Source organism: Rahnella sp. BCC 1045 (assembly GCF_019049615.1).
Lineage (GTDB): Bacteria > Pseudomonadota > Gammaproteobacteria > Enterobacterales > Enterobacteriaceae > Rahnella > Rahnella contaminans.
In genome coordinates this window covers 1-103,674 of the sequence record NZ_JAFMOZ010000122.1, presented here as the reverse complement: position 1 = coordinate 103,674, position 103,674 = coordinate 1, and the positions used below count along the sequence as shown (strand labels likewise).

The 103,674-nt window shown below is 54.8% G+C and carries 95 protein-coding genes and 1 pseudogene; 45 read left to right on the top strand and 51 right to left on the bottom strand.

Going from position 1 to position 103,674, the window contains the following annotated elements; genetic code table 11:
• Together J1782_RS10850 and J1782_RS10845 are read left to right on the top strand one after the other, a co-directional pair.
• Positions 1 to 736: MipA/OmpV family protein (locus J1782_RS10850; RefSeq protein WP_254303043.1), on the top strand; the 736-nt coding region annotated here is incomplete at its 5' end.
• A gap of 121 nt (positions 737 to 857) precedes the next feature.
• Complete coding sequence (locus J1782_RS10845) at positions 858 to 1,712, top strand: aldo/keto reductase (RefSeq protein ID WP_165057769.1); 855 nt, start codon at positions 858 to 860, stop codon at positions 1,710 to 1,712.
• Between the two features lie 73 nt (positions 1,713 to 1,785).
• On the opposite strand, the gene J1782_RS10840 is transcribed toward J1782_RS10845, so the two are convergent.
• Both J1782_RS10840 and gapA read right to left on the bottom strand, forming a co-directional pair.
• A complete protein-coding gene (locus J1782_RS10840) occupies positions 1,786 to 2,655 on the bottom strand; it encodes a D-hexose-6-phosphate mutarotase (RefSeq protein ID WP_217153140.1) in 870 nt (289 codons plus the stop codon).
• 170 nt (positions 2,656 to 2,825) lie between these two features.
• The gene (gapA, locus tag J1782_RS10835) at positions 2,826 to 3,824 is read right to left on the bottom strand and encodes a glyceraldehyde-3-phosphate dehydrogenase (protein ID WP_193333173.1); all 999 of its coding nucleotides are present in this window, start codon (positions 3,822 to 3,824) and stop codon (positions 2,826 to 2,828) included.
• A 349-nt stretch (positions 3,825 to 4,173) separates the two neighbouring features.
• Here gapA and msrB point away from each other — a divergent pair, with 349 nt between their 5' ends.
• Together msrB and J1782_RS10825 are read left to right on the top strand one after the other, a co-directional pair.
• The gene (gene msrB / locus J1782_RS10830) at positions 4,174 to 4,587 is read left to right on the top strand and encodes a peptide-methionine (R)-S-oxide reductase MsrB (RefSeq protein ID WP_217153139.1); all 414 of its coding nucleotides are present in this window, start codon (positions 4,174 to 4,176) and stop codon (positions 4,585 to 4,587) included.
• A gap of 83 nt (positions 4,588 to 4,670) precedes the next feature.
• Entirely contained in the window at positions 4,671 to 4,943 is a 273-nt protein-coding gene (locus J1782_RS10825; protein WP_195823172.1) for a YeaC family protein, read from the top strand.
• 68 nt (positions 4,944 to 5,011) lie between these two features.
• On the opposite strand, the gene J1782_RS10820 is transcribed toward J1782_RS10825, so the two are convergent.
• The 4 genes from J1782_RS10820 to sppA all read right to left on the bottom strand — a co-directional run bounded on the left by J1782_RS10820 (position 5,012) and on the right by sppA (position 9,629).
• Positions 5,012 to 5,566 carry a serine acetyltransferase gene (locus J1782_RS10820; protein WP_152327095.1) on the bottom strand — a complete coding sequence of 185 codons (555 nt, stop codon included), beginning with the start codon at positions 5,564 to 5,566 and terminating at the stop codon, positions 5,012 to 5,014.
• 389 nt (positions 5,567 to 5,955) lie between these two features.
• Positions 5,956 to 6,585: a bifunctional nicotinamidase/pyrazinamidase gene (gene pncA, locus J1782_RS10815; protein ID WP_165057763.1), complete on the bottom strand. Its 630-nt coding sequence runs from the start codon at positions 6,583 to 6,585 to the stop codon at positions 5,956 to 5,958.
• 20 nt (positions 6,586 to 6,605) lie between these two features.
• A complete protein-coding gene (ansA, locus tag J1782_RS10810) occupies positions 6,606 to 7,619 on the bottom strand; it encodes an asparaginase (protein ID WP_152327097.1) in 1,014 nt (337 codons plus the stop codon).
• A gap of 156 nt (positions 7,620 to 7,775) precedes the next feature.
• Positions 7,776 to 9,629: a signal peptide peptidase SppA gene (gene sppA / locus J1782_RS10805; RefSeq protein WP_152327098.1), complete on the bottom strand. Its 1,854-nt coding sequence runs from the start codon at positions 9,627 to 9,629 to the stop codon at positions 7,776 to 7,778.
• Between the two features lie 179 nt (positions 9,630 to 9,808).
• Here sppA and J1782_RS10800 point away from each other — a divergent pair, with 179 nt between their 5' ends.
• The 3 genes from J1782_RS10800 (at position 9,809) to J1782_RS10790 (ending at position 12,872) form a co-directional block, all read left to right on the top strand.
• Positions 9,809 to 10,360 (top strand): NAD(P)H nitroreductase, encoded by a 552-nt coding sequence (locus tag J1782_RS10800; protein ID WP_152327099.1) that lies wholly within the window; start codon positions 9,809 to 9,811, stop codon positions 10,358 to 10,360.
• 246 nt (positions 10,361 to 10,606) lie between these two features.
• Entirely contained in the window at positions 10,607 to 12,553 is a 1,947-nt protein-coding gene (locus J1782_RS10795; protein ID WP_217153138.1) for a DNA topoisomerase III, read from the top strand.
• A 22-nt stretch (positions 12,554 to 12,575) separates the two neighbouring features.
• Positions 12,576 to 12,872 (top strand): DUF1496 domain-containing protein, encoded by a 297-nt coding sequence (locus tag J1782_RS10790; protein WP_193333189.1) that lies wholly within the window; start codon positions 12,576 to 12,578, stop codon positions 12,870 to 12,872.
• A gap of 82 nt (positions 12,873 to 12,954) precedes the next feature.
• Here J1782_RS10790 and J1782_RS10785 read toward each other — a convergent pair whose 3' ends face one another.
• Positions 12,955 to 13,344, bottom strand: a complete 390-nt coding sequence (locus tag J1782_RS10785) for a pyrimidine (deoxy)nucleoside triphosphate diphosphatase (protein WP_217153137.1) — start codon at positions 13,342 to 13,344, stop codon at positions 12,955 to 12,957.
• A gap of 5 nt (positions 13,345 to 13,349) precedes the next feature.
• Complete coding sequence (gene xthA, locus J1782_RS10780; RefSeq protein ID WP_195823178.1) at positions 13,350 to 14,159, bottom strand: exodeoxyribonuclease III; 810 nt, start codon at positions 14,157 to 14,159, stop codon at positions 13,350 to 13,352.
• A 254-nt stretch (positions 14,160 to 14,413) separates the two neighbouring features.
• Between xthA and tyrR the strand changes: the two genes are divergently transcribed.
• A complete protein-coding gene (gene tyrR, locus J1782_RS10775) occupies positions 14,414 to 15,988 on the top strand; it encodes a transcriptional regulator TyrR (RefSeq protein WP_165057758.1) in 1,575 nt (524 codons plus the stop codon).
• A gap of 108 nt (positions 15,989 to 16,096) precedes the next feature.
• Here tyrR and tpx read toward each other — a convergent pair whose 3' ends face one another.
• Positions 16,097 to 16,600: a thiol peroxidase gene (tpx, locus tag J1782_RS10770; RefSeq protein WP_152327103.1), complete on the bottom strand. Its 504-nt coding sequence runs from the start codon at positions 16,598 to 16,600 to the stop codon at positions 16,097 to 16,099.
• Between the two features lie 132 nt (positions 16,601 to 16,732).
• On the opposite strand from tpx, the gene ycjG reads away from it, so the two are divergent.
• On the top strand, positions 16,733 to 17,710 hold the full coding sequence (gene ycjG, locus J1782_RS10765; RefSeq protein ID WP_217153136.1) for an L-Ala-D/L-Glu epimerase: 978 nt from the start codon (positions 16,733 to 16,735) through the stop codon (positions 17,708 to 17,710).
• A gap of 208 nt (positions 17,711 to 17,918) precedes the next feature.
• Positions 17,919 to 19,475, top strand: coding sequence for an ABC transporter substrate-binding protein (locus J1782_RS10760; protein ID WP_235937345.1), 1,557 nt, complete (start codon positions 17,919 to 17,921; stop codon positions 19,473 to 19,475).
• 64 nt (positions 19,476 to 19,539) lie between these two features.
• On the opposite strand, the gene J1782_RS10755 is transcribed toward J1782_RS10760, so the two are convergent.
• The gene (locus tag J1782_RS10755; RefSeq protein WP_152327106.1) at positions 19,540 to 20,745 is read right to left on the bottom strand and encodes an MFS transporter; all 1,206 of its coding nucleotides are present in this window, start codon (positions 20,743 to 20,745) and stop codon (positions 19,540 to 19,542) included.
• 112 nt (positions 20,746 to 20,857) lie between these two features.
• Between J1782_RS10755 and J1782_RS10750 the strand changes: the two genes are divergently transcribed.
• The 3 genes from J1782_RS10750 to J1782_RS10740 all read left to right on the top strand — a co-directional run bounded on the left by J1782_RS10750 (position 20,858) and on the right by J1782_RS10740 (position 23,916).
• Entirely contained in the window at positions 20,858 to 21,814 is a 957-nt protein-coding gene (locus tag J1782_RS10750; RefSeq protein ID WP_165057752.1) for a LysR family transcriptional regulator, read from the top strand.
• A gap of 158 nt (positions 21,815 to 21,972) precedes the next feature.
• Entirely contained in the window at positions 21,973 to 22,956 is a 984-nt protein-coding gene (gene zntB / locus J1782_RS10745) for a zinc transporter ZntB (RefSeq protein ID WP_208952256.1), read from the top strand.
• A 282-nt stretch (positions 22,957 to 23,238) separates the two neighbouring features.
• Positions 23,239 to 23,916: a hypothetical protein gene (locus J1782_RS10740; protein ID WP_217153135.1), complete on the top strand. Its 678-nt coding sequence runs from the start codon at positions 23,239 to 23,241 to the stop codon at positions 23,914 to 23,916.
• A gap of 57 nt (positions 23,917 to 23,973) precedes the next feature.
• On the opposite strand, the gene ttcA is transcribed toward J1782_RS10740, so the two are convergent.
• Positions 23,974 to 24,909: a tRNA 2-thiocytidine(32) synthetase TtcA gene (gene ttcA, locus J1782_RS10735; protein WP_152327110.1), complete on the bottom strand. Its 936-nt coding sequence runs from the start codon at positions 24,907 to 24,909 to the stop codon at positions 23,974 to 23,976.
• A gap of 159 nt (positions 24,910 to 25,068) precedes the next feature.
• Complete coding sequence (locus tag J1782_RS10730; protein WP_193333174.1) at positions 25,069 to 25,227, bottom strand: hypothetical protein; 159 nt, start codon at positions 25,225 to 25,227, stop codon at positions 25,069 to 25,071.
• Positions 25,228 to 25,340: 113 nt separating this feature from the next.
• On the opposite strand from J1782_RS10730, the gene J1782_RS10725 reads away from it, so the two are divergent.
• The gene (locus J1782_RS10725) at positions 25,341 to 26,582 is read left to right on the top strand and encodes a diguanylate phosphodiesterase (protein WP_217153134.1); all 1,242 of its coding nucleotides are present in this window, start codon (positions 25,341 to 25,343) and stop codon (positions 26,580 to 26,582) included.
• A gap of 86 nt (positions 26,583 to 26,668) precedes the next feature.
• On the opposite strand, the gene J1782_RS10720 is transcribed toward J1782_RS10725, so the two are convergent.
• The 4 genes from J1782_RS10720 to ycgZ form a co-directional block, all read right to left on the bottom strand.
• On the bottom strand, positions 26,669 to 26,926 hold the full coding sequence (locus tag J1782_RS10720) for a biofilm development regulator YmgB/AriR family protein (protein WP_152327113.1): 258 nt from the start codon (positions 26,924 to 26,926) through the stop codon (positions 26,669 to 26,671).
• A gap of 109 nt (positions 26,927 to 27,035) precedes the next feature.
• Entirely contained in the window at positions 27,036 to 27,371 is a 336-nt protein-coding gene (locus J1782_RS10715; protein WP_371819767.1) for a biofilm/acid-resistance regulator YmgB/AriR, read from the bottom strand.
• On the bottom strand, positions 27,352 to 27,645 hold the full coding sequence (locus J1782_RS10710; protein WP_217153133.1) for a hypothetical protein: 294 nt from the start codon (positions 27,643 to 27,645) through the stop codon (positions 27,352 to 27,354). The genes J1782_RS10715 and J1782_RS10710 overlap by 20 nt, the downstream gene beginning before the upstream one ends.
• A 192-nt stretch (positions 27,646 to 27,837) precedes the next feature.
• Complete coding sequence (ycgZ, locus tag J1782_RS10705; RefSeq protein ID WP_152327116.1) at positions 27,838 to 28,077, bottom strand: regulatory protein YcgZ; 240 nt, start codon at positions 28,075 to 28,077, stop codon at positions 27,838 to 27,840.
• A 278-nt stretch (positions 28,078 to 28,355) separates the two neighbouring features.
• Here ycgZ and J1782_RS10700 point away from each other — a divergent pair, with 278 nt between their 5' ends.
• The 3 genes from J1782_RS10700 (at position 28,356) to nudI (ending at position 29,455) form a co-directional block, all read left to right on the top strand.
• A complete protein-coding gene (locus J1782_RS10700) occupies positions 28,356 to 28,589 on the top strand; it encodes a YgdI/YgdR family lipoprotein (protein ID WP_152327117.1) in 234 nt (77 codons plus the stop codon).
• Between the two features lie 32 nt (positions 28,590 to 28,621).
• Positions 28,622 to 28,849, top strand: a complete 228-nt coding sequence (locus J1782_RS10695) for a YgdI/YgdR family lipoprotein (protein ID WP_152327118.1) — start codon at positions 28,622 to 28,624, stop codon at positions 28,847 to 28,849.
• 180 nt (positions 28,850 to 29,029) lie between these two features.
• Entirely contained in the window at positions 29,030 to 29,455 is a 426-nt protein-coding gene (gene nudI / locus J1782_RS10690; RefSeq protein WP_152327119.1) for a nucleoside triphosphatase NudI, read from the top strand.
• A 56-nt stretch (positions 29,456 to 29,511) separates the two neighbouring features.
• Here the strand turns inward: nudI and J1782_RS10685 are convergent, their stop codons facing one another.
• Positions 29,512 to 31,311, bottom strand: a complete 1,800-nt coding sequence (locus J1782_RS10685; RefSeq protein ID WP_217153132.1) for a transporter — start codon at positions 31,309 to 31,311, stop codon at positions 29,512 to 29,514.
• A gap of 295 nt (positions 31,312 to 31,606) precedes the next feature.
• Between J1782_RS10685 and J1782_RS10680 the strand changes: the two genes are divergently transcribed.
• The 4 genes from J1782_RS10680 (at position 31,607) to J1782_RS10665 (ending at position 36,615) form a co-directional block, all read left to right on the top strand.
• The gene (locus J1782_RS10680; RefSeq protein WP_254303046.1) at positions 31,607 to 32,890 is read left to right on the top strand and encodes an alginate lyase family protein; all 1,284 of its coding nucleotides are present in this window, start codon (positions 31,607 to 31,609) and stop codon (positions 32,888 to 32,890) included.
• Positions 32,887 to 35,025, top strand: a complete 2,139-nt coding sequence (locus J1782_RS10675; protein WP_217153130.1) for a heparinase II/III family protein — start codon at positions 32,887 to 32,889, stop codon at positions 35,023 to 35,025. The genes J1782_RS10680 and J1782_RS10675 overlap by 4 nt, the downstream gene beginning before the upstream one ends.
• A 10-nt stretch (positions 35,026 to 35,035) precedes the next feature.
• Positions 35,036 to 35,812, top strand: a complete 777-nt coding sequence (locus J1782_RS10670) for an SDR family NAD(P)-dependent oxidoreductase (RefSeq protein ID WP_152327123.1) — start codon at positions 35,036 to 35,038, stop codon at positions 35,810 to 35,812.
• Between the two features lie 92 nt (positions 35,813 to 35,904).
• Complete coding sequence (locus J1782_RS10665) at positions 35,905 to 36,615, top strand: FadR/GntR family transcriptional regulator (protein ID WP_217153129.1); 711 nt, start codon at positions 35,905 to 35,907, stop codon at positions 36,613 to 36,615.
• 73 nt (positions 36,616 to 36,688) lie between these two features.
• Here J1782_RS10665 and fhuB read toward each other — a convergent pair whose 3' ends face one another.
• The 7 genes from fhuB to J1782_RS10630 form a co-directional block, all read right to left on the bottom strand.
• A complete protein-coding gene (fhuB, locus tag J1782_RS10660; protein ID WP_217153128.1) occupies positions 36,689 to 38,611 on the bottom strand; it encodes a Fe(3+)-hydroxamate ABC transporter permease FhuB in 1,923 nt (640 codons plus the stop codon).
• Positions 38,604 to 39,524, bottom strand: a complete 921-nt coding sequence (locus tag J1782_RS10655; protein ID WP_217153127.1) for an ABC transporter substrate-binding protein — start codon at positions 39,522 to 39,524, stop codon at positions 38,604 to 38,606. The genes fhuB and J1782_RS10655 overlap by 8 nt, the downstream gene beginning before the upstream one ends.
• Positions 39,524 to 41,875, bottom strand: coding sequence for a TonB-dependent siderophore receptor (locus J1782_RS10650; RefSeq protein ID WP_217153126.1), 2,352 nt, complete (start codon positions 41,873 to 41,875; stop codon positions 39,524 to 39,526). Before J1782_RS10650 ends, J1782_RS10655 begins: the two co-directional genes overlap by 1 nt.
• Positions 41,876 to 42,003: 128 nt before the next feature.
• Positions 42,004 to 43,035: a FecR domain-containing protein gene (locus J1782_RS10645; protein WP_217153125.1), complete on the bottom strand. Its 1,032-nt coding sequence runs from the start codon at positions 43,033 to 43,035 to the stop codon at positions 42,004 to 42,006.
• The gene (locus J1782_RS10640; protein WP_254303042.1) at positions 43,028 to 43,621 is read right to left on the bottom strand and encodes an RNA polymerase sigma factor; all 594 of its coding nucleotides are present in this window, start codon (positions 43,619 to 43,621) and stop codon (positions 43,028 to 43,030) included. Before J1782_RS10640 ends, J1782_RS10645 begins: the two co-directional genes overlap by 8 nt.
• Positions 43,622 to 43,991: 370 nt before the next feature.
• Positions 43,992 to 47,522: a pyruvate:ferredoxin (flavodoxin) oxidoreductase gene (nifJ, locus tag J1782_RS10635; protein WP_217153124.1), complete on the bottom strand. Its 3,531-nt coding sequence runs from the start codon at positions 47,520 to 47,522 to the stop codon at positions 43,992 to 43,994.
• A 239-nt stretch (positions 47,523 to 47,761) separates the two neighbouring features.
• A complete protein-coding gene (locus J1782_RS10630) occupies positions 47,762 to 48,418 on the bottom strand; it encodes an MgtC/SapB family protein (protein WP_152327126.1) in 657 nt (218 codons plus the stop codon).
• A gap of 249 nt (positions 48,419 to 48,667) precedes the next feature.
• Between J1782_RS10630 and J1782_RS10625 the strand changes: the two genes are divergently transcribed.
• On the top strand, positions 48,668 to 48,952 hold the full coding sequence (locus J1782_RS10625; protein ID WP_217153123.1) for a DUF333 domain-containing protein: 285 nt from the start codon (positions 48,668 to 48,670) through the stop codon (positions 48,950 to 48,952).
• A 32-nt stretch (positions 48,953 to 48,984) separates the two neighbouring features.
• On the opposite strand, the gene J1782_RS10620 is transcribed toward J1782_RS10625, so the two are convergent.
• Positions 48,985 to 49,401 (bottom strand): META domain-containing protein, encoded by a 417-nt coding sequence (locus tag J1782_RS10620; protein ID WP_152327128.1) that lies wholly within the window; start codon positions 49,399 to 49,401, stop codon positions 48,985 to 48,987.
• A 202-nt stretch (positions 49,402 to 49,603) separates the two neighbouring features.
• A complete protein-coding gene (locus tag J1782_RS10615; protein WP_152327129.1) occupies positions 49,604 to 50,329 on the bottom strand; it encodes a pirin family protein in 726 nt (241 codons plus the stop codon).
• 157 nt (positions 50,330 to 50,486) lie between these two features.
• On the opposite strand from J1782_RS10615, the gene J1782_RS10610 reads away from it, so the two are divergent.
• From J1782_RS10610 to J1782_RS10600, 3 genes are all read left to right on the top strand, one after another.
• Positions 50,487 to 51,377: a LysR family transcriptional regulator gene (locus tag J1782_RS10610; RefSeq protein WP_217153143.1), complete on the top strand. Its 891-nt coding sequence runs from the start codon at positions 50,487 to 50,489 to the stop codon at positions 51,375 to 51,377.
• A 131-nt stretch (positions 51,378 to 51,508) separates the two neighbouring features.
• Positions 51,509 to 52,276 carry a phytanoyl-CoA dioxygenase family protein gene (locus J1782_RS10605; protein ID WP_165057732.1) on the top strand — a complete coding sequence of 256 codons (768 nt, stop codon included), beginning with the start codon at positions 51,509 to 51,511 and terminating at the stop codon, positions 52,274 to 52,276.
• 128 nt (positions 52,277 to 52,404) lie between these two features.
• Complete coding sequence (locus tag J1782_RS10600; protein WP_217153122.1) at positions 52,405 to 53,256, top strand: AraC family transcriptional regulator; 852 nt, start codon at positions 52,405 to 52,407, stop codon at positions 53,254 to 53,256.
• Positions 53,257 to 53,318: 62 nt separating this feature from the next.
• On the opposite strand, the gene otnK is transcribed toward J1782_RS10600, so the two are convergent.
• The 6 genes from otnK to J1782_RS10570 all read right to left on the bottom strand — a co-directional run bounded on the left by otnK (position 53,319) and on the right by J1782_RS10570 (position 58,444).
• Positions 53,319 to 54,590 carry a 3-oxo-tetronate kinase gene (otnK, locus tag J1782_RS10595; protein ID WP_208952484.1) on the bottom strand — a complete coding sequence of 424 codons (1,272 nt, stop codon included), beginning with the start codon at positions 54,588 to 54,590 and terminating at the stop codon, positions 53,319 to 53,321.
• Entirely contained in the window at positions 54,584 to 55,261 is a 678-nt protein-coding gene (locus J1782_RS10590) for an aspartate/glutamate racemase family protein (RefSeq protein WP_217153121.1), read from the bottom strand. Before J1782_RS10590 ends, otnK begins: the two co-directional genes overlap by 7 nt.
• Positions 55,262 to 55,284: 23 nt before the next feature.
• A complete protein-coding gene (locus tag J1782_RS10585) occupies positions 55,285 to 55,983 on the bottom strand; it encodes a substrate-binding domain-containing protein (RefSeq protein ID WP_217153120.1) in 699 nt (232 codons plus the stop codon).
• Between the two features lie 75 nt (positions 55,984 to 56,058).
• Positions 56,059 to 56,973, bottom strand: coding sequence for an AEC family transporter (locus tag J1782_RS10580; protein ID WP_165057725.1), 915 nt, complete (start codon positions 56,971 to 56,973; stop codon positions 56,059 to 56,061).
• 46 nt (positions 56,974 to 57,019) lie between these two features.
• Positions 57,020 to 57,658 (bottom strand): aldolase, encoded by a 639-nt coding sequence (locus J1782_RS10575; protein ID WP_165057723.1) that lies wholly within the window; start codon positions 57,656 to 57,658, stop codon positions 57,020 to 57,022.
• 12 nt (positions 57,659 to 57,670) lie between these two features.
• The gene (locus J1782_RS10570; RefSeq protein WP_235937313.1) at positions 57,671 to 58,444 is read right to left on the bottom strand and encodes a DeoR/GlpR family DNA-binding transcription regulator; all 774 of its coding nucleotides are present in this window, start codon (positions 58,442 to 58,444) and stop codon (positions 57,671 to 57,673) included.
• Between the two features lie 332 nt (positions 58,445 to 58,776).
• Here J1782_RS10570 and J1782_RS10565 point away from each other — a divergent pair, with 332 nt between their 5' ends.
• A complete protein-coding gene (locus J1782_RS10565) occupies positions 58,777 to 59,835 on the top strand; it encodes an NAD(P)-dependent alcohol dehydrogenase (protein WP_217153119.1) in 1,059 nt (352 codons plus the stop codon).
• Between the two features lie 59 nt (positions 59,836 to 59,894).
• Here the strand turns inward: J1782_RS10565 and J1782_RS10560 are convergent, their stop codons facing one another.
• Positions 59,895 to 60,812 carry a DMT family transporter gene (locus tag J1782_RS10560; RefSeq protein WP_217153118.1) on the bottom strand — a complete coding sequence of 306 codons (918 nt, stop codon included), beginning with the start codon at positions 60,810 to 60,812 and terminating at the stop codon, positions 59,895 to 59,897.
• Positions 60,809 to 61,396, bottom strand: coding sequence for a TetR/AcrR family transcriptional regulator (locus tag J1782_RS10555; RefSeq protein WP_152327139.1), 588 nt, complete (start codon positions 61,394 to 61,396; stop codon positions 60,809 to 60,811). Before J1782_RS10555 ends, J1782_RS10560 begins: the two co-directional genes overlap by 4 nt.
• Before the next feature lie 220 nt (positions 61,397 to 61,616).
• Here J1782_RS10555 and J1782_RS10550 point away from each other — a divergent pair, with 220 nt between their 5' ends.
• Positions 61,617 to 62,048, top strand: a complete 432-nt coding sequence (locus tag J1782_RS10550; RefSeq protein ID WP_165057715.1) for a CopD family protein — start codon at positions 61,617 to 61,619, stop codon at positions 62,046 to 62,048.
• Between the two features lie 195 nt (positions 62,049 to 62,243).
• The gene (locus J1782_RS10545; protein ID WP_217153117.1) at positions 62,244 to 64,298 is read left to right on the top strand and encodes an FUSC family protein; all 2,055 of its coding nucleotides are present in this window, start codon (positions 62,244 to 62,246) and stop codon (positions 64,296 to 64,298) included.
• 64 nt (positions 64,299 to 64,362) lie between these two features.
• Here the strand turns inward: J1782_RS10545 and yahO are convergent, their stop codons facing one another.
• Positions 64,363 to 64,641 (bottom strand): DUF1471 family periplasmic protein YahO, encoded by a 279-nt coding sequence (gene yahO, locus J1782_RS10540; protein WP_101076551.1) that lies wholly within the window; start codon positions 64,639 to 64,641, stop codon positions 64,363 to 64,365.
• Between the two features lie 372 nt (positions 64,642 to 65,013).
• Here yahO and gntK point away from each other — a divergent pair, with 372 nt between their 5' ends.
• The 5 genes from gntK to J1782_RS10515 all read left to right on the top strand — a co-directional run bounded on the left by gntK (position 65,014) and on the right by J1782_RS10515 (position 71,417).
• Entirely contained in the window at positions 65,014 to 65,571 is a 558-nt protein-coding gene (gntK, locus tag J1782_RS10535; RefSeq protein ID WP_371819764.1) for a gluconokinase, read from the top strand.
• Entirely contained in the window at positions 65,568 to 66,905 is a 1,338-nt protein-coding gene (gene gntU, locus J1782_RS10530; protein WP_152327143.1) for a gluconate transporter, read from the top strand. The genes gntK and gntU overlap by 4 nt, the downstream gene beginning before the upstream one ends.
• 15 nt (positions 66,906 to 66,920) lie before the next feature.
• Positions 66,921 to 68,735, top strand: a complete 1,815-nt coding sequence (gene edd, locus J1782_RS10525) for a phosphogluconate dehydratase (protein WP_217153116.1) — start codon at positions 66,921 to 66,923, stop codon at positions 68,733 to 68,735.
• Between the two features lie 31 nt (positions 68,736 to 68,766).
• On the top strand, positions 68,767 to 69,408 hold the full coding sequence (locus tag J1782_RS10520; RefSeq protein WP_152327145.1) for a bifunctional 4-hydroxy-2-oxoglutarate aldolase/2-dehydro-3-deoxy-phosphogluconate aldolase: 642 nt from the start codon (positions 68,767 to 68,769) through the stop codon (positions 69,406 to 69,408).
• Between the two features lie 674 nt (positions 69,409 to 70,082).
• Positions 70,083 to 71,417, top strand: a complete 1,335-nt coding sequence (locus J1782_RS10515; protein WP_152327146.1) for an MFS transporter — start codon at positions 70,083 to 70,085, stop codon at positions 71,415 to 71,417.
• 64 nt (positions 71,418 to 71,481) lie between these two features.
• Here the strand turns inward: J1782_RS10515 and J1782_RS10510 are convergent, their stop codons facing one another.
• From J1782_RS10510 to J1782_RS10495, 4 genes are read right to left on the bottom strand one after another with little or no spacing between them, the layout of a single operon-like run.
• Positions 71,482 to 72,171 carry a GGDEF domain-containing protein gene (locus J1782_RS10510; RefSeq protein WP_152327147.1) on the bottom strand — a complete coding sequence of 230 codons (690 nt, stop codon included), beginning with the start codon at positions 72,169 to 72,171 and terminating at the stop codon, positions 71,482 to 71,484.
• The gene (locus tag J1782_RS10505; protein WP_152327148.1) at positions 72,155 to 72,565 is read right to left on the bottom strand and encodes a DUF1987 domain-containing protein; all 411 of its coding nucleotides are present in this window, start codon (positions 72,563 to 72,565) and stop codon (positions 72,155 to 72,157) included. The genes J1782_RS10510 and J1782_RS10505 overlap by 17 nt, the downstream gene beginning before the upstream one ends.
• Positions 72,566 to 72,580: 15 nt before the next feature.
• On the bottom strand, positions 72,581 to 73,135 hold the full coding sequence (locus J1782_RS10500; protein WP_217153115.1) for a SiaB family protein kinase: 555 nt from the start codon (positions 73,133 to 73,135) through the stop codon (positions 72,581 to 72,583).
• Positions 73,136 to 73,144: 9 nt separating this feature from the next.
• The gene (locus tag J1782_RS10495; protein ID WP_217153114.1) at positions 73,145 to 74,401 is read right to left on the bottom strand and encodes a SpoIIE family protein phosphatase; all 1,257 of its coding nucleotides are present in this window, start codon (positions 74,399 to 74,401) and stop codon (positions 73,145 to 73,147) included.
• A 281-nt stretch (positions 74,402 to 74,682) separates the two neighbouring features.
• On the opposite strand from J1782_RS10495, the gene J1782_RS10490 reads away from it, so the two are divergent.
• The 6 genes from J1782_RS10490 to efeB all read left to right on the top strand — a co-directional run bounded on the left by J1782_RS10490 (position 74,683) and on the right by efeB (position 81,507).
• Positions 74,683 to 75,882 carry a ceramide glucosyltransferase gene (locus J1782_RS10490; RefSeq protein ID WP_217153113.1) on the top strand — a complete coding sequence of 400 codons (1,200 nt, stop codon included), beginning with the start codon at positions 74,683 to 74,685 and terminating at the stop codon, positions 75,880 to 75,882.
• 7 nt (positions 75,883 to 75,889) lie between these two features.
• A complete protein-coding gene (locus J1782_RS10485) occupies positions 75,890 to 76,459 on the top strand; it encodes a DedA family protein (protein ID WP_152327152.1) in 570 nt (189 codons plus the stop codon).
• Positions 76,456 to 77,133: a glycosyltransferase family 2 protein gene (locus J1782_RS10480; RefSeq protein ID WP_217153112.1), complete on the top strand. Its 678-nt coding sequence runs from the start codon at positions 76,456 to 76,458 to the stop codon at positions 77,131 to 77,133. The genes J1782_RS10485 and J1782_RS10480 overlap by 4 nt, the downstream gene beginning before the upstream one ends.
• 229 nt (positions 77,134 to 77,362) lie before the next feature.
• Complete coding sequence (efeU, locus tag J1782_RS10475) at positions 77,363 to 78,988, top strand: iron uptake transporter permease EfeU (RefSeq protein ID WP_217153111.1); 1,626 nt, start codon at positions 77,363 to 77,365, stop codon at positions 78,986 to 78,988.
• A gap of 14 nt (positions 78,989 to 79,002) precedes the next feature.
• A complete protein-coding gene (gene efeO, locus J1782_RS10470; protein WP_217153110.1) occupies positions 79,003 to 80,229 on the top strand; it encodes an iron uptake system protein EfeO in 1,227 nt (408 codons plus the stop codon).
• Between the two features lie 3 nt (positions 80,230 to 80,232).
• Positions 80,233 to 81,507, top strand: a complete 1,275-nt coding sequence (efeB, locus tag J1782_RS10465; RefSeq protein WP_208951658.1) for an iron uptake transporter deferrochelatase/peroxidase subunit — start codon at positions 80,233 to 80,235, stop codon at positions 81,505 to 81,507.
• 18 nt (positions 81,508 to 81,525) lie between these two features.
• Here the strand turns inward: efeB and J1782_RS26370 are convergent.
• Positions 81,526 to 81,633 (bottom strand): annotated as a pseudogene (locus J1782_RS26370) (GntR family transcriptional regulator); the annotation flags it as partial.
• A gap of 2 nt (positions 81,634 to 81,635) precedes the next feature.
• A complete protein-coding gene (locus tag J1782_RS10460) occupies positions 81,636 to 82,562 on the bottom strand; it encodes a LysR family transcriptional regulator (protein WP_152327157.1) in 927 nt (308 codons plus the stop codon).
• 182 nt (positions 82,563 to 82,744) lie between these two features.
• On the opposite strand from J1782_RS10460, the gene J1782_RS10455 reads away from it, so the two are divergent.
• Positions 82,745 to 83,494 (top strand): glucose 1-dehydrogenase, encoded by a 750-nt coding sequence (locus J1782_RS10455; protein ID WP_152327158.1) that lies wholly within the window; start codon positions 82,745 to 82,747, stop codon positions 83,492 to 83,494.
• A gap of 171 nt (positions 83,495 to 83,665) precedes the next feature.
• Positions 83,666 to 85,294, top strand: a complete 1,629-nt coding sequence (locus tag J1782_RS10450; RefSeq protein ID WP_217153109.1) for an ABC transporter ATP-binding protein — start codon at positions 83,666 to 83,668, stop codon at positions 85,292 to 85,294.
• On the opposite strand, the gene J1782_RS10445 is transcribed toward J1782_RS10450, so the two are convergent.
• From J1782_RS10445 to J1782_RS10415, 7 genes are all read right to left on the bottom strand, one after another.
• Positions 85,291 to 86,157, bottom strand: a complete 867-nt coding sequence (locus J1782_RS10445; protein ID WP_254303041.1) for a sulfurtransferase — start codon at positions 86,155 to 86,157, stop codon at positions 85,291 to 85,293. The two genes, J1782_RS10450 and J1782_RS10445, sit on opposite strands and share 4 nt — an antisense overlap.
• Positions 86,158 to 86,161: 4 nt before the next feature.
• On the bottom strand, positions 86,162 to 87,145 hold the full coding sequence (locus tag J1782_RS10440; RefSeq protein WP_217153108.1) for an ornithine cyclodeaminase: 984 nt from the start codon (positions 87,143 to 87,145) through the stop codon (positions 86,162 to 86,164).
• A gap of 2 nt (positions 87,146 to 87,147) precedes the next feature.
• The gene (locus tag J1782_RS10435) at positions 87,148 to 88,146 is read right to left on the bottom strand and encodes a 1-aminocyclopropane-1-carboxylate deaminase/D-cysteine desulfhydrase (protein ID WP_217153107.1); all 999 of its coding nucleotides are present in this window, start codon (positions 88,144 to 88,146) and stop codon (positions 87,148 to 87,150) included.
• Positions 88,147 to 88,208: 62 nt separating this feature from the next.
• Positions 88,209 to 89,591, bottom strand: a complete 1,383-nt coding sequence (locus J1782_RS10430) for a M20/M25/M40 family metallo-hydrolase (RefSeq protein WP_217153106.1) — start codon at positions 89,589 to 89,591, stop codon at positions 88,209 to 88,211.
• Positions 89,588 to 90,502: an ABC transporter permease gene (locus J1782_RS10425; RefSeq protein ID WP_101076528.1), complete on the bottom strand. Its 915-nt coding sequence runs from the start codon at positions 90,500 to 90,502 to the stop codon at positions 89,588 to 89,590. The genes J1782_RS10430 and J1782_RS10425 overlap by 4 nt, the downstream gene beginning before the upstream one ends.
• A 1-nt stretch (position 90,503) precedes the next feature.
• A complete protein-coding gene (locus J1782_RS10420) occupies positions 90,504 to 91,349 on the bottom strand; it encodes an ABC transporter permease (RefSeq protein ID WP_152327164.1) in 846 nt (281 codons plus the stop codon).
• Entirely contained in the window at positions 91,346 to 92,839 is a 1,494-nt protein-coding gene (locus tag J1782_RS10415; RefSeq protein ID WP_217153105.1) for an ABC transporter substrate-binding protein, read from the bottom strand. Before J1782_RS10415 ends, J1782_RS10420 begins: the two co-directional genes overlap by 4 nt.
• Before the next feature lie 184 nt (positions 92,840 to 93,023).
• Between J1782_RS10415 and J1782_RS10410 the strand changes: the two genes are divergently transcribed.
• Complete coding sequence (locus tag J1782_RS10410) at positions 93,024 to 93,722, top strand: GntR family transcriptional regulator (protein ID WP_208952202.1); 699 nt, start codon at positions 93,024 to 93,026, stop codon at positions 93,720 to 93,722.
• A gap of 51 nt (positions 93,723 to 93,773) precedes the next feature.
• Here the strand turns inward: J1782_RS10410 and J1782_RS10405 are convergent, their stop codons facing one another.
• A complete protein-coding gene (locus tag J1782_RS10405) occupies positions 93,774 to 95,285 on the bottom strand; it encodes an anion permease (protein WP_217153104.1) in 1,512 nt (503 codons plus the stop codon).
• 622 nt (positions 95,286 to 95,907) lie between these two features.
• On the opposite strand from J1782_RS10405, the gene J1782_RS10400 reads away from it, so the two are divergent.
• Both J1782_RS10400 and J1782_RS10395 read left to right on the top strand, forming a co-directional pair.
• Positions 95,908 to 98,685 carry a flavocytochrome c gene (locus J1782_RS10400; protein WP_152327168.1) on the top strand — a complete coding sequence of 926 codons (2,778 nt, stop codon included), beginning with the start codon at positions 95,908 to 95,910 and terminating at the stop codon, positions 98,683 to 98,685.
• A gap of 370 nt (positions 98,686 to 99,055) precedes the next feature.
• Complete coding sequence (locus J1782_RS10395; RefSeq protein WP_217153103.1) at positions 99,056 to 101,371, top strand: molybdopterin-dependent oxidoreductase; 2,316 nt, start codon at positions 99,056 to 99,058, stop codon at positions 101,369 to 101,371.
• Positions 101,372 to 101,388: 17 nt separating this feature from the next.
• Here the strand turns inward: J1782_RS10395 and J1782_RS10390 are convergent, their stop codons facing one another.
• Positions 101,389 to 102,276: a LysR family transcriptional regulator gene (locus J1782_RS10390; RefSeq protein WP_217153102.1), complete on the bottom strand. Its 888-nt coding sequence runs from the start codon at positions 102,274 to 102,276 to the stop codon at positions 101,389 to 101,391.
• Between the two features lie 104 nt (positions 102,277 to 102,380).
• Between J1782_RS10390 and J1782_RS10385 the strand changes: the two genes are divergently transcribed.
• Positions 102,381 to 103,016: an NADPH-dependent F420 reductase gene (locus J1782_RS10385; RefSeq protein ID WP_217153101.1), complete on the top strand. Its 636-nt coding sequence runs from the start codon at positions 102,381 to 102,383 to the stop codon at positions 103,014 to 103,016.
• A gap of 88 nt (positions 103,017 to 103,104) precedes the next feature.
• On the opposite strand, the gene J1782_RS10380 is transcribed toward J1782_RS10385, so the two are convergent.
• The gene (locus tag J1782_RS10380; protein WP_217153100.1) at positions 103,105 to 103,596 is read right to left on the bottom strand and encodes a type VI secretion system tube protein TssD; all 492 of its coding nucleotides are present in this window, start codon (positions 103,594 to 103,596) and stop codon (positions 103,105 to 103,107) included.
• Between the last annotated feature and the right edge of the window lie 78 nt (positions 103,597 to 103,674).

Below are 103,674 nucleotides of genomic sequence, written 5' to 3'. Positions count from 1 at the left end.
CCTCAAAACACTGTCCATCGTGGGCTCGGCAGTGCTTTTCAGTCATGCAGCTGTCGCAGGAACCTGGTCACTCGGCGCTTCGGCTCTGGCGGATGTCAACGCATACCGTGGTTATGACAATAAAATTTTACCCGTGCCGATCGTGTCTTACGACAGTGACGATTTCTATTTCAAATCACTGACTGCAGGCTACTATCTTTGGAAGGACAGCAGCAATAAATTCAGCGTCACTGCAACGTATATTCCATTCGGTTTTGACCCCGATGACTCTGACGATCACCAGATGAAACGTCTCAACAAACGCCGCGGTACGCTGATGGGCGGTCTGGCGTATTCACATGTTGAAGACTGGGGCACGCTGCGTGCAACGTTTAACGGTGATGTGCTCAATAACAGTAATGGCCTGGTCGCCGATGCGGCTTATCTGTATCCGATTCATCAGGACAACTGGGCACTGGTTCCTGGTTTTGGTGTTATGTGGAACAGCAGCAACCAGAACGATTACTACTATGGCGTCACCAAAGGAGAATCGCGTCGCAGTGGCCTGAACAGCTATTCTGCCGATGACAGCTTTAGTCCTTACGCCGAGATTTCCGCTCGTTATAACTTTACCCGCGACTGGCAGGGCTTCTTCACCGGCCGTTACATCCGTTTAGCGGACGAAGTGAAAGACAGTCCGATGGTGGATAAATCTTATAGCGCGATTGTCTGGACCGGTGTGACCTACAGCTTTTAATTAAGCGGGCACTTTTCCGGTGCATACTCTGCACATTCATGGGGCGTTTCACCCCATTTGCACATTTATAGTTCACCACGAGTTCATCACTCATTTTTGCAGACCCGACAGGAGGAAACAGATGAAAGCGAAAACCGTGCAATTTCCTGATGGCACAAGCGTTCCCGCAATCGGACAAGGCACCTGGTTTATGGGAGAACAACGCAGTGAGCGGCGCGCCGAAGTGGATGCGCTGAAACAAGGGCTGGATGCCGGTATGACCCTGATCGACACCGCAGAAATGTACGCGGACGGCGAGGCGGAAAGGGTGGTCGGCGAGGCAATAGCCGGACGGCGTGATGAAGTGTATCTGGTCTCAAAAGTCTATCCACATCATGCCGGAGGGGAGAAGGCGATAACCGCCTGCGAACAAAGTCTCAAAAGATTGCAAACAGATTGTATAGACCTGTATCTGTTGCACTGGCGTGGTTCGATTCCGTTACATGACACCGTTGCGGCGATGGAAAAGTTGCAGCAGTCAGGCAAAATCCGGCGCTGGGGCGTATCCAATCTTGATACCGATGATATGCAGGAATTGTGGAAGATTCCCGGCGGCCAGGAATGTATGACCGATCAGGTTTTATATCACGCCGCTTCACGGGGCATCGAATTTGACCTTTTGCCGTGGTGCGAAGAACACGCTGTCCCGGTAATGGCGTATTGCCCGCTGGCACAGGCCGGAAAATTACGTCATGACGTGCTGGACAATCCGGTGATGCAGAAAATTGCCGCCGTGCGCGGCGTGAGCAGTTCGCAAATCGCGCTGGCTTGGGTAACGCGCACCCGCAACGTGATTGCGATTCCTAAAGCCGTTCAGCCGCAGCATGTCAAAGAGAATGCGGCAGCGTTGGCGCTGTTTCTGACGGATGAAGAAATTGCGATGATCAATGCTGCCTTTCCGGCACCACGCGGGAAAACCTCGCTGGATATGGTCTGAATTCGCTAAATCTGACGCAGACAAAAGGGGCCGGATGGCCCCTTAGTTTTTACGACGTGAAAACTCTGTCCGGTTATTTGCGGATTGAGAATGTCACCGCAAGACGTGCCGGTGCAGCGGCGGTCGAAACATGCTTGTCTGACACCTGCGCCGTTTCAACACAAACCATGGTTTTGTAACCGTCGTCTGGCATATCGACCATGCTTACGGACAGCGCAGAACCCGGGTTCCACGCCACAACGTCTGCGTTGTTTTCATGCGCAACAACCAGCGTGCGTTTCAGCACCGGATCCACGATTTCACTGGTCGCCTGAGGCTGGGTGTAGATGCGGTCAGTCTGTCCGGTAAAGGTCAGGTCACCAGCTTCTTCTTTAAGTTTCGCGCCATCGACTTTATCAATGAAGCTGGCACCGAGCCCTTTAACGGTGACATCCGCGATATTGCCGATGTTGAAATAGGTGTGCAGGGCGCTGTTGGCTTCGAAGTCACCGGCAGATTCCAGCTCAATGTGGCAGATTTCACCGAGTGTGAAGCGCGCGGTCAGCACAAATTCGTGTGGCCACAATTCCAGACTTTCAGGTGTGCTTTTCAGCGTCAGCGTCAGAACAACGCCTTCAGCGCTTTCTTTGTGATCGGTCAGTGTCCAGGTGAAGTTACGCGCAAAACCGTGAGACGGTTTACCCGCCGGGCCAAACCACGGCCAGCAAATTGGAATACCGCCACGAATTGCGACGCCTTCTTTGAAAGCGCTTGCGCTGCTCATCCACAGCACAGGCGCTTCGCCTTCAGGCTGCCAGGACAATAAATGTGCGCCTTGTAAGGCTACAGCCGCTTTTACTTTGGGATGAGAAACAACGATCACCGGCAGTTCGTCGATCTGACGCTGGCTGATGGTGGTTGAAATTTGGTTTACGACCGGAAGAGAAAAGAGTTGTTCTGTCATTATCTAAAGTCCTGTCAGGGTTTTAACAATTACGAAGATAAGAACCAAGACTACAGATGAACGTGATCATTCTGTTTGATCGCACTCATATGCCTGATAAAAATGTGCGACTGACAGAAAGCAAAAGGGCGACTTGCGTCGCCCTTCAATCAGTTCATCAACATTGCCAATTATTTGGAAACGTGAGAAATCAGATCCAGTACTTTGTTTGAGTAGCCAGTTTCGTTGTCGTACCAGGAAACCAGTTTCACAAAGTTGTCATTCAGCGCGATACCTGCTTTAGCATCGAATACTGAAGTCAGTTTTTCGCCGTTGAAATCGGTAGAAACAACGTCGTCTTCGGTGTAACCCAGAACGCCTTTCAGGTCGCCTGCTTCAGAAGCTGCTTTGATTACTGCGCAGATTTCTTTGTAGGTTGCTGGTTTTTCCAGACGTGCAGTCAGGTCAACAACAGAAACGTTAGGAGTAGGAACGCGGAACGCCATACCGGTCAGTTTACCGTTCAGAGCAGGGATAACTTTACCTACTGCTTTAGCTGCACCGGTAGAAGAAGGGATGATGTTTTGAGATGCGCCGCGGCCGCCGCGCCAGTCTTTGTGAGACGGGCCATCAACGGTTTTCTGAGTTGCGGTAGTTGCATGAACAGTGGTCATCAGCGCTTCAACGATACCGAAGTTGTCGTTGATAACTTTAGCCAGTGGTGCCAGGCAGTTAGTGGTGCAAGATGCGTTAGAAACGATTTCCTGACCTTTGTATTCTTTATGGTTAACGCCCATAACGAACATAGGGGTGTCATCTTTAGATGGACCAGTCAGAACAACTTTCTTAGCGCCTGCAGTGATGTGTTTACGTGCAGTTGCGTCGTCCAGGAACAGACCAGTCGCTTCAGCAACAACATCAACGTTAACTTCATTCCATTTCAGGTTAGCTGGGTCACGCTCAGCGGTAACACGGATGGTTTTGCCGTTAACAACCAGGTGACCGTCTTTAACTTCAACAGTACCGTTGAAACGACCATGAGTTGAGTCGTACTTCAGCATGTATGCCATGTATTCTGCGTCTAACAGATCGTTGATTGCTACGATCTCGATGTCAGAACGTTCCTGAGCAGCACGGAAAACAATGCGACCGATACGGCCAAAACCGTTGATACCTACTTTGATAGTCATATATTCCACCAGCTATTTTTTTAGTGAATAAAAGGTTGGTTGTAAAATTACAAAAACCTTGCTGAGCGTCAAGCGGAATCGTGTCAATTATTGCTGTAAGTCAAAGCGACGACCTACTGTTGCTCGCTTATTGCACGTTCCGTTTTTTTAATCGGCTCACAACCAGATGGGGGCGAAAAACAGAATATAAAGGGCAAGAAGATCAGGAGTGTGATCGCCATCACAAGTTGGAGCTGGCTAACGCTGATGCCATACAGTTTAGGACAAAACAGGCTGAATTGTTGTTAATTTTTTGTTATTATAAACTGTTAATTTAGTTGTAATTTAAATTCGTCAGAGAACGATAATCATGAGCAATTCATCCAAATCTGCTTCTGCACCCGAACAACTCACTGAAATTCAACGTTATGTCACCCAGGAACACGGAACCGAGCGCCCTTATACAGGAAAACTGCTGCACAACATTCGCCAGGGCATTTATCATTGCGTAGTGTGTAACGCGCCTCTGTTTTACTCAGAGACTAAGTATGAATCCGGCTGCGGATGGCCAAGTTTTTATCAACCTGTTGACCACGATGCGATAAAATATCTCACTGATAATACGCATAATATGGACCGCATTGAGATCCGCTGTTCCAGCTGCGGGGCACATTTAGGGCATGTTTTCCCGGATGGCCCGCAACCAACAGGTGAACGTTACTGCGTAAATTCTGCTGCGATGAGTTTTACCGACAGCAAAAATGGCGAAAAAACGGCCGGTTAGGCTGCGCTGTAATCTTACCGACAAAATCGATTCAGCTATTATTCAAAACCTTTTGAATAATCCTGTTGAACAGAGGTGCTCAGATGGAAATTAATCAACTCATTGATGTAATGACGCCGGAAATCTACGCACGTCTGGCGCTGGCCGTAGAGCTGGGGAAATGGCCCGACGGTGTGGCGCTGACGCCAGAACAAAAAGAGCACAGCCTGCAAGCGGTGATGCTGTATCAGTCACGTCACAACGTGGATGCCCAGCATATGAGCATCGGCACTGACGGGCAGATCGTTACCAAAAGCAAGCAAGAGCTGAAACAACAGTTCGCTCAGGATGCGCTGATTAGACTCAAACCGGAGTAATGGGAGGGGGTTTGTCTGAGGCATAAAAAAGGCGCATAACGCGCCTTTAAAAAATAATCGTCAGTGGGTTACGCAATCTGCTTGTAGATCAGGTTATCTGTGCGCTGGTTATAGACAACGCAATCATTAGGAACATTTTTATCTACGAAACTCATCGCACCGATGGTGACATTATTCCCGATGCTTATATCGCAACCGATAATGCAACTGTTCGCACCAATGATGACATTGTCCCCTATATAGATCTTGCCGCTCTGATTGTCATATTTGATACCAATTGTCACATTTTGCTTAATGTTCAGGTTCGAGCCTATTTCGCAACAATCGGCAACCACAATACCAACGAAATGAGAAATCTTCATTCCGGGGCCAATATCAGCGCCCAGATTGATATCGGTACCATATTTATTTCTTAATCTTCTGTTTACCGAAATTGCATATTTTCTGGAAGCCTTGCCGCCGGTTTTATAAAGATAATTAGCGATTCGCCACCAGAAGTAGAATCGCCTGCCCGGGCATTTAATGGCGCGATGCAGCGTGCGGAACCAGGAAAAGTCTTTCTCTGAATCCATCACTTCACGCTGAAGACAGCTTTTTAAAATTTGATATTGGTATTCTTTCAATCTGATAATCCTTAAGGGTTAGCCTGCTCATCCTAAGCTTGAGTTATTCATTTAATAAAAAGCGGCGCCATCTTATTGGTACGGCCACGCATAGTCCATTCATTATTTATCGATAAAAAATAACGGACACATTGCAGAGTCATTAGCGTGGCATGCCAGTCGTAAAATTATCATGGAATACAGCCAGGTGATTAATGATAGTGTGCTATTTATAACGTATTACGCATACCCAAAACGAGATCTATTACGTGAAGTTTTGTAAAAAATGAATTTGTCCGGAATTGAACATCTTACGGCGGGGACATTGAGATAAGCAGTTTTTTACGCGAAATGTCAGGGAATAAAAAAGGCGCATAACGCGCCTTTTTTGCCTCTGAAGAGCAGAGTAATCAGCCGTTCAGTGCGTCTGCCGTCCCGATTTGTGCGCCAGCCTCACGCATTGCTTCAACAGCTTCAGCACTGTCGTGAGGTTCGATGTTCACACCACGGCAGCCATCGGTCAGCAGCGTAACCTGATATCCCTGCGACAGCGCGTCCAGGACCGTGAACTTCACACAATAATCCGTCGCCAGACCCATGACATAAAGATGCGAAATCTTTGCGGCTTTCAGCCAGTCGTTCAGCACGGTAGCGGCGCGGTGGCCGTTATCGAAGAATGCACTGTAACTGTCGATTTCAGCGTCCGTGCCTTTTTGGACGACAAAATCTAAAAGACGCGTATTCAGTGACGGATGGAATTCCGCGCCGGGTTCGTGCTGAACGCAGTGAACCGGCCACCAGACCTGCGGCAGCCCGTTCAGTTCGCCCGATGTCCAGGCATCCTGATGCGAATTTGCGGCAAAACTTTTGTGTCCGGCAGGGTGCCAGTCTTGCGACGCCACCACGGGGATATCGCGGCTTTTACACCACAACATCATCTGATTGGCGACGGCAACGGTCGCATCCCCGTCATTAACGGCCAGCGCGCCACCGCGGCAAAAATCGTTTTGCAAATCGACCAGTAACAACGCAGATTTCATATCGCCTCTTATACGGTCAACTATTCCGTCAGTTCGCCACGCAGATTCTGCTGCATCAGTTCGCGGATTTCTTCCGGCGTATGTGACTGGCTGAGCAGGTAATGCAGCTTGGTCAGCGCGGCTTCCACCGTCATATCAAATCCGCTGATCACGCCGGAATGCGCAAGCGCATTGCCCGTTGCATAACCCCCCATATTGACGCGTCCGGAGATACATTGCGTCAGATTCACGACCACAATGCCGCGCTCAGAGGCGTCCTTCAGCACTTTCAGCAAATCACCTTTTTGCGGGGCATTGCCGACTCCGTAAGAGCGCAGGATCAGCGCTTTCACGGGCTGCATCAGAAAGTTTTGCACAACTTCTGCGGAAATGCCGGGGTAAATAGTCACCACGCCGATAGGCTGCGGGGTGATGTGATGCACTTTCAGCGTCGAAGCAGGAATGACCGGCAGCGAAGGGGTGGACAGACGGCGGATGTGAATGCCCGCTTCCAGCAACGGAGAAAGGTTGGGTGACGCGAATGCATCAAAACCGTCGGCGTGGGCTTTAGTGCTGCGGTTACCGCGATAAAGACGGTTATTGAAAAACAGGGTGACTTCGTTAACCGGATGATTTGCCGCAATATACAGCGAGTTCAGCAGGTTAATCTGCCCGTCAGAGCGCAGGGCTTCCAGCGGGATTTGCGAACCCGTAACGATCACCGGCTTGCTCAGATTTTCCAGCATGAAAGACAGCGCAGAAGCCGTGAAGGCCATGGTGTCCGTGCCATGCAAAATCACAAAACCGTCGTAATCGTCGTAATGCGCCTGAATGTCGTCCGCGATGTGCTGCCAGTCTTCCGGCGTCATGTCGGAAGAATCCATCAGTGGCGCGTATTCCTGAATCGTAAACTCAGGCATTTCAGGGCGGTGGAATTCTGGCATCAGCGCCAGCTGGCGTTGTAAATGGCCGGATACAGGAATGTAACCCTGCTCAGAACGCTGCATACCGATGGTGCCGCCGGTGTAGGCAACGTAAATAGATTTTTTAGTCATCAAAGATGTTCTTTTTTTAGAAAGGTGAAAGCAACTGCGCTAAGTATAAAGGCTTCGCCGCCGCTGTCCCACCAGAAAAGGGCGGTGCTACAAAAAAGCCCGGCGTTCTCTGGGAGAAGCGCCGGGCAGATTTTCATGCCGCAGGGGTTAACGCAATTACTTCACGTCACCACACGTCAGGCAAAGTGCGTAACGGTTTTGCGGATCGTTCATGTTGCTGAACAGGTCAGCTTGTGATTTCAGCTCCATCGCCATTTTGCTCACCGGCGCAGGCAGATAGGCCTGAATAGCCGCAGGCAGCATGGCGTGAACGGACACGCTGACCTGGGAGAACAACATATCGCTCAGACTTGGCTCGCTGACATACCAGTTCAACTGCCATTTCGGCAGTTTGGCCAGATCCGCAGCTTTCTTCACGGCGTCATCGAAATCACCCAGTTCATCCACCAGACCGTTGGCCTTGGCGTCAGAACCAATCCAGACGTGACCCTGTGCAATCTGATCAATCTGCTCCGGCGTTTTATGACGGGAATCCGCCACCAGGCCGAGGAAGGTTTTATACCCATTCTCGATGTTCAGCTGCATCATTTGCGAGAATTCCGGCGGCAACGCTTTGGTCGATGCGATATCGGCCAGCGGGGAAGTCGCCACGCCATCAGTATGCACACCGGCGTAATCAAGTGTGTTCTGATACGTATTGATCACACCAAAGATACCGATGGAGCCGGTCAGCGTGCTTGGGCTGGCAATGATGTAGTTCGCTGGCGTTGAAATCCAGTAACCCCCGGAAGCCGCCATACCACCCATTGAAACTACCACCGGTTTACCCGCAGCTTTCGCGGCGGCCAGTTCAGAGCGGATCACTTCAGACGCGCTGACGCTGCCGCCAGGACTGTTGACGCGGAATACAATCGCTTTCACTTTCGGATCCAGACGGGCATCGCGAATTTGCTGTGCGGTGGTATCGCCGCCCACCGCACCCGGTTGCTCTTCACCGTCGTTGATGGCACCGGTCGCGAAGATCACCGCGATTTGCGGATCATTGTTATCCGGTTTTGGCTTCGGTGAATAATCGTAAATGCTGGTGTAGTTAAAGTCTTTGGTGGTTTTATTCCAGCCAAATGCTTTCACCATGTCATTGTCTGCGTCGGTCCGTGATGCCAGAGAATCCACCAGTTTGGCTTTCAGCGCGTACTGAGCCATGTCGCCGCCGGTGGCCTGCATGCCCGCAAGAATGCCCGCTGCACCCGGGAACAATTGCTCAGGCGTAATCTGACGGTTAGCCGAAACGGTATTCAGATAGTTACTCCACAAGCCACCAATCCAGCGGCTATCCGCCTCGCGGGCCGCAGGCGACATATCATCACGGATCAGCGGTTCAACGGCAGATTTATACGTCCCGACGCGGAAGATGTTGGTGGTGACCTTCAGCTTATCCAGCAGAGATTTGTAGTACAGATTATTGGTCGCAAAACCGTGCAAATCGACCGCGCCCTGCGGCGACAGATAGATTTTATTGGCGTAGCTCGCCAGATAATATTGCGACTGATTGTAGCTGTCACCGATGGCGTAAATCGGTTTACCGGCATCACGGAATTCACGCAATGCTTTACCGATATATTGCATGGATGACTGATCGGTACCGGTGAAATCGGTCAGTTGCAACACGATACCGGTGACGTTTTTGTCATCTTTTGCTGAACGAAGGGTATCGACCAGATCAAACAGGGAGTTTTCCTGTAACCGGCTGCTGGATGTCCCCAGAAGCTCGCGGCCCCACTGGCGGACTTTATTGTTGACGGAAGGTTTGTCCACCACCGAGCCGCTGAGATCAACCAGCAGCGCGCCTTTGGTGGTTTCAACCGGCTTATCCTGCACGGCATACCAGATGCCGACGCCGGCCAGAATGATCAGAATAAGAAATACGTTGAGAATGAATTCTCTGACGAAATTAAGAAGACGCCAGGTCCACTTAAAAAAACCGGCGATAATTCGCCACAATGTGCGCATGGTCTCTCCAATAAGACGGTTAAGTCCCGCTATCCTAATGACCTGCCGGAGAAATGTCAGCTTTAAATCATTTCAGAATTTGGCGGTGACGCATTATCCGAAAGCCTGCCGGAGGTTGGAAAAATGCGTTGTGCCTATGTTAACGTAAGGTAAATAGCAATTATTCTCAGGAGAATAAAATGGACGCACTGGATTTGTTACTTAACCGCCGTTCTGCATCCCGTCTGGCGGCTCCCGCACCGGCAGGGCAAGCACTGCAAAATATCATCAACGCAGGGCTGCGTGCGCCAGACCACGGTGCGCTCCAGCCGTGGCGCTTCGTGATTGCAGAAAATGATGGTCTGACGCGTTTCAGCGAGCTGCTGCGCGCGGCGGCGATCAAAGACGGCGCGGACGAAAAAGCCATTGAGAAAGCCACGCAGGCTCCGCTTCGCGCGCCGCAAATCATCACCGTGATTGCGGCCTGCAAGGAAAGCCCGAAAGTGCCACAGTGGGAACAATTGTTGTCCGCCGGTTGTGCCGTGCAGGCGATGCAGATGGCAGCGCTGGCTCAGGGGTTCAACGGCATCTGGCGCACCGGCGCGTGGACCGATCATCCTGATGTCCGCAAAGCCTTCCATTGCGGCGAGAACGATAAAATCGTCGGTTTCCTGTATCTCGGCACGCCGCAGCTTAAAGCAAGTTTGCAGGTCATTCCGGTGGACAGCACACCTTTCGTGACGCATTTCTAAGCCATTTCCTCACGACGGACAGACCGGTTTTTCAGCAGAATATGTTCGGTTGATTCTGATAAACCGGTTTTTCGCTGCCTTTGTGAGCGACCGCCATCCCGGATGTCTCTATCCATCTTACTAATTGCGTCGCCAGCGGCTAACATAGCCACCCTGGATGATGAGGACGTTGTGAATGAAGGATGGGATGATGGAAATTCTTGTAGCGATCACACTCGCGGTCACACTTCAGGACGGTGCGATCTGATGCGTCTGTTTATTGCCGAAAAACCCAGCCTTGCCCGCGCTATTGCCGATGTCCTGCCAAAGCCTCATCGCCGCGGCGACGGATACATTGCCTGCGGTAACGACCAGGTGGTGACCTGGTGTGTCGGTCACTTACTGGAACAGGCCCAGCCGGATGCCTATGACAGCCGCTTCGCCCGCTGGGCACTGGCTGACTTACCGATCATTCCTAATAAATGGCAGCTTCAGCCGCGTCCTTCCGTCGCTAAACAGCTTAATGTCATCAAACGTCTGCTGCTTGAAGCCTCTCAGGTTGTCCACGCGGGTGACCCGGATCGCGAAGGGCAACTGCTGGTGGATGAAGTGCTGGATTATCTCGAACTGACGCCGGAAAAACGCCAGGCGACCCAGCGCTGTCTGATTAACGATCTCAATCCGCAGGCCGTCGAACGTGCCATTGAACGCCTGCGCGACAACCGTGATTTTATTCCGCTGTGCGTTTCTGCGCTGGCCCGCGCCCGCGCTGACTGGCTTTACGGCATCAACATGACCCGCGCCTATACTATTTTAGGGCGCAATGCAGGATACAACGGCGTGCTTTCCGTGGGCCGCGTGCAAACGCCAGTGCTCGGTCTGGTGGTGCGCCGTGATGAAGAAATCGAAAACTTCGTACCGAAAGATTTTTTTGAAGTGAAAGCGCATATCGTCACGCCTGCCGAAGAACGCTTCATCGCGCTCTGGCAACCGAGCGACTCCTGCGAGCCGTATCAGGATGAAGAAGGGCGTTTGCTGCACCGCCCGCTGGCCGATCACGTGGTGGCGCGCATTGCCGGGCAACCGGCGATGGTCACCGGGTATAACGACAAACGTGAAAATGACATCGCGCCGTTGCCGTTCTCGTTATCCACCTTGCAGATTGAAGGGTCAAAAGCTTTTGGCCTGAGCGCGCAGCAGATTCTGGATATCTGTCAGAAACTCTATGAAACGCACAAACTGATTACGTATCCGCGTTCGGATTGCCGATATCTGCCAGAAGAACATTTTGCCGGACGTCACGCCGTACTGAATGCCATCGGCGTTCACCGCCCGGATTTAATGCCGCAGCCGGTGGTTGATACCGATTTGCGTAACCGTTGCTGGGACGACAAAAAGGTCGATGCGCACCACGCGATTATCCCGACGGCGCGCAGCAGTAACGTCAACCTGAGCGATGACGAGCGCAAAATTTATGGTCTGGTAGCACGTCAGTATCTGATGCAATTCTGCCCCGACGCGGTATACCGCAAATGCGTTATCGATCTGGATATTGCAGGTGGCAAGTTTATCGCCAAAGCGCGTTTCCTGGCTGAGGCAGGCTGGCGAACCCTGCTTGGCAGCAAAGAGCGTGACGAAGAAAACGAAGGTACGCCGTTGCCGGTCGTGGCGAAGGGCGATGAATTACTGTGCGAACGCGGAGAAGTGGTGGAGCGCCAGACGCAGCCGCCGCGCCCGTTCACCGATGCGACATTGCTTTCCGCGATGACCGGTATTGCGCGTTTTGTTCAGGATAAAGAACTGAAGAAAATTCTGCGCGCCACGGACGGATTGGGCACAGAAGCGACACGCGCCGGGATTATCGAACTCCTGTTCCGCCGCGAGTTTTTATACAAAAAAGGGCGTTATATTCATTCCAGCGACACTGGCCGCGCACTGATTCATTCACTGCCGGACATTGCCGCAAGGCCAGATATGACGGCTGACTGGGAATCCACGCTGACGCGTATCAGTGAAAAAAGCTGCCGCTACCAGGATTTCATGGAACCGCTGGTCGCCACGTTGCAGAACCTCATCATTCAGGCCAAAACGAACCGGGTGTCTTCGGCATTCCGCAGCCTGCCTTCAAAGCCCGCTGCGGCGGCGAAAGGCAAAAGCGCACCTAAACGGCGTAAAGCCAGTCCCAAAGGGAAGGAAGCAAACAGTGATGAATAACGTACTGATGAATAAGAAGCTGATGCATAAAGCGCTGATGGCGTTACTGGTCAGTTCGTCATTGCTGTCGGCTCCGGCTATGGCGGAGCGTTACGGCAACGGCGCGGACGTCGTGGTACCGCTGCCGCCGCAAATCTGGGAAAACAGCGGCAACGGCAATAATAACAGTGCGCCGACCTGCCATAACTGCTGCATCTACAACAACCAGAGCTACAGTGAGGGCGCGGTGGTCACGGCAGACAGCGTGGTGCTGCAATGCTCGCGCGACCCGAACGTGGTCGGCACCAATGAACTGAAATGGGAAGTTCTGAAAAAATAACCCGGCTCTGAACAGCAAAAAGGCGCGGAAACAGTCACCTGTCCGCGCCTTTTTTATGGAGAAGCGTTAAGCGGCGCCGTGGCTACAAGGCCCGCAGATAGGCCTCAATCAGCGGAATATCCGCCGGTGCCAGTTCAAAGGAACGAACCTCCTGCGGCGCAACCCAGCAAACTTCCGAGTGACACTGTAACGAAATCGTTCCTGTAAAACTGCTGACGCGCCAGCCGTGCAGCCGGATCAGGCGTCCCGGCTGGTGCAGTTCGCTGGTCGCGACAAAACCGGCAACCTGCGCGGTGATGTTCATCTCTTCGCGTAACTCACGTATCAGCGCGGCGGGCTGACTTTCCCCGGCTTCGACCTTTCCGCCGGGGAATTCCCATAAACCGGCCTGATCGCTGCTGGCATCGCGCCGGGCGAGGAGTAATTTTCCCTCACATTCAATCAGCGCGGCAACCACATCAATCGTTTTCATCTGTATTACTTCAGGTCGAACGTTGCCCAGATTGGCGCATGGTCAGACGGTTTTTCCATTCCGCGAATATCGTAATCGATACCGGTCGCTAAACAGCGTTCAGCCAGCGGATTGCTCGCCAGGATCAGATCGATGCGCAGGCCGCGGTTTTCGTCAAAGCCGCGTGAACGGTAGTCAAACCACGAGAATTTATCGGTCGCTTCCGGGTTAGCGGCGCGGAACGTATCAACGAGTCCCCAGCCTTTAAGGCGATCCATCCATTCGCGCTCTTCCGGCAGGAAAGAACATTTACCGGTGCGCAGCCAGCGTTTACGGCTGTCTTCGCCGATACCGATATCCAGATCGGTCGGGCTGATATTCACGTCGCCCATCACAACCACCGGATTATTCACTGACAAACTGGTGTTCAGGTAATCCTGCAAATCGCGGTAGAACTTCTCTTTGGCCGGGAATTTGGTCGGATGGTCGCGGCTTTCACCCTGCGGGAAATACCCGTTGATGACCGTCAGAATGCCCTGGGGCGTTTCAATGTCGGCCATAATGATACGGCGCTGGGAGTCTTCATCGTCTCCCGGGAAACCACGACGTACAGCCACCGGTTCCTGCTTAGTCAGCATAGCCACGCCATAATGGCCTTTCTGACCATGATAGAACACGTGATAGCCGTACTGACTGACATCTTCCAGCGGAAACATGTCGTCATGAACCTTAGTTTCCTGCAGACCGATCACGTCAGGCTGATGCTGTTCAATAATGGCGGCAAGCTGGTGCGGGCGTGCGCGCAATCCGTTGATATTAAAGGAGACGAACTTCATAGTCGGGAACCATTTGGCGATGAAATCAGAAGGGCGATAGTAGCAGAAAAAGGGGGCGATGGCGAAGTCCGCGCACCCGAAAATAACAGCAAAAATCACTGCAAAAGCAAAACGCTTAGCCGATCATTGTGGCAAGCGGATTTCCATCCGGGAATTATTTTGTCAACTTTTCGTGACAGTCTCTTCTTCCCGTGTACATGAAAGAGTATTATCCCTCCAGCGATTTCCGCACCGGCAGAAAAAGGTCAACACTGATGCGTCTGGAAGTTTTTTGCGAAGACCGCCTGGGGCTCACCCGGGAACTACTCGATCTACTGGTTTTACGCAGTATTGATTTACGCGGTATCGAGATTGCCTCGATTGGCCGCATTTACCTTAATTTTTCCCAACTGGATTTTGATACTTTTCGCGCCCTGATGGCAGAAATCCGCCGTATCGACGGCGTGACGGATGTCCGTACTGTCACGTTCATGCCTTCTGAGCGTGAACACCGCGCCCTGCGTGCGCTGCTGGTTTCCATGCCGGAGCCGGTATTCTCCATTGATATGAAAGGTAAAATCGAGCAGGCCAACCCGGCAGCGATGGCATTGTTTGAACTCGATGAAGATAAAATCCGCAACGTCACGGCGGCGAATCTGATCACCGGTTACAACGTCACGCGCTGGTTAGAAAGCGATAATGCTCAGCCGCATTCCGAGCGAATTGTCATCCGCAGTCAGGATTTCCTGATGGATCTCACCCCGATCCACATTGAGGATGAAAACGAAAAAGGCGGGATCGCCGGTGCCGTGGTCATGCTCAAATCAGCCGCCCGTATGGGTCGGCAGTTGCAGGATCTGACGGTCAACGACGACAGCGAGTTCGACCATATTGTCGCGGTCAGCAGCAAAATGCGCCACGTGCTGGATCAGGCCCGCAAACTGGCGATGCTGGATGCCCCGTTGCTGATCGTCGGTGATACCGGCACCGGCAAAGATTTGCTGGCGCACGCCTGCCACCTGCGCAGCGCGCGCGGTAAAAAGCCGTTCCTTGGCCTCAACTGTGCTTCGCTGCCGGATGATGTCGTTGAAAGTGAACTGTTCGGTTATGCCGCTGGCGCCTATCCGAATGCCCTGGAAGGAAAAAAAGGCTTCTTCGAACAGGCCAACGGCGGTTCGGTATTGCTCGATGAAATCGGTGAAATGTCGCCGAGAATGCAGATCAAGTTGCTGCGTTTTCTCAATGACGGCACGTTCCGGCGCGTCGGCGAAGAGCATGAAGTGAAGGTGGATGTACGCGTGATGTGCGCCACGCAGAAGAATCTTGTGGAACTGGTTCAGCGTGGAGAATTCCGTGAAGACCTGTATTACCGTCTGAACGTGCTGAGCCTGACGCTGCCGCCGCTGCGCGATCGTCCGGCGGATGTCATGCCGCTGACCGAACTGTTTGTGGCGCGTTTCTCTGATGAACAGGGGATGCCGCGACCAAAACTGTCCTCGCAGCTGGCAAATTATCTGACGCATTACGGCTGGCCGGGCAATGTCCGTCAGCTCAAAAACGCCATTTATCGTGCGCTCACCCAGCTCGAAGGCGGCGAACTGCGCCCGCAGGACATCGTTCTGCCAGACTTTGATGCCGAAGTGACGATTGGCGAAGAAGCGCTAAACGGTTCGCTCGACGACATCAGCAAGCGTTTCGAACGCTCGGTGCTGACCCGTCTTTATCGCACTTATCCAAGCACGCGAAAACTGGCGAAACGTCTGGGCGTTTCACACACGGCGATTGCCAATAAACTGCGCGAATACGGCCTCAGCGCCCGTCGCGGTGAAACCGGCGAAAGCGAAGAGTAATGCCTGCTGGTCAGTAAATTTTTCATTAAATAAGAAGCAATAAAAAGCAACGGACTGAGCCGTTGCTTTTTTTTCGCCTGTCATCCGAAGATGACAAAACTCAGATCCTTATTTCAGGACAGCCAGCGCAGACTCATAGTCCGGTTCGGTGGTAATTTCGTTCACCAGCTCGCTGTACAGCACGTTGTCCTGACCATCCAGAACGATAACGGCACGCGCAGTCAGGCCAGCCAGTGCGCTGTCGGTGATCGCGACGCCGTATTCAGATTTGAAATCACCGCCACGCAGGGTGGACAGCGTGGTGACGTGGCTCAGGCCTTCCGCACCGCAGAAACGGGACTGTGCGAATGGCAGGTCAGCGGAGATACACAGAACCACAGTGTTCTCAATTTCGCCCGCCAGCTGGTTGAATTTACGCACTGACGTCGCACAAACACCGGTATCAATGCTTGGGAAAATGTTCAGGACTTTGCGTTTGCCCGCGAAGCTGCTCAGGCTGACATCAGAGAGATCTTTAGCGACCAGGCTGAACGGCTTGGCGACGTCGCCTTTTTGTGGGATTTTGCCGGCAACGGTGACCGGATTGCTCTGAAAGTGTACTGTCTGGGTCATGATTATTTCCTATGGACATTGGAGTCAAACGGCTTTCAGTTTAGGGGAACAATTGTAGGTTGGATATAGATTAAATGCTAAATACTTGTATATCTTATATATACCCGTTTGAGTATATACCGAGGAGCCGCTATGAGAAGTGTCCGCTTTTATCCGGAAGCCTGGCCGTTGCATACGACATTTGTGATCTCCCGCGGCAGCCGCACTGAAGCGCGCGTAGTCACAGTCGAAATCGAAGAAAAGGGCATTCGCGGCGTGGGAGAATGCACGCCGTATCCCCGCTATGACGAAAGCGAAACCTCGGTGATGGCGCAAATTGCCAGCGCCGTCACGGCGATTGAACAGGGCGCAACGCGCGAACAGTTGCAACATTTGCTTCCTGCCGGTGCCGCACGAAATGCGCTCGATTGCGCGTTGTGGAATCTTGAAACGCAACTCACCGGCCAGACTCTCTGGCAACTCACCGGCACTGAACCGCTGGCGTCAATCAGCATGGCGCAGACCGTCAGTATCGGCACGCCGGAAGAGATGGCGGAAGCCGCGCTCGCGCTGCAACAAAAGGGTGCAACGCTGCTGAAAATTAAACTCGATGACCGGCTGATAGCCGAACGTCTGGTGGCTATCCGCGCCGCCGTGCCCAAGGCGTCCCTGGTTGTGGATGCCAATGAAGCGTGGCAAAGCGACGGACTGGCGGCACGCTGCCAGTTGCTGGCCGATCTCGGGATTTTGATGCTCGAACAACCGTTACCTGCGGGTGAAGATTCTGCGCTGGAGAATTTCATCCATCCCCTGCCAATTTGCGCCGACGAAAGTTGCCATACGATTGAAGGGCTTCCGGCGCTGAAAGGGCGTTATGAGATGGTGAATATCAAACTCGATAAAACCGGCGGCCTGACGGGCGCACTGCGGCTGGCAAAGGCGGCGCGTGAGCAGGGGTTTGAAATCATGCTGGGCTGCATGTTATGCACCTCGCGCGCGGTGCGGGCGGCACTTCCGCTGGCGGCGGGCGCGAAGTTCATCGATCTCGATGGCCCGACCTGGCTGGCGCAGGACGTTGAACCCGCGATGAAGTTTCACTGCGGCGGAATTGACATCGCCGGTTCCGAATAATTTCTCGCCTGGGGCCGTTGTTTTGTGCGCGAAGGCAAATCTGTAACGATTTCCTGTAGGGGATTGCGGTAACAAATGATAAAACTCCTGAATATTTCAGGGCTCGCCCCTTATGTGTTCAGGAGAATTTATGCCGCAGGGAAAATCGTTTCCTCTCTTACCGTATTCCGCCTGTGCCGCGCTGGTGGCACTCATTTCCAGTCAGGCCATGGCCGCTCAGGTTCCCGCCGGTACGCAACTTGCCGCCAGACAGGAAATCGTCCGTCATATCAAAGATGAACCCGCTTCGCTCGACCCGGCGAAAGTCGTCGGCTTGCCTGAAGCGCAGGTGGCGCGTGATCTGTTCGAAGGTCTGGTGAATCAGGACGCTAACGGGAAAAATATTCCGGGCGTCGCCGAAAGCTGGCAGAACCAGAACAATCAGATTTTCCTGTTCACATTGCGTAAAGACGCCAAATGGTCGAACGGCGATCCGGTGACGGCGCAGGATTTCGTATACAGCTGGCAGCGTCTGGTTGATCCGAAAAGCTTATCAACCGGTTCATGGTTTGCGGCGCTGGCCGGTATTGCTAACGCTGATGCGATCATTGCCGGGAAAATGCCGGTTGATAAGCTCGGTGTTACCGCCATCAGCCCGACGCAACTGCGCGTCACGCTCGACCGTCCGGTGCCGTTTTTTGTCAGCCTGCTGGCGAATTTCAGCCTGTTCCCCGTGCATAAAGCCACGGTGGAAAAATTTGGCGATGACTGGACCAAGCCTGGCAATCTGGTGGGCAACGGTGCGTATGTGCTGAAAGAGCGCGTCGTGAACGAAAAACTGATGCTGGAGCCGAATCCGAATTACTGGGATCACGCGCATACCGTGCTGACGAAAGTCACTTTCGTGCCAATCAATAAAGAATCCAACGCCACAAAACGTTATCTGGCCAATGATATCGATATCACCGAATCCTTCCCGAAAGATCAGTACAAAAAACTGATGCACGATATTCCGGGACAGGTCTACACGCCGTATCAGCTCGGCACCTATTATTACGCGTTTAACACCCGTCGTGCGCCGACCGACGATTCGCGTGTGCGTCTGGCGCTGTCGCTGAGTATCGACCGCACCGTGATTGCCGAGAAAGTGCTGGGCACAGGCGAAAAACCGGCGTGGCGCTTCACGCCTGACGTTACCAACGGTTTCAAAGCAACGAAAAGTGAAATGCAGGATTACTCGCAGGAAGAACTGAATGCGCAGGCGAAAGGGCTGCTGGCGGCGGCGGGTTATGGTCCGAACAAACCGCTGCATCTGACCTTGCTGTACAACACCTCCGAAAGCCATCAGAAGATTGCGATCGCGGTGGCCTCGATGTGGAAAAAGAATCTGGGTGCTGATGTAAAACTGGTTAATCAGGAATGGAAAACCTATATCGACAGCCGCAACACCGGCAATTTCGATGTGATCCGCGCGTCATGGGTCGGCGATTATAATGAAGCGTCAACCTTCCTGTCCCTGCTGACGTCCACGCACTCCGGCAATATCAGCAAATTCAGCAGCGCCGATTACGACAAAGTCATCGCTGAAGCCAGCCGTGAAACCAGCGACGCGCGCCGTAACGACGATTACAACAAAGCCGAGCAAATTATCGCCAGCGAGGCACCGATTGCGCCGATCTACCAGTATACCAATGGCCGCCTGATCAAACCGTGGGTGAAAGGATATCCGATCACCAACCCGGAAGACGTCGCTTACAGCCAGGAAATGTACATCATCAAACACTGATATCCGGTGCCCTCCCAAAATGCAAAAAGCGCCAGTCACGGCGCTTTTTGTTTTTATCTGACGGTCAGCTTTTACGGCTGAACAAACGGACCAGCAGGGCGGCGGCCGCAGCAACGGTGGCCAGCAGAACCACACCCGTCCAGCCACCGGCTTCCAGTGCTTTACTGCCCAGCGCGGCACCGGCGGACATCCCGATAAACACCACGGTAAACAGCAGGGCGTTCAGCCTGCCGCGAGCCGCAGGTTCGAGGCCATAAACCAGTGTCTGATGGGCAACCAGCGTGGCCTGAATACCTAAGTCAAAACCGATGGCACTCGCCACAATCAGCGCAAGTTGCGCATGCGGCGACAACAGCGGCAGCAGGAACATCGCGGCGAAAGACACCATCACCAGCGCAGAACCCATTTGTGTGACCCGCGCCGGGCCTTTTTTATCGGCTAATGCGCCTGCCAGCGGAGCCGCCAGCGCACCGGCTGCACCGGCCAGCCCGAAAGCACCGGCCACCGCGCTGCCCAGATGAAACGTATCATTGAGCATAATCGCCAGGGTTGACCAGAAGGCGCTGAATGCGACAGACAGCAAACCCTGAGCCAGCGCCGCGTGGCGCAGCGTTTTATAGTGCTTCCACAATCCGAACATGGAATGCAGCAGTCGGGCATAGCTGATACGCGTGTCCGGTGCGAACCGTGGCAGCACCCGCCACAGCGCAAAACCAATCAGCGCGACGCTGACCGCTGCCAGCTGATACATCACCCGCCAGCCAAAATATTCCGCAACAAAGCCGCTGACCACGCGGGAAAGCAGGATCCCGACAAGCAAACCGGTCATCACCGTCCCGACCGTTTTACCACGCTGCGCCGCCGGAGCCAGATGCGCGGATGCGGGCACGATATCCTGCGCCATAGTGGCGCCGATACCGGTGATCAGGCTGGCGGCCAGTAAGCCGTGAATGCCCGGCACAAAACCGCACAGCAGTAACGCAGCGGCCAGCAAAATACTCTTGAGCAGGATAATGGTCCGGCGGTCGTGACGGTCACCAAGGGGGATCAAAAACAGAATGCCCAGCGCGTAGCCGGCCTGCGTCAGCGTCGGGATAAGCCCGACCGACGTGGTGCTGGCCTGCAAGTTTCCGCCCATAATACCGAGCATTGGCTGGCTGTAGTAAATCGATGCCACGCTCAGCCCGGCACCGGCGGCCAGCGTAAAAATGATTTTGCCGGAAAGCGCTGGTTCAGCGGCGGTTGCAGAGGTTTGGGTGATGTCTGACATGATGTTTTCCTGATGAATACGTGTGTTGTGTGGAGGTCATGGCACGCATTCTTCACCCGAACGGTTATAAGTGGTAGCCTGTACAAAGGTAAAACTGTTATACGTGAGGCGTATGAATACACCACTCACCAGCGGTATTGACCGCATCGACTTAATGCAGACGTTCATTCGTATTGTCGAAAGCGGCAGTTTATCCGCCGCCGCCGCCCAGCTGGGCACCAGCCAGCCAACGGTCAGCCGCCGTTTGCAGTCGCTGGAAAAAATGCTCGGCGCCCGGCTGATTCTTCGCACCACGCACGCCATGAAACTGACCGACGACGGCGAACGGTGTTACGCGCAGGCCAAATTATTGCTCGAACGCTGGGCGTCGCTGGAAGATCAGTTACACGGCGCGGGAGATGAACCGGTGGGCACTCTGCGCGTGCGTGCGCCGCATGCGTTCGGACAGGATCAGCTGATCGGGCCGCTGACCCGCTATTTACAGCGGTATCCGAACCTTACGGTGGACTGGATGCTCAACGACCGCACGCCGGATTTCCTCTCTGAAGATATCGACTGTGCAATTCAGGTCGGGAACGTTGCGGATCCGTCGATGGTGGCGGTTTTGCTGGCCGAAGTGCCGCGTATCGTTATCGCCACGCCCGAATTGCTGCAACAACATCCGGTGACGCAGGTCTGCGAACTGCCGAATTTACCCTGGGTTGCCCTCAGCACCTTTTACCGTAATGAAGTCATGCTGCGCCACGATACCGACGGCAGAATGGAAAGCTGCATGATTGCGCCGCGCATGGCGACTGACAGCTTATACGCCGTGCGCAAGGCCGTGCTTTCCGGTCTGGGCGCGGGCATTGTGTCAGCGTGGGTGGTGCAGGACGATCTTGCGCAAGGGCATTTACAGCGTGTCTTGCCCGGCTGGAACGCACTGCCGTTGCCTGTCTATCTGGTGTATCCGTATTCCAGCTATTATCCGGCGCGGCTGCGTAAATTCCTGGAAGTGATGCGCGGCGTTATGCCGGATCTGGCCGAAATGCAGGCACCGGGCAGTCTGAAATACTCTGGAAAATTGTGAAACAGTAAAGCGGGCGCTGTTTACATTTTTCACGCCCACTCATGGCATGATCGCTTCGGGATATTGAGGTGAAGGGTTTTCAACTGAGTTGTGTTTTGGAACTTCAAGCACTTAACGCTAAACTTAAAACAGATAACGCAGAAAAAGCGGGGAGTATCGTGGAAGTGATAAAGGGAAATGAACTACAGGTTGCCGACGCCGTTTATTCATTCCAGATGAACGGCGAGGGCGGTGTGAACGAAATCAGCCCGCAGTGCGTGGCGAGCGATGAAAAGCCGTGCTGGCTGCATCTGGATTACACGCGGCCTGAAAGCGAACGGTGGATCAGCAATACACCGGTGCTGCCCGATACCGTGCGTGAAGCGCTGGCCGGTGACAGCGTGCGGCCAAAAGTGGTGCGCGTCGGCGAAGGGACCTTAATCACCTTGCGCAGCATCAATCTGAATGCGGATGCACGACCGGACCAGCTGGTCACGATCCGCGTTTATCTGACCGATAAAATCATCGTCTCGACCCGTCATCGCAAGGTGTTCTCGATGGAAGAGATGATCAGCGATATGCAAGCCGGCAGCGGCCCGAAAAATACCGGCAGATGGCTGGTGGAAACCTGCGATGCGCTGACCGATCACACCAGCGATTTCATCGAAGACCTGCACGACAAAATCATTGATATCGAAGACGACCTGATGGAACAACAGGTGCCGGAGCGCGGTCAGATGGCGTTGCTGCGCAAACAACTGATTGTCCTGCGCCGTTATATGGCACCGCAGCGTGACGTCTTCTCGCGTCTGGCGAGCGAACGTTTGCCGTGGATGAACGACGACGACCGCCGCCTGATGCAGGAAATCTCCGATCGTCTCGGGCGAGGGCTCGACGATCTGGATGGCAGCATCGCGCGTACCGCGGTGCTCTCCGATGAAATCAGTTCACTGATGGCCGATTCCCTCAACCGCCGCACGTACACCATGTCGATGCTGGCGATGATCTTCCTGCCAACCACCTTCCTCACGGGGCTGTTCGGTGTGAACCTCGGCGGGATCCCCGGCAATACGTCGCCCTTAGGTTTCGGGGTTTTCTGCGGATTTCTGATGCTGTTGGGGGTTGTTGTGGCGTGGTGGCTGAAGAAAAGTCGCTGGCTGTAATGTACTAATTGCCTGAAAAAAGGCAAAAAAAAGCCGGTCATAAGACCGGCGTCGTTCGAATTAAATTGTGCTATGCATTAATTCTAAAAATTTGGAAATAAGACAATATGGAGCACAACGCCCATCGCTTGACGTTGCATTCACCTGCGAAATAGATACTGCACCCAATCAACAGTTCTAATGTTGATTTCGCTCAATCTTTTTGAGGTTTATGCCCCGCAAGGTGCATTCACAGGCACTTTTGCCGGAACGATCTCATTTTTGCTTACCCAGGAGTTTGTCTTGCATACCGCCGAAATGATTCAAAAAGCGTATGACGACGCGACCCGCAGAACGCTGGAAATCTGGAGTTCTCACCCGGAATCCGGCGTTGTCCGCTCTGAACCTTTCTACCATCCCACCCGTCTGGCGATCACCAGCGGTAACCGCGCCGGACCGGCTATGGCAGGGCTGTTATCAGAACTGAAAGCGGTGACGCAGGGCGACCCGCTGGCCGACGTCGCGCCGCCTGACGGCATGCATTTTACTTTTTTTCCCGTCACGCAGGCGCTGTATGACAAACCCGAAGACGCGCCGGGAACCGGTGAATTAATCGCTATTTTCAGAAAGCATTGCGGCGGCCTTATCATGCACATCCGCGATTTGCGGCTGATTGCGTTACCGGATCAGCTGCTGCTTGCAGGATTTCCTGATGAAGAGAGCCAGCGTGTCAGACAATCGCTGGTGGATGATTTGATGAAAACGCCGTGGGCGGAAAAAATCCGCGAGCGGTTTCCTCATACAGAGATCCCGCCGATTTTCTGGCACAGCACGCTGCTGCGTTACAGCGCACAATACCTGCCGGAACCGCTGCGCATCTGGTTTCATGAAAATCAGCATCGAAACTTCGGAGCACTCAGCCTCCCGGTCAGGCTGGTGATGACCAACTACAACTGGACCGAAACGTTCACGCTGGTCTGAAAAGCAAAAAGCCCGCATCAGCGCGGGCTTTTCAAACGGTGACTTCCGGACGAAATCTTACTTAATTTCCAGCACGTTCAGACGTTCAACCGGCACAGCCGTTTCGTCGTCTTCAGGCTGCCAGCCCGCAGGCTGCATCGGGATCTCTTCACGGTCAAACGCCAGATCGCCGCCATCAACCACTTCACCGCCATGTTTGATCCCTTTGAAATCAAAAAGATTCATGTCGTTCAGATGTGAAGGCACCACGTTTTGCATCGCGCTGAACATGGTTTCGATACGGCCAGGGTATTTTTTATCCCAGTCATTCAGCATATCGCCGATGACCTGACGTTGCAGGTTTGGCTGCGAACCGCACAGGTTGCAAGGGATGATCGGGTATTCGCGCGCAACGGCAAAACGCTCAATATCTTTCTCACGGCAATACGCCAGGGGGCGGATCACGATGTGTTTACCGTCGTCGCTCATCAGTTTTGGTGGCATGCCTTTCAGCTTGCCGCCGTAAAACATGTTGAGGAACAGCGTTTGCAGCATGTCGTCGCGATGATGGCCGAGGGCGATTTTGGTACAACCCAGTTCAGTCGCGGTACGGTACAAAATCCCGCGACGCAGACGCGAACACAGGGAGCAGGTGGTTTTGCCTTCCGGGATTTTGTCTTTCACGATGGCATAGGTGTCTTCGGTGACAATCTTGTATTCCACGCCCAGCTTTTCCAGATATTCCGGCAGGATATGCGCCGGGAAGCCCGGTTGTTTCTGGTCAAGATTCACCGCCACCAGGGAAAAATTCACCGGTGCGCTTTTTTGCAGATTGCCCAGAATTTCCAGCATGGTGTAGCTGTCTTTACCACCGGACAGGCAAACCATAATACGGTCGCCTTCTTCGATCATACCGAAGTCACCGATCGCTTTACCGACTTCACGGCGCAGGCGCTTTTGTAATTTATTCAGGTTGTACTGAGCTTTTTTATCAACTGATTGAATTTCTGACATTAATAGTAACTCTGACTCAAAAAGGGGCACCAGAAGGGCGTGGTCGTCATAGCGCGAGTTTAGCATTGTGCGTTTCTGTCTGCGCGCAGCTCTTGTCTTCCGGCCGGACGGCGTTGTGGCGCGTATGATACGGATTACGCCGCCGAATGTCAGCGCGTTTTATAGCAGATTAAGAAAGGGAAGGTTTGGCGCTACCGGTGACAGCAAGTTAAAAGCCTGCTGGCTGACCCGTTTAATTGCTCCCCCACAGATTTGTGCTGCATGAATGGTTTTTTCTTGCCCAATCCCTTCATCTAAATTGCCGGCACGGTAGGACATTGTCGCCGTTTCTTGGTCTGATTGCATAAGGGAAAATGATAGATTGGGATGTTTCTATAACCGAAATTTCTGCTACCCTGAGAGTCTAAACAAGCTCCTTTTGGAAACACCCGATGCTTTTAACTCTCGTTTATCGCAGCCATATCAGTGAACATGTTCACTCTGCATCACTGATCGACATGGTGTCACAAGCCAATGTTAACAACGAACTTTTGAGCATTACAGGCATTCTGCTTTTCGACGGGATGCACTTCTTTCAGTTGCTGGAAGGGCCGGAAGAGGCAGTGGACGCACTCTACAGTATGATTTGCCAGGATCAGCGTCACCATAACGTGGTGGTTCTCATGCGCGACTATGCACAGTCACGTCGCTTCGGCAATGTAGGGATGGAGCTTTTTGACCTCAGGCATCATCACGAAGATGAGGTGCTTCAGGCGGTGCTCGATAAAGGAACATCGAAATATCGTCTCACTTATGAAGACCGGGCTCTTCAATTTCTGTGCACCTTTGTGCAGGCCCGGGAGAAGGAAAATTATCTCGAAATTCTCCCGGCTGACTCCTGGTCTTTCATCGCCGATGAACCTCTGAAAGCAGAAGTAGAATTTATCTTTCCCGAGATGCAGGACTACTGTTTTGCATTCCAGCCGATTGTTGACCCGCTGAGCCGCGAGATTATTTCTTATGAAGCGACAATCCGCGGGCCGGAAGGTGGCTCAGCGATGGAGTATTACTCCCGGCTGTCCGGAACAACGATCTATGAGGCGGATCTCAAATCCAAAAAGCTGGCTTTTGCCATGGCGCAAAAAATGGGGATCGGCGACAAAACGATTTCAATTAAGCTTTTGCCTATGACACTTGTCATGGTGCCGGATGCTGTGGAATCTCTGGTTAATGACATCATCGCCGGCGGCCTGGTTCCTGAACAAATTGTGGTGGCAATCACAGAAAACGGCGTCATAACCCGTGAGGACAAGTTTTCAACCGCGATGAAACAACTTAAAGCCTCGGGAATGCGTCTGGCGATCGATGATTTTGGTGCGGGTTCTGCGGGATTATTGCTGCTGACGCAATGCCAGCCGGACAAAATTATGATTGATCGCAATATGATTTGTGACATCCATACCAGCGGACCGAAACAGGCCGTCGTGCAGGCCATCATCAGGTTCTGCTCAGCGTTAGAAATCTCTGTTATCGCGACAGGCGTTGAAAAACCCGAAGAGTGGATGTGGCTGGATGCGGCAGGGGTGTGTAATTTCCAGGGCGAGTTATTTGCTGAGCCAAGACTGAAGGGCACGCCGGTAGTGACCTGGCCGGAAGTCAGCTACGAATATCAGTCTGGTAATCAGGCTCTCTGAGAACTTGCAGGCGGTATGTAAGCTTTAGACGCATGAGCCCGGCAGATAATATTAGCCGGGCTCATTTAAAATGATTTGCTGTGGATTTATACAATATCATCATCAGGTGTGCGGTAAACGACGTATTCAAGCGCTTCCAGATAAATATCCTGCTTGTCGGTATCACTTTCCTGCTCAATCTTCTGAATCAGACAAAGAATAATATCTTTGTGAGTAACCACTTCTTTTTGTTTCTTTAAGTTTTTATAAATACGGGTGACCGTTTCGTTTTCAACAAGAAGTTCAGGATCTTCTGTCAGAATATAATCAGCTAATGTCACATGAGTATAAGACACGTCATGCATTTTAATACCCTCCGCGTTTGTATTAAGAATAGATAATTTAAGATCCCGCACCCGGCTGTAATGACCGGGCGGGAGGAAAATAATAAAAAAGTGGATCTTTCTTCAAAGATCAGAATACGGAATCATCGGGCGTCATGCCCACCACCATTTCAAGTGCGCCGCGCAAAATATCCAGCTGCACAACGTCTGACGTGGTTTCAAGCTGATTAATCAGGTGGAGCATGATGGCCTTATTGGTCACCGTACCTTTATTCGCAAGAATAAGACGAATTGCGGCACCCAGAACTTCAGCTTCACTGGAGTAAAGTTCACCAGCTTTAGCGAAATGTTTATAAATGCCAGAGCTATTGACAGTGTCTGACATCGGCTGAGATGGATTTGATACAACCGAGTCGTTGTGACTTAGTACACATTGGTTTGATGCATCAATGTTTTTTCTGGTCATTGGACGGCCCTTCAGCATTGAAAAAGTGTCGTACATTGTCGACGTCCCGGACCTCATAACTGACACGCGCACGCTTATCAGCCTGATCGTGGCGCATCTCATTGATGATCTGCTCCAGGGCACTTTTTCGATTTGAGTTTTCAGCACTCGCAGCCATAAACTGTAACTGCTTAATGAGTCTGTCGATTGATAGTAGACTTTTCGATTTAAGTAAGGAGATTACAGCCTCACCAATGAGTTTGTCCGTTAATTTTTCTTCATTACTTCTATACATATTATCAGCCTCTGAATATATGCTGGCCAAAGGTCTGGGCAGAGTAGCTTCAGGTTCAGAGTTATGACTTCATACCGCAGGGTATTACGCTAACGGAAATAAAGCATTGGTTGGCTATGAATTAATCAAGCCCGCATAATATGTCAAACCGAATTTATATGAAGCCCATTTTTACTCTGTGAATTTAATAGATCATGAATCACGTTCAAGAACCAGACGGATAAGCTTCATATAATGCTTTTCCTCTTCTTCGCTGCCAGCGGATTCTACACGATTCAAAAGTTTCGAACACAACGCTTTGCGATTTAGGTTCCTGCCTGCTTCCAGAATTTCAACCACAACGCGCCCCATTGTTTCCTCTTTAGAAAAACCCTGTGTGTAGAGCGAAGGGGAGGTTTCTGGTGACAATCCATCGTGCTTATTCTGACGCATGACATATCCTCTTGTTAATGTGTGCGTAGTTAATGATTACTTGTGTGACTATAAAGTTATACAAGATGTAGAAAGTTGTACAGGTATTTTTAGAAATAAATGAAAGGAATACAGAATATTCCTAAACGCTTAACGGCTGAATCGGGACAGTTTGCCACCGGCAGAGGTCCACCAGGCTGAGAAAATTTCCGTTTGTCCTATTTTTCAATGCCTCCGGCAAAAGTGCCTATACTTAACTGACTAATTGTTAAGACAGAACCCCTTTAAGGAGGAAGTGTATGAAGAGGAAAAACCTTATTGCTGCGTCGCTGGCTGCTGTTTCCATTTTATTCGTAGCCGGGTGTGCGTCGAATCAGGCGATTAAAACCACGGACGGAAAAACCATCGTCACGGACGGTAAACCTCAGGTTGACAGCGATACCGGCCTGGTATCGTACAAAAATGCTGAGACAGGAAAGACTGAGCAGATCAACCGCGATCAGGTTAAAAACATGAGCGAACTGGATAACTGAGTTGCTCAATAATCGGTAGACAGGAGAGAAATATGAACAGGACTTTGCTTTTGCCATTAGCCGCATTAATCAGTGTCGCAGCCTTATCGGGCTGTACCCGGACGAGTTATGCTATTCAGACCAATGACGCGAGAACCATCGTCAGCGACGGTAAGCCAAAAGAAGCGCCTACCGGATTGCTTGAGTATACTGATGCCAATGGTGTGAAACAGCAAATCAACAAATCCGAAGTGAAACAGGTAACGGAGTTGCCTAAATAAGCACCGTGTTTCTGATTCAGTTTCCTGATTATTTCTTAAAAACCCGCTGATGAAGGCGGGTTTTTATTTTTGCGCAGCACTTCTCAACTCTTCCCGACTCCCGCCACAGCGACGCCAGATTATGGTATTTTTTAGCGCGCACATTAGTCTCAAACAAAGTCTAAAACAAGGAAAGTCATCATGCGTCAAAGAACCATCGTTTGTCCGTTAATTGAACATGAGGGAACGTATCTGCTGTGTAAAATGGCCTCCGGGCGCGGCGTTTTCCCCGGCCAGTGGGCGCTTTCCGGCGGCGGAATGGAAGCGGGCGAAACCGTTGAGCAGGCGTTATTACGCGAAGTGCGGGAAGAGTTGGGCGAAGCGCTGGAACTGACGCATATCACGCCGTGGACGTTCCGCGATGATATCCGCCTGAAGACGTATCCCGATGGAACTCAGGAAGAAATCTACATGATTTACCTGATTTTCACCTGTCAGGCGAAGAACACTGTGATCACGCTGAACGACGAATTTGAAAGTTACGCCTGGGTACGTAAAGAAGATCTGCTGAAGTTCGATCTCAACGAAGCCACACGCATCACGTTAAAACAGCGCGGGCTGATTTAAACGAGAAACAGGACATTCCATCCAGAATGTCCTGCATTCGATTTCTATCCGCACGATTACCGCTGTGAAGTCGCGATGTTGCGTTTCGCGGCCTTGCCTTCTTTTGCGGCTTTCATGCCTTTCTCCGCACTGCGATGTAAAACCCAGCCGAAGACAAGTATCGACAGCGCGCAAATCAGGAACAGAACACGGCCCCATAACGGGTTAGGTACCAGCACCATCAGCAGCAAACCGGCCCCCATATACAGGGATATCCGGCCAATTTTATCGCGTTGCAGCCGGTCGAATTCATCCTGTTCGTTATCGGCATACACCGGCGTTTCCATATCGGTGAAAAACTGCTGACGCTGAGTTTCACGGGCTGTCGCATTCTCGCGGTAGAACAGGGTGGTCAGGCAGAAAAACCCGCCGGTGAAGACCAGATGCGAGAAGATATTCCACATAATCGCCACATCCAGCATCTCGCGCGTGGTCAACGTAATGCCCAGTAAACGGGCGACATCTGGCGCGGTAAACACGTTAGCGACGATGTAAGACACACATAATCCGAACAACACCGTGGCCCACGCCGCCCAGTCCGGCGTTTTGCGGATGAACACGCCAAGAAACAGTGGCACGATAATCGGTGCCTGCATCAGCGTGCCGACTTTCATCATCAGGTCGAACAGGCTGACGGTCTGCATAGTGTGCATATACTGCGCCACCAGGATCACGAGTACGCCGTTGACCACGCACGTGGCCTGACCGACGCGCAGCTGATACTTGTCGTTGCGTTGTGTGTTGCGGTTAACAATGGGCGTCCAGAAACTGCGTACAAAAATCCCTGAATTACGGTTCAGCGCGCAGTCCATCGACGACATCGTCGCGGCAAATAATCCCGCCATCAGCAGGCCAACGGTGCCCACCGGCATCGCGCGTTCGGCAAAAATCAGATACACCGCATCGGTAGCATTTTTCCCCAGCTCCGGGTGTGCGGTTGCGGCGTCAGGATAAAGAATGGCCACCGCCCACGGCGGGATAAACCAGATCACCGTGCCAGTCAGCATCAGAATCAGCGCAAACAGCGCCGCTTTTTTGGCGTTAAAACTGTCTTTGGCATTCAGAAAACGGTAAGAATCTTGCAGGTTATTAATGCTCTGCACGTTCTTGATAAAGAAAAACAGGAAACAGGCGACCAGCAGGGAAATGTAATGCGGGCCGACGTCCGGGCCGGTGAAAAAGCCGGACGGGAATTCTGTCACCAGTTTGACCGGGCCACCGACCTTGAACAGCGCGACCACCGCACAGGCAATCGAAATAATCGCCACCACCAGCGTCTGCACAAAATCACTCGCCACCACCCCCCATGCGCCGCTCAGTAACGAAATCACCAGTACCACCAGACCGGTGACCCACAGCGTCAGCGTAATGTCGTGCCGGAACACCGCGCTGGCAAACACCGCCAGACTGTTCAGCCATACGCCCGCGCTGAGAATGCTCAGCGGAATAATCATCCAGGTGAAAAACTGTTCGTTACCTTTGCCGAATCGATGGTTGATGGCCTCTGTGGCAGTATCGACCCGAAGCTGGCGGAAACGGGCGGCGAACCACCACCACGCCACCAGATAGCCGAACACGTTACCGGCGAACACGCTCACCACGTTGAAACCGTAGCGGTAAGCCTGTCCGGCGGCACCGGTGAAGGTCCAGGCGCTGAACTGAATCATGAACGCGGTGGCGCCCACCATCCACCAGAGCATGCGCCCGCCGCCGCGGAAATAGTGGCTCGACGAGCCGGAAGCCATCTTTTTGAACGCATAACTGATGGCAATCATTAAAACGAAGTAACCGATCATGACCAGAACATTGATATCCATTGTCGTTACTCTCTCGTTTACAGGGGAGGTTTTTGGTTATGTATTGAGCAAGCGTAGAAGAGGAGATTTAAATTAAAAGTCCGACAAATAAGAAATGCTTAGTTTGTTATCGATTTGTGAGGCTGGTCACTTGTTGGGCTATTTGTGTGCTTTTAAGCCCATTCTGACTGGCGCTTCGAATCATTCATTGCTTTATTTGTATTACTAAAGCGCGCTAACCCTTTTTAATTCCGGAGAAAGCATGACGTTTATTCAGTGCCGTACCGCTGATGTTAAACAGCTCGCCGTCGTGGCGATGATGGCGTTTTGCAGCGCAGGTGCGCTGGCGGCAGAACCGGCATTTCTGAACACGGCGCAGCTGAACGTGGTTCGCCAGCAACTGCATGAAAATACCGCTGCACCGCAAACGCAGGATGCTTACCGGCACCTGCTGGCGGCGGCGGATTCCGCGCTGAAAAAGCCCGACCTGAGCGTGACAGACAAAGGCATGACGCCGCCCTCCGGCTCGATGCACGATTACCTCAGCCTGAGCGCTTACTGGTGGCCGGACAGCAGCAAAGCGGACGGTTTGCCGTGGATCCGTAAAGACGGGCGCGTCAATCCGGCGAGTAAAAACGAGCAGAGTGACGGCGTGCGGCTGGCGGATTTCACCGCGCGGGTGCAGAACCTGACGCTGGCCTGGTATTTCTCCGGCGAACAGAAGTATGCCGATAAAGCTGCCAGCCTGCTGCGGGCGTGGTTTATTACGCCGGAAAAGCGCATGAATCCGAACCTGAATTATGCGCAGGGCGTGCCGGGTATTTCAGCCGGACGAAACGCCGGTGTGCTGGACGGACGTTACTTCTCCACGCGCATTGTGGATTCGCTGGTTTTGCTGCACGGGAATCGGGCGTGGACGGACAGTGACGATCAGCAAATCCGCGTCTGGATGCAGGATTATCTGACCTGGCTTCAGGGCAGCAAAATCGCTAAAAAAGAGGGCCTCACGCAGAACAATCACGGTAACTGGTATGTCACTCAGGTGTCCGGCATTGCGTGGTATCTCGGCGATAAAGCGGTGATCCGCGATATGGCAAAACTGATGGAAAGTAAGCTGGATATTCAGCTCAAGCCCGACGGCACGCAGCCCGCTGAACTGGCGCGCACCCGTTCGTTCCATTACAGCTATTTCAATTTGCAGGCGATCAGCATGATGGCGGTGCTGGCGCAGAAAAACGGCATCGACCTCTGGCACTACAAAACGCCACAAGGCGGCGGGCTGCTGACCTCGCTGGATTTTATGGCGCGTTACACGGACGCGTCCGTGCCGTGGCCGTATAAAACCATCGACCAGATCCGCGTGCGGCCTGTGCCATTACTATCGTGGGCGGATAACGGCACTGGCGGGCAACGTTACGAACAGCAAATCCGCCGCGCCAGGTTTGAACTGCCGTCTGCCGGTAAACCCGCCGCGGGCGGGTATCATGAAGACGTCACGCGCGGCGCGGTGATGGAGGCGGAACGCGAAACCTGGCTGTTATCGCTGCCGGCGTTTGCGGCCGGTTATGTCGCGCCGCAGGCCGCCGGAGGCAAAAAATGAGCCTCTGGAAACCGCTGCTGATAAGCCCCGACGATGCCCAACAATTACGGGCGCAGAGAGATGCCGAAACGCTGACGGGCGCGGTGCTTCGCGAAAACATCGCCGCACTGGAAACGTTCATGGCGCAACCGGCGCCGGTACCCGGTCACGGCGAAGCGGGCGGCGCGGAACATCATCAGCACAAACAAAATTACGTCTACATCAATCTGGCCGGACGACTTTTTTTGATCACCGGCGAGCGGCGTTACCGGGATTTCGCGCTTTCACTGCTGAACGGTTACGCCGATATTTACCCGACCCTGGGCAGCGCGACCAGTAAAGACAGCAACGCGCCGGGCCGGATTTTCCATCAGACGCTCAATGAAAATATGTTCTGGCTCTACGCCGTCGAAGGCTATCACTGCCTGATACCGTCGCTCAGCCAGCCTGAGCGTTCGCACATCGAAGACCACCTGTTTCGCGTGATGGCGGATGACGCACTCAGCCGCCATGCGAAAGATTTCGATATTGTGCATAACCACGGGATCTGGTCGGTCGCGGCGGCCGCCATCAGCGGGTACGCGCTGCAAGATGATTCGCTGGTTGAAAAGGCGCTGTACGGGCTGAAAGGCGACAGCGAAAGTGGCGGTTTTTTTGCGCAGCTCAGCCAGCTGTTTTCGCCGGACGGTTACTATATTGAAGGGCCGTATTACCATCGTTTTGCACTGCGTCCGTTGTTACTGCTGGCGGAAGTGATTGATCGCCGGCAGCCGGAATTGCAGATCTTTCAGTTCCGCGACGAGATTATCCGCAAAACCTGCGAAGCATTAATCCTCACCGCGTTCCCCGACGGCACCTGGCCTGCGCTCAATGATTCATCGAAAACGATCAACATCAGCGACGACGGCGCGGTGATTGCTGCCAGCGTCTGTTATCACCGTTATCATCAGGATCCGCGCTGGCTCGCCGTCGCACAAAAACAGCAAACCGTCTGGCTGAATGCCGCCGCGCTGGCGCTTTCCGCTGCGTTATCTGATTCACCTCCGCTGCCCCTAAACCGTGAAAGCGTTGAACTTCGCGACGGGCCGGAAGGGCAACACGGGGGGATCGGGATTTTGCGCAGTGGTGAAGAAAACCAGACCATGGCGCTGATGTGGTACGGACAGCATGGCAGCATTCCGCGCCTGCATTCGGCGCTGAACCACGGGCATTTCGACGGGTTGCATCTGAGCCTGTTTAATCACGGGCGCGAGTTCTTGCGCGACTACGGATTTGGCCGCTGGGTTAACGTCGAGCCGAAATTCGGCGGGCGCTATATTCCCGAGAACAACACTTACTGCAAGCAAACTGTCGCGCACAATACGGTCGTCGTCGACGGTCAGAGCCAGAACGGCGGGCAAAGTCTGCAAGCTGAAAAGCGTTCCGGCCAGCGGCATTTCTTTGTCACGCAGGCTCAGGCCGGGCAGGGCATGAGTGCACGTTTGCACGATTACACCCCTGGTGTTGAACAGCAACGCACCGTTCTGCTGCTTGATTTACCGGAGTTTTCTTCTCCGCTGATCGTCGATGTTTTCCGTCTTACCAGCGACCAGCCGCATCGTTACGATTATTGCCTGCATCATCTCGGCCAGTTTGTGCGCAGCGATACAACGCTGAAAGCCGCCGGTGAAATGAAACCGCTGGGCGAAAACCACGGCTATCAGCATCTCTGGGATTGCGCACGCGGCGCAGTGCCCGCCGGTGATTCTGCGCTGTTCAGCTGGCTGGACGGCGGAACTTACCGGACGCTCATCAGCGCCTTCCCCGACGGCGGCGAACTGATCGTCGCCCGCACCGGCGCAAACGATCCGCATTTCAACCTGCGCAGCGAACCGGCGTTGCTGCTGCGCACGCACGGTTCTGATGCCATTTTTGCCAGCGTATTTGAAACCCACGGTTATTTTGACGAAGCGACTGAAACCTCGCTCGACGCAAGAGGGAAAGTCTTACAGGTCCGCGTGGTCAGCCACGACGACCGTCAAACCGAACTGAATATTCTCTGCACCGGCAACCGGACATTAAATGTCCTCATCAGTAACGGTCCGACACCGGATGCGGAAAACGCCTTCAGCACGGCGTGGCGAGCCGTCTCATCTCTGAACATTCCCGAGTCATAAAGGAGTCATCATGTTTAACGATCTGAAAGACAAGCGAGTTCTGATTACCGGTTCAACGAAAGGCATCGGTCTGGCAGCGGCGCAGGCCTTTGCGGCGGCAGGGGCGAAAGTCGGAATCAACGGTCATCGCCACGATGAGAGCCTCGGTAAACTGGCTGCCGCTATTGCCAAAAATGGCGGCGAAGTGGCGTACTTTGGTGCCGACGTGACGAAGTCTGCGGAATGCGAAGCGCTGGTCGCCAATTTTGTCGAACGTTTTGGCGGCATCGACGTGCTGATCAATAACGCAGGCGGGCTGGGCGGTCGTCAGGGGTTAGAAAATATCGACGACGAATTTTATGACCACGTTATGGATCTTAACGCCCGCTCGGCGCTGATGGTGACGAAATTCGCCATTCCGCATTTGCGCCACGCGGCAAAACAAAGCGGTAAAACCACGTCAGTGATCAGTACCGGTTCGATTGCCGGACGCGAAGGCGGCGGGCCCGGCGCGAGTTTGTACGCGGCGTCCAAAGCCTGGCTCCACAACGTCCACCGCAACTGGGTGAAGGAATTCACCAAAGACAATATCCGCTTCAACGTCATTGCACCGGGCACTATCGACACGGTTTTCCACGCAGATAAAAGTGCGGAAGTGCGTGAGAAAATCGCCGGTTCTATTGCCATGGGGCGCTTTGGCACCAGCGAAGAACTGGCACCCAGCTTTCTGTTTTTTGCTTCCCATGCGTGCAGCGGTTACATCACCGGCCAGATATTAGACGTCAACGGCGGGCAGATGGCGCCATAGCGCACAGTTTGTGAGTTTAGCGCGACGCCCGCATGCAGCGCGGCGTCGCCTGAACTATGATGTCGGCAATCTGCACAGAAAAAGGGAAGCGAATGACGATGCAGTTTGAAACCGCCGCAGGCATGACCCGTGGCCTCAACACCCACATTGCCCGCGATATTGCCCGCAAAATCCTCTCCGGCGAACTGGCACCCGGCGCCATTTTGCCCAGCGAAATCGACCTCGGCGAACAGTTTGGGGTCAGCCGCACCGCGCTGCGTGAAGCCCTGAAACTGCTGACGTCAAAAGGTTTGCTGGAATCTCGCCCGAAAATCGGCACCCGCGTTAAAGAGCGTCCGCAGTGGAACATGCTCGATCCGCAACTGCTGGAATGGATGCAGGGCATGGAAGCCACGGAAGAGATTTATCATCAGTTTCTTGAATTCCGCAAAGCGATCGAACCACATGCCACGGCGCTGGCAGCGGTGAACGCCAGCAAAGAGCAACGCATTGAGCTGTCACGGATTTACCGCCAGATGTGCCACGTTTCGGAGAATTTCAATGCGCAGGCGTGGGTAAATATCGATACCCAGTTTCACCGGATGATTTTCATCTCCTCCGGCAACTGTTTTTATGTCCCGTTCGGTAATGTGCTGACGACGATTTTTAAGTGGTTTTTCGAATACTCGTCGAAGGAAGGCGGCATGTGTCTGAACGATCATAAAAAGATTTACGAAGCGATTATGGCAGGGGATGAGGGAGCCGCGTATTCGGCTTCGCTGGGGTTAATGAAGGGGCATAAGCATCGGCTTCAGCGGGAGTAATTTGGGTTTTCAATTGCAGTGATCGCATCTCATAAATCAAGACCTTGGGTGGTAAGCCCCGCCCGCCGCGATCCTACCGCCTCACCAGACCCCACAAAAACCACGGTCCCCCGAGCAATGCGCAGAGCATTCCGGCTGATACCGGCCACGGCCAGGCAATATTGCGGCCCAGCCAGTCGGCGATCACCATCAGCAATCCGCCATACAGTGCGGCGAGCAGGCATTGCGCACGAAAACGATTCGCGCCGCTGTAGCGGGCAAGCTGCGGCGCAATCAGGCCGACAAAACTCAGCGGGCCAATCAGCAGCGTGCCGCCTGCGGTCAGCGCGGCGGCGAGCAGTAAAATCAGCATATTGCTGCGGCGCACTCCGGCACCGAGCGCCCGTGTCGTCTGCTGCCCGAGGCTCAGCAACGTAATCCGGCGCTGCAATAACAACGTCAGCGGGATCAGCATCAGCGCCTGTCCCGCGCCCCACATCGCGCGTTCAGGCGTGATCCCGGCGGTCGAACCGGTGCTCCAGTTGAGCAGCATCATCGCGCGCGGGTCGCCGCTCATCAGCAACAACATGCTCAGCGCCATACTCAGGTTGGTCAGACACAGCCCGACCATCACCATCGATTGTGGCTGGAAACGCGAGCGCATGCCGAACATAAACAGTGTGAAGATTGCCAGCAAACTGCCCGCCAGTGCGGCAGGGAAAAGCTGTGACAGCGGCTGATTAAACAGGATCACCAGCAAAACCACCATCAGCGATGCGCCGCTGCTGATACCGAGCAGTTCCGGGCTCGCCAGCGGATTGCCGCTCTGGCGCTGGATCAGCACACCGGCCACCGCCAGCATCGCGCCCGCGCTGAGCGCACCGAGCATCCGCGGCCAGCGCCATAGCAGAAGTGAACCGGCTGCGGCTGCGGTATCGGGCGTACGGTTGACGAACAGCGAAAGCGCGATGCCGCAGGCTAACATCAGCAACAGAACCGCAACCCGGCGGCGCGTCAGCGTGCGTAACACCGGCATGTTTAACGTTTGCGGGGCGATATACGGATTGCGCTGGCGGAACAGCAACATCAGCATCAGCGGCGCGCTGAGTAATCCGGCGAGCGCACCGGTCGGCAAATCCCCGCCGGCGGGTGAGAGAAATTGCGCCAGCTGATCGACGGCGGTCAGCAGCCCGGCACCGGCCAGCGGCACGCAGATCAGCTGATGCGTGAAGCGCCGGACGCCCGCCAGACGCACCAGCGCCGGAGCGGCCAGCCCGATAAAACTGATGATGCCGACCTGACTGGTGATGAGCGCGCTGAGCGCCACGGCAACGGCGAGCGTGGCAATGCGGATTTTTACCACCGAAACGCCCAGCGCACCGGCGCTCTGATCAGACAGGCCGATCAGCATCAGCGGCCTTGCCAGCAGCCCGCTTCCCGCCATCAGACACAGCACCGGCAACAGTAAAAACTGCGCGACCGGCCAGCCGTTCTGGTTCAGCGAACCGGCCTGCCAGCTGAATAAATCACTCAGATAATCATGATTGAACAACACCATCAGCGTATTCACGGAATTGCCATACAGGCTGATGACCATGCCGGTCAGAATAATTTTCAGCGGATCCAGCCCCTGACGGGCGATCAGCAGATAAAGCACCAGCGCGGTCAGCGCCGCACCGGCCAGCGCCAAATTCGTCAGGCCGAAAACCAGTAAACCGGGAAAAACGATAATGCCCGCCGACATCGCCAGATTGGCACCGGCGGCAATCCCCAAAGTGGCCGGTTCCGCCAGCGGATTGCGCAAAACCTGCTGGAAAAGCAAACCGGCGGTCGCCAGTGCCATGCCCGCCAGCGCGCCGGTCGCCAGCCGTGGCAGAAAACTGTAATGCAGCAACAGGCTTGCCGTGGAAGGCAGATTGCCGGCATGAAGGCGCCCGAGATTGCTGATTAACAGCAGGACATACAGCAGCGCCAGCGGCAGGATAATCAGCCAGGGCAACGGAGATAATTTACGCATGAGAGTCAGGATCCGTGAGCGCTGTCGTGATGTGCTGTGCCAGACCAGTGGCTGTCGTCAGGCCGCCAAACGGAAAGAAATGTGTCAGTTCCCGTGCGCGTCCGCCCGCGACCAGCGGCAGCTGTTGCCATAATCCGTCCGGCTGACGCAGGCGGGAAACCTGCGTCAGCGTCGTCGGTAATTCGGTGTAAAACAGCCAGTCAGCCGGCAATGACGCCAGTTTTTCAACGCTGACGTTTGCCGTGCCCATCGCGCCAACCGGCTGCGTCCAGGCGTTGCGCAGGCCGAGGCGGGTGAGTATGACGTCCGGCAGGCTGTTCCGGCCATACACCGTGGCGTATTTGCCGTCCTGACTGCGCACCGCCACCAGGATCCGCTGACCGGCCACGCGGCTGAGCCGTTGCTGGCCGTCACTGAGGGTACGGGTGGCGCGGTTTATCAGCTGCGCCGCCTGCGCGGATGCGGAGAATTTTTTGCCCAGACCGGCAGTAAAACTGACTAATGTCAGCCAGAGATCGCCCGCGGCGGGATAGACCGAAACCACCTGCACCGGCGCGATGCGTTGCAGGCTGTCGAGAAGGGCGGGCGCGATCATATCGCTGAGGATCAGCGTGGGTTTCAGGGCGGCGATAAGCTCGATATTCGGTTCCCAGAACGGGCCGATATCCTGCACCTTTTCCGGTAAAACGGGTTCTGCGATCCGGCGGTGGAAATAGCCCACATCGGAAACGGCCAGCGGCGTAATGCCCAGTGACAGCAGGGTTTCCGCCGCCAGCCAGTTAATCGCGATAATACGATCTGCGTTTGTCGTTAAGGACGGCGATGAAGCGGCCAGCGCCGCCGGGGCATTCGCCCACGGCAGCGCCAGCAACGCTTTCAGACAGTCACGACGACTGAGTAAAAAAGCGGACATCAGAAGCTGTATTTCAGCGAGCCGATAAACGTTCGTTCCTGCCCCGGATAGCAGCTGGTGTCGTCGTCACAGGTGCCGACATAGTGGTGATCAAACAGGTTCTGAATGTTGAATCCGACCGTCACATGCTGGTTCACCTGATATTTCGCACCTGCATCCACCAGCGCGAAGTTCTTCACCGGAATGGTGTTGGCGTTATCGCCATACATGCTGCCGACATAGCGCACGCCGGTGCTGAGCAGCAGGCCGTCGAGCACACCCTGATGGAAACCGTAGTTCAGCCAGGTCGAGGCCATATGTTTCGGTACGTTAGCCTGTTGTTTGCCGCGATCTCCGTTGTTGCTCTTGGTGATTTCCGTTTCGGTGTAGGTGTACGACGCCAAGGCATCCAGATTTTCCGTCAGCTTCACCGTGGTTTCGGCTTCGATACCGCGCGAACGTACTTCGCCGGACGCCACCTGATAACCGGTGATGACGTTATTCACGATCTCATTGGTGAGCACGTTGCTTTTGGTAATATCGAACGCCGCCAGCGTCATCAGCAGCGTTGGATCCGGCTGATATTTCACGCCGACTTCATACTGGTGCGCCTGGCTCGGATCAAACGTACGGTTCTTGCTGTCGGTGCCGCTGTTTGGCACAAAAGATTCGGCGTAGCTGATGTACGGCGCAAGTCCGTTTTCGGCCAGATAGGTCAGACCGGCGCGACCGGTCCATGCGCCTTTGTCCACCCAGCTGGTGGTGTCAGTCAGGTTATTTTCGGTACGCATACTCACGTCATCATGACGGCCGCCCAACGTCAGCAGCCATTTTGGTGTCAGGGAAATCTGATCCTGCATGTAAACGCCGAGCTGTGCGGTGGTCTGATCGTTGTCATTTAGCGCGTAAGTCGGATCCGCGATATCCAGCCCGTACACCGGATTGTAGATATCCAGCGCCGGAGCGGCTGCACCAAAACGTTTGGCGTTGCCGTCGAGGCGGCTGTAATCCAGCCCGGTCAGCAGGCGGTGCGTCACCGGCCCGGTGGCGAAATCGGCCTGCAACTGGTTATCCATATTGAACGCGCGCATGTGTTCATCAAAACGGATGGCGTTACGCGACACGGTGCCGGTGGTGAAATTGACGTTGCCCGGCAGCAGGTTGTTGAGAATGGTGTCGGTCTGGCCGTAACGCACGTTCTGGCGCACCTGGAAAATGTCGTTGAACTGATGGCTCAGCTCATAACCCACGGTGAACTGTTCCTGACGAAAATGATTGTAGTTGTAATCACCAAGCAGAGTGTCGGTGACGTTGCCGCCCGGTTTAGTGAGCACGGAAACGGTGCCACCGGACGTATCACGCAGGTAATCCGCACGCAGGGTCAGGCTGGTCTGATCGTCTGGCAGCCAGGTAAACGACGGCGCGAGATACAGGCGGTTGTCTTCCACGTCCGGCCCGTTTTTGTACTGAAATTGCGTGTCGCTGTCGCGGGCGAGGCCAATGACGCGGTACAGATAGTGGCTGTCATCGTCAATTTTGTCGCTCATATCAAACTGCGCCTGACGGCGGTTGAAATTGCCCAGTTCAACCTGAACGTCATGCACGCCCTGTGCGGACGGCAGTTTGCTGACGCGGTTCACAATCCCGCCCGCATCGCCCAGCCCGAAAAGGGTGGATGACGGTCCGCGCACGATATCAATGCGTTCCAGCGCGTACGGTTCGGTGCGGAAATAGCTGTAGCTGTTGTTGAGCTGACGCAGGCCATCGCGGTAATCGTTGGTGGTCAGGGCATTGAAGCCGCGGATATAAATCCAGTCATAACCTTTCGGATCGACACCGTAGGTTTCAGTTTTCACGCCCGGCACATAACGCAGCGCTTCCGTCACGCTTTGCACGTTCTGGCGATCCATACGCTCGCGCGTCACCACGGAAACTGACTGCGGCACTTCAAGCAGCGGCGTGTCGGTTTTGGTGGCGGAATTGCTTTCCTGAGGGACGGTGGTCCACGCGCCGTATTGCCCGTTCACCGTCATGGTATCGGAACCGGCAGCAGGCTGCGGGGCGACGACAACCGTGTCATTTTCAATGCTGAAACTCAGGCCGGAGCCTTGCAGCACGCGGCCAAGCGCGGCTTCCAGCGTCATCGTTCCCTTCACGGACGGTGCCGTTTTTTGCGCCACAGATTCGGGCGCGGCAATCAGCTGCACGCCAGCCTGCTGTGCCAGCGAATTAAGCGAGGCGATCAGCGGCTGAGCCGGAAGTGAAACGGTGAGCGTGGCCGCCGCAACGGCGAGCGGAGAGCAAACCGCCAGCGCGATGGCGGTCAGGCCGGTGTTGAAACGGGCACCCTGGTAAATCGTCGAAATGGTCATGCAGTTATCCCCAGAAAAAACCAAATAAGAATCATTATCCTTTCTGAAGACGAGACCGACGCCAAAACCCTGACGTCGTCTGCTGAAATTTTTTAAACTTTTTTAGCGGGTGGAGATTTTTGTGACGATCAGCGCCGCGATATCTGCGTTTCGCCGGTCTGCGTGCTGATTTTTACCGGCAACACTTTAGGCAATGCGCGGACGAAGCTGTCCGGGCGGTGAACGTTAAAACTGCCGCTGATGCGCAGCGCGGCGACGTCCGGCGAGGCTGCGTGGTAAGGCATTTCGCCGTAACGCGAGAATTCGGCCAGCGCCAGACTGAGCGGGGTGTTATTAAAATTAATCCGCGACTGCCGCCAGTCGGCAATGGTGTCCGGCGCGACAGACGCCTGACGCGTCAGTGCGCCGCTGGCATCGCTGGTCGCCCGCTGCGTGGCGCGAAGCACCATCAGATGACGGTTTTGCGGATCCTGCCGCAGCGTAGCCATCACGCGCCAGTGCATATTTTGCAGCCACGACCGCGGCCCGACACGCACCGCGCCGCTGCTTACGGCAACGTCCGTACCGTCGCCGCTCATCGATTTCGGAATGTACCGTACGCTGAAATGAGTCCCCAAAACCGTCACGCGGGAAGGACCGCTGAAAACGATAAACGGCTTATCTTCCAGATGCTGTACCTGAAAATACGCCTGACCTTTGATCAGCGTGACTTCGCGGCGTTGCTCAAAATACGCGACCTGCAACTGCGTTTCGGCATCAAGGCTGACTAGCGTGCCATCGGGCAACGTGAGTTGTTCTAATTCTCCGCGACCGGTATGAAACGCGGTGGTCATGACCGGCGGTGCAAACCCCTGCCACGCGGGCCACATCAGTATCACGCAAAGCAGCGCGGCAACCGGGGCGGCAAACCAGAAAGCACGACGCGCCTGGGGCTTTTTCACCGGCAGCGAAGCCCGCAACCGGGCAATATTTTTCTGCGGCAAATCGCCGACGCGCTGCCATACGGCCTGCATCGCCTGGAATTCCCCGGCATTTTCGCCCTGCGAGAGCCACTCATCAAACTCGCGCTGTTCGCGTACCGACAAACCGGCCTGTTGCCGGCTCAGCCACCGCGCGGCCTGTTCGCTGGCGGACATCTGCGCATCGGAGATGTTATTCATCGCGGGCATCCTTTTCTGCGTGACCGGCGGCGTTCGGGGTGTGATGTTCCTGCTGCCAGGCGTCATTGCTGTTCCGGCAGGCGATCATGGCGCGGATAATATGCTTCTCGACCATATTGATGGATATTCCCATGTGGCTCGCGACATCCTTTTGCGACAAACCGTCAAAACGATGCAGGATAAAAGCTTCCCGGCATCGTGGCGGCAGGGCTTCGATGGTGCGGGTCATCAGCGCATTATACTGATTTTCTTCAATGAGTTCGTAAGGTTGCAGATAAGACGGTGCGGCAAAATGCGCGCCATCGGTTTCTTCAGACGCCTCATCCAGCGGAAGTTCGGGGCGGCGATAATGATCGACCAGCAGATTTCGCGCGATGCGATACAGCAAACTCCGGTGCGACCGGACCGGCTGCGTGACAGACAAAGCCCGGATAAACGTCTCCTGCGCCATGTCTTCTGCATGCTCGCGGTCACGAAGCTTACGGTTAATAAACCGATATAATTCAGTGTAATATTTCTCGAAAGCCGGCACTGGATTCTCAGATAATGAAAGACAGGGAACTTCTGCGATGCCTATTTTAGACATAAATCCCATAATCATTCATTCACAAATGATAATCATTCTCGAAATAAATTAAGCTCATCCTCCCATTTGCCTTAAGTAAAAAATGAGGCGTTCTGTTAAAGATCCTCTTTTGACGTTTATTTTTTTGAAATATTACCCTGGCGCGCTCAGAAATTTTGCTGACCGGAAGTTCGGGACCTGGGGCTCGAATCTTTGAGGAAGGAACCGCGCAGCGGCAAGATTTCGCGCCACACGCCGGAGCGGCAGAACATGTCCGTCGTTCCGGCAACAGCGCGCAGTGAGAAAAATGCAGGATTGTTAAGGAGCGCGTTTACGCTCCTTAACCCGGTGTGGGCTGGCGCCCACGACCTTAATTTTAAAGACCCAAAACTTACGACTCAGACTCGCTCTTCTTCCCTGCGAGCATCGCCAAAAAGTCATATTTCTGCTGCAATTCCTTCTCCGCCGCGGCATACAACTGCGCCGCCACTTCCGGTTGTTGCGCATTCAGCCTTCTGAACCGCTGCTCATTGTTGAGTGTATCGGTCAGCCCGCTGGAAGGCGGCCTTGAATCGAGTGCCAGCGCCGGTTTGCCTTCTTCCACGCGGCGCGGATCAAACCGGTACAGCGGCCAGAAACCGGTGGTGGTCAGCTGTTTCATCTGATCATGGCTGAGCGCCAGATCGTAGCCGTGCTCTTCGCACGGGCTGTACGCGATGACAAGCGACGGCCCCGGATAAGCTTCGGCTTCCTGAATCGCCTTCACCGTCTGGTTGAGCTGCGCGCCGAGGGAGATTTGCGCCACATACACATGACCATACATCATCATGCTCACACCCAGATCTTTACGGGATTTGCGCTTGCCCTGTTCGGCGAATTTCGTGACCGCACCCAGCGGCGTGGCTTTCGACTGCTGTCCGCCGGTGTTGGAATAACACTGGGTATCGAGTACCAGCACGTTGACGTTTTCCGTCAGGCTCAGGACATGATCCAGCCCGCCGAAACCGATGTCATACGCCCAGCCGTCGCCGCCGATCAGCCAGATGGATTTATCCACCAGATAATCCGCGTCGGTCGCCAGCTGACGCGCGTCTGGTGTATCAATGTCGGCCAGAATTTTACGCAGCGCGGTGACGTGGCCGCGTTTAACTTCCGGCGTGGACGTTTCATCGCGAAGGCCGCCCAGCACATCGGCCGGAATATGCGGTTCCAGCGATTCCACCAGACGCAGCACGCGGCGGCGATGCTGATCGACCGTCAGACGGAAGCCCAGCCCGAACTCGGCGTTGTCTTCAAACAGTGAGTTCGCCCACGCCGGACCGCGGCCATCGGCGTTGGTGGTGTAAGGTGTTGACGGTAAATTACCGCCGTAAATGGACGAACAGCCGGTGGCGTTGGCAATCAGCAAACGGTCGCCGTACAGCTGCGTCAGCAGTTTGATGTAAGGCGTTTCGCCACAACCGGAACAGGCACCGGAATACTCAAACAGCGGCGTAATCAGCTGCGAGGTGCGGATATCAATGCGTTCCAGCGTGGTTTTATCGATTTCCGGCAGCCTGAGGAAGAAGTCATAGTTGGCGCGTTCTTCTTCCAGGTGCTCAATGCGGTCAGCCATGTTAATGGCTTTAATGGACGGATCCTGACGGTCTTTCGCCGGGCAGACTTCCACGCACAAATTACACCCGGTGCAGTCTTCGGGCGCGACCTGCAATACGTATTTCTGGCCGCGCATGTCACGGGATTTAACGTCCAGCGATTGCAGCGCGGCAGGGGCGTTTTCCATGGCGTCCGGCTGAACCACTTTGGCGCGAATGGCCGAGTGCGGGCAGGCGGCGACGCAGTGGTTACACTGCGTACACAGATCCGGCTTCCAGATCGGCACTTCTTCAGCAATGTTACGTTTTTCCCACTGCGTGGTACCGGTCGGCCAGGTGCCATCCGGCGGGAAGGCAGAAACCGGCAGGGCGTCGCCAAGCCCGGCCAGCATGGTGGCGGTGACGGTTTTGACGAAATCCGGTGCAGCGTCGGAAACAATGGGCGGACGTTTGCGCGGATTTTCCGGAATGGCCTGCAACGGCACGGCAACCAGTTCTTCCAGCGTGGCGGCCAGCGCCATCCAGTTGCGCGTGACCACGTCTTCGCCTTTGCTGCTGTAACTGCGGGCAATCGCGCCCTGCAATTCTTTCAGCGCTTCGTCACCCGGCAGGATTTGCGTCAGGTGGAAGAACGCCATCTGCATGACGGTGTTAATGCGCGCGCCGAGTTTGCACTCGCGGGCAATTTTCGCCGCGTTAATTACGTAGAAACGGGCTTCGCGCTGAATCAGCGTCGCCTGCACTTCCAGCGGTAACCGCGCCCAGACTTCATCGGCGCTGAACGGTGTGTTAAGCAGGAAAATCCCGCCATGACGCAGACGTTCTGCCATCTGATACAGGTCGATAAACTGCCACTGGTGGCAGGCAACGAAATGCGCCTGACTGACCAGATACGCGGATTTGATCGGCTTTTCACTGACGCGCAGATGTGAAACCGTCAGGCCACCGGCCTTTTTGGAGTCATAGACGAAATAACCCTGCGCATACATCGGCGTGCTGTTACCGATGATCTTGATGTTGTTTTTGGTCGCCGATACAGAACCGTCGCTGCCCAGCCCGTAGAACAGGGCTTCGAGTGAGGCGCGCTCAGGCAACTCTTCTTCAACCACCGGCAGGGAAAGCCCGGTGACGTCGTCATAAATGCCGACGGTGAAGCGCGGACGCGGTTTGCTGAGCGCCAGCTCGCGGAACACTGACAGTACGCAGTCCGGCCCGAATTCTTTTGACGATAATCCGTAACGGCCGCCGATCACTTTCGGCAGCGAATCGCGCTCGCCGCTGTTATAGGCCTCAGCCAGCGCGGTCATGATATCGAGATACAGCGGTTCGGCCAGCGCGCCCGGCTCTTTGGTGCGGTCCAGCACGGCAATGCTTTTCACGGATTGCGGCAGCACGGCCAGCAAATGTTCAGCGCTGAACGGACGGTATAAACGCACTTTCAGCACGCCAACCTTCTCACCGCGCGCATTCAGGGTTTCGATGACTTCTTCGGCGGTGCCGATCCCGGAACCCATCAGCACGATCACGCGTTCTGCCTGCGGATCGCCGACGTATTCGAACGGCTTATATTCGCGGCCGGTGAGGGCGGCGAACGCATTCATGGCGTCGACCACGTGCTGGCAGGTGGCGTTGTAATACGGATTGGTGGCTTCGCGTGACTGGAAATAAGTGTCAGGGTTGGCTGACGTGCCGCGGATCACCGGATGATCCGGTGACAAGGCGCGGGCGCGGTGTGCGTCAATCTGCGCCTGCGGCAGCATCTGCTGGAGCGTGTCGTCGCTCAGCGGCGCGATTTTATTGATTTCATGTGAGGTCCGGAAACCGTCGAAGAAATGGATAAATGGCACGCGGCTGTTCAGGCTGGCGACCTGGGCAATCAGCGCGAAATCCTGCGCTTCCTGTACGCTGGCGGCAGAGAGCAGGGCGCAACCGGTCTGGCGCACGGCCATAACGTCGGAATGATCGCCGAAAATAGACAACGCGTGCGTCGCAACGGTACGCGCCGCAACGTGCAGGACAAACGGCGTCAGCTGACCGGCCAGTTTGTACAACACCGGGATCATCAGCAACAGACCCTGCGACGAGGTGAAAGAGGTCGACAGCGCGCCGGTTTGTAATGCGCCGTGGACAGTGGAAATCGCACCGGCCTCAGACTGCATTTCCATTACCGTCGGGACATCGCCCCACAAATTTTTCTTCCCTTCGCCAGACCAGGCACCGGCAATTTCGGCCATGGTAGAACTGGGAGTGATCGGGTAGATGGCAATGACTTCGTTGGTGCGATAAGCCACGGAAGCGACTGCGTTATTACCGTCAGTGGTGATCATGGAATACCCTTTGCTTTGCTCACAAAAAGGCCGGAAAACAGTAATTTTCACCGGCAATAATTATAAAAGCTTAGCAGAGGGGGGATTAATCAATTTATCCTGATTGTGTGCAGGGGTTTTTAGCCTTGCTTTTTAGAGGGTTATGAGCAACGGGGCGGTTTCAGGAATAGTCGTAGCCGCTGAAAGGAATAACCGGAGAGTCAGCGGCGAAATAGGGAAATTCGCGCGGTGAACGGCGATTAATTAATATCGATGCGTTTTATTCCTTTCACCGACATCAGTGCTTCATAAAGTTTGTCGACACTTTGTTTAGGCCGCAGGATAACGTCCAGAATCAGTTCACATTTGCTTTCATCTTCATCGCGCTGATTGATTTTGATATGGCCGGGGCGAATACGCATCTTCTGTAATGCGACTAAAACCGCAGGCACACTTTCCGGCAATAAACGTATTTCAATTAAATGGTGATGACCGACCCAGTGATTGCTGATCTGGCGAAAAACTTCCAGCACAATTAAGGTCATAAAAGCGCCATATATCCCGATCTCATACAGACCGCTACCAATCACCAGACCGATGGCGGCAGTGACCCATAATCCGGCGGCGGTGGTTAATCCCTTAACAATTTGCTTCTGGATAATGATGGTCCCGGCCCCGAGAAAGCCCATCCCGCTGACCACCTGCGCTGCCACGCGGCTGGGGTCAAAACTAACGTGCGTTTGCATCAGAATATCGGCGAAGCCGTATTTCGACACAATCATAAACATGGCGCTGCCAATCCCCACCAGAATATGAGTACGTAATCCGGCTTCTTTGGCGCGTAATTGACGTTCGATGCCGATCAATCCGCCCAAAGCACCGGCCAGGGCGATCCGCAGTAAGAAATCTGTCAGCATGTATTGCTCCTTTATCGTTATATTTCCCGTTCTAATTCAGGAGGAAAAGCGGTTAATCACTCTCTATTTTATGAGTCAAAGAAATAACCAGACGAAATAAAATGTGTCGGAGTGTTTAATTTTGGAATTATTTTAGGAAAAAGTTGATGTTATTTCGCCAACAGGCTCGACGCAGGCGAAAAACCTCGGATATGATGGCGATTCGAAAAAATTCCCCGCATTACCCAAAATCATTCAGGAGCAGGACAGATGATCACTGCGTTTCGCGTGTTACTGGCCGCCGGTGTGCTGGTGTTAGCCGCATGCAGCAGCCACGACGATTCGGCTGACGTTCCCCAAAAAGGCAACAGCGTGAATGTCGGTCAGCGTACCGTCAATATGGACAGCCCGGCCTTTGCAGCCTGTTCAATGGCGGGCGGGCAACTCAGATTAGCGCCACAGCTCGATGGCAGCCGCGTCGGCATGTGCTCAATGGCGAATGGTCGTCAGTGCTCTGAAGCCGCGTTGATGCAAGGGCGTTGTACTGCGGGTTAAAATAGCCAGACGTGTGTCTGGCTTTTTCATGATTACATCCGGTCTTTCAGGCGGTAAACCAGCGTATGTTTACCCTGTTTCAGGACCATCTTGTTCTCATTCAGGGAAACGGCCGCGCCGTTGTTCAGCACGTCGCTGATCACGTGATCCCATTTGTTCAGGTTCTCGTCCGGACACAGCATCATGGTTGAGGCCAGACCTTTCACCGTCAGCACGTTATTTTCCAGATTGCCCTGACCCATAAAGCGGTTACACATCTGGCCGGAAACATGCAGGTTTGAGCCGAACTCAATTTCCGGAATACGGCCCTGTGCGGCCGGAACCGTCTGACCATCCACACTCAGCAACTCAAAACGATGATGCTGCAAATCAGTTTGCTTCACGCCGGTCTGGCTGCTACATGCGCTGATAGTGATGGCGGCTGCCAGAACAAACAGTGACTTCTTCATGTTCTCTCCTGAGAAATATTCCATATGTGTCATACATATCGTTATATTCATCTTAATATATTACGTATTGCATCGCAATTATAGCGCAGGTGAATATATCGTCAGAACACTGCACGATGCCCAAAAAAAAGCCTGCGACCTTCCTTTTCAGGATGATCACAGGCTTGGGCTTTTGCGTACTTTACTCAGGCATTACGCCGTATCAGCGTGACGGATGATTCACTTCAACCGGACGCAAATCAAACAGCAACACTTCCGCCTGGTCGCCGTCGGTAAAGGTGACGCTATCTTCATTGCGGATACGCGCGCCATCGCCGGTTCTGAATTCGACACCGTTCACCTTGATGCTGCCGCGGGCAACGTGGATGTAAGCATAGCGATCCGCATCGAGGGCAAACGTCGCCTGTTCTGCACCGTCGAAGAAACCGGCGTAGATTTTCATGTCCTGACGCACGGTCAGCGAACCGCCGGTACCCGATGGTGAAACAATCAGGCGGAATTTCCCGCGTTTTTCCGCTTCCGCGACGGACACCTGCTGGTATCCCGGTTGGGTGCCATTTTCTGACGGCACAATCCAGATTTGCAGGAAATGCACGTTTTCTTCACCGGAGTGGTTGAACTCACTGTGCGTCACGCCACTGCCTGCGCTCATCAGCTGAACATCGCCGGGGACAATCACGGAACCGGTGCCCATTGAATCTTTATGTTCCAGCGCGCCTTCGAGCACATAGGAGATGATTTCCATGTTGCTGTGCGGGTGCGCCCCGAAGCCGCGACCCGGTGCGACCTGGTCATCGTTAATCACCAGCAGGTCTGAGAAACCGACCTGTTTTGGATCCCAGTAATTGGCGAAAGAAAATGTGTGACGGGAATGCAACCAGCCGTGGTCACCTAAGCCGCGTTGTTCAGAGAGACGTTGTTCGATCATGGTGTACTCCTCAGTGTTGTCAGGGGGAAAGTGCGTTTGCGCTTCCGATGAACAGAGAATACACGTAAACCAATTTGCTCAACAATGAGGTAGAATGACTATCACTGTCGCATTTTGGTTGACAATAACAGGTTGTATTCCTCAGGGCGAAACTGACATGCAGATTGAAGATCTCCGTATTTTTGTGGCGGTAGTGAAAGCCGGGAATTTCACCGCAGCGGCCGAACAACTGCTGCTTTCTAAACAATACGTCAGCCGCCGGATGGCCGCGCTGGAAGCTTCGCTGAGCGTCAGGTTGCTCAACCGCAATACGCGCAAACTGTCGGTGACCGAATCCGGCCAGCTTTTTGCACAACATGCGCAGCGTATTCTCGATGATATCGAAGAAGCCGAAAGGGCGGTTTCACCTAAACGCCAGGCGTTGCAGGGCTCATACCGCATCAGTATTCCGATGTCATTTGGCATCAGCCATCTCTCACCGCTGATTGCGGAGTTTTTGCAGCAAAATCCGGAGATTCAGTTTCAGGTGGAACTGGTGGACAGGTATGTCGATCTGGTGGGCGAAGGCTTTGATATTGCCATCCGTATTGGCAATCTGGCGGATTCTTCGCTGGTGGCGCGCCGTCTGGGGCAGCTTAAACGCGTTATCTGTTGCAGCCCCGGTTATCTTGAGCGGCGCGGCACGCCGGAAACGCCGGACGATTTACTCCGGCACGATTGCCTGCGTTATGGCCGCGAAGGGCAAAACGGCTGGGAGCTGGAGCGCCACGGCAAACTGCGGATTTTCGACGTGCGCGGGCCGGTGCTGAGCAACAACGGCGAAGTGCTGCGCGACGCCGCCATTTCCGGGCTGGGCATTGTATTGCTGCCTGAATTTATCGTCGGTCCGGCGCTCGAAAACGGCTCGCTGGTAACCATCCTTGATGCCTTCCAGCCCGGCTCGCTCAGCCTGCATGCGCTCTATCCGCAGCATCGCCAGCGCAGCGAAGTCACCCGCGTGTTTCTCGATTTCTTACAGGAAAGGCTGAAAGCGCAGCGGGTGTCGTAAGCTTTGCCACCCGCATCACATTCCTCTTTGAATCACACAAATATCCAGCTCTTTGTAGGATTTGCATCGTTTATTCCTATAAAAAATGCCGTACTTTTGTGTTGCACAAACGTTAACTGAAGAGGTGGTAAATGATAAATTCATCTGAGCAATACCTGGACGCCCTCGGCGCAACGCAGTCGCTTACCGCAGAACAGACCGCTGAGCTGGAAACTAAGGGTTACGTTATTATTCATAACGTGATCGACAAAGACTGGCTGGAAGATATGCGCGTGACCTTCGATGCGCTGGTGGAAAAAGAGGGTGACAATCTGGCCGTTGAGCATCATCAGGAAGCCACCGCGACGCGTATTGCGAACATGATTAACAAAGGCACGGTCTGGGAAAAAGTGTGGTCGCATCCGCTGATCCTGTCCGTTTGCCGCCACATTTTCCGCGGCGCGTTTAAGGTGTCGAGCCTCAATGGTCGCGAAGCGCTGCACCGTGGCGGACATCAACCGCTGCATGCTGACTGGAAAAAACCTCGTCCGGACTTCCCCAAAGTGCATCTGGTGAACTCCATCTGGGCGATTGATGATCTCAGTGCGGCAAACGGCGCACCGCGGATTATTCCGGGGACGCATCACCGGCCTGAACTGCCGGAAGATGTTCTGGCGGACGTCGGATTACCACATCCTGATGAAGTGGTGTTCGAAGCTCCGGCCGGAAGCGTGATGATTTATGATGCGCACGCCTGGCACGGCGGCACCAACAATACCGTCGGCACACGCCGACGCGTGCTGCACAGTTTGTACATTGACCGTGAAGATGCGCAGCAGCAGGATCAGCGCAAATGGCTTAAACCGGAAACCGCCAGCCGCCTGACACCGGCGCAAAAATGGTTGCTGGATGTGTTGTAAATGCCACACCGGTCAAAACCGTTGGCGTCGGCTAACACCGGTCAAGACCTGGGGCCAGTTTGGGTGGCAACCCAAGGTCTTGACCTTGATGGCAAGATTCAATGCAATTGAAAAACTGAGAGAACGCCATGCTGCCCGTTGTGATAGACACTCTTTTCCGATCGTTTTGTGGCAGTGAAGCGCAGGCGGTGCGCTTTCCGGATAACACACAACCCATGCCCGAACTGGCGTTGCTGGTCAGCTTCCCGCGCATCGAATTTGTGGTCAGAGGCCACGTTCATGACCGCAGTCTTCCGGCTGAAAAGGGCTTGCTCAAAGAGGGCGACGCGCTGTATATCCCTGGTGGAAAATGGAATCTCACCCAGTGGAGCGCGCCCGCCGTGCTGCTGAGCATATTGTTCAGCAAAGAAAAACTCGGTTTCAGCCTGCAATCCTGGGACGGCAACCGGTTTTACGAAACGGACAAACAAAGCGTCGCCCGGCTGGGGCCGCGGGTCGGCTCGTTTTTATTGCAGGCCATGAATGAAATCGTTTCAAACCCGGATGACCAGCAAACCGCCCGCTGCGTGGTCGCCGGTTTGCTGAGCCATTGTCAGGAACAACTGGCGAACCGCACACAAATTCTGACCCGCAGTGGCGCGCTGTTTGAAGTGATGAAAAAATATATCGAGGAAAACGCCTCGCTGCCGCTGACCCGCGAAAACGTGGCAAAGCGGTTCCATATCACGCCGAACTACCTCTCACATCTTTTCCGAAAATCCGGCGATACCGGCTTCAGCGAATACCTTAACCATGTCCGGCTGGAACGGGCAAAACTGCTGCTGAAAGGCTATGAACTGAAGATCAAAGAAGTGGCGAGCAGTTGCGGATTTGTCGACAGCAATTATTTTTGCCGCGTGTTCCGTAAAAGTACTGCGCGTTCGCCTTCGCAGTACCGTAGTCAGTGGCTGAGCCAGCATCCGGACATTAAAAAAGGGTAGTGTTTTGCCCTGATTTTCTGATCTAAATGGTGAGGGTGGAAAGGTTTTGAGGAAACGGCCCCTTACGGAGCCAGTGTCTGAAACGCGCGGTTGAAGAAGTCTTCGCTGCCAAAGTTGCCTGATTTCAACGCCAGCGCCATGGGTTGTGCATTGCGCATGGCCAGCAGTGCCGGAACGCCGGTGCTGATTTCTGCGCCAATCACCACCGAACCGAGTTGCAAGCCTTTCACCACCGCGCCGGAGGTTTCGCCGCCGCCGACGACAAGTCGTTTTACGCCCGCGTCTGCCAGAGCAACCGCCAGTGTGGCAAAGAAATCTTCGATGGCGTTCGCCACTTTTTCGCGGCCATAACGTTCCTGTAAAACTGACACGCTGGACACGTCGCCCGACGTCGTAATCAGCGGTGCGCGGTGCTGGTTTTGTTCAATGAAATCCAGCAGTGTTTCACGGGATACTTTTCCCAGAAGCAAGTCTTCCGCGTCAATCTGCAAAACGGCATGACCGGCGGCGTGCCGGGCAATCTGGCGCAACGTCATCCGCGAACAACTTCCCACGAGAATTGCGCCTTTTCCTTGCACGCCGATGCGCTGTGGCACATTGCCCTGCGCGTCGCCCCTGGCAATGAAATTATGCGGCAACCCCTGCGCGATAGCCGAACCGCCGGTAATCAGCCGTGCTTCATTGCAGGCCGCGCCGAGGGTGACCAGATCGGCGTTCGTGATGCTGTCGGTCACCACCAGGCAGCGGCCTTCTTCCGCCTGCGCCAAAAGCGCATCGCGCACTGACGCGCTGCCCGACTGAACCTGTTGCCACGAAATAAATCCCGGCGGATTTTCAGACTGCGCGGCCAGCACGCGGCGGATATCCGGGTCGGTCATCGGCGTGAGCGGGTGATGTTCCATGCCAGATTCATTGAGCGGGCTGGAGCCGACAAACAAATGCCCCTGATACAACGTCCGCCCCATATCGGGAAACGCCGGACACACCACCACGCCGCGTGCGCCAAGCCGGTTCGCCAGCGCTTCCGCCACCGGGCCAATATTCCCGGCAGGCGTGGAATCAAACGTCGAGCAATATTTGAAGACAATCTGACAACAACCTTGCGCCAACAGCCATTCACAGGCTGCCAGCGATTGTGCGACGGCTTCGGCGGCGGGCAGCGAACGGCTTTTCAGCGCAATCACGCCGGCCTCAATGTCCGGCAACGCCGCATTTCCCGGCGTGCCCATGTACAGCGCTGTTTTCATGCCGCCTTCGCCCGCCAGGCCTTTCGCCAGCGTCACGCCTATATCGCTGGCGCCGGTGAAGTCATCGGCAATCACACCCATCAACATGATGTCTTTCCTTCATTATGCAAAACGCGCTTTTTCATCTCACTGACCGCCGCCTGCGGAGCCGCCAGAACCGGCACGCAGGTGATGGCCTGCACGGCTTTCAGCGCACGCGAGGTGGAGAAATGCGCCAGCATGATGGCGTCGCAGCCAGTCAGTTGCTGCGCATATTCCGCCACCAGCCGGTGGTGAGTTTCATCGTCACCGGCACGCAGCGCTTCAATCGCACCTTCGGCGCATACCGTCTTCAGTGAGACCGTTTTACCCAGACGCACGGCCATGTCGCTGAACTCTTTTTCCATTCCGGCGATGGCAGGGCGGAAAGTGGCGATCATACCCACGCGGCTTCCTGCATCGAGTGCGGCTAAAAACATGGCTTCATTGGGTTTCAGCACAGGAATGGTGAGCTGGTCAGCAAGTTTTTCCAGAGCTTCGCCAAACGCGGAGCAGGTCGCCAGAATACCGTCTGCGCCGGTATCACTGGCGTATTGCCCGAAGCGGATAAAACGTTCGGTGAGTGCCTGTGTCAGCTCAACATTTTTGGCCCGCTCAATAGACAACCCGTCATCGAGCAGATTTACCGGGATGGCGTCGGGCCATAATTCCGCCATTGCGACGCTGACGGGCTGCATTGCCACCGGCGTGGCGTGCAGCAGGACAATCGTTTTAGGCATGTTCTTCTCCTGTGGCTCAGGGGTTAAACCCGGCAATCAAGGCCGAAACGGGCGTAGGCCTCTTTTGAGGCTTGCGCAGTGACAATGTCAATCAGCGCGGCACCTTCGTTTTTTAGCGGGGAGGCGCTGAACAGCGCAATGGAAAACGACGTCACTTTTTGCAGTTCCTCCGGCAGACGACCAGCGATTTCAATGCCTGACACCACCAGCAGTTCGCTGATTTGCTGAACCGCCAGACTGGCTTCGCCGGTAATCAGTTTTTCTGCCGTAAATCCTTCCGGGATCGGGCTGGCTTTGGCGTCCACTTCTGCCTCAATGCCCAGACGGGTGAGCACGGTTTTAAAATGAATGCCGCTTGCGCCGCCGATGGAATAACAAACCGAACGTGTTTCCAGCAAGGTTTTTTTCAGCGCTTCTGGGGTGGAAACGTCTGGTCGGGTGTCGCCCTGTTTTACCGCGAAACCGATGCGCGAGACGATCAGCGGTTTACGGCTGGCGGCGTCCACTACGCCAAGTTCGATCAGCTCATCCATCGCCTGATCGGTCACAATGACTACGTCGCCGGTTAGCCCGCTGGCAATGTTTTTCATTAACACCGTGGTTGGCGTCCAGGTGATATCAATGTCGCCGTGTGACTGGCGGTATATGTCGAGCAGCGTGGCGTCAAACGGCGAGCGGACAACTAACGCGCTGTGCAGCGTAAGGTTTTTTGAAGAAGACATGCGTGACTCCTGGTTTCAGATAAAAGTGATGAACTTCAGGTACAGCGTTAATAATCGTAATCTTGAAAATTACAACTACATGGCCAGCCAGATGGTGAGTGGCACGGTGACCACTGCCAGGATTGTGCTCAGCATGATGGCGAAGGCGGCTTTCTCAGGGTGAACGTCCAGCGCTGACGCGACGGCGGCGATGTTGGCAGCGAGCGGATTACAGGCCAGCATGACCATCACCACATATTCATAGTGATTCAGATTAAACAAGCGGAATATCGCGATGATGACCAGCGCGTATAACCCTTGTTTCCACAGAATCGAGGCGATGGCGAACTTCCAGTCCGGAATTAATTTATCGAAGCGTGCCAGTGACATACCGATAATCATCATGCCCAGCGTGGAGTAACCGCCGACAAATCCGTCGACACTGCTTTTAATCACGTCCGGCAGTTCAAAGTGGAAGTATTTCAAAATCAGGGCAAGAATGGCCGCGTGCAGTGTCGGCATTTTCAATACCATGATCAGGCTGTTTTTAATGGAGTACCGGCCACGCGCGGTGATGTAATACGCGGCGGTAAATTCATAAATACTCGAGGCGACTTTGGCGAAAACCACGATGCTGATAGCTGCGGCGCCGTCCGGTGTACCGCCGAGCAAGCCAATGGCCAGTGGTAAGACAAAATAACCGACGTTACCTTGTCCGCCTGCTGCGCCGAATAAATTCGCGCGGTTGTCTTTCCATAATAAACGCCCGACCAGATACGCCAGAAAAGCGGCGATACAGGAGACAACATAAAACACTACCGAATACATGGCGTAATTAATGTTCGCCGGTGAGTTCAGGATAAGTACAAAACAGACTATCGGTGAGAAAATATAAATCAGTAATTTGGCAATATCCTGCGAGTTAACTTTAAACTTCCGTGTTGTATACCACCCCAGCATGGATACGGCGATTAAATAGGCCACCCGCGGCATGATTTCATATGCGGTCATTTTATTTACCTGTAATAGAGTAAGGGTAAGAGATAAATTATTATTATTACCAGTGGCAGCCGAACAGGGCGCACAACTCGTTAATTGCCTCATCCGGCAGCGCAATGACTTTTCTTTCTGACTTTAGCCATAATTTGGCGGTTTCTTCCAGTTCTTCGAGAATATAGCTGGCGTGTGCCACGGAATGTCCCCAGACTACCGGCCCGAGCCGTTCCAGCATCACCCCTTTCACATGATTTGCCAGCGTCGCAACGCGTTCAGCCACCTCCTGCGCGCCGGGGCGGTGATAATCAATCAGCGGGATTTTCCCCACTTTCATCACCTGATACGGTGTGATGGGCGGCAATATGGCCTCCGGAGACCAGACGCCGCACAGCGTCAGCAATACCAGATAGGTGGAATGCGTATGCGTTACACACTGCGCGTCCGGGTTATTCTGATAAATACCCTGATGCAGTTTCAGGGTTTTCGACGGTTTTTCGCCATTGATCCATTCGCCCTGAAGATTCACTTTGGCTATTTTTGCCGGATCCAGATTGCCCAGACAGGCGTCGGTCGGCGTAATCAGCCAGCCGTCGTCCAGGCGGGCGCTGATATTACCGGAAGAACCGACGGTATAGCCTCTTTGAAAAAGGGATTCCCCCGCAAAGCAAATATCTTCGCGTATTTTATTTTCCGATTTCATTATTTTCTCACATTATAAAATATCGACAAATGTCACTTTGGGTGAGGTCAGGTTTGACAATGTTTGTTTGCATTCTTTCGACACTGAATCGGTAATAATCTCATCCACCGTGTTCAGCGGGCAGACGGAATAAAAGCCGTATTTACCATATTTGCTGCTGTCGGAAATTAATATGCTCCGGTTAGCAACAGAAATAACAGTCTGCTTCACTTCGGCTTTGCCTTCATAAGGTGTCGAAATACCGTGTTTTAAATCCCATGAACTGGCGCTGAGAAAAGCCAGATCGATGTTCAGCGCTTTAATAAAATTAGCCGCACTTAGCCCGACGCAGGAATAGTTGCGTTTATCGACCCGCCCGCCGACATGAAATAAATCAATTGCCGGATTATTCATCAGTAACTGGGTGATGGAAAAATCATTGGTCACCACCGTTAACCGGAAATTTGCCGGAATGCAGCAGGCAATCTCAAAGGTGGTGGTGCCCGCATCCAGATAAATAATGGTGCCTTCGGCAATTCTGCGCATCGCGCACTGGCCGAGTTCTTTCTTGATCTTATGGTTCAGGTATGACTTTTCCTGCCATGGCAGTTCCTGATGCAAAAACTCGCTGAGTCGCACACCGCCGTTGACGCGCAGCACTTTCCCTTCACGTTCCAGCAACGTCGCATCGCGGCGAATGGTCATGTGCGACACATTCATCAGCGACGCCAGTTCGTCGTAATAGGCAATCTGGTTTTCATGGATGTGCCGGTAAATAAAATCGCGCCGCTCATTTGCACTCAGCATGCTGACCACCCGATAAATTGATTAACCTGATGCCTCTCAATGTTTAACAGTGTAGGCATTTCAATTTCACATTAAAAGTTGCGAAATCACAGAAAAATGATTGGGGATATGGCGGAGTATTTTATATATGTTATTTAATTTTAAGGATAATTTTCGGAAAGTGCCGCAAAGAAATTTTCACATCTGCATGTGAACTGTGATTCTTTATCGCACAACGTCGCAAAGCGGCGAAAACTGAACAGAATCAGGCAAGGATTCAGGAGGACTGTGGCTTGTGGCTTTGAGGGTAAATTCTATAGTGAAGGGGTCACTATCAACTCAGGAGTTTACCGATGAAAACTGTTGGATTTGCAGCGTACGATCCGAAAAAACCGCTGGCACCCTACGCATTTGAACGTCGCGGCCTGCGTGAAAATGATGTTGCAATGGAGATTTTGTATTGCGGCGTCTGCCATTCTGATTTGCATACCGCCCGGAATGACTGGGGCTGGAGCTATTATCCGATTGTCCCCGGCCATGAAATCGTCGGTCGCGTAACGCAGGTAGGTAATCAGGTTTCCCGCTACAAAGTGGGTGACCACGTTGCCGTCGGTTGTATGGTGGACAGTTGTCAGGAATGTGACCAGTGTAAAAAGGGCGAAGAACAGTTGTGCCGCGAAGGGAACACCGGCACATACGCGGGTTATGACCGTTTTACCAAAGAGCCGACGCAGGGCGGATATTCCAAGCACTTAGTGGTGCGTGAGGAATTTTGCCTGCGGATGCCGGAAGGGTTAGATCTCTCCAAAGCCGCGCCGCTGTTGTGCGCCGGTATCACCACCTGGTCGCCGCTGAAAACCTGGAATGTCGGGCCGGGCAGCCGTGTGGGCGTTATCGGGTTGGGCGGGCTGGGCCACATGGCCGTTAAACTGGCCGTCGGACTGGGCGCGGATGTCACCGTACTGAGCCGTTCCAATGCCAAAGAAGCTGACGCACTGGCGCTGGGCGCGAGCCGTTTACTGGTCAGCGCAGACAGTGATGCGATGGCGCAGGCGCACGATCACTTCGATTTGATTATCGATACTGTGCCGGTCAGACACGACATCACGCAATATATGCCGCTGCTGGATGTGGACGCGACGCTGGTGCTGGTCGGGCAGGTCGGCCCGATGGAAGAGTTCAACACCGTGCCGCTGCTGCTGGGCCGTCGCCGCGTGGCGGGTTCGCCAATCGGTGGGATCCGCGAAACGCAGGAAATGCTCGACTTCTGCGCTGAGAAAAACATTCTGCCGGACTGCGAGATGATCCGTATGGATGAAATCAACGCGGCATTCGAACGTATGGAAAAAGCGGATGTTCGCTACCGTTTTGTGATTGATATGGCCTCGCTGGAAGCCCCGGCGGCAGTCTGATTGCGTGTGATTTTTGCCAAAAAATAATGGCCCTGCAAAGGGCCATTCTTCTTTCAGGCCTATGTCAGCACCGGCCTGCTTCTCAGCGGAACGGTGATGAAAATGAGGCAGGCGACCACCAGCCCGATGCCAGTCCAGCCCATTGCGGGCAGGCGTTCGCCGACAATCAGCACTGCCAGAACCGCCGCCACCGCAGGCTCGAGCAGCGTGATAGTGGTCGCCAGGCTGGCCGGAATGCGTGCCAGCGCATAACCGAAACACACATAACCGGTAAACATTGGGATCAGCGCCATGTAAGCGCCGACCGCGGCGTTATTCCACGAAGCCAGCAATGGCGCGCCGGTCACGAATAACACCGGCATCAGCAACAGGCCACCGAGGCCAAACGTTGCGCCCATCGACACACGCGAAGGAACGCCGCGCTGCATCAGCTGGCGCGCCGCCCACGCATAAAGGGCGTAAGTCAGCCCGGCAACCAGACCGAGCGCCATGCCCGCCAGCGCGTGCGGCTGCTGGCCTGAAAGGGCGTGCGTGCTGCTTTCGGCCAGACATAACAGCACCATTCCGGCCACACCGATGGCCGCGCCCGCCATCCAGCGGCGGGTCAGACGCTGGCCCTCGAGCCAATATTCAATCAGCGCAGAAAGCAGCGGGGCGGAACCAATGGAAATCACCGTACCCACCGTCACGCCCGCAAGGTGCATCGAGGCATAAAAAGCCAGCGGATAGATGCCGACGGACAGGCCGCCGGTCAGTAAGATCCGCCAGTGCAAAGTGAGCGCCCGGCGGTGTCTGAGAATGCCGCGTGCGGCAATGGCCGCCTGCAAAAGGCCGCCGATGCCCATCGCCACTGCGCCAATCGCCACCGGGCTGACCTGCGGGGCGAACGTCGCTGCCGTGCCCGTTGAGCCCCATAACACTGAGGCAAAAACCACGGCCAGAATGCCGAGTAACCGTTCTGCAGGCGAGCTTGTCACGGCGCCTCCATCATGGCGTCGGCCATCGCCATCGCCTGACGTACACAGGCACCGTTGCCTTCCAGTCCGGCGCGGGAAATTGCCCCTTCGAGCAGGAATGAAAAATGCCGCGCCAGTAATTGCGCTTTCGCTTCATCGCCGGCAAACAGCTCCAGCAAATGGGCAGACACAATGGATTCCACCTGTTCCTTGTGGCCGCGCACCGCCATTCTTCCGGGCGCACCGGCAGGGAGTTCGGCGGCGGCATTGAGCAGCCCGCAGCCGCGAAATCCGCGCTCGTACGAAAATTCAGCGTGATCGTCATACGCGCGGAAAACCGCCAGCACTTTTTCCTTCGGGCCGGATGCTTCCTCCTCGCGGCGTGCATACAGCGCCAGCCATTCGTCGTGGCGAATGGTGATGTACGTAGCAACCAGTTCCGCTTTTGATTCAAAATTGTTGTAGAGGCTTTTCTTCGCCACGCCCGCTCTTTTCACGATGGCGTCAATGCCCGTAGCGGCGATGCCATCGTTATAAAACAGGACGCGTGCCGCGCCGAGCAGGCGGTCGCGGGCGCTTTCCGCTGGCGTTTCAGGTTGTGACATAACGTCGCTCATCTTAGTGAATCATTCAGTAGGTAGCCCAGTCTACCTACTCAATTTCCAAAAAGAAAGAAAACAGAAAACCTGACGTTCCGAAAACACGGAGACATTACCCGTGCCTTTATCAGGGGAAAAGGACATAATCCGGTAAAAGCCGTGAAGAGACAGCAGGTTGAAGTTGTCCGGCGTACCGCATTGTCGTTAACTTTAGAAGGAATAAAACATGCTTCATGAGTGGCTGAACACCCTGCACATTATCGCAGGGATATTGTGGATCGGCGGAATGCTGGCGATGGCGCTGGTTTCCATAACGTTTTCTAAAACCGTCGGAATACAGGATAACGCGGGCAAAGCGGCGTTGCTCGATACTGTCCGTAAATGGAATCGCTGCGTCACCAGCCCGGCGATGATTGTGCTGTGGATTGCCGGGATTGTGATGATTGTCAGCCACGGCCAGATCCCGCACGCGTGGCTGCTGATTAAGATCCTCGTGGTGTTCTTCCTTTCCGCGCTGCACGGGCTGCTTTCCGGCGATTTACGCAAACGCGCCACCGGGATGCCTGCAAAAAATTACGCATTACTGCGCAATGCCGCGGGAATTATCGCTCTCTGCGTCATCATTATCGGGATTCTGGCGATCATCCGTCCTTTCTGAATCACTGACAGCGTTACAACTGATCCACGCCACGGCGTGGATTTTTTTTGCCGGCAGGAGAGGAAGGCGGGCGCGTGAGGCAATTTTGTAAGGTGACTAATAGTTTCGTATGTTTTGTTACACTCTTCAAAAGGGCGCAATCTTCCCGACAGGCTAAAATACTGTTTTAAAATACGCTGAGCTGTTGATTTAAAAATGAAATGGTTAACAAAAAATGCGCTCTTGTTCTCCGTCAAAACCTGTATAGCGGCATTTTTAGCCTTATATATCGCGCTTGAACTCAATCTCGATAAACCTGCCTGGTCAATGGTTTCGGTTTACGTCATTTCCCAGCTCTATTCTGCCTCGACACTTTCTAAAGCCACGTACCGTTTTCTGGGCACGGTGCTCGGCGGGATTTTCATCTTTCTGGTCTATCCGTTTACGGTCACCGATCCGATGCTATTCAGCCTGAGCGTGTCGCTGTGGGTGGCTTTCTGCCTGTATCTTTCGCTGCACGACCGCACGCCGAAGGGGTACATTTTTATGCTGGCCGGATACAGCGCGGCGATCATGGGATTTGCCGACGTCGATACGCCGCTTTCCATCACTTACACGGTGATTTCGCGCGTCGAAGAGATCACCGTGGCGATTGTCTGTAGTTCGCTGATCCACATGCTGGTGTTCCCGGTGCGTATGCGCAATCTTCTGGAGAGCAGCGTCAGTAACTGGTACGACAGTGCTAAAAAACTCTGTTCTGAGTTGCTGACCGTTACGCCCAAAGAGACGTCGCCTGAGCGCGAACACATTCTGGTGCAGATGGCGAACTACCCCATCAGCGTGGAAACGCTGATTACGCATTGCGTGTTTGAGGGCGATTCCGCGCGCCGGTTAATTCGCCTGGTGACCGCGCAGTATCAGCATTTGTCGTATCTGATCCCGACCCTGACGGCGATTGAAAAACGTCTGAGCCTGCTGGGCGAGCAGGGCATTGCGTTCCCGGATTTTGTCTCCGCGACCTTCAGCCAGTTTTTGCTGTGGCTGAACAGCCCGGAGCAAAGCGGCAATGCGAAGGCGATTCAGGACGATATCCGCGCGTCGCAGGAAAGAATTAAAACGTGCTACGAGCGGGGCGAAATGACGCCGGAAGAAGGGCTGTTGTTTATCGGTTTGCTGGAGCGTTTGCAGAATTTCATTCACATTGCGGAATCATACTTTGGCGTGACCGAACGCGTCAGCCAGTTCAGCAAAGAGAAAAAACGCAGCAAACTCAGGCTCATCAGAAAGCATAAAGATGAAGGGATGATCCTGTTATCGGCCTTCAGCGCCTTTGCCGCCACCATGGTCGGTTGTCTGTTCTGGATCGGCACCGGCTGGCGTGACGGGGCTTCCGCGCCGATGATGGCGGCGGTTATCTGTTCGTTCTTCGCCTCGCTCGACAGCCCGATTGCCTCGATCCACGTCTTTCTCAAAGGCGTGCTGATTGCGATTCTGATCAGCATTGTTTATGCCGCCGTGTTTATTCCGCTGACAGTGACGTTTGAATCACTGATTATCTGCCTCGCGCCGGGTCTGCTGGCGCTCGGACTGGTGATTGCCAATCCTTCCACCAACTTTATCGGCCTGATTATTGCCACGCAGATCCCCGGTTTTATCGGCATGAGCCATGATTTCAAACCTGACCTGCTGGTGATCGTTAACGCAGCGATTTCCACGCTGGTGGGGATTGTGATTGCATTGCTGACCACGGCACTTATCCGCAATAAACGGCCTTCATGGACGGCAAAACGCGCATTGCGCAAAGGCATTAAAGAGTTATTGCAGTTTACCAATGCGATCAAAATTAACGCGTCGTCACTGCGCGGGCGTCAGCAGTACGTCGCGAGTATGCTCGATAAGGTGAATATTATTTTGCCGCGTAATAAAGTTGATCCGGTGCCGAATGTCGCGCTGGGCGGAAATTTGATTACGGAAATCTGGCTGGGCGTGAATTGCTATGATTTTTATGCCCGCCATCAGGCTATTTTAAAAAGTCATACGCTGGAAACGGACGCGCTGATGTTTGAAATTAATCAGTACATCAAAATGCGGCTGAAAAATATTTATATCGCGCCGCCGCAATCCCTGCTTGAGGAATTAAACCGCGTTTTGTTAAACCTCGAAGCGCTGTGCCGTTCGGACATGACGCTATTTAAACCGCTGTTCCATCTGTTCAATATCCGTATGGCGCTGTACCCGACGGAACGCTGGCCGGAAGGGCTTGCTGCCTGAAATTTCTCTTCATTTCTGTATAAAAAAACCACGCCTTGACGTGGTTTTTTCACGATCATATTACTTATTTTTTCTTATACACGTCAGCAGTGCCGTGGATTTTATTGTTGGTATTGCCGGACGTTAATACAAAGACGTCACCGCCTTTTTTATCGGCTTTTTTAGACAGGTCTTCAATTGCGCCTGACTGCGAAGTTTTATTCGACGTAGTGACCGAACCGACTTTGGTATATTGCGAGGCGACTTTTTCAAAATCTGCTTTCTTCAATAGCTGAGCAGAAAATGCGCTAAAGGAAAGACCACCGGTTAACGCCACAGCCAGCAACGCGTGAGATATTTTCATTTTTGCCTCAGAAGTATGAGTACCGGAAATCCGGCGGAAGAACATCGTGATACGCCTGTTTTTTAATTACCCTGTTAAGTAATAAGCCGCTGCAAAAACAGCGGTTTATTACGTGATTTAAGTAATAGACAAGGAACGTGATTATTACAAGGCGGAATCACTATTCTTTGCTGAACCCGAGACTGTGTTATTCACCTGTTAATAACCCCATCTAAAATGTTTCATCGCTAATAATTAACTTTGAACCTGATCACATTTATGGTTTTCACCCGCCGCCACCGATTGTCAGACGCGAAAATCCCTCTGATAATGTTACCGATAACATGTTACCGGTAACATTTTTATTTAAGATCCCGTGCCAGGAGCTGAACCGTGAGCCAGAACCAGAACAACAATCAGAATAACAATCGTATTTATATTTTCATGGGCGTATCCGGCAGCGGAAAATCCGCCGTCGCCAACGCCGTTTCACACCAGTTATCCGCCGGTTTTCTTGACGGCGATTTTCTGCACCCGCGCAGCAATATTTCCAAAATGGCCGCAGGCGAGGCGTTAAACGATGACGACCGCGCGCCGTGGCTGGCCGCACTCAACGACGCGGCGTTCGCGATGCAGCGGACCAATAACGTGTCGATCATCGTCTGTTCCGCGCTTAAGAAACGCTACCGCGACCGCTTGCGGGCAGGCAACGGCAATCTGTCATTTATCTATCTGCAAGGCGATTTTCCGGTGATCGAGGAACGCATGGCAGCGCGAAAAGGCCATTTCTTTAAGTCACAAATGCTGATTTCTCAGTTCGCCGCGCTGGAGCAGCCAGGGGGTGAAGAGAGCGATGTCATCACCATCAATATCAACCAGCCGCTTGACGATGTCATCGCAGAAACCCTGCAACATATTCAAAGTTTCCAGCAACAGGAGCACTGCGCGTGAATACAGTTACTTTAGTCGGGACAGCGGTCGGGTCGGTTTTACTGCTTCTGTTCCTGGTCATGAAAGTCCGCATGCACGCCTTTGTGGCGCTGATGCTGGTATCAATCGCCGCCGGGATTTTCTCCGGTATGCCCATTGATACTATTGCCGACACCATGCAAAAAGGCATGGGCAGCACGCTCGGTTTTCTGGCGATCGTAGTGGCGCTGGGCGCGATGTTTGGCAAGATCCTGCATGAAGTCGGCGCGCTCGATCAAATTGCGGCCCATTTACTGAATCGTTTCGGCAAAAACAAAGCCAATTACGCCCTCGGGATTGCCGGGCTGGTGTGCGCGTTGCCGCTGTTTTTCGACGTCGCCATTGTTCTGCTGATCGGCATTGTGTTTGCCGTTGCGCGCCGAACTGACGGCAACATTGTCAGGCTGGCGATCCCGTTGTTTGCCGGTGTTGCCGCAGCCGCCTGTTTCCTGCTTCCGGGGCCGGTGCCGATGCTTCTCGCGTCACAACTTAACGCGGATTTTGGCTGGATGATTGCCATCGGTCTGGTCGCCGCCATTGCCGGCATGCTGATCGCCGGGCCGCTGTACGGCAATTTCATCAGCCGCTATGTGAACTGGCCAATGCCGGTGGAAGAAAATGCGCCGACGCTGAACAAAGACAATCTGCCGTCTTTCGGTTTCAGTCTGGCACTCATCTTATGCCCGCTGGTGCTGGTGGGGATGAAAACCATCGGCGCGCGTTTCGTCACTCAGGGTTCTCATTTGCAGCAATGGCTGGAATTTATAGGCCATCCCTTCACCGCCATTCTGATTGCCTGCCTGATTGTGATTTACGGTCTGGCTAAACCGCGCGGCATGACCAACGAACAAACTCTGGCCATCTGTTCTGCTGCCGTACAACCGGCCGGGATCATCCTGCTGATGACCGGTGCGGGCGGCGTGTTCAAACAAATTCTGGTGGATTCCGGCGTCGGCCCGGCCATCGGTGACGCCATGATAGGCACCGGTTTGCCTATCGCCGTGGCCTGTTTTGCGCTGGCCGCCGTGGTGCGCGTGATTCAGGGGTCGGCGACCGTCGCCTGCCTGACCACCGTCGGCCTGGTTCTGCCGGTGACGCATCAGCTCGGGCTGAACGGCGGGCAACTTGCGGCGCTGGCCATCTGTATCACCGGCGGTTCCATCGTGCTGAGCCACGTGAACGACGCCGGTTTCTGGCTGTTCGGTAAATTTACCGGTGCCAGTGAACTGCAAACGCTGAAAACCTGGACCGTGATGGAAACCCTGCTGGGCACCACCGGCGGGATCATCGGCATGATTGCTTTCACGATGCTTTAAGTAAAGGAGAACGAAATGATTAACGAAACAGTCTCGCGCGTCACGCAGCGGATCATTGAACGCTCCGCCCCGACCCGCGAAGCCTATCTGGCGCGTATGGAATCTGCCCGTTCGAAAACGGTTCACCGTGCGCAGCTGGCCTGCGGCAATCTGGCGCACGGTTTTGCGGCCTGCCAGCCGGATGAGAAAAACGCCCTGAAAAATCTGGTTCGCAGCGACATCGCGATTATCACCGCTTACAACGATATGCTCTCCGCGCATCAGCCTTACGAGCATTACCCGCAGCGCCTGAAAGAGGCGCTGAAATCAGTCGGTGCCGTCGGGCAGGTGGCGGGCGGCGTGCCGGCAATGTGTGACGGTGTCACGCAGGGGCAGGACGGTATGGAGCTGTCGCTGATGAGTCGCGATGTGATTGCGATGTCCGCCGCCATTGGCCTGTCGCACAACATGTTCGACGGCGCGCTGTACCTCGGGATTTGCGACAAAATCGTGCCGGGATTAGTCATGGCGGCGCTGTCATTCGGGCATCTTCCGGCGGTCTTTATTCCGGCCGGGCCGATGAGTACCGGTTTGCCGAACAAAGAAAAAGTGCGCGTTCGCCAGCTGTACACCGAAGGCAAAGTCGATCGTCAGGCGCTGCTGGAAGCGGAAGCCGCGTCGTATCACGGTATCGGCACCTGCACGTTTTACGGCACGGCCAATACCAACCAGATGGTGATGGAAGTGATGGGCCTGCATCTGCCGGGCTCGTCATTTGTGCCACCGGACACCGCATTGCGCGACGCGCTGACCGATTCGGCGGCGCGTCAGGTGACGCGTCTGACCGAAACCAGCGGTAACTTTCAGCCGCTCGGGCAGATGGTGAATGAGAAAACCGTGGTGAACGGGATTGTTTCGCTGCTGGCGACCGGCGGTTCCACCAATCTGACCATGCACATGGTGGCGATGGCACGCGCGGCGGGCATTATCATTAACTGGGATGATTTCTCTGAACTGTCCGACGCCGTGCCGTTGCTGTGCCGCATTTACCCGAACGGCCCGGCGGATATCAATCAGTTCCAGGCTGCCGGTGGCGTGCAGCTGGTGGTGCGCGAACTGCTTAATCATGGCTTGTTGCATCAGGACGTCAGCACCGTCGCCGGTTTCGGGCTGGAGCGTTACACGCAGGAACCGTGGCTGGATAACGGTGAACTGGCGTGGCGCGAAGGGGCGCAAAGCTCGCTGGATACAAACGTGATCGCCAGCATTTGCGCGCCGTTCGAACATCACGGCGGCACCAAAGTGTTGTCCGGCAATCTGGGGCGCGCGGTGATGAAAACCTCGGCGGTGCCTGCGGATAACCAGATTATCGAAGCGCCCGCCGTCGTCTTTGAAAGCCAGCACGACATCGTGCCTGCGTTCGAAGCTGGAAAACTTAACCGCGATTGCGTGGTGGTGGTGCGTTTTCAGGGGCCGCAGGCCAACGGCATGCCGGAGTTACACAAATTAATGCCGCCGCTCGGCGTTTTAATGGATCGCGGATTTAAAGTGGCGCTGGTCACCGATGGCCGTTTGTCCGGCGCATCCGGCAAAGTGCCGTCTGCCATCCACGTTACGCCGGAAGCGTATACCGGCGGCATGCTGGCGAAAGTGCAGGACGGCGACATCATCCGCGTGAATGGCCGCACCGGCGAGCTGGCGTTACTGGTGGATGACGCCGGGCTGGCGAAACGCACTGCGTACCAGCCGGATCTGAGTGCCGAACATACCGGCTGTGGCCGTGAGCTTTTCGGTGCCTTGCGCAGCCAGCTTTCCGGCGCGGAACAGGGCGCGTGCTGCATCAAATTTTAGCGTCGAAGACGTGAGATAAGAGAAAAAGAACATGAAAAACTGGAAAACAAGCGCTGAACAAATCCTGACATCTGGCCCGGTTGTGCCGGTGATTGTCATCAATAAACTCGAACATGCCGTGCCGCTGGCGAAAGCGCTGGTCGCCGGGGGCGTTCGCGTTCTGGAAGTCACGCTGCGCACCGCCTGCGCGATGGACGCGATCCGTGCGATTGCCCGCGAAGTGCCGGACGCAATTATCGGCGCGGGCACCGTGCTGAATGCGCAGCAGCTGAAAGACGTCACCGACGCAGGCGCGCAGTTTGCGATCAGCCCGGGTCTGACGGATGACCTGCTGAAGGCCGCAACGGCCGGAACCCTTCCGCTGATCCCGGGGATTTCCACCGTGTCCGAACTGATGCTGGGGTTGGATCACGGTTTGCGTGAATTCAAATTCTTCCCGGCAGAAGCCAGCGGCGGCGTGAAAGCGTTGCAGGCGATTGGCGGCCCGTTCCCGCAGGTGCGTTTCTGCCCGACCGGCGGCATTTCACCGGCGAACTACCGGGATTATCTGGCGCTGAAAAGCGTGCTGTGCATCGGCGGTTCATGGCTGGTTCCGGCAGACGCGCTGGAAAGCGGCGATTACGCGCGTATTACCCAGCTGGCGAAAGAAGCCGTGGCGGGTGCAAAACCGTAACGAATAGACGTAGTAATAAAAGGTAAACAGAAAAGCAGGCCCGCAGAGAATCTTTTTTGCGGGCCTGATTTTTTCATTTATAACGCACTTTTTGTTAAGATTGCTTAGCTGATATTAAAGAACACAGCAGTGAATTCTTATTTATGCAGCACTAAACAGGGTTAACGTTATTCTCTGAAAGGGGAATCACATATCGTCAATGAATACGGGTTAATAAGGACGATTATAAAGTAAAGTTTCTGATTTCCCATTGTGCAACTGACCGGCTTTGTACGGTGAATGCCGGAAGTTTTCTGGCATATGAAATATGAACTGTGACTTGCGTCACTCTTTTTAAAGTGTGGCCGGTAATCGATAAAAGAGTGTTATTTCAACGTTATCGTAATGTGAGAGTGCAATGTGAAATAAGAAAATTCCCCGCGGATCCTTGGGCGTCTGCACAGTGTTATTTCTATTTTCCTTTCTTATACTGATTCAACCCTCTGAAGGTAGCCTTAAATCACAATCATTGCGTCAACAATACGGGTGAATTAAGGGCGTTATTTACCCAAAAACTGCCAAAAGGATTTTTTATTTTCACAGGGATAGAAAACCTCCGGTTTCTGCATTTCACACGTTGACTGAGATTATTTCAAAGCGTGCTGACGCCGGAAAATTTTACAGAGAGGGATAACATGAGTGTTGAATCTGTGGCGTCAGGAAATAAAAAGACGCATGTCCGTTACATTATTCTGCTGATTATTTTCATTATTACCGCCGTTAATTATGCTGACCGCGTGACATTATCTATCGCGGGAACGGAAGTGTCTAAAAATCTGGGATTAGACGTTGTCGATCTGGGCAAGATATTCTCAGCATTTGGAATTTCTTATCTGCTGATGCAACTGCCCGGCGGCTGGCTACTTGACCGGTTTGGCACCATCAAAGTCTATACTTACAGCCTGTTTTTCTGGTCGTTCTTCACGCTGGTGCAGGGCTTTGTCGGCTGGTTCCCGGTGGCATACGCCGTGGGGTCGCTGTTCCTGCTGCAATTCCTGTTAGGTTTTGCAGAAGCCCCGGCGTTTCCGGCCAACGCCCGCATGGTGGCGGCGTGGTTCCCGACGCAGGAACGTGCCACGGCGTCTTCCATCTTCAATGCGGCGCAGTATTTCTCGCTCGCCATTTTCTCGCCTTTTCTCGGCTGGCTGACCTACGCCTGGGGCTGGGAAAACGTGTTTGTGGTGATGGGCGTGATTGGCTTTGTGCTGACGCTGTTTTGGGTGAAGTTTGTCCGTAACCCGCTTGACCATCCCGGTGTTTCAGCCAGCGAGCTGGAATATATCGAGCAGGGCGGAGCGGTGGTGAATATGGATCAGACGAAATCCAAACAGGGCAAACAAGGCCCTAAATGGAATTACGTCCGCCAGCTTCTGAGCAGCAGAATGATGTTAGGCATTTTCTTCGGCCAGTATTTCCTCAACACTATTACCTGGTTCTTCCTGACCTGGTTCCCGATTTATCTGGTGCAGGAAAAAGGCATGTCGATTCTGAAAGTCGGCCTGATTGCCTCTGTTCCGGCCCTGTGCGGTTTCTGCGGCGGTATTCTGGGCGGCGTGGTGTCGGACAATCTGCTCAAACGCGGCTTTTCATTAACCGCAGCGCGGAAAATTCCGATTGTGTGCGGCATGATCCTGGCGTCCGGAATTATTCTGTGTAACTACACCGACAATAATGTGGTGGTGGTCGGGCTGATGGCGCTGGCCTTCTTCGGCAAAGGCTTCGGGGCGCTGGGCTGGCCGGTGATTGCCGATACCGCACCGAAAGAAATGATCGGCATGTGTGGTGCGATATTTAATATCTTCGGTAACGTTGCTTCTATCGTCACGCCACTGCTCATTGGTTATCTGGTGAAAAACCTGCATTCATTCAACAGTGCGCTGATTTTCGTTGGCTGTTCTGCGCTGATGTCCATGCTCTGCTATCTGCTGGTGGTCGGCGAAATCAAACGCCTCGAATTTAAGAAAGTGTAAGGCCAAAAAAAGGTGAATGCAGGCTTTCTGCATTCACGCTTTTATCTGCAATCCCGCGCCCGGACTATCCGCAATGCACCCGGTTCCTGCCGCGTCTTTTCGCTTCATACATGGCCGCGTCGGCGTCGTTGTACAACGTATCAAAGCTGCTGTTCTGCTTTCCCCAGCTTACGCCCAGGCTCGCCGTGACCAGCTGATTTGGCAGTAAATCCAGCGGTGACGCGTTGAGCAGCGCGTGAATATAACCGGCGACAATCACCGACTGGGCTTTGGTGTAGCGTGGCAGCAGGATGGTGAACTCCTCGCCGCCGACGCGTCCGATACTGCCCAGCTCCGGCACGGATTGCTCAATGCGCCGGATCAACCCGCATATCACCGCATCGCCCGCCGGATGTCCGTACTGATCGTTAATCGCCTTAAAGTGATCGATATCGAGCAAAATCAGCCCGGCTTCTCCCGCGTTCAGCGCTTTCGTAATCTGATCAATGATGGCGCTGCGGTTATAAACCCGGGTCAGCGGATCATGCGTGGCCTCATATTCCAGCCGTTCGTTGAGCTGGTTCAGATCCCGCTCTGCGCGGTCGCTGCGGCGGATCAGGCGGTAAGATTCGTTCATGATCTTCTGATAATGCGCGGTCAGTTTGACCAGTGCGTCGCGGTAAACTTCTGCATCCAGCCCCTGCGTTTCCGCCAGTTCACGGTTGTCTTGCAGGATGGCGCTTTCTGCTGTGAATAACTCATCTAAGCTCGTCATGGTAGCTTTCCGCGTGGAGGTGGAAGGCGATGGCGGGGAAATCAAGGCTCAGTTCCTGGCCGAATTCTTCGGAAATATCATCCTCAGGGTCGTAATACCAGTGCAGCGTGGTGGCGATCCCGGCGGCAGCGGCGTTGTTCACCGCACTTAACAGGCTGAAAAGCATTTTGGTGCTGGAGCTGTTGAAGTAACTCAGCGCGACGTGGAGCGTCAGCGGCGAGCCGGTGCCCTGAGACTGCGCAGGCACAAAGTTTTCCAGGGCGGTGATCAGCGGACGATAAAAAGCCGCGGCATTTTCCGGATAAGATTCACCGGCCAGCGACAGAGTTCGGCCATCAAAATCAAATTCAACTTCCGGCGTGCAGGAAGTCGCAGGGATGCTGATATTGTTCATAGTGATGCGCTCTTTTTAGATTATGGCTTTCAGATGAAAAGTGGACAGTTCAGAGGCTTCCACCTGATGAAAAGTAAATTCCAGCGGTTCACTGGCATCGCGGGCGAGGGTGAGCAGGCCGATGTTGGCGCCTTTACTCCACACCGGGCTTTCCGCACGCAGCGACGCTTTATAGGTGAGTTTGATTTCGTCGGCGCTCATGGTTCTGATCGTCTCCAGATATTCGCGCAGCCGCACAATATCTTCCGGACGGATCAGGTTGGTGCTTTCGCACACGTACCGGCCATTATCAATGCCCAGCGTGACAGATCCGAAACGCATCTCGTCGTCAGCACGTGCCAGCGCACGGCTGTCAGAGGAGTAACGCAGGATGTTTTGCACCATCTCAATAAAGGTGGAAAACAGTTTGCGGCGGGTGCTGGAGGAAGATTCATGCTGTTCGAGATACAAACGGATCACTTCGCCCATTGCGGTAATATTGTTTTGCGAGAAAAATCCGGTGTACTGCAATGCCACAACGTCGTAATGCGGCGCACTGAACGGTCCGGTAAAAACGGGTTCGCTGGTCATAAATAAACTCTACGGTTGCCGGCCCCTGAGGCCACAATAACGAAAACCTAAAAAGGTCATATCATCGCGACGTTGCTGATTGCCCTGCCAGTCGAGATAGGCCTGCATCATCGCTGCCGACAGCTCGGGCACGGGCGCTAAACGGTGCTGTTCGAGCAGCGTTTTCACCTTTTTCTTCCCGAACATGATGTTGCGTTTACCGCCAACCTGATCGGTCAGGCCATCGGTATAAATAAACAGTAAATCCTGCGCATTGAGCGGGGTTTCATGCAGCGTCCAGCGGTAATCAGCGGGCGTTTCGGTATACCCCACCCCCATCCGGTCGGCACTCAGCGCCACCGCGTCTTCGCCTGCGGCCGGTAACAGGAAACCGGAAAGGCGCGCACCGGCCCAGATCAGCCGCGGATCCTGCGGATCGATAAACGCCGCCATCGCATCGCAGCCGTCGTTGGATGTGGAAGTCTGATTCGACTCTTCGGATTGACCGAGCGTCTGTTTGATAAACTGGTTCACGTGGCCGAGCAGTAAATCCGGGCGGTTGGCCGGGCATTCCTGCAAGGACTTATCCAGCGCCGACGACAGGATCACGGTCATGAACGCGCCCGGCACGCCGTGGCCGGTGCAGTCAGCGACAAACAACAGCCAGCCGCCCTCAACTTCATGAAACGCATAAAAATCGCCACCCACCAGATCCCGGGGCTGCCACACCAGGCTCCAGTCTTTGAGCTGCGCCGTCAGCGTTTTATGTGACTTGTTCAGCATCGATTCCTGGATCACGCGCGCATACTCAATGCTTTGCATGATTTGCTGATGCTGCTGCGTCTGGACGTTCGACACCGTTTTGATGACGTCGATCCCCAGCCCCATGCCGATGTAATGGCCGCCGGTGGTCAGAATAAATCCGTCCGTTACCGAGCGATCGCCGGACTCCACCATCTTCTGCGCCAGTTCATCGAGCGTACTTTCTGAATCAATCACCAGCGGATGCTTATCCATAAACGCGATACAGCTTTTCCGGTCATACAGTTCGCGAAAATAAGGGCGGGCCATCTGGGAAAGAAAGATATGACGGTTGATCAGGCCGAACGGACGGTTGTCCTCGATAACGGGCAGGCTGATCAGCGAATGGTGCCGGGTGAATAATTCCATCACTTTCAGATTGTCACTTTCCGGGGTGACAAAGGGGACATCAATACACAATTCCCGGGCAGTTAAAGAACGGGAACTGGGCGTAAATTGTCTTTGCAAATAGCCTGAGCGTTCCATGTTGACAGATCCGGTCACGATAAAGATGAACAGATTACTGCGGAAATATTTCAGTTTATCGGTGCCATTAAGAAAATTCCGAATAACAGATAATAAAAACATTTCTTTACGGCAAACGCCGACATTCATGCACCCCGAAAGCCCGCTTTAAGAAAACCTTAATGAAACGTCTCTAGGATGATTATTACCTCGTAATCGTTTTGCCTGTTTTCTCACGGTGCTGACCGCCGGAAATCACCGGTCACATCACGCCAGCGCTTAAAAAATGAAGGGGCATCATCATGGCTTTAAGCACCGCATTAACCGCCACCTTTGGCGGTTTCCTGATTACGCTGCAATTCACCTCTCTGGCAATCGCTTACTGGCGAATGCACCGGGGCGTCCGGCGGGATGAAACCCGGGAAACTTCAGAATTTATCGCACTGGTACGGCCGCTGTGCGGGCTTAACGCCTTTGAAGAGGAAACGCTGCGTTCCAGCTTTCATCAGGATTATCCCGGTTACGAAATTGTGTTCTGCGTGGCCTCGCGGTTTGATCCGGTGATCCCTCTGGTGGAAAAACTGATCGCGGAATATCCGCATCAGCGTGCGCGTTTGCTGACCGGTGATGACAAAATATCGGCGAATCCGAAGGTGAACAATCTCAACAAAGCGTGGGAAAACACCACTGCCGGTATTGTGGCGATGGCGGACAGCAACCTGCTTTTACCGCCGGATTATCTGCGTTCGCTGGTAAATACTTTTGATGCGAAAACCGGGATGGTCAGTTCGCCTGCGACCGGCATTTGCCCGGAAAATATCTGGGGCGCGGTGGAAGCCGCAATGCTCAACACGCATCAGGCGCGCTGGCAGTATCTGTCTGATTTTCTCGGTAACGGTTTTGCACAGGGGAAAACGCTGTGCTGGCGGCGCGAGGTGCTCGATAATGGCGGCGGCATGGCGGCCTTGGGCAGTGAAATGGCGGAAGACGTGGCCTCAACCAAGCTGGTGAGACGCGCCGGGCTGAAAGTGCGTCTACCGGCGCAGCCTTTTGCCCAGCCCGTCGGGCATCGCACGCTGGACGCGGTCTGGAGCAGGCAATTACGCTGGGCGCGTATCCGTCGTGCCGGATTTTTCTGGCTGTTCGTGCCCGAAATTATTATGGGTTTTCTGCCCGCGCTGGCCGCCGTCACCTGGCTGACCGCCGCCGGTGATTTGCCGCTGTTCGCACCGCCAGCGCTGTTTGTGTTGTGGTTTGGCGGTGAATGGGCGCTGGCAAAAGCGCTCGGCTGGCCGCATCAGCTGAGGGATATTCTGGCGATGTGTCTGCGGGATATCATGATGCCCGCGCTGTGGTTAGGGTGCTGGGCAGGGCGCGGTTTTACCTGGCGCGGCAATCCTTCAGGCGAAAAACGCCTCGCCGGTGGAACAACGTTAACCGGTAAAATAAAACTATCAGGTAAAAAACAACCCGTGCCTGTGAGTCAGTCGCCGGGAAAATAAGGACCGTATGTTTGCTCTTGAAACCCTTGAATCACTGATTAAAGCGCACGGATTGCTGTTTCTGACGCCGCTGGCCATTATCGAAGGGCCGGTGGTGACGGTGCTTGCCGGTTATTTTGTCCGCCTCAACTATTTCAGTTTATCCGTCATCTTCGCCGTGGTGATGGCGGGAGAAATTCTCGGGGATATTCTTTTTTACTCGCTGGGGCGCTGGGTGATCGGGCCGGACGGACAACCGCCCGGCTGGCTGGCGCGTCTGGGGCTGACGCAGCCCAGACTGGAAAAGATGGTGCGCAGTTTTGACAGCAAAGGCGGGCGGTTGCTGGTGTTAGCCAAGCTGACCCATTCCGCCGGAGCGCTGGTGCTGACCGGCGCGGGCATGGCGCGGATGTCGCTTATCCCGTTTCTGTTCTACAACATCATCGCCGCCATTCCAAAGAGCCTGTTTCTGCTGGCGATCGGCTGGATGTTCGGCGACATCATCGCGCAGGTGAACAACTGGATCCTGTACGTCTCGCTCGGGCTGCTTATCGTGCTGGTTGCCGCGGGCATCATGTGGATGAGGAGCAAAGAATGATCACCGTCAGTTGCATTATCCCGGCGTGTAATGAAGCGACGCGTATCGGCAAAGTGCTGGATGTCGTGCGCAACCATCCCTTGCTGTTTGAGATTATCGTGGTGGATGACGGTTCAGCGGATAACACCGCAAACGTGGCGCGGGAAAAGGGCGTTCGCGTGGTCAGGCTGGCAAAAAATCAGGGTAAAAGCCACGCGGTGGCGGAAGGCATTGCGGCCGCAAGGGGCAGCCATCTGCTGATGCTGGATGCCGATCTCATGGGGCTGAACGAGTGTGATATCACCCGGCTGGTTCAGCCGGTAATACAAAATCAGGCGGATGTGACTATCAGTCTGAGGCGCAACAGCCCGTGGATCTGGCGGTGTATCGGGCTGGATTATATTTCCGGCGAGCGGGTGTTTGCGCGCGAACTGATGGCAACGCGGCTGGACGAAATCCGCGCTTTGCCGCATTTCGGGCTGGAAGTCTGGATCAACCGGTTGTGGATCGCCGCCGGATTTCGCGTACAGGTGGTCAGCTGGAAGGGCGTTATCAGCCCGTACAAAGCCGCTAAAATGGGCTGGCTGCGCGGTTTAATGGCGGATGTGTCGATGATGCGGGATATCTTCCGCACCATTACGTTGCGGGAATCTGTACAACAAATCATCAGCCTCAGACGCCGTAGTCAGGCATGACGTTGGCCTGAATGTGAACGATAATTTTCTGCACCGCTACCTTCACTTTGACGTTTTTCTTCTCTGTTTATTATTTGGTTACAAATAAAGCACTCTTTACACCATATTCTTAATTTCACATTACTCTGTTGCAAATCCTCATACTCCATTTCTTCCTTCCTGTTCGGGCAACTGATATCAATTATCATTAATAATTGATAATGCTTCTTGTTGCCGCGGAGTCAGCCCTTTGTTAGCCACTTTTATTATCGGACTTCGTGAAGGTTTAGAAGCCGCGCTTATCGTCGGGATCATTGCGGCGTTTCTCCGTAAGAATGGCAAAAGTCTGACCGCGATGTGGGTCGGCGTGGTGCTTGCCGTGGTGCTTTCTGTGGTGGTCGGTGTGGCGCTGGATCTGACCGAACGCGCGCTGCCGCAGGCGGGGCAGGAAGGGATGGAATCGGTGATTGGCGGCGTTGCCGTCTTCTTCGTCACCGGCATGATTTTGTGGATGAACACACACGCCCACAACATGAAGAAAGAGCTGGAAAGCGAGGCCGCGCAGGCGATCAGCCAGTCGGGCGCCTGGGCGCTGGCGAGCATGGCATTTCTGGCCGTGCTTAAAGAGGGTTTTGAAACCAGCGTCTTCCTGCTGGCTACTTTCTCGGTGGCGCAGTCGGCGGCCTGGGCTGCCGCCGGGGCGGTTATCGGCCTGCTGGTGGCGGTATTTATCGGCTGCGGGATTTATTACGGCGGCATCCGCATCAACCTTTCCCGTTTCTTCCGCTTCACCGGCCTGTTCCTGATTTTCGTCGCCGGTGGCCTGATTATTACCTCACTGATGACCGCGCACGAAGCGGGCTGGCTCAACATCGGGCAGCAGCGCGTTGCCGATCTCTCCTGGCTGGTGCCGCCGGGCACGGTTCGTTCGGCGCTGATCACCGGCGTTCTGGGCATTCCTGCCGATCCGAACCTGATTGAAACTTTTGGCTGGGTGCTCTACATCGCGATTGTCACTGTGATGATTTACTGGCCCGCAAACCGTCGTCCTTCTCCAAAAGTTGCTGCCCGCACTTTGCTGGCGTCCGCCGCAGTACTGGCGCTGGCGGCCATTTCTCTGTTGCTGTTTTATCCCACTTTTACGCTTCAGGTGCCGGATACCGCGCCGCTGGTCAGCAATGACGCGCAAGACGCTGCGGGGCAGTTACAACTTCTGCCGGTGGCCGGAAACGGTTATCAGCTGAGTGTAAAAACGGCCAGCGGCGGTGCCACCCTGATTAACCTGCCTGCGGATGCGGCAACGGCGGGCAGCCAGGCCGGAATGCCAGCGGATGAATGGACGGTTAAAAGTACGTATTCGCCGCCGGGCGCACCGGCGATTCTGGATCTCGATGCGGTGGTGGCGTTGTACGGCAACCGTATCCCCATCGGGCTGGATCCGGCGCAGCATCCGGGGCCGTATCAGGCGGCGTGGACGCTTCACTGTAACGTTCAGGTTTCCGTGGCGCAGGGCGTTTTGCTGGGGGCCAGCGCGCAGGCCGACGAAGTGATCACGCTTTCAGGCAGCGGCCTGCAATCTCCGCGCACCGTCACGGCGCGCCATCCTACGGCGGCGGCGTCCGACTGTAACTGGCAGGTGAGCGGCGCGTATCAGCAGAGCGTTTCTGACGCGCTGCAACAGATGCAAACTTATCAGGATACTTACCGTTTTTGGGCTGTCATGTTGCCTGTCCTTCTGGTGGCGCTGGCCCTTATTTTTGTCATCTCTGCATTACGGGTTCTCTTGAAACTCCGCAATGAACGGCTTTCTGTTTCGGATAAAGACGGCCTGTCATTCGGTTCCCCATTACACACTGGCTTGCCAAAAAATAAATAAAGGATAGGAAACTTATGCGCATTAAGACGTTTAAGAAAAAAGATTCTCTGATGACGGCCGCGGGTCTGACGGCATTGCTGATGTTTTCCGTGGAAGCGCCTGCCAATGCGGCATCAGCGGCTCCGGTGAAAAACGGCGTTTCTGAAGTGAATATCACCATGACCAGCGCCGCAGACGGCACCTGCGAAGTGGATCACAATTCTGCGAAAGCCGGCCCGGTGACGTTTAACGTGGTGAACAAAACCGCGACGGCGATCACCGAATTAGAACTGCTGAGCAACAACCGTATTCTGGGCGAAAAAGAGAACCTCGCGCCGGGGCTGCCAGCGGTGAAATTCACCCTGACGCTCGATGGCGGCAAATACCAAATCTATTGCCCGGGCGCGAAACGTGAACTGATCGACTTCACCGTGACCGGCAAAAGCGCCGCGCAGCCGCAGGGCAGCACCGCCACCATTCTGGCGCAGGGCACCAAAGATTACGCGACCTATGTGAATGGCGTGGTGGACGCGATGGTCGTGGCCGTTAACCGCCTGAAAGCGGATATCGATGCCGGCGATCTGGCGACGGCCAAAGCTGATTACGCCAAAGCGCGTCCGTTCTACGAACGTATCGAATCTGACGTGAACGGGTTTATTCTGCCGGGCTTCAAGGCGACCGATAACGCCGGGAATCTGGATTACCTGATCGACATGCGTGCCTCCAATCTGGATCCGAAAGCGGGCTGGCACGGCTTCCACGCCATCGAACGTGACCTGTTCGGTCAGGGCAAAATCACCGCCGAAACCAAACAAACGTCCACCGAATTGCAGCAGAACGTGGTGCGTCTGGACGCGCTGACCAAAGCGCTGACCTACAAACCGGAAGATCTGGCTAACGGCGCAGCCGACCTGCTGGAAGAAGTGCAAAACACCAAAATCAACGGGGAAGAAGAGGCATTCAGCCACTTCGATCTGGTGGATTTCGCCGGTAACGTCGAAGGCGCGCAGCAGGCATTTGCTTACCTGCAACCGGGTCTGGAAAAAATTGATCCGGAGCTGACTAAACAGGTTGCCGCGCAGTTCGCTGCCGTTCACGACATGCTGGAAGCCTATCGTGATCCTAAAGTCCCGGGCGGATACAAATACTACACGGCTGAACTGAAAGCGTCTGATGCCGCCAAACTGAGCCGCACCATTCAGGCGTTGCAGGAACCACTGTCCAAAATCGCTGAGAAAGTGGCGGCGAATAAAGGAGCCTGATGAATGAGCGACAAACTCCATCCGGCCAGGGAGGCCGGTAAGTTTTCTCGTCGTGAATTGCTGAAAGGAGCAGTGGCTGGCGCCAGTGCTCTGGCTATTCCAACGGTCAGCTATGCGCACGGGCAGGCCACGGCCGCCCGCGACCCGGAAGATAAAATTGACCTTTCCCGTCAGTATTCTTTTTACGGTCACGAAGGACAGGTGGGGATCAGCACGCCGCCGCAGCGTCATATCATGTATATGACGTTTGATCTGACAACGTCTGCGCGTCAGGACTTGCAGGTTCTGCTGGCGCGCTGGTCGTCGGCAATTGCGCAGCTGATGAAAGGCGGCACCATCGGTCAGGTTGAACCTGCCCGTGACAGCGGCGTCGGGATGGATACCGGTGAGGCAATGGATCTCGGCCCGGCGTCACTGACGGTGACCGTCGGTCTGGGGCCGCGCGTCTTCACGGACACCTTCGGGCTTACGCAGCACAAACCGGTGCTGATGCGTAACCTGATGCAGTTGCCGAGTGACGATATGCAGCCGGAACTGACCGGCGGTGATTTGTCATTACAGGCCTGTGCGGACGATCCGCAGGTGGCGTATCACGCCATCCGCGATCTGGCGCGTATTGCCAAAAGCACCGGCGCAGCCCAAACCCGCTGGACGGTCATGGGCTTTGGTCGTGCGTCTGCGGGAAAAGGGCAGTCCACGCCGCGCAATCTGTTCGGCTTCAAGGACGGCACGCGCAACATCACCGAGAAAGCTGATTTCGACAAATATGTCTGGATCAAAGACGGTGGCCCCGCGTGGCAGCAAAACGGCAGTTATCAGGTCGTGCGTAAAATCAAAATTCACATTGAAAGCTGGGACACCGATCGCGTCAGTGATCAGAACAATGTGTTCGGACGCCACAAAGTTTCCGGTGCGCCGTTAACCGGCACAAAGGAATTTGATACGCCTGATTTTAAGAAGAAGGATGCAGACGGAAACCTGATCATTCCGGCGACCGCGCACATCAGTCTGGCGTCGCATGAAAATAATCAGGGCATCAAAATCTTACGCCGTTCTTACAACTACACGGACGGTCTGAATAACATGGCGCAGCTGGACGCCGGCCTGTTGTTTATCAGTTATCAGAAAGATCCCGCGCAGTTTGAAGCGCTGCAAACCCGTCTGGGTTCTTCCGATGCGCTGAACGAATACATTTCCCACATCGGTTCGGGGATCTTCTTTGTGCCGCCTGCGCCGAAAGAAGGGTCGTATATCGGCGCGGAAATGTTCGAATCCTGAAAATTTGCCTCAACGGTTTTACGCTGAACCTCTTGCAATCAGCGTAAAACCGATATCCACCACGCTTTGCGCCACCGGCAATCCTTCAATTTTATCTGCCAGCAACGTGGCGGCCTGCTGTCCGATTTTCAGCTCTGTATTGCTGGCAGCTGACCGCTGACTTTGGGCGGAAAGGTTTCCACCAGCCAGTCGATAAACACGCGCAGGCGATGCGGAACGTGGCGGTTTTGCGGATAGACCACATGGAACGGATAGGGTGCAGGCCGCCACTCTGTCAGGATTTCCACCAGCGTTCCGCGGTGCAGCGCCTCGCAAATGGAATAGCTGAACGTCTGGATAATCCCCAGACCGGCAAGTCCGGCCGCCAGATGGGCGTTGCTTTCATTCACGCCGATACGGTGATCGACCTTAATTTCCGTTTTCCCGCCATCGCGTTCAAAACGAAACGGAAAAGCCCGGCCATTCTGCGGTGAAAGATAACTCACCAGCCGGTGGCCGTTTTTCAATTCATCGGGATAAGCCGGTGTGCCGAAGGCTTTCAGATAAGCCGGTGTCGCACAGGTGATAAGCGTCGCATGGCCGATATTGCGGGCAATCAGCGAAGAGTTGTCCAGCGGCCCGCCGCGTATCACGCAGTCCACATTATCACTGATGAGATCAACCGGACGGTCAGAAACGCCCAGATCCAGACGGATTTCGGGATAACGCGTCATAAAATCAGCCAGTCCCGGGATCAGCACATCGCGTGCCGTTGAACCGCCGACGTCAATGCGCAACAGCCCGCGTGGCTTGCTGCGCACGGCGTTAAAGGCCGTATCGACATCGTCGAGATCGCGCAGAATGCGCGCCGTTTTCTCATAATATTCACTGCCTTCCGGCGTCACCGTCACGCGCCGTGTGGTGCGCTGTAACAACCGCACGCCAAGATGTGCCTCCAGTTCCTGCACCATTTTGCTCAGCGTCGCATTGGGCATATCCAGAGAATCCGCCGCGCGGGTGAAATTGCCCGCCTCAACCACCCGGGCAAACGCCCGTATTGCCGTTAACTGATCCACACGCTTTTCCCGCCGGTTATCCGATGTTTTGATTATACACGCACAGAAATAGTCATTTTCATTTTTCGCTATTTTTCAATAAACCGTCGGGCGCTAAATTACCGCCATGCCTGAGGCGGCCGACAATGGTCACCTACCTCAGGCCACTTTACTTAACCTGATCTGACTTTGAGGAATGAAAAATGACAACTCCACTGAACGGTAAAATTGCACTGGTCACCGGCGGGACAAGCGGCATTGGTTTGGGTACAGCGAAAGAGCTGGCAGAACAGGGCGCGCAGGTCTTTATCACCGGCCGCCGTCAGGCAGAACTGGACGCCGCCGTCGCTGAAATCGGCGCTGCGGCAACGGGTATCCGCGCCGACGCTTCCGTTCTGGCCGACCTTGATGCGGTTTATGCACAAATCGCCAAAACCGCAGGACGTCTGGACATTCTGTTCGCCAACGCCGGTGGCGGCGATATGCAACCGCTGGGCGGCATCACCGAAGAACACTTCGACCGGATTTTCGGCACCAACGTTCGCGGCGTATTATTCACGGTTCAGAAAGCTCTACCGCTGCTGACCGATGGCGCATCGGTCATCCTGACCGGCTCCACTACGTCGGTGCTGGGCACGGCGAGTTTCAGTGTGTACAGCGCCAGTAAGGCCGCCGTGCGTAACTTTGCCCGCTCATGGGCACTGGATCTGAAAGACCGCGGCATCCGCGTCAACGTCGTCAGCCCGGGGCCGGTCCGCACACCGGGCTTAGGCGACCTGGTTCCTGAAGAACACCGTCAGGGCCTGTTCGATGCGCTGGCCGCACAAGTCCCGTTAGGCCGTCTGGGTGAACCGAAAGAAATCGGCAAAACCGTTGCATTCCTGGCCTCTGATGCCGCCAGCTTTATCAACGGCGTCGAACTCTTCGTCGACGGCGGGATGGCGCAGGTCTGAGCATTAAAACGGGAGCGAAATGAACCGGCGGAATAGGGCCGGTCTTTTTGTGTCCACCAACCAAACGGGCATAACCCCGTACAAATCTGTCTAACCCAGGCCCTGCATTCGGGTTGTTACCTTAAGATATACGATATATTCTCTAAGTTCATTTCTTCGCCGGATTTGCACATGACAACTGCCAGACCGCTTCTTGATGTCCGCTCTCTTGCCCTTCATACCGCCGCCGGTTTACCGCTGGTAAAGCAGGTTTCATTGCAGGTAAACCGCCGTGAAATTGTGGCGCTGGTCGGTGAGTCCGGTTCGGGGAAAACCCTGAGTTCGCTGGCACTGATGGGGCTGTTGCCGCCCGGCGTGAGTATGAACGGCGGTGAAATCTGGCTCGATGATCAGAAGATTGCCAGCCCGAACACCCCCTTTGACGCGCCGGTGCGCGGGAAACGGCTGGCGATGATTTTTCAGGAACCGATGACCAGCATGAATCCGGTGCTGAAAGTCGGGGAGCAGATTGCCGAGGTTCTGGTTCGCCATCAGCAGCTGAGCTGGAAACAGGCACATCGCGAAGCGGTAGCATTGCTCGATCGCGTCGGGATTGTGAACCCGGCACAACGGGCAAAGCAGTATATTCACCAGCTTTCCGGTGGGATGCGCCAGCGGGTGATGATCGCCAGCGCCATCAGCTGTAAACCGGCGTTGCTGATTGCGGATGAGCCGACGACGGCGCTGGACGTCACCATTCAGGCACAAATTTTGACGCTGTTGCAGGAACTGCAACAGGAAATGGACATGGGCATTTTGCTGATTACGCATGACCTGAGCGTGGTGGCGCGTTACGCCGACCGCGCTTACGTAATGCATCAGGGATATCTGGTCGAGCAGGGGCCGGTGGCGCAGTTGCTGACGGATCCGCAGGAGCCGTATACCCGCAAACTGATTGGCGCGTCGCAGCCGGAGCCGCGTGAAAAGACCGGTGAAATCAGCGCGGATTCGCCGCTGGTGCGGTTGCGCGGGCTGACCAAAAGTTATCCGCAGGCGCAGCGTTTGCCCTTTGTTCCGGCTAAGCGTCAGACGGTGCTTTTCCCGACCACGCTGGATATCCGCCGGGGTGAAATTCTCGGGCTGATCGGTGAATCCGGTTCCGGCAAAACCACACTCGGGCGCGCCATCATTGGCCTGACGGACACCGACAGCGGCGATATCGAATTTGACGGCGTATCGCTGACACTGGCCAGCCACGGGACGCGGCAAAAAATGCGCCGCCGTGCGCAGATTATCTTTCAGGACCCCTACGCCAGCCTGAATCCAAAAATTACTATCGGCGAGCAGATTGCCGAACCGCTGCGCGTGTATAAACTGCGGCCTGCGGCACTGATACAGGCGCGGGTAGAAGAATTACTGAAACTCGTCGGGCTGGAAGCGCATCACGCCAGCCGCCTGCCCGGCGCATTTTCAGGCGGTCAGCGCCAGCGTGTGGCAATCGCCCGTGCGCTGGCGCTGGAGCCTGAATTACTGGTGGCGGATGAAGCGGTTTCGGCGCTGGATCTTTCGGTACGCGGGCAGATTCTGGCGCTGCTGGATCGCTTACGCCAGCAGCTCGGGCTGACTGTGCTGTTTATCAGTCACGATCTGGCGGCGGTGAAACAGGTGTGCGATCGCGTGGTAGTGCTGTATCACGGGAAAATCGTGGAAAGCGGCGATACGGCGCGGGTTCTGCGTGCGCCGCAACATCGTTATACGCAAACCTTACTGGCCGCCGCGCCCGATATCACGCGGGCGCTGCAACTGCGTCGGGCGGGTTAACAGCCCGTCAGCATCGGCAGTTCCTGGTGTTCCGCCCATTCATGCCATGACCCCACGTACACCGCCAGCTGGCGATAACCGGCCAGCTGAAGCGCGGTGTACACCGTAGCCGCCCGCGCGCCGCGATGACAATAAATGATCACCCGCCGGTCAGGCGATAAGCCCGCGGCTTCTGCCCGCTGACGGATTTCCTCTGCGCTGAGAAATGCGCCGTTTTGCACCACATCTTCCCAGAAAAGCAGTTTCGCGCCGGGGATCCGGCCTGCGCGATGGCAGCATTCATGCGCAAATTCACCGCTGAATTCCGTCGGGCGACGCGCATCCAGAATTTGTGCGCCACTGGCCTGCGCGTTCAGCACTTCATCGCGCGTGGCAGTCAGGTCCTTATGATAAACCGGGGAGTTTAAAGCGTCCGGGCTGTCCGGGCTGACCACCGCGCTGCGTCCGGTGCCGGGCTGTAATTTGCCGCCTGCCTGTACCCAGGCGTCCAGTCCGCCGTCCAGTATCAGCGCATTGTCGATGCCGCCGAACTGCGCAAACCATGCGCCGCGCGGGGAACGCATACCCACCTGTTGTTCGAAGAATACTGGCGTGACGTTGTCACTGATCGTCAGTTGTTGCCATGCCCGGTGGAAGGCATCCGCCATGCCCCGGATGCCTGCAACGGTGCTGTCGGGAATAAAATAATCGTACACGTTGAGATGAAGTGCGCCGGGCAACGTTTCGGCCTGCCACTGTGAGAATTCACGGACGTCAATCAGGGCAAATTCCTGCCCAAGCTGGCGGCGCGACAACAGCTCTGCGGCACCGATCAGCCGCCGGTGATTGAGAACATTTTGTGCGGGTAAAGGATAAACAGCCAAAGTCTTACTCCGGGAAAAGCGATAAAAGCGTGCCCGTTCCGCGTTCGGCGGCGAGTTTTAGTACGCGCGATGCGAGGGCGATGTCAAAAACGTTGAGGCCGAACGGGGAGAAATACACGCTGTCATCAGCCGCCGGTCGCCAGCCGTCGAGCAGCAGATTGCCTAAATCGGCGTCCACGTGTTCGGGCAGGAATTTTCCGGCGCGGTACATCTGAAACAGACTTTTGGCGCTGGTTTCACAGAAATCTCCCCATAAATCAACCAGCACGCGCGTCGAGCGGTTAATCGCTGCGAAAGACACTTCGTGATAGCCAACCTGAATCACCAGACGACCGGCGCGGATCGCTTCCGGCCCGAGCAGCGGTTCGGCGGCGCTGGTGCAGGTGATCACGGCGTCAGCGTCCTGCGCCAGCGCATTGTGAAGATCGGGAACCCGAATCAGCGGCCAGGGGAATTGCGTGGTATCCACCGGCAACGCAGACGCACTGCGATCCCACCAGCTGACCTGGTGCAGATGGGGGAAAAGCTGGCGAAGCATGTCGAGATGCGCCATCGCCTGAACGCCTGCACCGAGCAGTAACACGCGCTGAACCGGACGCGGCGCGGCATGGCGCAGCGCAAGGGCCGACACCGCTGCGGTGCGCGTGGCGGTCAGCGCGCCGCTCTCCACCAGCCCGAGCGGCTGGCCGTTATCGGCGCGGTTAATCAGCGTCAGCGCCATCGCCTGCGGGAACGGGTCCTGAGCATCCGGGCGATGTGCGGTCCATTTTACCCCGGCGGCGTTAAACCGCCCGCCAACTCTGGCGGGCAAGGCATAGGCTTTGCCGCGCGGCGTGCCTAAACTGACGTGGGTTTCCGCAGGCATCTGCGCCGTATTCTGGCGCATCAGCGTGACAACGTCACAGATATCTTCCAGCGCAGCCTGCGGATCGGTGCCGCCCAGCGCCACCACGTCCGCGCGGTTCAGTGTGCGAAAACCGGATGTCATATTCAGTGCTCCAGCAACGTTTGTGCAAACGGATAAAGCGCCGGTGAGCCGCCGCAGTGCACGAAAATCACCCGTGAACCGGCGCTGATTTTGCCTTGCTCCGTCAGGCTGATTAAGCCGTGCATCGCTTTGCCGGTGTAAACCGGATCCAGCAACACACCTTCGGCCTGTGCAACACGGTAAATGGCATCGATACCGCCGTCAGAAGGCACACCGTAGGCGGTGCCGACAAAACCGTCTTCAATCCAGATATCTTCCGGCGTCCAGCTTTGCGGCCACTCGAGCAGGTCAGCGCAATCCTGCGCCATGGCTGAAATGCGGGTCTGAAACCAGTCGGCTTTGGCGCTGACGCTGATACCGACAATTTTGGTGTGCGGCCAGTAACGGCGCGCACCGACGTACAATCCGGCCAGCGTCCCGCCGGAGCCGGTTGGGGCGACGATGACGTCCGACGCAGGTTCGCCGCGCTCTTTCAGCTGAGCGTCCATTTCTTCGATGGCGCGGACATAACCCAGTGCGCCAAGTGGTGTGGCACCGCCCAGCGGGATAATCAGAGCTTTTTCACCCCGCGCCTGTGCGGCGTCAGCATGGGCGTTCATCGCCCCTTCAATCTGAGTGAAATAGCCGTCCGGATCGAGAAACTCCAGCTCTGCGCCAAAGAGTTTGTCGAGCAGCAGGTTGCCCTGATACGTCCCGGGCTGATTGCCACGCAGCACCAGCACCGGTTTCATGCCGAACTTACGCGCGGCGGCGGCGACCATACGCGCGTGATTTGACTGATGTCCGCCGGTGGTGATCACCACATCCACGTTCTTGCGGCAGGCATCGGCCATCAGATATTCCAGCTTACGGACCTTATTGCCACCGCCGCCGAAACCGGTGTAATCATCGCGTTTGATGTCCAGCGTGACGCCAAGTGAGTCACCTAATGTGGTCAGGCGTTCAAGTGGCGTGGGGAAGAACCCCAGTGAAACTCTTTCAAAATCATCGGACTGTTTCATGGTAAATATCCTGCTGGTTTATTTTTAAAACTTTCCCGGGAGTTGACGCAAAACACCGGCGGCTAAACCGCCGGTGTAGAAAAAGGGGGTTCCACGCTGAACAGAGTGATCCATTCAGTGACCGACTGCTGAAAACGTTCCAGCCCGTGCAGGGTGACGAACTCGTTCACGCCGTGCGCGTTGCCGCCGTGGCCAAGCCCCCCAATCAGAAAGGCCGGTGCCACGCGCGCGAAGGTGTAAGCCGGTGCGCAGCCGGGTGCCCATGGCCAGATCTGCGGCTTCGCGCCCTGTAATTCGTAGCTGGTGAGCAGGGCATCCACGCCGGGGCTGTTATGAGCAAAACGGTGGCCGGGATAACTGTCGTCGAGTTCCAGTTCCACACCGTCGAATTCCGGGCGGGCGAGCGTCTGGCGGATCACGGCCAGCAGGTTCTCACCGTCAATGCCCGGCGGAACGCGCAACGCAATTTCGGCGCTGGCGCTGCGGGGAATGACACCGCGTGACTCCAGCGGATCGCTGCGGATTTCCGAAATATTCAGCACCGCGCCGTTGATCAGCTGTTGCAGGCAGGCCAGCGTATCGCCGCTGACGGATAAGGTTTCACTGCGGCGGAACCGTAATTCATCGGTGATGCTGAACTGCGCGGCAAGTGCGCAAAGCAGCCGGTTGGCTTCTTCATCAATCACCTGCCGGGCAATCACGCCGCTGTTATGCGCGGGCGCGATGGCGTTCAGCGCGGCAACCAGCCGCCAGACGGGGTTGGCGATCCAGTTAGCGTTACTGGCGTGAATCGCCGCGGAGGGGCCGCCCCATTTGCCGCCGCTGACTTTTAACCGTCCGCCGCTCAGCCCGCTGAATCCGAGATAAACGCGCGGCTCGCCGCCACCGTATTCGCACAGCGACGGGAAAAAGACCGCGCTGGCGGTTGAAACCGGGCAAGGATCCTGCGCCAGATAGCGGCGCAGCTGGCCGCTGCCCGTTTCTTCTTCGCCTTCCAGAATAATTTCAATATTGGCGCTGAGTTTTCCGCTGTCGCACAGTGATTTCAGTGCCATCAGCATGCCCGCCAGCGGGCCTTTATTGTTCTCGGCACCGCGCGCAATAAACACTTCGCCGACGCCCGGCCATTCAGATACGCCGCCGCTGAACGGCGGAAATTCCCAGCCCGCGTCATCTGCGGGCATCACGTCATACATGTTGTAAAGCACCAGCGTTTTTTCCGCCTGCCGGTCAATGCGCATATGCACCAGCGGCGGGGCGTTTTGCACGGTTTGTTCACTTACCGCCAGCACCGGCACGCCGCCCAGTTCAGTACGGATCCAGTCTTCCAGCCACTGCGCCAGCGCGCGTTGCTGATCAATCTGGCCTGCAACGCTGGCAAACGGCGTGATGGCAGACAGCAAATCCAGCGTCGGGTAAATCGCGGGCGTAATGGAAATACTCACAGGCGGATCCTCGGGTTCAGTACCACATAGAGCAGGTCGATAATCAGGTTGATGCCGACGAACACCAGCGCGGCCAGCAGCACAATGGCCTGTACCAGCGGGAAATCACGGTTCTGAATGGCCTGTACGGCGAGGCGGCCAATGCCCGGCCAGGCAAAAATGATTTCCGTCACCAGCGCGCCGCCGAGCAGCGAGGCGAAATACATGCCCTGAACGGTAATGACCGGGATCAGCGCATTGCGCAATCCGTGGCGCACTACAATTCGCCAGGCACTCAGCCCTTTGGCGCGCGCGGTACGGATATAATCCTGCTGCATCACGTCAATCAGGCTGGCGCGGATCAGGCGGGCAATTGCGCTCATGTAATACGCGCCGAGGCTCAGCGCGGGCATGATGAGCTGACTGGCACTGCCATAGCCGCCGGACGGCAGCCAGCGCAGGTTCAGGCTGAATACGATAATCAGCAGCAGGCCCAGCCAGAAAACCGGAATTGCCTGACCGCTGAACGCCAGCAGGCGCGACAGCAAATCCCACGCAGTGTTCTGATACAGCGCGCTGACGATACCGAGCAGCAAACCGGCAACCGTGCTCCAGAGCAAAGCGCTGACGGCGAGCAGCAGCGTGGCGGGAACGCGCTGACCAATTAACTCCGTGACCGGCTGGCTGTAGCGCAGGGATTCGCCAAGGTCGCCGTGTAAAACGCCGGTCAGGTAATGCCAGTATTGCCAGATCAGCGAGCGGTCAAAGCCCATACTATGGCGGAAATTTTCGATTTCCTGCTGGCTCGAGCCGGGCGGCATCATGACCGCCGCCGGATCGCCGGTGAGATGCAGGCTGTAGAAAATCAGCAGGGAAACGCCGAACATCACCAGCACGGATTGCCCGAGGCGTTGCAGGATATAACGCAGCATTTCAGTCGAGCCTCGTGTGGGTTTTGCGCAGCAGGCTGTCGCCGAGCAGGTTGCAGCCGATCACCAGCGCGGCAATCACCAGCCCCGGATACAGCACCAGCCACTGTGCGAGCAGCATGTAAGAACGGCCTTCGCCGATCAGATTTCCCAGCGTCGGCGTTGGTGGCTGAATGCCCATGCCGAGAAAACCAATCGAGGCTTCAAGCACGATGAGCCGCGGGATATCCAGCGTCAGCAGCACAATCAGCGGCGTCATGAGATTGGGTAAAACGTGGCGCAGCAAAATGCGCGGCGTCGAAAAACCCATGGCTTTGACGGATTCGATATATTCCAGCTCGCGAATTTCCAGCGTTTTGGCGCGCGCCACGCGGGCGTAAATCGCCCAGCTGGTGACACCCATGATCAGGATGATGTTGGTGAGCGACGCGCCGAACAGTGCCATCACCAGTAAGATCAGCAGGATAAACGGCACCGCCAGCTGAATGTCCATCAGGCGCATGATCAGCGCGTCCAGCCAGCCGCCCACGTATCCGGCAATCATGCCAAGCACCGAACCGATCACCGCCGCAATCACCGCCGCAAGCAATACCACCATCAGCGAAAGGCGGGTACCCGCCAGAATACGTGACAATAAATCGCGCCCCAGCTGATCGGTGCCGAGCAAATGCTGGCTGCCGGGCGCAGAAAATGCCGCGGCCAGATCGTTCTTCAACGGATCCGGCAAGGGTAACCACGGCGCAAGAAGCGCCGGGATGATGACCAGCAACAGCAAAAGGCCGCCGAGAATACCGTCGCCATAAAAGCGACGACGGGGTTTTCTCTGCAAAACCGAACGCAGTGAAATCATTTAAGCCTCAGGTCGAACAGCGGAATGCGGGAATCGGCGCGGCCTTTGAAGGTCACGTTATCCGCACTGGCGTACAGAGAATCTTCCTTGTAAAGCGGGATCAGCGGTTGCTGCACGGCTACAACCTGCTGGATTTGCTGCAAAATCTTCTCGCGTTTTGCCGGATCAACCGTGGTGCGGCTGCTGTTAAGCAGGGCATCCAGTTCCGGAGAATTCACTGTCGAATAGGGTTCGCCGGAATGCAGAATCGGATACAGCGCGGCATCGGCGTCCAGCGTCTGTGTGGAACCCCACGCCAGCATGTACAGCGGAGCCTGTTTCTGTGCCGCCACCTGCTGGGTATAAACCGACCATTCAGGGACTTCCAGTTCGGCTTTCACGCCGATCGCCGCCAGATCTTGCACGACTGCCTGTGCCACATCGGCGCTGGCGATATAACGGCGCGGTGCCTGGAACTTCAGGGTAAAGCCCTGCGGATAACCGGCTTCGGCCAGCAGGGATTTCGCCTTCGCCACGTCCTGTGCCGGTGCCGGGATCGCGTCATAGCCAAAATCTTTCGGCCCGGCCATCGTGCCGGTTGGCGTCCCGAAACCGTGCAGTAAATCGCGGGTATACGCCGTGCGGTTCAGCGCCAGAGAAAGCGCCTGACGTACGCGCACGTCGTTCAGCGGTTTCTGGTCGTTCTTCAGCCCGAGGTAAATCGTCAGGCCGCCGTTTTTGACCTGCTCAAGATGCACGCCCGGTTTGTTTTTCAGCGCCGGAACCAGATCGGCCGGAACGCCATCTACCAGCTGAACTTCACCGGTCAGCAGGGCGGTGATACGTGCGGTAGCTTCAGGAATGGGCCGCCAGGTGACGGTATCGATTGCGGGCTTACCACGCCAGTAATCAGGATTGGCCTGCATCACGACTTTTTCGTCGGGGATAAACGTCTGCAAGATATACGCACCGGACCCGACCGGTTTACGCGCAAATTCAGCCGCGCCCACTTTGGTGACATACGCCGGTGGCACAATGTATGTCGGGTAGCGACTCATACGCGTGGGCAACAGCGGATCCGGGCCGCTGGTGTGAATTTTCACCTGATAATCACCGGTGACTTCCACTGACCTGATTGTGCGGATATAAGAGATGGTCGGCGCATGGTTCGCGGGATCAAGGATACGGTCGATAGAGAATTTGACGGCCTGCGCATTGACCGGCTCGCCGTCGCTGAATTTCACGCCCTGACGCAACGTGAATTCCCAGGTGGTGTCGTCGAGTGATTTCCAGCGGGTTGCCAGCCCCGGCTGCAACTGCATATTGGCATCGCGCAGCACCAGCGTATCAAAGAGGTTGTCCACCAGCGTGGCGGATTCTTTCAGGAAACCCGGATCCATTGCCGTGGCAGAGGTCGTTTGCGCGATCACCAGTTCAGAAGCGAACGCGGCGGGTGTAGCGAGGCCAACGAGCAAAGCCAGTGACGCCAGTTTGAAGGCAGGTATTCTCATTACGGTCATTCCCAAAGTGAAGCCGCCAGAAAGGTTGACGGAATTAAATGAAGTCGGTGCGTTAGAAAAACGTTCAATCAATGTTCAATTCCTTAATGTATGATATATCCTATATAATGTATTTTTGGCAAGCCAGAGTTTAAACTGAAAAAGTAAATCGATAATTTTGCTAAAGGAAAGTCACATGTTTGAGATGGAAAAAGCGCAGCGTGTCAGCCTGACGATGCAGGTTGAAGCGAAGCTGAAAGGAGCGCTGATTGTCGGTGTACTCAAGCCGGGCGCGCGACTGGTCACGAAAGAGATTGCAGAAAAACTGGGGACCAGCGTCACGCCGGTACGCGAAGCATTATTGCGCCTGGTCTCCGCCGGTGCGCTGGATGCCACGCCCGCGCAGGCGTTTCTGGTGCCCAAAATTCCCCAGTTGCGCTATCAGGAAATCACGCTGATCCGCAAAAATCTGGAAGGGCTTGCGGTGTCGCAGGCCTGTGAGCGGGTCACCGCAGATCACATCGCGCTGCTGAAAAACCTGAACGCAAAATTCCTGGCCGCCAAAAGAGAAAACAAGGTGGAAGAGGCGCTCGAGGCTAACCGCGAGTTCCGCTTTACGCTTTATGAGATGGCCGGAATGCCGACGCTGATGGCGCTGATCGAGCAACTCTGGGTGCAGATCGGCCCGTGCTTTAATTACCTCTATCCGCAGTCTTCGCCGGTGACGCAGGGCAAGCACAATTATGAGCAACTGCTGCTGGCGCTGGAAACCGGCGACAGCAAACGCTGCGTGAAGCTGATCCACAAGGCGATAGATGACGGTGCGGCTATTCTGGTGGAACACTATTTTTCACAGGAAAACCCCAACGCTATTCAGGACTCATCCCGCCCATAAAAAAAGGTGCACAAAAGTGCACCTTTTTTGCTTATAACGCCGTGGCGTTGATCAGAACATCAGAACCATCCACGGATAGGCAATCAGCATCATGCCGCCGAGGAAGATGGCGCCGAAAATAGTCCCCAGACGCCAGTAATCTTTGGTCGGCAGATAACCGCTGCCGTAGTAAATCGGGCTCGGGCCGGTGCCGTACGGCGTGATAATCCCCATCACACCCAGCGACGTCACCATCATCAGGCAGTAAACCGGCATGTTGATGCCCGGAATGGCAGCGGCGATAGTCAGCATCGCCGGTAACAGCGCGGTGGTGTGCGCCGTGGTACTGGCGAACAGGTAGTGCAGCAGGAAGAACGCAATCAGCAGCATCACAGCGGCGACCTGCGGGTCGAAACCGTTGAGCAACTGACCGCCTTCTTTACCCAGCCAGGCGATGAAACCGACGCGCGCAAGCCCATCGGCCAGCGCCACCAGCGTGGCAAACCAGGCAAAAGTATTCCAGGCCGGTTTGTTGCTGGTAATGTCGTTCCAGTTCAGTACGCCGGTCCACAGCATCAGAACCACCACCAGTAACGCGGCCAGCGCCGGTTCAATCCAGGCGGCGGCAAAAATCCACATCAGCAGGGCGGAACACACGAAGATCAGCAGCAGGATTTCGTTACGCGACAGCTTGCCCAGTTTCTCCAGCTCAGCCTTCGCCCATTTCGGGACTTCATCGTTAATTTTGACTTCCGGCGGATAGAACCAGTACGCCAGCAGCGGCATGGTGAGGATCAGAATCACGCCCAGCGGCAGGAAGGCGAGGAACCACATCCCCCACGAAATGTTGAAACCGATGATACTTTTTACCAGCGCCAGCGCCAGCAGGTTCGGGGCCAGTGCGGAGAGGAACATCGAACTGGTAATACAGGCCGCAGTAATCGCAACCCACATCAGATAGGAACCGATTTTACGTGCGCTCGGATCGTTCGGTTTGGAACCATACAGCGGCGGCAGGTTGGCGATGATCGGGTAAATGGTCCCGCCGCTGCGCGCGGTGTTAGAAGGCGTGAAGGGCGCGAGCAGCAGGTCGGCGAAGGTGATGGCGTAACCGAGCGTCAGGCTGCGACGACCCAGATATTTCACCAGAATCAGTGCCAGACGGCGGCCAAACTGCGTTTTGTCATAACCGGCGGCAAACATGAAGGCACCGAAAATCAGCCAGACCGTGGAGTTACCAAAGCCGCTGACCGCCCATTTAAAGGCTTCGGTCGGCATTTTAAACTTCGGATCTGCCAGTTCTGCCGGACTGAATAACAGCCACTGGCCAAACAGCGCGATGACCACCACGCCGGTCAGGCCGATCACCGCACCGGGCAAAGGCTCGAAAATCAGCCCGACAATCACCCCGACGAAGACGGCGAAGAAATGCCAGGAATAAGGTTGTAATCCGGCGGGAACCGGCGTCAGCAGCAACAGCACTGCCACCAGAACTGGCAGGAATAGCATGATCAGACGTTTTTTTTGCCCCGCAGAGGCCGGAGCAGCCTTGTTGGGGTCATTCAAAGTCGTTGTGGGTTTCATAGTTTGGTCTGCCCGTGATTGAAAGGAAGCGTTACGCCCTGGTTGTCCATGCGTGATTTCGTATTCGAAAAAGTCATTTTGCTATTTCACTTCGACATCTTAAATCCATGAATTTTTCTTTATCGGAAGCTTGTCACGTATTACAAAAAGATGATGTTTTGAGTAAGAGATGATTAAAAACTAAATATTATCTGTAACCTGCATGACCCCGCGAAGTCATTATTATTTAAATAAAATACCACCGTAAGTTGTGTGGTTATTTTTTGGCAAAAAGTCCTGCTAATGAGAATGTAGAGTAAAATTTCACAAACGCCAGTTTTCGGGTTCAACCTGCTGATTTATCAGGTGAGATTTTTTATGTTAATCAAAAGTTGATTTTTGTCAATCGCTCGATAACAATTGGAGATGGTATTTGATTTAATGTCGGGTAAATAAACAACTCCTGTTCCCTCGAACGTTATAACGACCCACATCGCCCTTTTCTTTATTCGCATAAACAGAAAAGTAAACAAAAAATCAGACCGATTTTTTAAATTCATCACCTGCATCGGATTGCTTAATTTAACGGTAAGTAATGCGGCCACGGAAAATTCAAGACTTTTAAATTGCGGAGTTGATCAACATGAATAAGCTCACCCCGGTCCTTAAGCCACTGACGCTGCCCAACGGCGCGGTGCTGAAAAACCGCCTGCTGATGGCGCCAATGACCACCTGTACGGGCTTTTACGACGGTACAGTCACCAGCGAACTGGTGGAGTATTACCGCGACCGCGCCGGCAGCATCGGGACCGTCATCGTTGAGTGTTGCTTCATTGATCGTTTAGGCCCGGCGTTTCCGGGCGCGATTGCCATCGACAGCGACAACAAAATTCCCGGCCTGAAAAAAATTGCGGATGCTATCAAATCCAAAGGGTCGAAAGCGATCCTTCAGATTTATCACGGCGGCCGTATGGTTGAACCTGAACTGATCGGGGGCCGTACGCCGGTTGCGCCAAGTGCTATCGCCGCGCCGCGTGAAGGTGCCACCACACCGAAAGAACTGACCGGCGAAGAAGTGGAAACCATGATCACCAAATTTGGTGATGCGGTGAACCGTGCGATTAAAGCCGGATTCGACGGCGTGGAAATCCACGGTGCGAACACGTATCTGATTCAGCAGTTCTATTCCCCGAACTCCAACCAGCGCACCGATAAGTGGGGCGGCGACCGCGACAAACGCGCGCTGTTCCCGATGGAAGTGCTGGAAATCACCCATAAAATGGCGAAACGCTTCGCCGACGCCTCCTTTATTATCGGCTACCGTTTCTCGCCGGAAGAGCTGGAAGTGCCCGGCATTCGTTTCGACGACACGATGTACTTGCTGGAAAAACTCGCCGCGCGCGGGCTGGATTACGTGCATTTCTCCGTCGGCCAGCTGCTGCGTCCTTCTATTGTCGATACCCAGGACCCGACGCCGCTTATCACTAAATTCCGCGCCATGCGTTCTGAGACGCTGGCCAAAGTGCCAGTGATTGGTGTGGGCGGTGTGGTGAATAAATCCGATGCCGAAAGCGCGCTGGAACACGGCTTTGATCTGGTGGCGGTGGGCAAAGCCTGCATCGCGTACCCGGACTGGGCTGACCGCATCATTAATAACGATCACCTCGAGCTGTATATCGACAGCCACAAACGTGAAGAGCTGAATATTCCGGAACCGCTGTGGCGCTTCTCGCTGGTCGATGCCATGATCCGCGACACCAGCGTCACCGGCCGTAAATATAAGGCCGGCGTTTATCAGGAGAAAGTAGAAGCCGAAGCGCTGAAACTGAAAATCAACGTGGTGCTCGATACTGACCGTATTACCGATATTCAGCTGGTCAAAGATGACTCGCTGGACGTTGATTTCACCACCACGTTCGAAAGCCTGCGTACGCGCATGCTGGTGGCCAACAGCCCGCACGTTGATGCGATTACCGGCGCAACCACGCAGAGTGAGGCGCTGAAAAAAGCCGTTTCACGCGCCATGACAACCTCGAACAAAGAACACGTCATAGATGAAGGCGGTAACCCGCAGGCACCGCAAAACTTTGACGTTGTGGTCATCGGCAGCGGCGGCGCAGGGCTGGCGGCGGCGATTCAGGCGCACGACGACGGCGCACATGTGGTGATTATCGAAAAAATGCCGACCATTGGCGGCAACACCATCAAAGCCTCCGTCGGGATGAATGCGGCAGAAACACGCTTCCAGAAACTCAAAGGCATAGAAGACAGCAAAGACCTGTTCTATGACGAAACGCTGAAAGGCGGGAAGTTTAAAAACAACCCGGTACTGCTGCGTGAGTTTGTTGAACTGGCGCCGGAAGCCATCGAATGGCTGGCGGCGAAAGAGATCGAACTTAACGACATCACCATCACCGGCGGGATGAGCATCGACCGCACGCACCGTCCGGCAGACCGTTCTGCGGTGGGCGGATTCCTCATCAGCGGTCTGGTGAAAAACATCAACAAACGCGAAATCGAAGTTCTGCTGGAAACGTCTGTTTCGGAAATCCTGTTCGAAAACGGCGCAGTCTCCGGCGTGCAGGTGGTCGATGAATACAATGACACCCGTATCCTGAATGCGAAAAGCGTCATTGTTGCCACCGGCGGTTTCAGCGCCAACCGCAACATGGTGGTGAGCTACCGTCCGGATCTTGACGGTTTCGTCACGACCAACCACGCGGGCGCGACCGGCAGCGGCATCGCGATGTTGCAAAAACTGGGCGCAGATACCGTGGACATGGGCGAAATCCAGATCCACCCGACGGTCGAACAAACCACGTCTTACCTGATTTCAGAAGCCATTCGCGGCGGCGGGGCGATTCTGGTCAGTCAGGCCGGTCACCGTTTCTACAACGAAATGGAAACCCGCGACAAAGTCTCCGCCGAAATTATCGGGCTGCCGGAGAAAAGTGCGTGGATTATCTTCGATGAGCAGGTGCGGGCGAATAACAAAGCGGCGGACGAATACATCGCTAAAGGTTTTGTGCTCAGCGCACCGACTCCGCAGGAACTGGCCGTCAAACTGAACATGGATCCGCAGGTGCTGGCCGACACGCTGGAGCGCTATAACCTGTTCGTGGTCGCGAAAAAAGACGAAGACTTTGGCCGTACAACTGCGCTGCGTCACCCGCTCAATCAGGGGCCGTTCTTTGCAATCCGCATCGCACCGGGCGTTCACCACACCATGGGCGGCGTCACCATCAATCCTGACACCGCGGTTCTGGATGCCCAGAAACAAATCATCCCTGGCGCCTGGGCTGCCGGTGAAGTCGTGGGCGGTATCCACGGCGCAAACCGGATTGGCGGCAACGCCGTGGCCGACATCATCATCTTTGGGACGCTGGCGGGGAGGAAGGCGACGGCATTTTCGAAGGCATAAACACTGCGTTGTTTAACCGACAGTGGGATCGGGAAAGTTTCGGTTTTTCAATTGCAGTGATCGCTCAGCGGCTGACGCCGAAACCGACCAAAGAGGCCCGGGACGGGGCCTCTTTGGCATCTCCACGTCTTTTTCAACACGCGCTATCGCGCGCAGTGAAAGAGGCCAGGATTTTCATCGGGCGCGGCGATAGGCGCTCCTTGAAGCCAGTTTGGGTGGTAAACCCAAAATCCCACCCCAGACTTATCCAACTCCCCCATAACGTTATGATAAAAATAGCATTAACATCGATCGCGTAGCGAACACGTTACCGGCATGTTAATGTGAGTTTTGCCTGCCCATTTTTGCCAATAATAAAAGCCTGCTAATAATGAAAAACAATCACGATCTGGCCGTTATGCACTGGGGGACGTACCGCGTCACCACGGACGACGGTGTTTTGAAATCTGTTAAACCGGTGGAATGGGATCGCAACCCGTCTGAAATTGGCCAGTCACTGGTCGGTGGCGTTGACGGTGACAGCCGTATCCGACGCCCTGCGGTGCGCCTCGGCTATTTACAATCCGGCGCGGCCTCGCGTGAAGGACGCGGGAAAGAGCCGTTTGTGGAAGTCAGTTGGGAGACCGCGTTATCGCTTATCGCAGGCGAGCTTCAGCGGGTGAAAACTAAACACGGCAATTCCGCGTTTTATGCCGGTTCCTACGGCTGGTCGAGCGCCGGGCGTTTCCATCACGCACAAAGCCAGATGCACCGGTTTTTCAACCAGTTCGGCGGCTACACCGGCAGCACCAATACTTACAGCCTGGCCGCCGCCGAGCGTTTGCTACCGCACATTATCGGCGACCTGGATGTCCTGCAAAAACAACATACTCACTGGTCGGTTCTGGCCGGAAATTGTGAGCTTTTTGTCGCTTTTGGCGGCCTGCCGTGGCGCAATGCGCAGGTTAACGGCGGCGGTGCGAACGATCACTCCCTGAAATACTGGCTCCAGACCCTGGAGCAAACGGGTACGCGCTTTATCAACGTCAGCCCGGTGAAGAACGACCTGTCTTCGGTGAAATCTGCACAGTGGCTTTCCCTCAAACCAGGCAGCGATACCGCGCTGCTGCTGGCGCTAAGCTACGTTCTGATCGACGAATCCCGCTATAACGCCGGTTTTATTGCCAGCCATACGGTCGGATTTGACACCTATCGCGATTACCTGACCGGCGTGAAAGACGGCAAAGCCAAAACGCCGGAATGGGCAGAATCCCTGACCGGTATGAGCGCGGACAGCATCCGGGCGCTGGCGCGGGAGATGTCGGAAAAGCGCACGATGATCAACATCGCGTGGTCATTGCAGCGGGCAAGGCAGGGCGAACAGACCTTCTGGGCGACGGTGGCGCTGGCGTCACTGCTCGGGCAAATCGGTACGCCGGGCGGCGGGCTGGGTTTTGCCTATGCCTCGACCAATCTCGCCGGTTCTGACCGCCGCACTTTCTCCGGCCCGCGTTTGCCAATGGGCAAAAATCTGGTAAGCGAGCATATTCCGGTCGCACGGCTTTCGGACATGCTGCTCAATCCGGGGGCGGAATATCAGTTTGACGGCAAAAATTGCCGGTACCCGGATATCCGCGTGGTGTACTGGGCGGGCGGTAACGCATTTCACCATCATCAGGATATCAACCGGCTGATCAACGCCTGGCGTAAACCGGACACCGTCGTGGTTCACGAACAGTACTGGACCGCACAGGCGAAATTCGCTGATATCGTGCTGCCGGTGACGACATCGCTTGAACGTGAAGACATCGGCAGCGCCAGCAATGACGGCTTTATGATTGCCATGCGTCAGCATATTCCGCCGTTTGCAGAGGCAAAAAGTGACTACGAGATTTTCGCCGAACTGGCCGCAAAAATGGGCTTTGGCGAGGAATTCAGCGAAGGGCGCGCCCCGGCGCAATGGCTACGCCATATCTATGAAATTTCACGTCCGCGCGCCGAAGCTGACGGCATCGAACTGCCTGACTTTGAAGATTTCTGGCAGCAGGGAAAAATGGAATATGCACGGCCGGACACGCCGCAGATCTTCCTGAAAGCGTTCCGTGATGATCCGCAAGGCGCGCCACTCGCCACGCCTTCGGGCAAAATCGAACTGTTTTCGCAGACCGTCGCCGACTTTGATTACGAAGAATGTCCCGGTTTTCCATTCTGGTTTGAACAGGATGCGCAGGAACAGCAGGCATTCAGCGCCCGCTGGCCGCTGCATCTGCTTTCCAGCCAGCCACGTACGCGTCTGCACAGCCAGTACGATCACGGAGCCGTCAGCCGCGGTACCAAAGTGCAGGATCGCGAACCGTTGTGGTTACACCCGCAGGACGCCGATGCGCGCGGTATCACAGAAGGCAGCATCGTGCGCGTCTTTAACGATCGCGGGGCGATTTTAGCGGGCGTGCATATCACGGAAGATTTACGTCCCGGCGTGGTGCAGATGTCCACGGGAGCCTGGTATGACCCGCAGGATCCAACGCAGCCGGATTCCATCGATAAGCACGGCAATCCGAACGTACTGACGGAAGATCGCGGGAGTTCGCGCCTCGGTCAGGGATGTACCGCGCAAAGTTGCTGGATTGAAATTGAACGTTGGGATGCGCCACTGCCGGATGTGACGGCGTTTAAGCCTCCGGTTTTTGTCGCTGCCGACGCGTAAAATGATGACAGTGCGATTCAGCCAAACGCCTCTTTGATCGCATTAGTAAAGCAGCGAATTTTCACAGTTTGCCGCAGCCCGGCCGGTGTCAGAACATGCATCGGCCGGGAAGGGCCGGTGTAATCCGGCAAAATCTGCACCAGCCGTCCTTGCGTAATTTCCTCATTGAGCACATCTTCCGGCCCCAGCGTCACGCCGTAACCTTTCACCGCCGCATGCAGCAAGGCCCGCCAGTCATTGGCGCGTAAACGTCCGGCAGGGTGGACTTCATGTGTTTTCCCGTCCTTGCTGAATATCCAGCGACACGGATCCTGCGGCGGCCAGATCCCGTAAACCAGACACGAATGCTGCGCCAGGCTGGCAGGCGTATCCGGCACACCGTTCTGCGCCAGATAGCCCGGCGAAGCGCAGGCAATCAGCCGGTAAGGCCGCAGCGGGCTGGCAATCATCGGGCCGTCGGTGAGCTCGCCAATGCGCAAAATCACCTCATAACCGTCCTCGACCGGATCGACCATCCGGTCTGTCAGCGTCAGCTCAACCTGCGTTTCCGGGAATTTATCCAGATATTGCGTAATAAAAGGCGCGAGCGCCGAAGAGCCGAACGTAACCGGCGCATTCACGCGGATAACGCCGGAAGGCGTAGCTTTCATGTCCAGCGCAATCGCATCGGCGGCTTCCGCCTCGGCCAGCACCCGTTTGCAGCGTTCATAATAGCTTCGCCCAATATCGGTGAGATGCTGACGGCGCGTGGTCCGGTTGATCAGTACGGTGCCCAGCCGCGTTTCGAGCCGGGCAATATGTTTCGCCACCATCTGCGGAGAGATCCGCAATGCTTCGGCGGCGGCGGCAAAGGAGCCCAGTTCGGACGTCCTGACGAACACATTCATGCTGGTTAACCGGTCCATGATTCACTCCTTTTTGTTGTTTGTTTATGTCGATGATGGCGATTTATCAACGCTGAGTATCGAATTATTCTTTATCTTTCTGCAACGAAATGAAAGGTGAAATCATGAAAATAGGCATTATTGGCGCAGGATTTGTCGGCCGCGCAGTCGCCAAACTGGCACTTAAAGCGGGGCATCAGGTGATGCTGAGTAATTCACGCGGGCCGCAGACACTGTTCAGCCTGAAACCTATGATTGGTTGTGAAATCGGAACTGCTACGGAAGCCGCAATTTTCGGTGACATCGTGGTGATCGCCGTGCCGCTGACTGCCATCGGGCAATTACCGGCCTCCGGACTCACCGGGAAGCAGGTTATCGATGCCGTAAATTACTACCCGGATCGCGACGGTCAGGTGCCCGTGCTGGATAATCACACGACCACCACCAGCGAATATCTCGCCGGTTTCCTGCCGGGTGTGACCATCACCAAAGCGTTCAACTCGATTCGGATGACCGATCTTGAAAACGAAGGCTTACCGGCCAGCGACCCGCAACGTCGCGCACTCCCGCTGGCAGGTGACAACGCGGAAACGAAAAAGCTGGTGGCCGGTTTATACGATGCTTTTGGTTTCGACGCCGTCGACGCCGGTTCGCTCTCCGAAGGCTGGCGCTTCGAACGCGGCACGCCGACGTATTGTGTGCTGATGTCGAAAGAAGAACTGAAGGTTGGGCTGGAAGGGACGAGGAGGGACGTGCAGTAATACAGATATCAACGCCCGGATGGATGGCCGGGCTTTGATTATCAGCCCAACCGTGTTTAATTTAAATAGATTACTTATATTCAAGAGGTTAACCGAAATGTCCCCAGCTCCATCCATCGGTAAACTGAATGTTGCCCTCTATAAATTTCCAGGTAATTTTCTCATAAGCAATACCAAAAGTTTCACACGGGGTGAATTTGTCCGGATCTGAATGTTTCACATGTGGCAGTTTGGGGTTTATATTTGTCACTACGACATCTTCCATTGTCATATTGTAAAATTCTTGCTCTTGCCCCGCGTCATTTATTTGGTACCACTTAATGATAGCAGATTTTAGTTTTATGTTATTACAAACTGCCCGAAATAAATAAGGTGATGAGCAATCAAACTCCTTCTCCAACATCATTGCATGATGTTTACGGCCTCCCGTTAATCTGCCTCTGTTCCCGTCAAACAAAACGGATACCCCATGATTAAAACTCAGAAGTTCAATGCTTCCTTCCCGTCCTAAAACCTTAACACCACCTTTGATGGCGACGCCATTTTCATCAGTTAAAAATAAATATGCAGGAATTGGCATTCATAGCACCTTTTATTTGAGTAGTGAGGTTCCACTGAAAAAATCTCTACCATTATTGGCATGAGTTCTAATTGATGC

What these genes read in the sequence shown, in the direction of transcription:
- J1782_RS10425 (WP_101076528.1), bottom strand. Translation starts at nt 90,502, where the DNA reads ATGCTGCGTTATATCCTGCAACGCCTCGGGCAATCCGTGCTGGTGATG.
- J1782_RS10655 (WP_217153127.1), bottom strand. Translation starts at nt 39,524, where the DNA reads ATGTCCGCTTTTTTACTCAGTCGTCGTGACTGTCTGAAAGCGTTGCTG.
- J1782_RS10665 (WP_217153129.1), top strand. Translation starts at nt 35,905, where the DNA reads ATGACGATGCAGTTTGAAACCGCCGCAGGCATGACCCGTGGCCTCAAC.
- xthA (WP_195823178.1), bottom strand. Translation starts at nt 14,159, where the DNA reads ATGAAGTTCGTCTCCTTTAATATCAACGGATTGCGCGCACGCCCGCAC.
- J1782_RS10515 (WP_152327146.1), top strand. Translation starts at nt 70,083, where the DNA reads ATGAGTGTTGAATCTGTGGCGTCAGGAAATAAAAAGACGCATGTCCGT.
- sppA (WP_152327098.1), bottom strand. Translation starts at nt 9,629, where the DNA reads ATGCGCACATTGTGGCGAATTATCGCCGGTTTTTTTAAGTGGACCTGG.
- J1782_RS10680 (WP_254303046.1), top strand. Translation starts at nt 31,607, where the DNA reads ATGATGGCGTTTTGCAGCGCAGGTGCGCTGGCGGCAGAACCGGCATTT.
- yahO (WP_101076551.1), bottom strand. Translation starts at nt 64,641, where the DNA reads ATGAAAATATCTCACGCGTTGCTGGCTGTGGCGTTAACCGGTGGTCTT.
- J1782_RS10450 (WP_217153109.1), top strand. Translation starts at nt 83,666, where the DNA reads ATGACAACTGCCAGACCGCTTCTTGATGTCCGCTCTCTTGCCCTTCAT.
- J1782_RS10505 (WP_152327148.1), bottom strand. Translation starts at nt 72,565, where the DNA reads ATGAACAATATCAGCATCCCTGCGACTTCCTGCACGCCGGAAGTTGAA.
- J1782_RS10400 (WP_152327168.1), top strand. Translation starts at nt 95,908, where the DNA reads ATGAATAAGCTCACCCCGGTCCTTAAGCCACTGACGCTGCCCAACGGC.
- J1782_RS10435 (WP_217153107.1), bottom strand. Translation starts at nt 88,146, where the DNA reads ATGAAACAGTCCGATGATTTTGAAAGAGTTTCACTGGGGTTCTTCCCC.
- J1782_RS10610 (WP_217153143.1), top strand. Translation starts at nt 50,487, where the DNA reads ATGCAGATTGAAGATCTCCGTATTTTTGTGGCGGTAGTGAAAGCCGGG.
- J1782_RS10555 (WP_152327139.1), bottom strand. Translation starts at nt 61,396, where the DNA reads ATGTCACAACCTGAAACGCCAGCGGAAAGCGCCCGCGACCGCCTGCTC.
- J1782_RS10520 (WP_152327145.1), top strand. Translation starts at nt 68,767, where the DNA reads ATGAAAAACTGGAAAACAAGCGCTGAACAAATCCTGACATCTGGCCCG.
- J1782_RS10410 (WP_208952202.1), top strand. Translation starts at nt 93,024, where the DNA reads ATGTTTGAGATGGAAAAAGCGCAGCGTGTCAGCCTGACGATGCAGGTT.
- J1782_RS10720 (WP_152327113.1), bottom strand. Translation starts at nt 26,926, where the DNA reads ATGCATGACGTGTCTTATACTCATGTGACATTAGCTGATTATATTCTG.
- edd (WP_217153116.1), top strand. Translation starts at nt 66,921, where the DNA reads ATGATTAACGAAACAGTCTCGCGCGTCACGCAGCGGATCATTGAACGC.
- J1782_RS10700 (WP_152327117.1), top strand. Translation starts at nt 28,356, where the DNA reads ATGAAGAGGAAAAACCTTATTGCTGCGTCGCTGGCTGCTGTTTCCATT.
- fhuB (WP_217153128.1), bottom strand. Translation starts at nt 38,611, where the DNA reads ATGCGTAAATTATCTCCGTTGCCCTGGCTGATTATCCTGCCGCTGGCG.
- J1782_RS10605 (WP_165057732.1), top strand. Translation starts at nt 51,509, where the DNA reads ATGATAAATTCATCTGAGCAATACCTGGACGCCCTCGGCGCAACGCAG.
- efeO (WP_217153110.1), top strand. Translation starts at nt 79,003, where the DNA reads ATGCGCATTAAGACGTTTAAGAAAAAAGATTCTCTGATGACGGCCGCG.
- J1782_RS10600 (WP_217153122.1), top strand. Translation starts at nt 52,405, where the DNA reads ATGCTGCCCGTTGTGATAGACACTCTTTTCCGATCGTTTTGTGGCAGT.
- J1782_RS10730 (WP_193333174.1), bottom strand. Translation starts at nt 25,227, where the DNA reads ATGTCCTACCGTGCCGGCAATTTAGATGAAGGGATTGGGCAAGAAAAA.
- J1782_RS10650 (WP_217153126.1), bottom strand. Translation starts at nt 41,875, where the DNA reads ATGACCATTTCGACGATTTACCAGGGTGCCCGTTTCAACACCGGCCTG.
- J1782_RS10585 (WP_217153120.1), bottom strand. Translation starts at nt 55,983, where the DNA reads ATGTCTTCTTCAAAAAACCTTACGCTGCACAGCGCGTTAGTTGTCCGC.
- J1782_RS10395 (WP_217153103.1), top strand. Translation starts at nt 99,056, where the DNA reads ATGAAAAACAATCACGATCTGGCCGTTATGCACTGGGGGACGTACCGC.
- tpx (WP_152327103.1), bottom strand. Translation starts at nt 16,600, where the DNA reads ATGACCCAGACAGTACACTTTCAGAGCAATCCGGTCACCGTTGCCGGC.
- J1782_RS10785 (WP_217153137.1), bottom strand. Translation starts at nt 13,344, where the DNA reads ATGAAAACGATTGATGTGGTTGCCGCGCTGATTGAATGTGAGGGAAAA.
- tyrR (WP_165057758.1), top strand. Translation starts at nt 14,414, where the DNA reads ATGCGTCTGGAAGTTTTTTGCGAAGACCGCCTGGGGCTCACCCGGGAA.
- J1782_RS10550 (WP_165057715.1), top strand. Translation starts at nt 61,617, where the DNA reads ATGCTTCATGAGTGGCTGAACACCCTGCACATTATCGCAGGGATATTG.
- J1782_RS10420 (WP_152327164.1), bottom strand. Translation starts at nt 91,349, where the DNA reads ATGATTTCACTGCGTTCGGTTTTGCAGAGAAAACCCCGTCGTCGCTTT.
- efeB (WP_208951658.1), top strand. Translation starts at nt 80,233, where the DNA reads ATGAGCGACAAACTCCATCCGGCCAGGGAGGCCGGTAAGTTTTCTCGT.
- J1782_RS10480 (WP_217153112.1), top strand. Translation starts at nt 76,456, where the DNA reads ATGATCACCGTCAGTTGCATTATCCCGGCGTGTAATGAAGCGACGCGT.
- J1782_RS10380 (WP_217153100.1), bottom strand. Translation starts at nt 103,596, where the DNA reads ATGCCAATTCCTGCATATTTATTTTTAACTGATGAAAATGGCGTCGCC.
- J1782_RS10755 (WP_152327106.1), bottom strand. Translation starts at nt 20,745, where the DNA reads ATGTCAGACATCACCCAAACCTCTGCAACCGCCGCTGAACCAGCGCTT.
- J1782_RS10675 (WP_217153130.1), top strand. Translation starts at nt 32,887, where the DNA reads ATGAGCCTCTGGAAACCGCTGCTGATAAGCCCCGACGATGCCCAACAA.
- nudI (WP_152327119.1), top strand. Translation starts at nt 29,030, where the DNA reads ATGCGTCAAAGAACCATCGTTTGTCCGTTAATTGAACATGAGGGAACG.
- J1782_RS10545 (WP_217153117.1), top strand. Translation starts at nt 62,244, where the DNA reads ATGAAATGGTTAACAAAAAATGCGCTCTTGTTCTCCGTCAAAACCTGT.
- J1782_RS10685 (WP_217153132.1), bottom strand. Translation starts at nt 31,311, where the DNA reads ATGGATATCAATGTTCTGGTCATGATCGGTTACTTCGTTTTAATGATT.
- J1782_RS10620 (WP_152327128.1), bottom strand. Translation starts at nt 49,401, where the DNA reads ATGAAGAAGTCACTGTTTGTTCTGGCAGCCGCCATCACTATCAGCGCA.
- J1782_RS10695 (WP_152327118.1), top strand. Translation starts at nt 28,622, where the DNA reads ATGAACAGGACTTTGCTTTTGCCATTAGCCGCATTAATCAGTGTCGCA.
- J1782_RS10615 (WP_152327129.1), bottom strand. Translation starts at nt 50,329, where the DNA reads ATGATCGAACAACGTCTCTCTGAACAACGCGGCTTAGGTGACCACGGC.
- J1782_RS10405 (WP_217153104.1), bottom strand. Translation starts at nt 95,285, where the DNA reads ATGAAACCCACAACGACTTTGAATGACCCCAACAAGGCTGCTCCGGCC.
- J1782_RS10565 (WP_217153119.1), top strand. Translation starts at nt 58,777, where the DNA reads ATGAAAACTGTTGGATTTGCAGCGTACGATCCGAAAAAACCGCTGGCA.
- J1782_RS10495 (WP_217153114.1), bottom strand. Translation starts at nt 74,401, where the DNA reads ATGGAACGCTCAGGCTATTTGCAAAGACAATTTACGCCCAGTTCCCGT.
- gapA (WP_193333173.1), bottom strand. Translation starts at nt 3,824, where the DNA reads ATGACTATCAAAGTAGGTATCAACGGTTTTGGCCGTATCGGTCGCATT.
- ttcA (WP_152327110.1), bottom strand. Translation starts at nt 24,909, where the DNA reads ATGTCAGAAATTCAATCAGTTGATAAAAAAGCTCAGTACAACCTGAAT.
- J1782_RS10415 (WP_217153105.1), bottom strand. Translation starts at nt 92,839, where the DNA reads ATGAGAATACCTGCCTTCAAACTGGCGTCACTGGCTTTGCTCGTTGGC.
- ansA (WP_152327097.1), bottom strand. Translation starts at nt 7,619, where the DNA reads ATGACTAAAAAATCTATTTACGTTGCCTACACCGGCGGCACCATCGGT.
- J1782_RS10725 (WP_217153134.1), top strand. Translation starts at nt 25,341, where the DNA reads ATGCTTTTAACTCTCGTTTATCGCAGCCATATCAGTGAACATGTTCAC.
- J1782_RS10640 (WP_254303042.1), bottom strand. Translation starts at nt 43,621, where the DNA reads ATGTCTAAAATAGGCATCGCAGAAGTTCCCTGTCTTTCATTATCTGAG.
- J1782_RS10440 (WP_217153108.1), bottom strand. Translation starts at nt 87,145, where the DNA reads ATGACATCCGGTTTTCGCACACTGAACCGCGCGGACGTGGTGGCGCTG.
- J1782_RS10670 (WP_152327123.1), top strand. Translation starts at nt 35,036, where the DNA reads ATGTTTAACGATCTGAAAGACAAGCGAGTTCTGATTACCGGTTCAACG.
- J1782_RS10825 (WP_195823172.1), top strand. Translation starts at nt 4,671, where the DNA reads ATGGAAATTAATCAACTCATTGATGTAATGACGCCGGAAATCTACGCA.
- J1782_RS10715 (WP_371819767.1), bottom strand. Translation starts at nt 27,371, where the DNA reads ATGACCAGAAAAAACATTGATGCATCAAACCAATGTGTACTAAGTCAC.
- ycgZ (WP_152327116.1), bottom strand. Translation starts at nt 28,077, where the DNA reads ATGCGTCAGAATAAGCACGATGGATTGTCACCAGAAACCTCCCCTTCG.
- pncA (WP_165057763.1), bottom strand. Translation starts at nt 6,585, where the DNA reads ATGAAATCTGCGTTGTTACTGGTCGATTTGCAAAACGATTTTTGCCGC.
- J1782_RS10795 (WP_217153138.1), top strand. Translation starts at nt 10,607, where the DNA reads ATGCGTCTGTTTATTGCCGAAAAACCCAGCCTTGCCCGCGCTATTGCC.
- J1782_RS10760 (WP_235937345.1), top strand. Translation starts at nt 17,919, where the DNA reads ATGGCCGCTCAGGTTCCCGCCGGTACGCAACTTGCCGCCAGACAGGAA.
- J1782_RS10750 (WP_165057752.1), top strand. Translation starts at nt 20,858, where the DNA reads ATGAATACACCACTCACCAGCGGTATTGACCGCATCGACTTAATGCAG.
- J1782_RS10510 (WP_152327147.1), bottom strand. Translation starts at nt 72,171, where the DNA reads ATGACGAGCTTAGATGAGTTATTCACAGCAGAAAGCGCCATCCTGCAA.
- nifJ (WP_217153124.1), bottom strand. Translation starts at nt 47,522, where the DNA reads ATGATCACCACTGACGGTAATAACGCAGTCGCTTCCGTGGCTTATCGC.
- otnK (WP_208952484.1), bottom strand. Translation starts at nt 54,590, where the DNA reads ATGTTGATGGGTGTGATTGCCGATGACTTCACCGGCGCCAGCGATATA.
- J1782_RS10790 (WP_193333189.1), top strand. Translation starts at nt 12,576, where the DNA reads ATGCATAAAGCGCTGATGGCGTTACTGGTCAGTTCGTCATTGCTGTCG.
- J1782_RS10800 (WP_152327099.1), top strand. Translation starts at nt 9,809, where the DNA reads ATGGACGCACTGGATTTGTTACTTAACCGCCGTTCTGCATCCCGTCTG.
- J1782_RS10845 (WP_165057769.1), top strand. Translation starts at nt 858, where the DNA reads ATGAAAGCGAAAACCGTGCAATTTCCTGATGGCACAAGCGTTCCCGCA.
- J1782_RS10710 (WP_217153133.1), bottom strand. Translation starts at nt 27,645, where the DNA reads ATGTATAGAAGTAATGAAGAAAAATTAACGGACAAACTCATTGGTGAG.
- ycjG (WP_217153136.1), top strand. Translation starts at nt 16,733, where the DNA reads ATGAGAAGTGTCCGCTTTTATCCGGAAGCCTGGCCGTTGCATACGACA.
- J1782_RS10570 (WP_235937313.1), bottom strand. Translation starts at nt 58,444, where the DNA reads ATGCTGAGTGCAAATGAGCGGCGCGATTTTATTTACCGGCACATCCAT.
- msrB (WP_217153139.1), top strand. Translation starts at nt 4,174, where the DNA reads ATGAGCAATTCATCCAAATCTGCTTCTGCACCCGAACAACTCACTGAA.
- J1782_RS10385 (WP_217153101.1), top strand. Translation starts at nt 102,381, where the DNA reads ATGAAAATAGGCATTATTGGCGCAGGATTTGTCGGCCGCGCAGTCGCC.
- J1782_RS10625 (WP_217153123.1), top strand. Translation starts at nt 48,668, where the DNA reads ATGATCACTGCGTTTCGCGTGTTACTGGCCGCCGGTGTGCTGGTGTTA.
- J1782_RS10455 (WP_152327158.1), top strand. Translation starts at nt 82,745, where the DNA reads ATGACAACTCCACTGAACGGTAAAATTGCACTGGTCACCGGCGGGACA.
- J1782_RS10575 (WP_165057723.1), bottom strand. Translation starts at nt 57,658, where the DNA reads ATGAAATCGGAAAATAAAATACGCGAAGATATTTGCTTTGCGGGGGAA.
- J1782_RS10590 (WP_217153121.1), bottom strand. Translation starts at nt 55,261, where the DNA reads ATGCCTAAAACGATTGTCCTGCTGCACGCCACGCCGGTGGCAATGCAG.
- J1782_RS10485 (WP_152327152.1), top strand. Translation starts at nt 75,890, where the DNA reads ATGTTTGCTCTTGAAACCCTTGAATCACTGATTAAAGCGCACGGATTG.
- J1782_RS10840 (WP_217153140.1), bottom strand. Translation starts at nt 2,655, where the DNA reads ATGACAGAACAACTCTTTTCTCTTCCGGTCGTAAACCAAATTTCAACC.
- J1782_RS10645 (WP_217153125.1), bottom strand. Translation starts at nt 43,035, where the DNA reads ATGAATAACATCTCCGATGCGCAGATGTCCGCCAGCGAACAGGCCGCG.
- J1782_RS10580 (WP_165057725.1), bottom strand. Translation starts at nt 56,973, where the DNA reads ATGACCGCATATGAAATCATGCCGCGGGTGGCCTATTTAATCGCCGTA.
- J1782_RS10500 (WP_217153115.1), bottom strand. Translation starts at nt 73,135, where the DNA reads ATGACCAGCGAACCCGTTTTTACCGGACCGTTCAGTGCGCCGCATTAC.
- J1782_RS10490 (WP_217153113.1), top strand. Translation starts at nt 74,683, where the DNA reads ATGGCTTTAAGCACCGCATTAACCGCCACCTTTGGCGGTTTCCTGATT.
- J1782_RS10630 (WP_152327126.1), bottom strand. Translation starts at nt 48,418, where the DNA reads ATGCTGACAGATTTCTTACTGCGGATCGCCCTGGCCGGTGCTTTGGGC.
- J1782_RS10390 (WP_217153102.1), bottom strand. Translation starts at nt 102,276, where the DNA reads ATGGACCGGTTAACCAGCATGAATGTGTTCGTCAGGACGTCCGAACTG.